Here is a 115,343-nt window from a genome sequence, read left to right on the forward strand (position 1 = left end):
TATGCTGCTGTATGAATTTCATCATTCATAACAACAAGTACCCCTTTTTCTTCAGACTCAATTGCACTTGCAACGCGTACTGCACTAATTAAATTATACAACCCATCTGAACCCACCTCATTACTTGAGCGCATTGCACCAGTTACAACAACTGGTTTCTTTGTTTGTAAATAGAGATCGAGGAAATAAGCTGTCTCCTCTAATGTATCCGTACCATGCGTAATAACAATACCATCATATCTATTTGTTTTTAGACGTTTTTCAATATGCTGACCTAGTTGTAACATAAGGATTGGTGTAATATGTGGAGATGGTAGATCAAATAAATAGTCGTCATCTATTTTTGCGAATTGACTTATTATTGCATCTTCACTGGCTAAGGGATGCTTTTTAGTTGTGGAGACTGAACCAGTATCTATGTTCTCAGTCATCGCAATGGTTCCACCAGTATGAATAAGTAAGATATTTTTCATTATTTGCACCAACTTTAATATTTGTATTTTCAAGTCTTCTACTTTCATGATACGATGAAAGTAATTTTTATGGAAGAGGGTGCCGAATTATGGTAGCACTTTTATCTGCCGGTATTGCACCAGCACTAGCTCTAATGTCCTTTTTTTATTTAAAAGATCGATTTAATACAGAGCCACTTTTACCAATAATTCGAAGTTTCTTATATGGGGCACTGCTTGTTTTCCCGATAATGTTTATTCAATATGCATTTTCAGTTGAAGATATTGGTCAGTCACCATTCGTGTCTTCATTTATTTTAACCGGAATGTTAGAGGAATTCTTTAAATGGTTTATTTTTATATACACGATTTATAAGTTTACTGATTTCGATTCCGTTTATGACGGGATAATATATGGCGTTGCAATCAGTTTAGGTTTTGCTACACTTGAAAATATATTATATTTATTTGCTCATGGGATTGAATATGCTTTAAGTAGAGCTATATTTCCAGTTTCTTCGCATGCTTTATTCGGGGTAATTATGGGATATTATTTAGGTAAAGCAAAGTTTAATGCAATACATTCTCGGTCGATCATGATTAGTGCTTTATTTATTCCAGTAATATTACATGGTTTATATGATTATATTTTGCAAATTGTACCAGGCGGAAGATGGTTTTATATATTAATACCATTTATGGTTATATTATGGTTAAATGGTATGAAAAAAGTTAAAATGGCAAACCAACAGCATATACCGATCTATAATCAGGTTAAAAGTGAGAAAACACCTGATTTATAGCAAGTATTCCTTACGATTTTGTAACTAGGATACTTGCTTTTTTTATGTAATTAACATCATAGATGACTAAATTCAATGTATAAAATAACAGTTTCGCACGAAAATACATAACAAGATAGAAACCATTACTTCTAAGAATCTAGGAGGAGCGCAGGATGAGTATAGTTAAAAAAAGCATCTTCTTATTCAGTTTCGTAGGTATATTATTTAGTTTTACAAACGTTGTACCTATAAACACGACCCACGCGTTTAGTGACCAAGTAATTCAACAAGGTGCGACTGGTGAGGATGTTATAGAGTTGCAAGCAAGATTGCAGTATCTCGGATTTTATAACGGAAAAATTGATGGTGTATTTGGGTGGAGTACGTATTGGGCCTTACGCAATTTTCAATACGAATTTGGTATGGAAATCGATGGTTTAGCAGGTACAGCTGCAAAGCAAAAGTTAGAGAAAGCATCGGAATATGATAGAGCATATGTAAAGCAACAAATTGAAGCTGGAAATAATTTTACGCACTATGGTGGTGTGCCCAATGAAGATCAAATAAAAAAGAAAAAAAATACCCCTAAACAAGAAGCACAGCCAGCACCAAAACAAGAGCCACAAGAACCAAAGAATGAACAAGCACCACAAGAAGAGGTAGAAGAAAGCCCTGAAACATCGCTCGAACCAACAGCAGTTAATGTTCCGAATGGATTTTCGCAAAATGATATTCAATTAATGGCAAATGCTGTTTATGGTGAAGCAAGAGGAGAATCCTATGAAGGACAAGTAGCTGTTGCTGCAGTCATATTAAATAGGGTGAATAGCGCTACTTTTCCGAATACTGTTTCTGGCGTTATTTTTGAACCAAGAGCATTCACTGCCGTAGCAGATGGGCAGATTTGGTTAACACCAAATGATAGAGCTAAGGATGCTGTTGTAGATGCGATTAACGGATGGGATCCAACTGGTGAAGCAATATACTACTTTAATCCAGATACTGCTACATCGAGTTGGATTTGGTCAAGACCACAAATCAAAAAAATTGGCAAACATGTTTTTTGTATGTAAGAAAGGAGAATGACTATCATGTTTAGATGGATTGCAATTGGTCTACTAGCGATCGTTGTATTTGCAACCGGTGCATGGGGATACCAAGAACATCAAGAAAAAAATGAAATTTTAGTACAAGCAGAGAATAATTATCAGCGTGCATTTCATGATTTAAGTTATGAAATGGATTTGTTACATGACAAGATAGGTACAACATTAGCGATGAATACGAAAGAAAGAATATCGCCACAATTAATTGAAATTTGGCGATTAACATCAGAAGCACAAAGTGACGTGGGTCAACTCCCCCTAGTATTAATGCCATTTAACAAAACGGAAGAATTTTTATCTGACATTGGTGATTTTAGTTATCGTGCGTCTGTCCGTAATCTTGAACAAGAACCTTTAACTGACGATGAAATAAATACTTTAAACGAATTGTATCAAACAGCTGGGGATATAAAAAATGAATTAAGAAAGGTACAACACGCGGTCTTAGAAGAGAATTTACGTTGGATGGATGTACAGTTAGCTTTAGCTTCTGAGGATGAACCAATGGATAATACGATTATTGATGGTTTTGAAACTGTAGAGGAGACGCTAGGTGGCTATTCAGAAAGTAATCTATCAGCAAGTTTAACAGGTATATCTAATGAAACGCATGAATTTAAATTTATTAATGGTAAAAAAATATCTGAATCAAAAGTTGAAGAACGAATTCGTGAATTATTTGATTTAGATCAGGACATTGATTTAACGGTTGCTAAAAGTGGAGATGGCGCAACGATTCCAATGTATAGTGCTTCCTTTGAAAAAGGCAATGAGCATGGGTATGTTGATATTTCAATCAAAGGCGGTCATCCGCTATCATTTATGTTAAATCGAGAAATTAAAGATAAAAAGTTAAGTTTAAATGATGCACAGCTAGAGGCGGAAAAGTTTTTAGAGAAAAACGGATTTGAGAATATGGAAATGTTCCAAAGTAGTCAATACGATCACGTCGGTGTTTTTCAATTCTTATATCAACAAGATGACGTTCGTATTTACCCGGATAAACTGCAAATGAAAGTAGCATTAGATAATGGAGAGATATTAGGTTTTATTGGAACAGACTTTTACCGCAACCACATAGAGAGAAAAATCGAAGAGCCTACACTATCAATTGATGAAGCAAAAGAGAAGGTAAATACATCTGTAGTTATTCAAGATCAGCATTTAGCTATTGTTGATGATAGTGGTATGGAGGAAGTTTTGGCATATGCATTTCTAGGAACAAAAGATAATGAAACATTCCGTATATTTATTAATGCGATGTCTGGTGAGGAAATTCATGTAGAGAAATTAAAAACAGCTGAAGCAAAATGGAATGTTGATTAAGAAAGGGGAAAAAAACCCTTTCTTTTTTTCTTTAATCTCTATTATTATCTTGCGTAATCTGTATGTTATTTGCGATAATACATATAGACATGTGTAGAATTACCTAGAGAGAAGGAAACATTTTGATGAAAATTGGAACAACCCTTACATTAGAAGCTGAAAATGAGGATGGAGAAATGCATCGGTATAGGTGCAAGGTTGTAGAGATGAAAGGAACTACAATGTATATAGATTATCCAATTAATGAACAAAGTGGTAGGACAAGCATTTTTCCAAAAGGAACTATTTTTCTAGCAAATTTCATTGGTAATGATCAATCTATTTATCAATTTGATACAGAAATAAAAGGAAAAAAAACAGCTAATGTACCGATGTTACTGTTACATTTTCCAAAAGATGATCTAAAAAGAATTCAAAGAAGAGAGTATGTTCGGATAATGACTACGCTTGATATATCTATTCATGATACGAATCAAATCGAGCAACCATTTACAACAATTACCTATGATATAAGTGGTGGAGGTTTAGCTATTGCTTTACCTTCCAATCAAACAATCGAACCTGGTAAGACAGTTGAAATGTGGCTTGTTTTACCGATGGAATCAGGTGAAACGATTTATGTAACTGCTCAAGCTGAAGCAATACGCACGTATCAAAAAAAGGAATCGGATAGACGGCTATTATCAATGAAATTTACTACTATAAATGAAAAAGAGAGGCAACAAATTATTCGTTATTGCTTTGAAACACAATTAAAAGAAAGACGGAAAGATCTTTAATTTAACATGTCTATTTTTTAGAGGGTATATATTTTGTGAATAATATTTCCATAGAAGAATAACGTCAATTTCATAAATGTGGTATTCTTTTAGAAGTACTATTTTAATAGATGTTTTTGTTTAGAAAGGAAGAATAAAAATGGTTGAAAAAAAAATAGCTATTGCTATTGATGGCCCAGCTGCAGCTGGAAAAAGTACAGTTGCTAAGATTGTAGCATCTGATTTAGACTATATATACATAGATACGGGTGCGATGTACCGGGCGATAACTTATAAAGCAATACAAGAGAATGTTAATCTAGAGGATAGCGATGCATTACACGATTTAATTGTAGCAACTACACTGGAATTAGATCAAGGTCAAAATGGTCAAAAGGTTTATCTTGACCAAACAGACGTAACAGAATTAATAAGAACGCAAGAAGTGACAAACCTTGTTTCGATTGTTGCTAAACATGCTAGTGTTCGTAATGAAATGGTTAAGCGACAACAGCAGATGGCTGCTAAGCGTGGTGTTGTCATGGATGGACGGGACATTGGTACACATGTGATTCCCGATGCAGAGGTGAAAGTTTTTCTGATTGCCTCTGTAGAAGAAAGAGCTGAACGAAGACAAAAGGAAAATGATAAAAAAGGAATTGCTTCAGAACTAGAACAATTAAAGTATGAGATTGGAAGAAGAGATAAGTTAGATACAGAGCGAGAAGTTTCTCCTCTTCTAAAAGCTGAAGATGCGATAGAGATTGATACAACAGCTTTATCAATTAAAGGAGTTAGTAGTAAGATATTAGACATTGTGCATTGTGTAAAGGAGCAAAGTAGATGAGTTTCTATAATTTTGCTAAAGGACTTGTAGGATTATATGTTAAACCTGCCTATCGCATGAACGTTATTGGGAAAGAAAATGTTCCAAAACAAGGTCCTGTTATTATTTGTTCGAACCATATATCAAATTGGGATCCATTAGTTGTAGGCATAACTTGTCCACGTAATATATACTTTATGGCCAAAGAGGAATTATTCACCAATAAAATCATTGGTGTATTATTAAGAAAAGTACATGCTTTCCCAATTAAGCGAGGTATGAAAGATCGTAATGCCCTACGGACTGCACTAGAAATCCTTAAGGGAGGAAATACATTAGGATTATTTCCAGAAGGCACGAGAAGTAAAAATGGAGAAGTTGGAGAAGGATTGTCAGGCGTTGGTTTTTTTGCTTTACGATCGGATGCCAAAGTAACTCCTTGTGCTATTATTGGGCCGTATCAAAAGGGAAAAAGACTTAAAGTGGTATATGGTAAACCAATTAATATGGAAGAATTGCGTGAGAGAAAAGCATCGGCACGAGAGGTAACGGATATAATTATGGAAGAAATAAGACAATTAAGACAGGCTAATTTGTAAGTTTCACTGGCTAACACTTGACAAACAGCTTGAAATGTTAGAAGTTAGAAAAAAGGACATTGCAGTTTTGAGTTTTGTCGTAAATTGAAGGAGGCCTCTTGTATGGATGAAATGAATAATGAAGTATCAAATTTCAAAGAATTAACAGAAGGCGAAACAATTACAGGTAAAGTTGTAAAAGTAGAAGAAAAACAAGTATTAGTTGACATTGGTTATAAGGTAGAAGGGATTGTTCCGATTAGCGAACTATCTAGTCTTCACGTAGAAAACGCAAGCGATGTTGTTAGTGAAGGTGACGAATTAACGTTGAAAATAAAAAAAGTAGATGATGATGAAATTGTCCTATCTAAACGTGCTATTGATGCTGATCTAGCGTGGGATGATCTAGAAGAAAAATTTAAAAATGGTGAAATTTTTGAAGCGACTGTTAAAGATGTTGTAAAAGGCGGACTAGTTGTTGATCTAGGTGTACGAGGATTTATTCCTGCTTCTTTAGTAGAGAATCATTACGTAGAGGATTTCTCTGACTATCAAGATAAAGAACTAGCTTTGAAAGTTGTAGAATTCGATCGTGAACAAAATCGCCTAATTCTATCTCATCGTGCTGTTGTAGAATCTGATCAAAGTGAAAAGAAACAAGAAGTGCTGGCTTCCATTAGCGAAGGTCAGATACTAGAAGGTAAAGTAGCGAGAATTACCAACTTTGGTGTATTTGTTGATTTAGGTGGAATTGATGGACTTGTGCACATTTCTCAATTATCCCATGAACATGTTGAAAAAGCATCGGATGTTGTTTCAGAAGGCGAATCTATTAAAGTAAAAGTATTAGCAATTAATATAGAAAATGAAAGAATATCGCTTTCTGTAAAAGAAACAACACCTGGACCATGGGAAAATATTGAAGAAAAATTACAATCTGGTAGCATAGTTGAAGGGACGGTAAAACGTTTAGTTAACTTTGGTGCTTTTGTTGAAGTGTTACCTGGAGTTGAGGGTCTTGTACACATTTCACAAATATCTACTGAACATATTGGTACGCCTCAAGAAGTATTATCTGTGGGACAGTCAATTAAAGTGAAAGTTCTAGATGTAAATGAAAAGGATAAACGTGTATCATTAAGTATTAAAGAAATAGAAGCTGATCAGAATCAACAAGATCTAAAAGCTTATGTAAAAGAAAGTGATCATGCAGGTTTTCAACTTGGAGATATGATTGGTAACAAATTAGATAAATATAAATAATTCAACTTTCTCAGAATGAAACAGGTATTTACGTATTGGTATAACTAGAGAGTCTCGCACTTCAAAGTTGAAGTTGACTTCGTACACCTTTCATAATCATCATATAATAATTTTGAGAAGTCCGCACTTTTAATGTGCGGGCTTTTTTGTGTCCAACTTTTATTATAAGTGTTTAAAAGTATGGAGCAATAGCTATAATGACTACTGGTGGTGATCACATTGGATGGCATTTTATTTTATTGGCTAGGTTGGATATTTTGGGTTATAACAACTTTTTTTATGCAAAAAGGAAAGAATCGAACAACTTTAACCTTTTTTATCCTACTTATTATTGCTTTATCTTTGATGAAATTCACTATTTTGGGTTATGAAATAGGTCTTTCCTTTTTCGTACTTATTTGTGGATCATTTTTCCTTTTAGTAAAGCAAAACCGTAAATTATATACACTTTTTGTCATTACCTTCATTGGTTTTAGTTATACTGGTTTACGCTTATGGGAAGTTGTTAGTCCAGTATGGGTGATTATACCCCGTGTTTATTTATATGCCGCTATTATAATTTTACTGACGCTATTTTTTAGCAGAAATTATGTCCAATGCTTTTTGATAGGTTGCTTGTCTATCAGTCTTGGTGAAGTTGTTTATGTCTTGTTAGTTGATCGAATTGGTTGGGATCTACCAATTGGAGATAGCGGTATTATGGACTTACTATTCTTACATGTTTCCTCAGTATTAATTTTATATATTTGGAAAGAAATAAAATTAAAATTCGAGGATATACTACAACAAGTAGAACTGCAAAAAAAGGGGTGGACAAATGAATGAATACACATTACCAATTATTTACGGTGTAGTATTTGGGACGATTTCTCGCGCTATCATGCTTCGAACAGACTATCGACAGTACCCTACATACTTGCATGGAAAAGTAATTCATCTTGCTTTAGGTTTCATTGCGGCTGCATTAGGTGCTGTAGCGATACCGGCCATAATGGAAAAAGAATTTACCGCAGTTACCTTTCTGACAATTGCTGCATCGCAATTTAGAGAAGTTCGAAATATGGAACGTAATACGCTGGCAGAATTAGATAGTTATGAATTAGTACCCAGAGGAAATACATACATTGAAGGGATTGCTGTAGCGTTTGAAAGCAGAAATTACCTAGTTATTTTCGTATCTTTTTTAACTACATTAATTTACATCGTCATTAATTGGTGGTCGGCAATTTTATTTGGTATTTTAAGTTTTATAGTCGTTCGAAAGTTAATGAGTGGTTCGACTATGAAAGAAATTGTGGAGATTGAAAAGAAAGAAGTTCATTTCAATGGTGCTGGTTTATATGTTGATAATATTTACATCATGAATATTGGACTTCCAGCTAGACAAAAAGAAATCCTACAGTATGGAATGGGATTTGTGCTTACACCTAAAAATTTTAATGTCCGCTCGACAATTGCAAATTTAGGACAGAGACAAGCAATTTTACACGATGTGTCTATTTCTTTAGGCGTGTTCCGTGATTCTGGAACCCCAGCCCTAGCTCCGTTAATTAAACGAGATTTAGATGACGGTAGAATTGGCGTTTTTATTTTGCCTCAAAATCAAGATGTTGAAAAGGCCAAAAATGTTATAGGAGCTGTTCCAGTATTAGAAAATGCAATTCGTATGCCTTCTGAATCTAAAGCTAGTAAAAAGAATCGAGGTAAGTAAGATGGATATAGAGAAAGCAATTTTAGCTATCATTACAATAAACAAAGAAAAAGTGTCAGGGGGCGCACCCATCTTTTTTTGTGAAAATAAAAATGAAATGGACAAGGTTGGAGCAAATCTTGAAGCGATTATTGATGGAATCTGTCATGCACTGAGCGATGAATTATATATTATCGTGAAACATTAAAATGATAACTTTTTTTAAAACAGTCTTTGTTAAAATCAATTGTTGTTTAAAGTTACCGCTTTTGTTAAAATGTATAAGTTAAGGTTATAGATATAGATTTCTATCTACTATAATGTAAAACATATCATATGAACGTATAAGAAAGGATGTACCTTTCATGAGAAAATCAGTAGTAGCAATTGTAGGAAGACCAAACGTAGGTAAATCAACGATATTTAATCGACTTGTGGGGGAAAGAATCTCCATTGTAGAAGATACTCCAGGTGTGACGAGAGATCGTATTTATGCACCAGCTGAATGGTTGACAACTACATTTAATCTTATTGATACAGGTGGTATTGAATTAGGCGACGAACCATTACTTGTTCAAATGCGAGAACAAGCTGATGTAGCCATTCGAGAAGCCGATGTTATTATTTTCATGGTAAACGGAAGAGAAGGAATTACAGCTGCTGATGAAGAAGTAGCTAAAATCTTATTTAAATCAAACAAACCAGTTGTCTTAGCTGTGAATAAAGTAGATAATCCAGAGATGCGCGAACAAATTTATGAATTTTATTCATTAGGATTTGGTGAGCCATACTCTATTTCTGGTACGCACGGTCTAGGACTCGGAGATCTTTTAGATAAGGTAGTATCCTATTTCCCAACATTAGAGCAAGAGGATGTTGATGAAGAGACTATTTACTTCAGTTTAATCGGTAGACCAAATGTAGGGAAATCATCATTAGTTAACTCCTTGTTACAACAGGAACGTGTAATTGTTAGTAGTATTCCAGGAACAACTCGCGACGCAGTTGACTCACCTTTTACAAAAGATGATCAGGATTTTATCATAATTGATACTGCCGGTATGCGTAAACGTGGTAAAATTTATGAGTCTACAGAAAGATACAGTATTTTACGTGCATTAAAAGCAATTGAGCGTTCAGATGTTGTTTTAACATTAATTGATGCTGAATCTGGTATTATTGAACAAGATAAAAAAATTGCGGGTTATGCACATCAGGCAGGCAAAGCTGTTGTTATTGTTGTGAATAAATGGGATACAGTTATTTCTGATGATAAGGCAATGAAGGAATTTGAACAGAAAATTCGTGTACAATTTCCATTTTTGGATTATGCACCAATTGTGTACTTGTCAGCCAAGACGAAAAAACGTACTCAAACTTTAATTCCACAAGTTTTAATTGCTAGTGAGAATCATTCAAAACGTGTAGAAACTAACGTTTTAAACGATGTTATTATGGATGCTATCGCAACAAATCCAACCAGTACGTTTAAAGGTAAGAAACTTAAGATATTATATGCAACACAAGTAGCGGTTAAACCTCCTAGTTTTGCTGTGTTTGTTAATGATCCAGAACTTCTTCACTTTTCGTATGAACGATTCTTAGAAAATCGTATACGTGCGGCTTTTGGTTTTGAAGGCACACCAATAAAAATATTTGCAAGACAAAGAAGTTAATTAGGAGGTAGAAATAGATGGATAGAATTGCAGTTTTGGGTGCTGGGAGTTGGGGAACAGCTTTAGCTTTGGTATTACAAGAGAATGGTCATGACGTTCGTCTATGGACACACAAACAAGATCATGCGGACGATATAAACAAGACACATAGGAATGTAGCCTATTTGCCGGAAATAGAAATACCAGATGATTTATTTGTAACGAGTCATTTAGACAAGGCACTAAAAGATGTTACCACTATTGTATTTGTTCTACCTACTAAGGCTATACGTGATGTTTGTAGACAGGTCGACAAAATAATTGATCATAAAGTGACGATTATTCATGGAACTAAAGGAATTGAATCTAAAACATTTAAACGTGTTTCAGAAATGATGGAAGAGGAACTTTCAGAAAATCTATTTGAAGAAATAGTTGTTTTGTCTGGACCAAGTCATGCAGAAGAAGTAGCTATCAAGCATCCTACTACGGTAACAGCTTCTTCAAAAAGTATTGCTGAAGCACAAAAAGCACAGGATCTGTTTATAAATAAAGATTTTCGTGTGTATACTAGTCCAGATATGATTGGCGTAGAATTGGGAGGCTCTTTAAAGAATATTATTGCTTTAGGAGCTGGTATTTCCGATGGATTAGGTTATGGTGATAATGCAAAAGCAGCCTTAATGACGAGAGGTTTGGCAGAAATAGCACGATTAGGTACAGCAATGGGGGCGGATCCATTAACATTTACTGGCCTTAGTGGTGTTGGTGACTTAATTGTTACCTGCACTAGTATCCATAGTCGAAATTGGAAAGCAGGTAACCTTTTAGCTAAAGGTAACCCGCTTGACGATGTGTTAAATGAAATGGGAATGGTTGTGGAAGGTGTTTATACTACTGAAGCAGCTTACCATCTTGCCGTAGACCGAAAGATTGATATGCCAATTACAACGGGTTTGTATCACATTTTATTTAAAGGTGCAGATCCTAAAGATGTTGTTGATCAATTAATGACACGGATGCGACGTCATGAAATGGAAGATTTATAAGTATTTTAAGTAATCCTTATATGGGTTAACATCATTATTCCTCCTTGCATATAGTATGTTGAAGATATTTAGTCAAGGAGGAGAAGTACGTGAGCGATTTCAAAAACAATATGTTTGATCAGATTCAAAAAAAATCTAACATTAATTCAGATGAGATTATAAAAGTAGCTAATTCTGTTCAAAATGCTGATTTCTCAAATGAAACGACGGTAAGAAACTTGGTTAGACAGTTAGCTAAGATGGCCAATAAGCCAATTTCCAAAGAAAAAGAAGACAAATTAGTCGAATCCATTACAAAGAATAATGTGCCAACTGATATAAACGCCTTAAGTCAACTTTTTAAAAAGTAGATGGAACTGGGCATATGAGGATGCAAAATAGATTCATCAGCATAATATAAAACGCACAAGCATTCATTTTAGAGTTGCTTTGGGTATTATTTAGTCATACCGAGATGGAAATTGCCCCTTCTGTCTCGGTCTTTTTTTATATTTTTTTAAAAAAATATCTTTTTTAAGCATAATAAGTGATTCTCTGTAGTAATAATCTTAGGAGTGGACAATTAGTTCAACTGAGCTTCATCTACATAAGATTTGACATTCTCGAATTTTTATTTCGTAATCGAGTCATATTACAGTAGGACAATGTCATAGACTGTAAATGTCAAAGATTCGTAATCGTTTATGGTGAAGTAGATCGGGAGGGGATCACTTGGAAAGAGTTGATATTTTTAAAGATATCTCGAAACGAACGAATGGAGATATTTATTTAGGTGTAGTAGGAGCAGTACGTACTGGTAAATCAACATTTATTAAAAAATTCATGGAACTGGTTGTCTTACCTAATATTGCCGATGAGGGCGATCGAGCGCGTGCACAAGATGAATTACCACAAAGTGCGGCGGGTAAAACAATTATGACAACCGAACCGAAATTCGTTCCAAATCAAGCGGTTGCTATTCATGTTGATGATGGCTTAGACGTCAATGTAAGGCTAGTAGATTGCGTTGGTTATACGGTAAAAGGTGCACAAGGTTTCGAAGATGAAAATGGACCGAGAATGATTCATACGCCTTGGTATGAGGAACCAATTCCATTTCATGAAGCAGCTGAGATTGGAACACGAAAAGTTATACAAGAGCATTCTACAATGGGTGTTGTGGTAACAACTGATGGATCAATAGGTGATATACCTCGCATTGACTATGTTGAAGCAGAACAACGTGTAGTTGATGAACTAAAAGAAGTTGGTAAACCGTTTATCATGGTTGTAAACTCTGTTCAGCCTTACCATCAAGATACAGAGTTACTTAGACAACAGCTCGCGGATGAATATGATATTCCTGTATTAGCTATGAGTGTGGAGAGTATGAAAGAACATGATGTGTATAACGTGCTGAGAGAAGCATTGTATGAGTTCCCTGTTTTAGAAGTGAATGTAAACTTACCTAGTTGGGTAATGGTTTTAGATGATGATCATTGGTTACGAGAGAGCTATCAATTGGCAATTCAAGAAACTGTAAGAGATATCAAACGTTTACGAGATGTAGATCGGGTTGTGGGTCAGTTTGATGATTATGATTATATTGACCGAGCGCAGATTGCTGGTATCCAAATGGGTGAAGGTATTGCTGAAATTGATTTACAGGCACCAGATCACTTGTATGATCAAGTTTTAAAAGAAATAGTAGGGGAAGAAATTAGAGGGAAAGATCATTTACTTGAATTAATGCAGGACTTTGCGAAAGCAAAACGAGAATATGATCAAATCGCTGATGCCCTACAAATGGTAAAACAAACAGGTTATGGTGTGGCTGCACCATCAATAGCTGATATGGTGTTAGACGAGCCAGAGATTATCCGCCAAGGTGCGAGGTTTGGCGTTAGATTAAAAGCAGTAGCGCCATCCATTCATATGATTAAAGTAGAAGTAGAGTCAGAATTCGCACCAATTATTGGAACAGAAAAACAAAGTGAAGAGTTAGTGCGATACTTAATGCAAGACTTCGAGGACGATCCATTATCAATTTGGCAATCTGATATATTTGGTCGATCATTAAGTTCTATTGTACGAGAAGGAATTCAAGCGAAATTATCACTTATGCCTGAAAACGCTAGATATAAACTAAAAGACACATTAGAACGTATTATTAACGAAGGTTCTGGTGGTTTAATAGCAATTATCCTCTAACGGCTTGAATTCCAAGTCGTTTTTTGGTTTATAAATAGGTGTCCACACCTAATATGTAAGCTTTAAGCACGGTTTTTAAAATATCTTTATTTAAGATCACATTTATGTAATAAGTACGGTAATTACTAGGTATAAAGAACAAAAAAATATAAATCTTGCTGTTTTTTGTTGAATTTAAGCAGAAAGTCGTTTATTATAAGCTTTGTCATCATTTAATTGATGATTGGAAGTATAAGTTGGATGATATTAGTGAACAAATGGAATATTGCCATTTTAGTTCGATGCTTCAACGTAAATGATTTTGGAAGGAGGTGAATATCATGAACAAAACAGATCTTATCAATTCAGTCGCTGAAAAAAGCGAACTATCCAAGAAAGATGCAACGAAAGCTGTAGATGCAGTTTTTGAATCTATCATGGATTCACTTAAAGATGGTGAGAAAGTACAATTGATCGGTTTCGGTAACTTTGAAGTGCGCGAACGTGCTGCTCGTAAAGGACGTAACCCTCAAACAGGTGCTGAGATTGAAATTGCTGCAAGTAAAGTTCCAGCTTTTAAAGCAGGTAAAGCCCTTAAAGATATTGTAAAATAATTTTTTACATATGGGCAGAAGTGAAGGGTGCATATTGCACCCTTTTTCTTTTACAATTTTCTACTTACATCTAATTGACTGTTTTAGGAGGTACCTTCATGCAAGATTTAAATAAAGGGGAATATTTTATTGTTAAGGCACTTGAAAATGGCGTTCAAGTAATTGGATTGACTAGAGGTACCGATACACGATTTCATCATGCTGAAAAATTAGATAAAGATGAAATTTTAGTTGTTCAATTTACCGAGCACACTTCAGCAATAAAAATAAAAGGTAAAGCAATTATTCAATCGAATGTTGGGGAAGTTAGAAATGATAAATAATTACTTCTACATACATAAAAAAAGCGGAATTATATATCTTATGTTATAATTATGTTTAGAATTTAAGGGTTTTTTTAAAGAAGGGTTTGGGTGAAAAGTATGTCGGGTTTGTCCATCAAACATATACAAGAGGAACTTGAGGATATCTTACAAGATTCATATTTGCAAAAGTATCTACAAAAACCCGAGATAGATACTGATAAACTCATGATATTGTATACGTTAATACAAAATACAAATTACACTGATATAAAGAAAAAAAATTATGTTATCACAACTATGTTAGTACAAATCGCACTAGATACACATGATTTGGTAACCGAAAATAGCATGGAAGAATCCGATACATATAAGAGAAACAGGCAACTAACGGTATTAGCTGGGGATTATTATAGCGGATTATATTATTATATGCTCTCAAAACTAGATGACATACCGATGATTCATACATTAGCTTCAGCAATTAAAGAGATTAATGAGTTAAAGATGATTATCTATTATGAAGTACATCAATCAATCTCAGATCTCATGGAGAATATAAAAAGTCTAGAATCAATTTTAATTATTCGTGTAGCAGAACATTTTAACAAGTCAGCAATAAATGATTTTGTTAAAAGTTGGTTATTCACAAGAAAGTTAATGCGAGAGAAGAATCTTTTTTTAACTGACCAAAGAACACCATTAGGTGATTTGTTAATACAGGGTCAAGATTTTGAACTCCCATATAATCAGGTGGGCCAAACAATTGAAGCACTTATCCATAAACATTTACTCGTCTCAAAAGAATTGGTACATTTTCTGCCAACACATTTTCAAATACTGAAAAATGATATTCATAATTTATATGCAGAGAATTACACGCCAAACAAAATAGCGATGGAAGAAGGGTAATACGTGGCAGAGCAATCAAAAGAAGAACGTGTACATCACGTTTTTGAAAAAATATATAAACGATACGATTTTATGAATTCTGTTATATCTTTTAACAGACATAAGTCATGGCGAAAAAATGTTATGAAGACCATGCAAGTAGAAACAGGAAACCAAGCATTAGATGTGTGCTGTGGTACTGGTGACTGGTCATTTGCTTTAGCTGACGCAACAGGGAAAAGCGGGAAAGTTATTGGATTAGATTTTAGTAAGAATATGTTATCTGTTGCAGAAGATAAATCTAATGAAAAAACGTATCCACAACTACAGTTTGTTGAGGGTAATGCAATGGCGCTTCCATTTGAATCAAACACTTTTGATTACGTGACAATTGGTTTTGGATTGCGGAATGTACCAGATTACAAAAAAACACTAGAGGAAATGACTCGAGTGGTAAAACCTGGTGGAAAGGTTGTTTGCCTAGAAACTTCACAACCGACAGCTCCAGTATTTCGGCAGTTTTACTACTTTTACTTTCGATTCATTATGCCATTAGTAGGTAAACTTCTAGCTAAAAGTCAAGATGAATATGCATGGTTGCACGAATCTGCTAAAGCATTTCCAGGTAAAAAAGAATTAAAAGCGTTATTTGAAGAAGTTGGACTAAAGTCTGTGAAAGTTAAAGGATATACTGGTGGTGTTGCAGCTATGCATCTAGGTGAAAAACCACCTGTAAATTAAATCATAAAGGTGAACAGAATGAAATTAGCAATGACCTATTCGTACTTAAAACCAGATCTTCAATTAATTGAAAAGGCATTGGAAGAAACGGTTAAAGCGGATCATCCCGTTTTAGGAGAAGCTTCTACGCAACTATTACATGCTGGTGGAAAACGGCTTAGACCAGTATTTGTTTTATTAGCCGGTCAGTTCGGAGTATATGATTTAGAAAAAATAAAAGCAGTTGCGGTATCAGTTGAAATGATTCATATGGCTTCTTTGGTCCATGACGATGTGATTGATGAGTCTGAACTTAGAAGAGGAAAACCAACTGTTAAGGCAAAATGGGACAACCGTATTGCAATGTACACGGGCGATTATATCTTTGCTCGTTCTTTAGAATACCTAACTATAATAAATAATGCTAAAGCACATCAAATATTATCTAAAACTATGGTGGAATTAACCCTTGGTGAAATGGAACAAATAAAAGGTAAATATAATTTGAATCAGAATGTACGCCAATATTTGAGAAGAGTGAAGCGAAAAACGGCATCATTAATTGCTGCAAGTTGTCAATTAGGTGCAATTGCTGGTGGGGTCCCAAAAGAGCATGAAGTTCTATTATATCGATATGGCTATTATATTGGCATGTCTTATCAAATTATAGATGATATTTTAGATTTTACAGCTTCGGCACAACAGTTAGGTAAACCTGCAGGTAGTGATCTCATGCAGGGTAATATAACGTTACCGGTTCTATATGCGATGAGAGATGAAGCATTTCATCAACAATTAAACGACGTATTTTCTGATCCGGTTACTATAAATGCGAAAATGCCAGCGCTTATCCAACAAATTAAAGATTCAAATGCCATTGAATCTTCATTTAGATTAAGTAACCTTTATTTAGAAAAAGCTTATCATGCATTAGATGCCTTACCCAATATAAAAGCAAAAGAAACGTTAAAAGATATTGCTACGTACATAGGAAATCGAAAAGCATAATTACCTATGAAAAGAGGCGACTTATGGCTAATACGTTTATTATGATAAAACCTGATGGTGTAAAAAGAGCTATAATTGGTGAGCTTATTTCTAGATTTGAGGAAAAAGGCTACCGTTTGATTGCTGCTAAAATGGTGACAATTACGAATGAACTTGCAGACCAACATTATCAAGAACACCGTAATAAAGAATATTATCCTGGTCTCAAAGAATACATAACTTCTGGTCCCGTATTTGCAATGGTTTGGGCTGGGGAAGATATTGTCGAACAATCTAGAATCTTAATAGGTGCAACTGATCCAGCACAAGCAAAAGTAGGAACGATTAGAGCTGATTTCGGCACAGATAAAAGAAGAAACGTGATTCACAGTTCAGATTCTTTGGAAAATGCAAGACGTGAAATCAATTTATTCTTTTCAGCTTTATAAAAGGATTCAAAGTAATTTCTTTACCCTCGTCTGGAACGAGTTTTTGTTATTTTAATTTATTATTATCTATCTAAGGGGATATATTAGATGACTGACTATCAAACGTTTATTGAGTCAATAAAGAAAAAAACGGGGATTGATTTAGCGTTGTATAAAGAGGTTCAAATGAAGAGAAGATTGACTTCATTGCGTGATAAAAAAGGATTTAGTGATTTTAGTTTATATTTTAAAGCTTTAATTTCAGATAAAGAACTAATGGAAGAATTCCTAGATAAAATGACAATTAATGTTTCAGAGTTCTATCGTAATTCAACAAGGTGGAATGTATTAGAAAACAAAATACTACCTGATTTGCTTAAAAAAAATAAGAAGTTAAAAATTTGGAGTGCAGCTTGTTCGACTGGTGATGAACCATATACACTTGCTATGATGTTAAGTCAACACGTTGACTTGGCAAATGTAAGTATTTTAGCAACTGATATTGATGATAAAATTTTAGAACGTGCTAAAAAGGGTATCTATACTGAACGCGCATTAAACGAAGTACCGCCTAAATTGAAGAGTCAATTTTTTAAAGAAGAGGGACCGCTTTATGTGATTGATGATAAAATCAAGAAATCTATTACATTTAAAAAGCATAATCTTTTATCAGATCCGTTTCCATCTAATTTTGATTTAATTGTTTGTCGCAATGTACTTATCTATTTTACAGAAGAGGCAAAAACGGCTATTTATAATAAATTCAATAATTCTTTAGTTGATAAAGGTGTATTCTTTGTTGGAAGCACGGAACAAATTTTTACACCTGAAAAATATGGATTCCAAGTTTTGGATACATTTTTCTATCAAAAGAACTAGTAGTTTATACAAGCTTAAATAATCTTATATCTGTCGTCCAATAAATCACATTCAGGCTAAAATATAATTGATTTGTATTGGACGATTCTAAACTTTTCGAAAAAAATGAATAATCTATTAATTACAACCACACATATAGCGCAAGATATGGTATAGTAATACAAAATTGTAATCACACGGGGGGATTTTGATGCGTTACTTAACAGCAGGCGAGTCACACGGAAAACAACTAACAACGATAGTAGAAGGCATACCAGCATTAATGCCATTGACATCAGAAAATATTAATGATTCTTTACTACGTCGTCAAAAAGGGCATGGACGAGGTAAACGGATGCAAATTGAAAAGGATTTAGTCGACATTGCAGGTGGCGTTCGACATGGCTATACGTTGGGTTCGCCAATCGCAATGGTTATTCGCAATGATGATTTTGCACATTGGGAAGATATCATGGGAGAAGACCCGATTGAAAATAATCAGGACATTAGAAGAAAAGTTACACGCCCACGTCCTGGACATGCTGATTTAAATGGTGCATTAAAATACGGTCATCGTGATATGCGTAATATATTAGAACGTTCTTCTGCTAGGGAAACTGCTGCAAGAGTTGCTGCAGGTGCTGTAGCTAAAACAATGCTCTCTCATTTAGGTATTGAAATAGTTGGATATGTAAAAGAGATTGCTGGAATTAAGGCTAAAGAAATAGAAACATTGTCAATCAAAGAGAAAATGGAAATTTCAGAAGCATCACCCGTTCGTTGTCTTGATGAAAATGCAGGACAAGAAATGATGGATGCTATTGATATAGCTAAAAAAGATGGCGATTCAATTGGTGGAGTTTGTGAAGTATATATTGAAGGTATGCCAGCTGGTATAGGTTCATACGTACATTATGATCGGAAATTAGACGGTAGAATTGCGGGAGCAGTTCAAAGTATTAACGCGTTTAAGGGTGTCGAATTTGGAATTGGATTTGAAGCTGCGAGAAAGAATGGTAGCGAAGTTCATGATGAAATCGCTTGGGATAAAGAACATGGATATTACAGAAAAACCAATCGTTTAGGCGGATTCGAAGGTGGAATGTCAACAGGCATGCCAATCGTAGTAAAAGGTGTTATGAAACCTATTCCAACTTTATACAAACCATTACAAAGTGTGGATATTGAAACGAAAGAAGTCTTTAATGCAAGTATAGAAAGATCAGACTCTTGTGCAGTACCAGCTGCTGCAGTTGTTATGGAACATGTTGTAGCTTTTGAAGTTGCAAAAGGTATACTTGAACAATTTCCACATGATCAGTTTCCTAAGTTACAAGATGCAATGAAAGCATATCGTGAAGAATTAAGGTGCTTTTAATGGAAACTATTACAGTAAAGACGAGTACCAATAAGTATGATGTTACTATAGGCGCCAAACTACGTTTTGAGACAAGTAAATTTATAACGAAGCCGTATAGCAGTATTTTTATTATTACGGATAGTAATGTGGAATCTTTATACTTACAAGACGTTTTAACGTCTTTACAAAAAGATCATGAAGTTAATTATACAATTGTTCCTGCAGGTGAGAGTTCCAAAAGTGTTCGTGTGTATTTTGATGTTATTACACAAGGACTCCAATATGGATTAGACCGACATGGATTAATAATCGCATTAGGAGGGGGCATGGTAGGTGATTTAGCCGGCTTTGTTTCTTCTACATTTATGCGAGGAATAGATTACATCCAAATGCCAACGACTATTTTAGCACATGATAGCAGTGTAGGTGGTAAGGTTGCAATTAACCACCCAGAAGGAAAGAACTTAATCGGTAATTTTCACCCACCACAAGCTGTTATTTACGATGTAGAGACATTACACACCCTTACACAAACTGAAATACGTTCAGGCTATGCAGAAATTGCTAAACATAGTTTGATTAATCCTGAACCTTTTTGGGATAATATCAGTTCTGTTAACTTAAAGGATGCATTGTCTGAGGAAGTGTTAATGGAGCATTTATTAAAAGGGATCGCTGTAAAAGCAGCAATTGTGGAACAAGATGAACGAGAGAGTAATATCCGACAATATTTAAATTTTGGACATACTCTAGGTCACGCTTTAGAGGCTGAATTAGGTTATGGTAAAATAACGCATGGTGAAGCAGTAGGAATTGGTATGTTATTTGCTATGCGAGTTAGTGCATATTATTATGATAATCATAATAAATTACCCTATCAAGAGTTATTGACTTGGCTTAGAGCAAATCATTATCCATTCGATTTACCGCGTTTACAAATAACTAAGTTAGTAGATCGCATGAAAAAGGATAAAAAGGCTAGAAATCATAATGTTCAAATGGTTCTACTTAAAGATTTAGGCAAACCAGCAATTGAACTCATTGATGACCATAATTTAGCGATATTACTAGAGAAATTTTTACGAGAGTTGGTGGGCTATTGATACGTGGTGTTCGAGGTGCGACAACTGTTGTACATAATGAAGCGGAAGAAATCTTAACGCATACAAAGCAATTAGTTAACGAAATGATTGATGCAAATCACATTAAGCCAGATACAGTTTCAAATGTTTTAGTATCTGTAACGTCAGACATTAATGCGACATTCCCAGCCAAGCCTATTAGAGAACTTAAAGGATGGATGTATGTACCGGTTATGTGTATGCAGGAAATAGATGTGCCAGGAAGTCTGGAAAAATGTATTCGAATTATGATGACAGTTAACACGGAACAATCACAAGAAGAAATACAACATATCTATCATCATGACGCGAAAAAACTTAGACCAGATCTATTGAATTAATGTTAGGAGCGAACTAGAATGAATGGAAAAAAAGTATTTGAAGAAATGACACCTTATAAGCCAGGCAAGCAAACAGCAGAAGTAATGAAAGAGTATGGTCTAACGAAAATTGTTAAACTTGCATCAAATGAAAACCCGTTCGGTTATTCTGAAAAGGTCAAAGAAGCAATTCCATCTTTAGCTACTGATTTTGAAATATATCCTGATGGTTATACAACAGAACTAAGAAAAGTGTTAGCGACAAATTTACAAGTGGATAAAGACCAACTTGTATTTGGCTGTGGGTCTGATGAAGTTGTTGATATCATTTGTCGAACTTACCTTGAAGAGGGTTCCAATACAATCATTGCTAATCCTACATTTCCGCAGTATAAACATAACGCATTAATTCAAGGTGCTACCGTCAAAGAAATACCATTGCTTAATGGATATCATGATCTACAAGGTATGTTAGATGCAATTGATAATCAAACAAAAATAGTTTGGTTATGTACACCAAATAACCCGACAGGTTGTTTAATTAACGAGGAATCTTTAACGCTATTTATGGATGAATGTCCCAGTGATGTCCTTGTCGTTGTTGATGAAGCTTATTACGAGTATGTTACTACTGAAAATGCCCCTGATTCTATCAAGGCATTAGATAAATATTCGAATTTAATTGTTTTACGTACCTTCTCTAAGGCATACGGACTTGCGGGTCTTCGTATCGGGTACGGTGTAGCCAATGAAAAAATTACAACACTATTAAATATAACAAGAGGTCCTTTTAATACAACAAGTGTCGCACAAGGAGCTGCAATTGTTGCATTAGAAGATACTGATTTTCTATCCTATTCATTAAAAGAAACAGCGAAGAACAAACAAACATTCATGAATTTCTTAGATGAACTGGAATTAGAATATTATGATTCAGAAACTAATTTTGTTTTTGTTAAATTACCAATTAGTGGTGATGCACTATTTGAACACTTATTGAGTAAAGGGTATATCATTCGTTCGGGAGAAGCATTAGGACATCCTAACGGTGTACGAATAACGATTGGAAAGAAAGAAGACATGGAACAACTACAAGAACTTATTCAAGCATTTTTAATATCAGTGTTAGAAGGTAAGCAATCGTGAAGAAAACCGTTTTAATTGCAGGCTTGGGTCTAATTGGTGGTTCCCTTGCTGTTAATATTAAAGATAATACGGACCATGATGTTATCGGTTATGACATTAATTCAAACACATTAGACTATTCTGTAATGAACGGGATAATTGATAAAGCTTATACTAATTTTTCTGAAGCATTAAAAATAGCTGACTATTGTATTTTAGCAGCGCCAGTTTCTAAGACGGTCGATTTAATTGAACAAATAAATGAAATACAAATTGAAAAACCTTTGCTTATTTCAGATGTTTCTTCTGTCAAATCACCAGTGGTTGCTGCAGCTAAGGGAATCCAATCAAAATATATTACCTTTATTGGTGGTCACCCAATGGCTGGATCACATAAAAAGGGGATTCAAGCTGCAAAGGGACATTTATTTGAAAACGCAATATATATTTTAACACCAGAGCAATCATGTCCAGCAGATCAAGTAAGTGCTTTGAAAACACTACTACAAGGGACAAGAAGTAGCTTTTTAATTTTGGAACCAAACGAACATGATGAAATGACAAGCGTGATCTCTCATTTTCCACATTTAATCGCTTCTTCGCTTGTACATCAAGCAAAAAAATGGCAAAAAAAGCATGTTAATATTCCTACATTAGCAGCTGGGGGCTTTCGTGATATTACACGTATTGCTTCTAGTAATCCTGCAATGTGGCAAGATATTTTTTTTCAAAACAAAAAAGTGATAGCGCATCTTTTAGAAGACTGGATCAAAGAAATGGATCAACTGAAAAACTTATTAGAGACAGATGATAAAGATACGATGTATCAATATTTAGAACAAGCAAGAGAATATCGAGATGGCTTAGAAGCAAAGAAAAAGGGAGCTATTCCTTCTTTTTATGATCTTTATATTGATATTTTTGATCAAACTGGTGCATTATTAAAAGTTGTATCTTTATTAGCAGAAAATAAAATAAGTATTAAAAACATAGAAATTTTAGAAATTAGAGAAGGTATTACTGGTGTACTTCGTTTGAGTTTTATTACACAAGGAGACCAAATTGAAAGTCATCGATTATTAGTGAAAAAAGGCTATGAAACGATGCTTCAAGAATAAGGAGGTCGGAAACAATATGCACAGTAAAAAATTATCTCCAATAACATCCAGATTACATGGTGATATTTATGTACCAGGTGATAAGTCGATTTCACATCGTGCAATTATATTTGGAGCACTTAGTTATGGTACAACGTCTATTACAAATTTTCTAGATGGCGAAGATTGCATGCGTTCCATTCATGCTTTTCAAGCTATGGGAGTAGCGATCAAGAAAGAAGGACAGGAAGTTACAATAGAAGGTGCAGGTGTAGAAGGGTTACATGAGCCACTTACACCAATAAATTTAGGTAATTCAGGTACAACAGCGCGTTTACTTATAGGGGTTCTAGCGGGATTACCTTTTCACGTCACATTATTTGGTGACGACTCTTTGTCGATACGGCCAATGGATCGTGTGACAGTACCGTTAAGAGAGATGGGTGCTCGTATTGATGGAAGAGAAAACGGTAAGTACTTACCATTAGCAATGCGTGGTGGAAATCTACATGCAATTAATTTTGAATCCCCAGTTAAAAGTGCGCAAGTTAAATCAGCTATATTGTTAGCGGGTTTATTAGCAAAAGGCTCTACAAAAGTTATTGAGAAAACAATAACACGAAACCATACGGAGAACATGTTACAGGCGTTTGGTGGGGAAATTACAGTGGAAAAAGAGAAAATGATGGTAACAGGTGAACAGAAATTAACGGGTACGACTATTCAAGTTCCAGGAGATATCTCTTCAGCTGCATTCTTTCTTGTTGCCGCAGTTATTGTTCCAAATAGTGAATTGACGATTCGAGACGTTGGTTTAAATCATACTCGAACTGGTATTATAAATGTACTGCAGCAAATGGGTGTTGCTATTGATGTAGTAGAAGAGCGTCATATTGGTGGGGAGACGATTGGTTCGATAACTGTTCGTTCTTCAGATGTAAATGGAACTGAAATTGGTGGAGATCTTATTCCTAGAATGATTGACGAAATTCCAATTGTAGCACTACTCGCGACACAAGCAAAAGGGACTACGATTATTCGTGACGCAGAAGAATTACGATATAAAGAAACAGATCGAATTGCCTCAGTTGTAGATACATTACAAGCATTAGGAGCTTCAGTTACAGCAACAGATGATGGAATGATAATAGAAGGACCAACGAAATTAACTGGTGGTTCAGTAGATTCATTTGGAGATCACAGAATTGGAATGATGATTGCAATCGCATCATTAATTACTACTGATCAAGTAACGCTAAATAATCCAGACTGTATAAACATATCTTATCCAACATTTTTTGAGCACTTGGATAAAAGCATAAAAAAATAATTAATATTTAACTAATCAGACACCCTCTGCGTATGCAACTATAAATTTTAAAAATGGGGGTGTTTTTTTGTTGGGCTGTGTTAAAGAAATCCATTGTTATTTGATAAAAGTAAATAGAATGCTCTTTATTAAATGACTCAACACTATCACTTAAAAAATAAGTGCTTATCTTTGGCTGTTTTGCGTGTGGATTATATTTGTTCTCTTACTTAACATTCTTTAAAAAGCTCTGCTTTCTAAACGATTGTTGTCAATGACAGAATAAACCTAGACTCTGTCTTAACGTGCTGTTACATCTCGCTCTGAAAACCCACTACGCTTTCCGCGGGCACGTCTTCAGCTAACTTCATAAAGCAAATGTTTTCGGTGGGCCGAGTAATCGCAGGCCAAAAAAACGCTTTACGAAGTGGATCTTCAGACCGTGCTGTTCCCGCTGGAGTCGTAGTGTATTTTAATCGCTAGTTAGAAATATGCATCAAGGGGATTAAACCAACAATAAAAATACAAATTTTGATCCAGCAGATTATTTATTAGAAACAGTCATAAACCGCTTATCAAGTAACTATGTACTTATCTTTTATCAGTCAGACGTTGCATTAACGTCTGATCTGAACAGAAAGCTACACTAAGCTGCAGGAAAACGCGAGACTCCTTGTGGGAAAGGAACAGTCTGAAGACCCCGCAGAGAGCGATTTTTGCTCACGAGGAGGCTGAAGCGTTCCCCACGGAAAGCGAGTGTTTTTCTGCAGCGTAAGACCATCTCTTTTCTTGGGAAGGCAGAAAGGGACCAATCTAAAGTTACGACGGAGTTTCTCTCAAGTGCGTCAGATGATTTCGAAAGAAGTTTGAAGTCAACTTCTAATTTGGTTTGCGAAAGTTGAGTTAACTACTATTACATAAATAACTGTGACTATTATTAATTAATTGCTGTTAAGGCATTATTTAGTTATTATGGAGCTATCCATATATATTTTATGACAGAGAGGATGGATATGAAAATGGAAGAGATACATCGTGCCATTACGTTAATGGAACAATATAAAACAGATGAGGCAATTAAGGTTTTAGAAGAATTCTTACCACAAGCAAATGAAGATGAAAAATATACAATTGCAGAGTTATATAAACAATGGGGCATGCTAGAAGAAGCAAAGATGATTTTGCTAGGTATTGTACAACAATACCCAGACGAAACAGATTTGAAGTTAATGTTAGCTGATATACATATTGACTTACAAGAAGATCAAGAAGCAATTGAATTGCTAACCAAATTTAATCCAAACGACGAAGAGTACTTAGCGGTTTTATTGCAATTAGCTGATCTTTACCAAACCCAAGGTCTATTTGAAGTTGCAGAGCAAAAGTTATTAGAGGCAAAGCAACTTGATCCCGCTGAAAGGTTAATTGATTTTGCTTTAGGGGAGCTTTCCTTTTCAAATGGAGAATACCTAAAAGCGATTCCTTATTATGAAAAAGTCTATGCGATGCAACAAGTAATGGCTGAAGTAGAAATTCCAGTAAGGCTTGCTGAATGTTATGCAGCAACTGGGGAATTTGAGAAAGCATTAGAATATTTCCAACTAGTAGAAACAGACGATGTTGATGTGTTATTCCGTTATGGTTTCATTGGGTATCGTGCAGATCGTTACGATATTGCAAAACAGGCGTGGGAACAAGTAATAGAATTAGATCCTGAGTATCAATCTGTCTATCAATATTTAGCAGAAGTATACGAAGCAGAAGGACTGTTACAAGAGGCTTATGAAACAGCTAAAAAAGGGCTTGATATGGATGAATTAAACAAGGATTTATATCTTATTGCAGGCTCTTTAGCACGTAAAGTGGGAGATCATGCTGCAGGTTATCAGTTAGCAAGAGAAGCAGTTAGTATTGATCCGGGCTTTAAAGAGGCTGTCCTGTTTCTGATTGAAAGTTATAAGCACGATCAAGACAATGAGGCAATAATTGATCTGTTAACGCATATTATGGAACAAGGGGAAGAAGAAGGGTATTATAAATGGGAACTTGCGAAAGCATATAAAGAAGAAGAATCCTTCTCTGAAGCACTAAAATTATATCAAGATGCATATAATATTTTTAAGGATGATGAGGATTTCCTTAAAGAATATGGTTACTTTTTAGTAGAAGAGGGGAGGAGAAACGAAGCCATCACAATATTAGAACGTTACTTAGATATGGAACCAAGTGATACAGAGTTAGAAGAATATATTACAAGGTTAAAAGACCAGGCTGAAGATTATTAATATAGCTGCTTTGCTTTGTGGTAAAAATACATTGACGATTATAATATTTCTTCATACATCTCGTGTTTTACTTTCCTATAGTCGGTTTAGGAGGGATTGGATTTGAATACATCTGTTTCAGTGCAAGATAAAAAAATATTTATTCGTTGGTTTTTGCAAAATTACCAATTAAAAAGAAGAGAAAGCGTCTGGATATTGAATTATTTAACAAACCATGATGCTTTATTAGCTCATGTACATTTTATTAGGGAAGCGCGCTATTGCCCTAGAGGAATTGTTATATCTACGCATTGCTCTAATGATGTGCCTTTTCGTTTCTACAAAAATCATATTGTTACAACCGATGCCGAAAAATCTTTTCATGATATAAGGCTGAATCGAAGTGATCCGATTTATGTGCAATTAAGTTTTGAAAATGCCCATCAAAATGCTAATTACGTAGCAGTCTTAGAGGATAACCCTTATTTATCAGAAGACTTTTTTATTACGAAAAGAGAAAAGGAAATTGCCAAAGAGGTACTAGAACATACCATTTATCAATCACAAAAAAAACAGTTGCAAGATAAAATTGATGAAGCATTGGATAGTCGGGATCAAATTGCTTTTACGATGTATATTGACCAATTAAATGGATTAATAAACCCTAGTAAGTAAGAGGTTTTCCGCTTGATAAGTCGCCATTTACGTGCTATGTTTAATTTTAATCAATAAATGTGTAAATTCAGGGAACTCCTTCCTTATTGGTTGGGGTTTCTTATTTGAGTGGAGAGGAATATATGATGGAATATCTAAGGTTTATACTAAAAGATAGAACGTTCCTGATCCTTTTATGGATGATTAACTTTTTTGGAACGATTTATGGTTATATGTGGTATGAGGGTCAATTATCGAACACGCCTGCTAAATTTTTGATTTTTGTTCCAGACAGTCCTACTGCTAGTTTATTTTTCACTATATTTTTAACGTTTTTTATTTTCGGTAGAAATATACCTTATATTGAAGCATTAGCTATCGTCACTTTATTTAAATATGGTATCTGGGCAGTTGTGATGAACCTTCTTATGTTACTAGTAAATGGTTCGCTCTCTTGGCAAGGGTATATGTTAATGGCTTCCCATGGTGCAATGGCTGTACAAGGACTTTTATATGCTCCACATTATAAAATAAAGATTCGTCACCTAATTGTGGCTGGACTTTGGACAATACATAATGATTTTATTGATTACGTTTATAATATGATGCCTCGATATAGCAGCTTAGATATGTATATGAATGAGATTGGTTATTTCACATTCTGGTTAAGTGTGTGCTCGATAGCACTTGCATATTATCTGACGGTTCGAAATAAAAATCAATTCTATCAATCTTAATCAACTGGTCTAAGCTCGTCCTTCTTCTCATACATTAAGTATTAAGTAAGGAAAGAATGAATGAGAGAAGGGGATCTCGAGTGAAGTACTGGAAATTTCGTAAACATGCTATTATCACCTGCTTGACAGTCCTTTTATGTATTGTTTTATATCAGTTATTCTCCGTAATAGACGCAGATGAAATAGAGGCTTCTTCTATTGCATATCAATATGAACGGTATATAACGGAAGAAAGATATCAAATGGCAAACAATTGGTTAAAAGAACATCAAGAAGTAATTCACCTTGCTGCTAATACCGATCGTGAAAAATCACAAGCCGTTATCGGTGAGTTAATTCATCAAAATCTTGAAATAGTAAATGATACATCAATAGGTCGTGTGGAAAAACTACACACTGCTATGTCACTTGTTATTGCATTAGATGCTCTAGAGAATAACCAACAACCAATTTGGAAAAAAACGAAGGATTCTTTACACTATAAAGTGGAATCGGTTCTTACAGAAGGAATCGTAACTGATAGTAAAAGAGAAGAAATTATAGCACAATGGGAAATAATTCAGCCAACCTTGTCTATCATGCTAGAAGAAGAAGACTATTATGAACTTGTTTCGTCTTATAATCAACTATATGATGTGCGTAACGAAACGAATATGGAACCCTTTCAAGTTGTATTTAGACAAGCTGAATTAATGGACATTGCGATTCCTGCTGAACAAGGCGCATATCTTTCCTTTTATTGGATTATTTTAATTGTGGGTGGCGTAATTATTTTAACATTGACATATGTTGCGTGGAGAAAATATAAAGGTCAGAAAAAGAAGAATCAAAGACAACGTAACAGTTGACTATTTGACCATTATTGACTAAAATTAATTTTAAGTCATTTAAGAAAATTTATGGAGGAATGGAAATGGGCTTGGGTTCTTACCTAATCTATATTGCGTTATTAATGATTATTCCTATATGGGCGCAATCGAAGGTGAAAAGTACGTACAAAAAATACACAAAAATTGCAACGTCATCTTATATGACAGGTGCACAAGTTGCTAGAAAAATATTAGATGATAATGGTTTGTATAATGTAACGATAGAAGAAACAAGAGGAACTTTATCGGATCATTATGATCCACGTAAAAAAGTTGTCCGCTTATCAAGCGATAATTTTCATGGCCATTCTATGGCAGCAGCCGCAATTGCAGCACACGAGGTTGGACATGCTATTCAAGATGCAGAAGCATACGCGTTCTTGCGATTTAGACACACTTTATTTCCAATCGCAAGTTTTGGGGATAAGACGTCGTTTATTCTAATCATCGCTGGCGCAATCTTAGGCTTAAGTAATTTAATCCTAATTGGTGTTATTTTTATGGCTTTCGCTGTACTGTTCCAATTAGTGACGTTACCGGTAGAGTTTAATGCATCTAGCAGAGCGATGACGCAACTTGTTTCAACTGGCGTCATTCGAAATAACGAAGAAAGACAAACGAAAAAAGTATTAAATGCAGCTGCATTAACTTATGTAGCAGCAGCAATGGTTGCTGTAGCTGAATTAATTCGCTTTATTTTAATGTTTGCTCTAGGTGACGATTAATTAATATAAACAAGCTGTCGTCTTAATTTAAGACGACAGCTTGTTTTTTAATCTGGATAGGGTTTTTTATTTTCATCTAGTGTGAAACCTTCTCCTGATACATCGTGTACCGCAGAGATAGCTACAAAAGCATGTGGATCAATCTGATGTATGATTGATTTTAATCGAACAATTTCATTCCTACCAACAACACAGTATAATATTTCTTTGTTCTCACCTGAGAAACGGCCTTTACCTTGCAGGACAGTTACGCCACGATCCATTTCCACTAATATTTTCTCTGATATTTGATGACTATAATTGGAGATAATCGTTGTACCTCTTGCCGAATAGGCACCTTCTTGCATAAAATCAATTACACGTGAAGCAAGATAAACGGCTACTAACGTGTACATTCCTTCAACCAGTTCCAAATAGAGAACAAGAGATGTTGCAATAACAACTGCATCAAAGATAAACATTGTCTTCCCCATACTCCAGCCTACATATTTATGAACAATACGAGCGATAATATCAACGCCGCCCGTAGTACCACCATAACGAAAAATAATACCAAGACCAACACCAATAAATACGCCAGCAAACAAAGCAACTAACGTCATGTCAGATTCTAAGTGTAGTTGATAAGGACTAATCTGAAAGATATATAAGAAAACAGATACTGCTAAAGTACCAATGATGGAATATAGAAACGTATTTCTGCCTAGAAACCGCCAACCTATAATAAATGCGGGTATGTTAAGGATAATATTTAAAATAGCTGGATCCCAATCCCATAAAAAATAAAAAAGTAATGTAATTCCTGTAAATCCACCTTCACCAAGGTTGTTTTGCATATTAAAGTGAACAATACCAAAGGAAAAAATAGCTGAACCAATTAATATAAAGAAAATATTTTTGAATTTTAAACCAAATAACGACAAAGTATTCAACCTCCTGTTAAAATCACCTTATTATTATAGTCAAATAGAAGTATATTCACAACTAATGTAGCAATTTAAAAATATTTTAGCATGTATAGAATAAAAAATTTGTCAAATGGACTTGTTTTCGCTAACATTAGAAGAGAAATTAAATAGGAAATGTTATACTTATTAGAAAAGAAGGAGTTTCCTAGATGTCAATTGAAGATAAACATAGCACATTGGAAATGCAAAAACGTGTTGATACATATATATCACAATTTAAAGAAGGTTATTTTAGTCCGTTAAGTATGTTAGCTCGTTTTACAGAAGAAATTGGTGAGTTAGCAAGAGAAGTGAATCATGTCTATGGGGAAAAAACGAAGAAAGATTCCGAAGATGCGAATACAATTGAAGACGAATTAGGTGATTTGTTGTTTGTTGCACTTTCTTTTGCAAATTCGTTAGATATTGATATGAGTCAAGCTTTTGATAAAGCAATGACAAAAATTGAGACAAGAGATAAAAATAGATGGACAAAAAAAGATGTGGAGAGTGGTCTAAATGAGTAAAGTTAAAATAGTAGTTGCAGGACCTCGTGGGCGAATGGGTAGTGAAGCCCTTCGCATGATTGAAAAACATGATGATTTGGAATTGGTAGCATGTTTGGATATGGAAAATGACGGGAAAAAAGTGAAAGACATTGCTGGGTTACCAAATTTGGATGCGAGAATGTATACGAATATTGATCAATGTTTTAGTGAGGCGCAGGCAGATGTTTTGATTGATCTTACCACACCAGAAGTTGGTTTTTTACATACGAAAACTGCTATTTCATACGGTGTACGTCCTGTTGTTGGAACGACAGGTTTTACAAGTGACCAATTAGAAGAATTGACTGATTTAGCTGAAGAAAAGGGGATTGGCGTAATTATTGCACCAAACTTTGCAATTGGCGCAGTATTAATGATGGAATTCTCAAAATGGGCGGCTAAATATTTTCCAGACGTTGAAATCATTGAAAAACACCATGATCAAAAACTTGATGCGCCTTCAGGAACTGCAGTGAAGACGGCTGAATTAATTAAGCAAGAACGTGAATCAAAACAACAAGGACATCCAAATGAAAAAGAAACAATACCTGGTGCTAGAGGTGCTAACATTGATGGTATGCATATTCATAGTGTACGATTACCTGGACTAGTAGCGCACCAAGAAGTTATTTTTGGTGGACCAGGTGAGAATTTAACGATAAAACACGATTCATTTCACCGGGAATCATTTATGTCTGGTATTAAATTATCGATTGATCATGTAATGAAGCTAGATGTGCTTGTTTATGGTTTAGAAAATTTATTAGAATAACATTCATAAATGAAATGGGAGTGTTTTAAAAATGAAAATTGCATTAGTAGCACATGATAAAAAGAAAGAATCAATAATCCAATTCTCAATGTCTTATCAGCACATATTGGCTAAACACGAACTATATGCGACAGGTACAACAGGTTTGAAAATAAGTGAGGCAACAGGTCTTTCAATCACACGTTTTCTGTCTGGACCTCTCGGTGGGGATCAGCAAATCGGTGCGAAGATAGCAACAGATGAAATGGATTTGATTATTTTTTTCAGAGATCCATTAACTGCACAACCACATGAACCTGATATTAGTGCGCTAATGCGTTTGTGTGATGTACATCAAATTCCTTTGGTTACTAATTTAGCTGGAGCAGAGATTGTTATACGTTCATTAGAAGCTGGTTTTTTTGAATGGAGAAATCTTAATAAAGAGGATAATTAGAGATGAATTTTAAAAAAATTGGAATAACATGTTACCCATCTGTAGGTGGGTCTGGCATTGTAGCAACCGAATTAGGTAAATTTTTAGCAAAAAAGGGACATGAAGTCCATTTCATAACATCTAGCATGCCATTTCGTTTAAACAGCGTTCATAAGAATATTTACTTTCATGAGGTAGAAGTGAATCATTATCCTGTTTTTCAATATCCACCGTATGATCTTGCTCTAGCCAATAAAATGGCAGAAGTAATTGATACAGAAGGATTAGACATATTACATGTTCATTATGCAATGCCCCACGCTATTTGTGCCCTATTGGCTAAGCAAATGGCGACACGTGACGTAAAGATTGTTACGACATTGCATGGCACAGATATTACTGTATTGGGTGTTGATAGAAGCCTAAAACGAATGATTACACACGGTATAGAGAATTCAGATGCTGTTACGGCTGTATCACATAGTCTAGTTAAACAAACACACGATATGTTAGAGGTAGATAAAAAAATTGAGGTTGTCTATAATTTTATCGATGAAAGTGACTATTATTATCAAGATCCGAGTGAGCTTCGTAAACATTATGGTATCAGGCCTGATGAGAAAGTAATACTACATATATCTAATTTTCGTAAAGTGAAAAGAATACAAGATGTTATCTATGCTTTTCGTGATATAAACGAGAAAATTCCATCTAAATTATTACTGATTGGTGATGGTCCAGAGTACGCTGAAATGTTTCATTTAGTAGAATCATTGCAATTACAAGAATACGTTATATTTCTAGGTAAGCAAAATAATATTGCTTCGATATTATCACTAGCAGACCTGAAATTGTTATTATCTGAAAAAGAGAGTTTTGGATTGGTTCTAATAGAAGCGATGGCATGTGGTGTACCTTGTATTGGCACGAATATTGGTGGTATTCCTGAGGTAATTGAAGATGGAAAGAATGGCTATATTGTGGAGTTAGGAGATAAAGAAGCGATCGTTTCTAAAGCACTTCATTTATTAACGAATAAAGATGTATGGAACGCTTTCTCTCAAGCAGCAACTGCACACGTAAAACAAGAATTCTCAGCTGACAAAATAGTCAATGAATATGAACAAATTTATGACCGGCTTTTAGCAGGTGATTATAATGCTTGATCCACTATTTTCACAAGCTGTAATTGTATTAGAAAAATTAGAATCAAAAGGACATCAGGCTTTTTTTGTTGGTGGAGCAGTACGCGATTACTTATTAAAGAAACCAATTAAGGATATTGACATTGCAACATCTGCAACGCCAACAGAGGTGCAAGCTATTTTTCCAAAGGTTATTCCCGTTGGAATTGAACATGGCACTGTCATTGTGCGTCTCAAGAAACAATCATTTGAAGTAACTACATTTCGAACAGAAGGAAATTATTCTGATTTTAGACATCCAGATCAAGTCCAATTTGTAAATCGAATTGGTGAAGATCTTAGTCGTAGAGATTTTACTATTAATGCGATAGCGATGGATAAAAGTGGGGACTTATATGATCCGTTTCACGGTCAATTAGATATAAAGAAACAACTTATTTCAACTGTTGGCAATGCACATGATCGGTTTCATGAAGATCCACTTCGGATGATGCGTGCATTGCGATTTGTCAGTCAATTAAGTTTTAAACTAGAATCAGACACGCTAGATGCGATTAAAGAAAAAATTAGATGGATAGAAGAAGTTGCGATAGAACGTTTAGCAATTGAATTTGAAAAAACGCTTGCAGGTCAAGGGATTTCAGATGCAATAGCACTTTGGTCAACTGTACAAATTTGGGATAAATTGCCTGTTTTTAACCGTGATTCTATGTTGATACGAAGCATGGAAACATTACAAACACCACTCCCAGAGTTATATGAGGTATTTGCATTTTTAAAGATGCAACAGACACATGTATCTGTTAAAGATTTGGTGCGAGGGTGGAAACAATCGAATCAAACTTTTTTGATGGCTGATAAATTGGTGAGCGTATTACAGCTATATAAACAAGAAGGTTTACATAACTGGCTTTTATATCAATTACCTGAAACCTTATATGAGGCGTTTATACGATTAACACGAATACTTTATCAAGTGGAATTTAAAATGACTGATTTGATAGTAGCTGTGAATCGTTTACCTATTAAGTCACGTAAAGACGTTCAAGTATCTGGTAATGCGTTAATTGCATTATACCCGAATCGTGAAAAAGGCGATTGGATTGCGAGATATCTTAATGAAATTGAAAAAGCAATCGTAGTCGGAGATCTGATAAATAAAGAGATAGAAATTAAGGAGTGGGTTATTACATGCCATCCACCCAAGAAAAATTAATTGAGTTATTAGCTTTAAATGGTACAGTCTTTATTTCGGGGCAAGATATTTCCGAAACGCTTAACATATCGCGTACTGCTGTATGGAAACAGATGAAACGTCTAGAAAAAGAAGGGTATCAAATAGAAGCTGTTCCTAATAAAGGTTATCGGATTGTAGCGTTACCTTCAATAATGAGTAAGAATACACTCCAATGGGGATTGAAAACTAAGTGGTTAGGGAAAAATATGGTGCATCAAATAAAAATGCCATCGACTCAAACGAAGGCAAATCAGTTAGCTCAAGAAGGATGCGCTCACGGGACGGTCGTCATAGCAGATCGACAAGAAACTGGTCGGGGAAGAATGAATCGGTCTTGGTTCTCTAATAATGATTTAGGCGTGTGGCTGAGTATCGTCTTACGTCCTAATGTGCCGCCATTGCAGGGGCCGCAATTGACTTTAGTTGTAGCGACCGTATTAGCTGAACTAATTGAACTGGATGTTGGCATTACGCCAGCAATCAAATGGCCAAACGATATTTTAATTAACGGTAAAAAAATAGCGGGGATTTTAACCGAAATGCAAGCAGAACAAGATAAAATCCATCATATCGTAATAGGAATTGGTTTAAATGTAAACCAATTAGCGGATAGCTTTGAAAATGAGATAAGTAAGCGGGCAACTTCTTTGAAAATAGAAACAGGAGAAACATTCGAAAAACAAAAACTGATTCAATCTTTATTAAAGCGTTTTGAAGAAGCCTTTGATCGTTATCAATTAACAGGATTTTCAGAAGTGAAAGATAAATGGGAATCTTTTGGATATAAAATAAATGAAGAAGTATCATATAAAGCAGGAAATGTAGAAAAACAAGGCGTTATTAGAGGCATCAGTACTGATGGAGCATTGATAATGGAAAATAAACAAAATCAAATCGAAACCTTGTACTCTGCAGAAATAAATTGGTAAAGGAGTGTCTTCGTTGAAAAGTAGTAAAACATTTCAAACAATGAAACAAAATAATGAGAAGATAGCTATGGTAACGGCATATGATTATCCCGCAGGAAAACTAGCACAACAGGCAAATGTTGACATGATTTTAGTCGGTGATTCCTTAGGTATGGTTGTACTAGGTTATAATTCAACCATCCAAGTAACAGTTGATGACATGATTCACCATGCAAAAGCGGTAACAAGAGCTGCAAATGATACATATGTTGTAGTCGACATGCCTTTTATGTCGTATCATATTTCATTAGAAGATGGATTAAAAAATGCAAAACGTATTTTTCAAGAAACAAATGCACAAAGTTTAAAAATTGAGGGTGCATCACCTGAGATTCTAACTTTAGTCACACATTTAACAAATGCTGGGATTCCAGTCGTTGCTCATATAGGCTTAACTCCACAGGCAGTCAATGTCCTTGGCGGTTATCGGGTTCAGGGGAAAGACCAGGCTAGTGCTGAAAAAATCATTGCAGATGCCAAGGCATTACAAGCTAGCGGTGCAATTGCTTTAGTATTAGAATGTGTACCAAAAGAAGTCACTAAAATAATAACGAATCAACTAGAAATTCCGACAATTGGTATTGGAGCAGGTAGTTCATGTGATGGTCAAGTGCTTGTCTATCATGATTTGATCCAATATGGTGACAATCATCTTCCGAAATTCGTAAAAACATATGAAAATGTTACGGAACCTATTTTTAAAGCATTATCAACATATGTCGAAGAAGTTAAAACTGCGAGCTTTCCGGAAGAAAAACATAGCTACACGATTAATGCAGATACAATACTACCGGAGGAATAAGCATGCAGATTATAAAAACAGTCAGTTCGATGCAGGATTATACATTAAAAATGAAAAGCAGTGGGAACGACATCGGTTTTGTTCCCACGATGGGTTATTTGCACGAAGGACATGAGTCTTTACTTCAGAAGGCGCGCGAGGAAAATGATATATTAATTGCAAGTATTTTTGTGAATCCGTTACAGTTCGGTCCTAATGAAGATTTCGAAAAGTATCCACGAAATGAACAACACGATATAGAAATTGCTGAGAAGAACGGTATTGATGTATTATTTATGCCTCCAGTAGAAGAGATGTACCCAAGAGAATTAGGTATAACGATTCAAGCGGTTGATCGTATTGACGTCTTATGTGGAAAATCACGTCCGGGTCACTTTGATGGTGTTGTCACCGTATTAACAAAATTATTTCATTTGACTTTGCCAGATAATGTGTATTTTGGAATTAAGGACGCACAACAAGTTGCCGTTGTAGATCGACTTATTAAAGATCACAATTTTCCGATTCAATTACATATGCTTGAGACAATAAGAGAAGAAGATGGTTTGGCTAAAAGTAGTCGTAATGTCTACTTAACAGAACAAGAACGAAATGAAGCACCATCTCTATCTAAAAGTTTGCAATTAGCGCAAGAAAAAATATTTGACGGTGAAAAAAATCCTGCTATTATAGTGAATGAAGTAAAAAATTATATTAATACGCACACAACTGGTAAGATAGATTATATTGAAATATTACGATTCCCATCGTTAAAGCCTATAACTGAAGTCGATCAGCAAGTAATCATTGCAGTTGCTGTACAATTTAGTCAAGCTAGGCTTATTGATAATATAATTTTAATGCCTGATGGCACAAGTTCACCCGTATTAGGCTAGGAGGAAATGTGATGTATCGCACCATGATGAAGGGCAAAATCCATCGCGCTCGTGTTACTGAAGCAAATTTAGATTATGTTGGTAGTATCACGATTGATCAGGACATACTAGAGAAAGTAGATATATTACCGCACGAAAAGGTGCAGATCGTTAATAATAATAATGGAGCAAGATTGGAAACATATGTAATACCAGGTGAAAGAGGAAGTAAAGTTATTTGTCTAAATGGTGCTGCGGCAAGACTTGTTCAAAAAAACGATATTGTAATAATCGTTTCGTATGCACTTGTATCTGATGAAGAGTTTTCAACTTATAAACCTAAAGTTGCCATTATGAACGAAAAGAATGAAGTAGTAGAGATGCTGGATCAAGAGACACCACTCACGTTACTTCAGTCTTAAACTCTTATCAACAGTATGTTTGGTAGGAGTTTTCTTTTTACATCCTACATACTGAAAGAAATATAAATAACTTCTTATAAGTTATCATGTGGGGATGAGGTAATGAATAAATATGTAATTATTGATTTGGAAACTACTGGACATACACCGACTAAAGGTGATCGTATTATTGAAGTGGGAATAATTGTTTGGTCAAATGGCGAAATAATTAAAGAATATTCTACTTTAGTAAATCCAGAAATTAAAATATCAACATTTATTACAAATTTGACAGGTATTACAAATGAAGATGTGTTAGGCCAACCTGTATTTGAGGATATAGCGGAACAGATTAGAATTCTTTTTGATGATGCATATTTCGTAGCGCATAACGTACCGTTTGATTTGGGTTTTTTAAATGATGAGTTTAGACGTATAGGGCTTGATCCGTTAATTCAACCAGTGATCGATACGGTGGAGCTGTCACGCATCTTATTACCACAAGCGCCAGGTTTTAAATTAGGCCAGTTGGCTACATTTTTAGAATTAAGCCATCTAGACCCACATCGGGCATTATCTGATGCACATGTGACATCCTATTTACTTGCACATTTATTAGATAAAATTAAAGCACTACCATATGAAACAATTGTTCAATTGCGGCAAATGGAACATAGAATAAAAAGTGACTTATTTGAACTCTTAAAAGAACGAGAAGATCAATTAGCTTTTCAAACAGATGAACCTGAAGGTATTGAAATCTTTCGTGGATTAGCATTAAAGAAACAAATAACAAAGACAAAGTCCATTACTAAATCAAGCCTTTCTTTTGGTGATATAATGGACCGTTTTTATCAAAAAGATGGTGACTTAGCGCAGGCGATGAGTCAATTTGAAATGAGAAACGGGCAGCGAGAAATGACCGAACTTATTTATGATGCATTTCAGTCAAAGCAACATGCTATTATTGAGGCTGAAACAGGTACGGGTAAATCATTAGCTTACTTAATCGTAGCTTTATTTCAGGCAGTACATGGAAATGAGCGAGTGGTCGTTAGTACGCATCTAACACAATTACAGACACAGCTGATTGAAAAAGAAATACCTTTACTTGAAAAAGTGCTATCTTTTCCATTTCAAACAACCATTTTAAAAGGAAAACAACATTATCTAAGTTTGGCTAAATTTGAACAGACACTTCGTTCAGTTGAGTTTGATAACTATGACATAACGTTAACAAAAGCAATTATTTTAATTTGGCTAACAGAAACAACTACCGGAGATATAGATGAAATTCAATTACCATCAAGCGGTCAACGTTTCTTTCGTAAAGTCTCCACAGAAGCGGAAGGTGGTTTGGATGTTAGCTCACCATGGTTCACGCGATCTTTTTATTATAGAGCTAAAACAAATGCCCAAAAATCAGACGTGATCATAACAAATCACGCATTACTATGTGCTAATATGACAAGCGAAATTCCTTTATTACCATCTTTCCAAAAGATAATTATAGATGAAGCGCATCATTTAGAAGCAACTGCCTCTAAACACTTTGGGTTGAGTTTAGACTACGTTTCTGTGCAACGAACATTACAAGCTATTGGAAGTATAGAGGATGGCGCATGGATTCAAAAATTGATCGAGTATGACAGTGACATTGCTCTTATTTGTGCAGAATATGAATGGAATAAATGGTGGCTAGAGGCGAAAGAAGAAACAGATACCTTATTCCGTTATTTATTTCAATATGTTAAAGAAAAGCAAGCAAATGACATAGCGATTAATGATATAGGACGCTATCAATATCGAATACCAGAAGGTACAGATCAAGGTTGGGATACAATAAATGAAATGGTAAACCGACTGTCATTCCAATTACGTGATTTAATTCATATTTTATCTCGGATATTACATTTAATGCGGGAAAATGACTTGGCTGTCGATTTAATGGAAGAAGTAAAGTGGCATATGGAACGCATCCAATCAATTATAGATGGATTAGAAAATTACTTTATCCAGCGTTTAAAAGAGGAAGAAGTAAAATGGATTGAGATAGATGCATTTGGTGCTCAAAATGCAGTATATTTATATCAAGAACCAATTGATATTGCCGACCTGTTACAAGAGAAACTCTTTCACGAAAAACAAAGTGTTATTATGACAAGTGCAACGCTAACAATGAAAAACTCATTTTCCGTTTTCAAGGAAAGAGTTGGTCTTTTAAAAGAAGATGTTTTAGAAAAGAAAATAGTGTCACCTTATGCTTACGAAGATCAAGTACAGCTATTAATACCAACGGATTTCCCATACGCAAAATACGGGAAAATGGATGATTTTATTGAAGCAACGTGTGAAGCGATTCTATCACTAGCTCATATTACTAAGGGTAGGATGCTCGTTTTGTTTACATCTTATGATATGTTGAAAAAGGCGTATATTTTATTACGTGAGATTCTTGATGAGGAAGAATATATGTTAATTGCTCAAGGTATTTCAAGTGGGAGTAGGTCTAGATTAAAAAAGAATTTTCAAACATTTGATCAAGCAATTTTGTTAGGTACGAACTCGTTTTGGGAGGGGATTGATATACCAGGAAGTGACTTGTCTTGTGTTGTGATCGTGCGATTACCATTTCAACCACCTAATCATCCGGTGTATCAAGCAAAAGCAAATTACTTGAAAAAATCAGGTAAAAATCCATTTGCTACACTAGCCTTACCTAATGCAATTATTCGTTTTAAACAAGGATTCGGCAGATTAATTCGTTCTAGTACTGATCGTGGTATTGTATTTGTTTGTGATGATCGATTGATGACAGCAACTTACGGTCATTATTTCATCAATTCGATACCTGAAATCCCCATTCATCATAAAACAACGAAAGAATTAATGGAAATTGCTCAAGATTGGTTATGATCTGTTAACATCTACGCATATTAAGCCTACAATATTGTAAAGTAGGTGATAAAATGCATCGATCTATCCGTGCTTTAACGCTTTTATTAGCGTTATTGTTGTTTCTATTAATGACTACAATTACTACCAATGCATCGACTTTATCGATTGGGGAAAATGAGTTATATGTTTCGTTTCTGAATATACCAGATGGTGAAGCAACTTTAATTCAAACATCAGAAGGTAAGAACTTTCTGATCAATACTGGTTCAAAAGATAGTAGAATAGAGCTTTGGGAACAATTAAAGGAACTACATGTAAATCAATTAGAGGGCTTAATCTTAACGAACCAAACGGATGAATACTGTGGTAATATGAAACAGATTCTCGAGAATTTTGACGTGAAACAGGTTTATTATGCAAATTCAGAAAAACAGTTATTTACTGCTAACTCCAATAAAACAATGTGGAACAAAGATGATGAAATTAAACTAGGAAATGCTTTTAATATCCATGTATTACAGACGAATACTTTTGGAGAAATGACTTTTACGATTGAGTATGGTGAGAATAGTATTTTGTATATGAGTGTAAATGATACAAATAGCGATGAAGGATTAGAATCTTACGATTTAAAGTCAGAAATAATTAAAATTGTTGATTATGGCCAAAGTAATTCGCCAAGTTCGAAATTGTTACATGAAATGGATCCACATATTAGTATTGTTTTTAATCAAAAGTCTGGTACACCTAACAGAGATCTAATGGAGAGATTGAATGAATCTTGGATCGATGTATACCAACTAAAACAAGTCGGAACAACAATTATCCGATTAAACCTAAGTGATTATGAAATAATTTCATAAAAAAAAACCTGTGTACAGTAAACGCTGTACACAGTAAATATGGTGGGTTGGGATAAATTTAGTTGAAAAATTATAATTGTCTATCAATTTTTGTCATAAAACCTGTTATAATATAAGACATATTACATATTTCTTTTCAACTATCATTAGTATGCAATTGAATTGGCTATCTATGTGTAGCAATTTTTTGTAAATAACACACTTTAATTAGTAGTTCATTTAAAATTCAAACATTTAGGAGATATTTATGAAGGATAAAATAGAAACACTATCAACAGTTAAATTAAAGCATTCAACAGACATATACAAAATAGTGGACAGTTTAAATCGTACACTGAAAGAAGATGATTTAATGTTTGGATTAGCTTTGGATGAGGATGATCATGAAACAGCAATCTTTACTATCTACCGTACCTAATTGGCTAAGTTGGATTCTAGTTGGGATTATACTGCTTATTATTGGAAGCATTGTTTTTAGTGTGATTTTGTATCAAAATGTTGAAGAGAATAAAGTGTCAGATTTTTTGACTTCTGAAGAGCGAGTGCTTGAAGAAACTGAAATAACTGAAATAGTTGCTACTTCTCGCTATCACGGTGAGATATATTATAACGTGATTGAAGGACAGACAGAAACAGATGTAAGCTTGCTTGCCTTTGTTGAAGTTTCAAATGAAGAAGCGGAAATAAAGACTTTTGAGTTGACTAATTTTATTGATGAAAATACGTTAGTATCACAATGGCGAAATTCCTGTAGTGGCTCATGTGAGCTATTACAATCACACTATGGAATTAGAGGTAACACACCATTGTTGGAATTAAGTTATTTTGATGCAGAAGACCGATTAAGTTATGCATACTACCGCTTAGAAGATGGTTCTTATGATAGTGGTGTATCGTTTTCAAATGATTATTAAAAAAGAAGGGTGATCAAATGGAATTAGCACATCGAGTAAAAGCATTGACGCCATCCTCAACATTAGCGATTACTGTTAAAGCAAAAGAGTTAAAAGATGCAGGACATGATGTTATAGGATTAGGTGCAGGTGAACCAGATTTTAATACACCATCATACATTTTAGATGCAGCTACAAACGCAATGAAAAGTGGATTTACGAAATACACACCTGCGGGTGGAATTGTAGAATTAAAAGATGCCATTATTGAGAAAATGAAGAGGGATCAACAGTTACACTATGATCGAGATCAAATAATAGTTACTACTGGTGCTAAACACGCGCTATACACTTTATTTCAGGTATTGTTAAATCCAGAAGATGAAGTGATTGTACCTTCACCGTATTGGGTAAGCTATCCGGAACAAATTAAATTAGCGCAAGGTAAGCCTATTTTTGTTGAAGCGGATGAGAATAGTCAATTTAAATTAACGCCTGAACAATTAAAGAATGTTATAACGGCAAAAACGAAAGCAGTAATTATCAATTCACCTAGTAATCCGACAGGTTCTATGTATACCAAAGCGGAGTTAACAGCGCTTGGAGAAATTTGCTTAGAAAATAATATTTTAATTGTATCAGATGAAATTTATGAAAAGCTAATTTATACGGATGAAGCACATGTATCAATAGCTGAGATTTCAGACGCATTAAAAGAACAAACGGTCATTATTAATGGTGTATCAAAATCCCACTCTATGACTGGTTGGCGAATTGGTTACGCAATTGGTAGCAAACAAATTATTAACGCAATGACTGGATTAGTATCACATTCTACATCAAATCCAACATCAATTGCACAATATGCCGCTCTTGCTGCATATTCTAAGGGTGATGAAGAAATAGAACAAATGCGTGTGGCATTCCAAGATAGATTAGAGAAAACCTATCAATGGCTTACTGCAATTCCTGGTATTACATGTGTTAAACCAAAGGGAGCATTTTATTTATTTCCAAATGTGAAAGAGGCAGTTAAAATGACTGGTTTTAAAACAGTTGACGAGTGGGTAGAAGCAATATTAGTAGAAGAAAAAGTGGCACTGGTTCCTGGAACTGGTTTTGGTGCACCTGATAACGTTAGACTTTCCTATGTGATTCCGTTAGAACAACTAGAAGAAGCAACGAAAAGAATAAAACGATTTATACTAAATCATCAAATGTAAGTATTGGGATTTTTGGAGGAATTAAGAATGAAAACAACAATAGATCAAGTAGCGAAACATGTAGGCGAAGAAGTGAAGATTGGCACTTGGTTAGCAAATAAACGATCAAGTGGTAAAATTGCATTTCTTCAACTTAGAGATGGAACAGGCTTTATGCAAGGTGTAGTAGTAAAAGCAGAGGTAGCTGAAGAAACATTTCAATTAGCAAAAAATATGACGCAAGAAACATCCATGTATGTTACTGGAATAATTGTGGAAGATACGCGTTCTGCGTTTGGTTATGAGCTACAAGTCAAAGAAATTGAGGTTATTCATGCTGCTGTTGATTTTCCAATAACACCAAAGGAACACGGTACTGAATTTCTAATGGATCATCGTCATTTATGGTTACGTTCTAAAAAGCAACATGCGATTATGAAAATTCGTAACGAGATTATTCGTTCAACATATCAATTTTTCAATGAAAATGGTTATATAAAAATTGATCCACCAATCTTAACTGGATCTGCTGCAGAAGGCACAACTGAATTATTTCATACACAATATTTTGATGAAGAGGCATATCTTTCACAAAGTGGACAATTGTATATGGAAGCTGCGGCAATGGCATTTGGTAAAGTATTTTCATTTGGACCAACATTCCGAGCGGAGAAATCTAAAACTAGAAGACATTTAATTGAGTTCTGGATGATTGAACCAGAAATGGCATTTATGAATCATAAAGAAAGTTTAGAAGTGCAAGAAAATTACGTTAGCTACTTGGCACAAGCAGTCTTGAATAACTGTCAGTTAGAATTAACTACATTAGAACGTGATGTATCTAAATTAGAAAAAATTAAAGCACCTTTTCCACGGATTACATATGATAAAGCAGTGGAGTTACTAAAAGAAAAAGGTTTTACGGATATAGAGTGGGGAGAAGATTTTGGTTCCCCGCATGAAACTGCAATTGCAGAAAGCTTTGATTTACCTGTGTTTATAACAGACTATCCAGCTGGTATTAAAGCCTTCTATATGAAGCCAGATCCAGATCGCCCTGAAGTTGTCCTCTGTGCTGATTTAATTGCGCCAGAAGGCTATGGTGAGATTATAGGTGGATCACAAAGAATTGACGACTTGGAATTAATGAAACAGCGCTATGATGAACATAACTTATCAGGTGATGCTTACAAATGGTATTTAGAATTACGTCAATATGGAAGTGTGCCACATGCTGGATTCGGTTTAGGTTTAGAAAGAACTGTAGCATGGTTCTCAGGCGTTGAACACGTAAGAGAGACAATACCTTTTCCACGTTTATTAAATCGATTATATCCATAATGCGTTATTTTAATATAGAACCCTTGACATATTTGATGTTGTCAGGGGTTTTATTATCAATTAACAAAAATGTTTAAACTATTTTGAGGTGACCTACATGAAAAATAAACATTCTTATCAAAATTTTTTAATGGATCAATTAACAATTCCAACTAAACTATTAGGCGAGTACCATACACTTGGATTAACGGAAAAAGATGTGATTGTTCTATTACAAATTCATCGTTTTAGTTTATCAGGTGTTTATTTTCCTACACCGGATGAAATAGCAGACTGTGTTACATTTGATCAACAAGAGTGTTCGATGATATTACGGAAATTACTACAAAAAAACATGGTAGCTATTGAACAAAATGAGGCGGACAAAGTTTTGATGGGTGAACAATATTCGCTTGAACCATTATGGGAGAAGTTATATCAAGAAGCCCCACCAAAAAAAGATGATATGGATAATGAGCTCGCAATGAATATCTTTCTTTTATTTGAACAAGAATTTGGACGAGCATTATCTCCGTTTGAAATCGAAACGATTAATATTTGGATTGATGAAGATGAACAAAAACCCGCACTTATTAAAGCCGCATTACGTGAAGCTGTATTAATGAGTAAACTTAATTTTAAATATATAGATCGCATCTTACGAGAATGGAAGAAGAAAGGTATTAGATCTGTCGAACAAGCAAGAGAACAAAGTAAATCCTTTCATAGTAATCAATCAAATCCAAATGTAGAAAGAGAAGAGCCAAAGCGAGATGTCTCCTTGTATTACAATTGGTTAGAAGATGAATAAGGAGAATGTATGATGCTTAATAAAAAGGATATTGCATACGTATTAGATTGCTTAAAGGATATGTATCCAAATGCAGAATGTGAACTTGTACATAAAAATCCATTTGAATTAGTAATAGCTGTTCTTTTATCAGCACAGTGTACGGATAACTTGGTGAATAAGGTAACAAAAAACTTGTTCCAAAAGTACCAAACTCCTGAAGATTTCTTAGCTGTAACCGTTGAAGAATTACAACACGATATTCGATCGATCGGTTTATATCGTAATAAAGCAAAAAACATTCAAAAACTTTGCCAATCTTTATTGGATAATTTTAATGGTGAAGTTCCAGAGAGTAAGGTAGATTTAGAAACGCTAGCTGGTGTTGGTCGTAAAACAGCAAATGTTGTCGCTTCGGTAGCATTTCATGAGCCTGCGATTGCCGTTGATACACATGTTGAACGCGTATCTAAACGCCTAGCATTATGTCGTTGGAAGGACTCTGTCTTGGAAGTAGAGAAAGCATTAATGCGAAAAGTACCAAAAGAGGAATGGAGTGATACACATCACCGAATGATCTTTTTTGGTCGTTACCATTGTAAAGCAAGAAACCCTAATTGTCCTGAATGTCCATTGTTGTCTATCTGTCGAGAAGGTAAGAAAAGAATGAAACAAAAGGAACGTGAGGAATATGCAAAATGAAGGAATAGCACTGATTGAAGAATGGAAAAATCAGTCGAACTATATTTCTAAGCTCTTTCATGAAAGAAAATATCAAGAAGCATCATTACCGATGCAACTGTTCACAAAAAACTTTATTCAATTGTTATTTATATTGAATAAAGAGGAGTGGGCTGTCGAAACAGAGGGCGTTTATAAACTAAAAGGTTTCACGTATAAACCTTTAAATATAGAAGAACGAATACAGTTTGTACAAACCCATTCACATCAATATCACAGTTATATTCATTTAAATGAATTGTATAAAGAAGCAGAGAAACTTTACGCTAAGGCGGAAATATTAGAGAAGTAAAAAAAACAGCATTTTATTTGCTGTTTTTTTTATTTTGTTATTCTTCAGTTTCATCTTCTTCTGGCGGAGTAGGTACAGGGTTATCTGGGTCTTTTGGTGTTTCTGGTGTTTCTTCTTCGTCTTTCGGCTTATCACTATCTGGATTTTCTTGATCATCATCATTTTCTTTAGGTTTTTCTGGTTCTGCGGGTTCCTCGGATTCTTCCGTTTCTTCAGGATCGGGTTCCACAGGCTCTTCTTCAACTTCTTCTTCAGGTTCTTCTTCTTCAATTTCTTCCGCAGGAACAGCAACTTCAACTGTTCTAGCTTCACTAACGTTACTTTCATCATCTTTACTGATTGCAATTACTTCAATGGTATAAGAAGTACCTCTTTCTATGTTACTTATTTCAAGTTCATTATTATCAGTAGTTGTACTGTTTGAACCAGTACTTACTTGGAATGTAACATCTTCATCCCCATTATAATCCCAGGATACGTCAATAAGATTCGCATCTTCATCATAACTTGCACTCAAACTTGAAACGGGATCAAGTTGTTCGAACTTTTCAGATGTAGCTTCTGGTTCATGTCCCTTTTTAAAAAGTTCAGTTACTATTTGTGATGAAGGGGTGTATGCACTTGCTAATTTTGCAGGGTTCGACCCTTTCTCAACCTTCACTTCAACAACAGAACTAGGTTTTTCAAAGTCTGGTGTTGAAACACCTGCTGATATCGTTGACATGACATGATTAAATAATTTCTGTGAAATTTTTGTATCCTGTACTGGTCTTGTATTACCTTCTGGATAACCAGACCATACAGATACAGTATAATTTGTGCTATAACCTGCAAACCAAATATCTGCATCGTTATCAGTTGTTCCTGTTTTACCAGCCATTGGAATGCTAGATACATTTGCAACTGTACCTGTACCACTTTGAACTACTGATTTCAACATATCTGTTATCATATAAGCAGTAGAGTCAGACATAGCAGCCACTGGTTCTGATTTTAGATCTTCTGAACTTCCATCATCATAAACAACTTTAGTAACAGCGTACGGTTCATTGTAAATACCTTCATTACCAAATGCGCTATAAGCTCCAGCCATTACTAGCGGAGTGACATCTGATTCAGCTCCTCCAATCGCTTCTGTAATACCTAAATTAGTTTCATCATAATTAAAACCTAAACCATTTGCGAAATCTGCTGCTTGTGATGTACCAACTTCATCTAACGTTTTAACAGCAGGAATATTTAATGACCATTGTAATGCGTAGCGAATGCTCATCCATCCTTGAAATTTGTTATTCCAGTTATTAATTGTGTCTCCAGCTTCATTTCCAATTTCATAAGGAGCATCATCATTTATTTGTTGATAAGTGGACCAATTTAAATTTTCAATTGCTGGGCCATAATCAAGTATAGGTTTAATTGCCGAACCAGCTTGTCTACCATCACCTTGATAAGCGTAATTCCAACCGTTGTTATTCTCTCGATTTCTTCCACCACCAATGGCTCGAATAGCACCAGTATTGGTAGCTGTTACTACGATACCAGATTGCAACTCTTCTTCAATAAAATCAATTGGATTCTCATCTGAATTAGATAAGACCAACTCAACTTCTTCTTGTGCAACAGGATCAAGTGTAGTGTAAACTTCTAAACCGTCTGTATAAATATCTGAACCTGTTTTTTCTTCTACCTCATCAGCCACTTTTTGTATGAAAGCTTGATACGGTGTTTCTTGTTCTACAGAAACATTTAAGACATCTTCCACATTAACAGCTTTTGCTTCTTCCGCTTCTTCTTCCGTAATCTTCCCATGTCTTACCATTAAATTTAATACCGTTTCCATCCGTTCTTGCGTTAAATCAGGATTAACTGTCGGATCATATGCAGAAGGGCGCTGTGGTAAACCAGCTAGTATAGCAGATTCTGCTAGTGTTAATTCAGATAAGTCCGTTTTGCTGAAATAGGTTTTTGCCGCCGTTGCAACACCATATGCGCCGGAACCATAATAAATTTTATTTAGATACATTTCTAGTATTTCTTCTTTAGAATATTCACGATCTAGTTGAATTGCTATCCATTGCTCTTGTACTTTTCTTTTTATCGTTTTATCAGTAGAAAGGAACGAATCCTTTACGACTTGTTGTGTAATTGTACTAGCGCCTTCTGAACCAAAACCATCTGTTACATTGGCTAAAACTGCCGCACCGATACGTCTTAAATCAATACCGGAATGCTCGAAGAAACGAACATCCTCTGTCGCTAATACCGCGTCAATTAATGTTTCAGGTAAATCTGTATAACTCGTTTTTGTTCGTTTCTCTGTACCTAGATCTGCATATAATTCTTCATCCATATCATAAATTTTTGAAGAGGCTGGGTCTGAAAGTAAGGCACCATCTAAGTCAGGTGCAGTAGCAATATAGAAAGTAAATAATCCACCAATTCCTATAACAGATGCTAAAAATACGATACCTATGATTAATATTACTTTTTTAAAGACTGATTTATTTTTCTTTTTTGATTTACTTTGTTGTTTTCTTCTTGCTGCTCGAGATTGGCTATCATTTGCCATAACTCATCTTCCTCCGTTCTAAAAGTAAAGCTGGTCAATAATTTTTAAATAATCTATTCTTGCTGGGAAACCAATCGGGATCTCAGTGCCAGCTTCTTTAATTTCTTGATAGGGAATAGACTTTTTTCCTCCATTAAATTGACGATTCCAATAATTAAAAAGTTTCACTGCTGGTAGAAAAAAAGTTTGATCATATACAGCGAATCTAATTAATAGAAAACAGATACCACCATGTTCAACAATTGTTTTCATATGATCGATTTGATGATCATGAATATTGCTAAGAGGAAACGATGTTTTACTTTTTGTTTCTTTTGCCTCAAAGTCAATGTAGTGTGATCGATAAATGCCATTATAATCTGTGGTGGAAGCCTGTTTAAAATAGCCTTCCTTGATTACTGCTGCACTTCTTTTTGGGTAATCCACTTTCACAATCTGAACAGGTGTCGGTTTCTTATGGATAACCGCTTGATTCGTGATACGATAGTAGTCATTCGTATCATTAATGTCATCTTCTAACGTCATTCCACGATTACTAAAGCTTGTCTTTTTTTTATTACTAGTGAGTTTAGACTGGGAGGAAGATTTCTTCCCATTCGGGTAATTCATGCTATTTATTCCTCCTGCTAAAAGTATCATACCAAATTAAATGTTCAAATACCCATTTTAAATAGTATAGATTATAAGCTTCTCCCTATTATAATTGTTTTTCTCCATTTTTACAAAAACAAGCTTAGCTTTTCATCCAATACGCTAAATGAAAAAATAAGCTGTTTTACACTAAAAATGTATGTTTTCTTCTAGTTTTGTCAGGTGTGCAGGACTATTGGAATTTATAGAGAATCTGTCAAACACCAATAACGATAGAGGAGTGGACGATTTGGAACAAGAAAAAGTGAATCAAATAAACGGTGTATCTAAACAAGTATATAATCAATCCTATACAAAACTAATGGAAACTATTCGCTTAATGGATCAACGTATTAGTTCAAAGGCAGATGATGTTGTGTTAACGATAACGTCAGCTCATCGGAAAGAAATTGAGAGTTTGCAGCAAGAAGTGACGCAGATCAATAAGATACTAGAAGATTTGCAAGAAACTAACGTACAAAGAGTTCATACTATACCCTTTAAGAGACAAAAAAGAAATAAAAATTGGTTTAAACTACTCCCATTTGTGCAAAAATCATGATAAAGTAAAGAGGATAGGTGATTGGAGCGATACAGATGAACTTAAAAGAAACAACAATTCAATTAAAAAGAGAGTTGGAATTGTTGAAGTCAAATTATCTAGAACAAGAGAAACCAGCACATAAACGTGATAAAGACTTTTTCCATTATGTAAAAGAAAAGACAAACCCTGTATTCCAACTGAATGAATCCTGGGAAACACTTGCAGCAGAACATGTAAAGGATAGAGACGTTCGTGTTCATCCACAGCAAGTTGCATCGACTAGAGAGAACATGGATCTTTTATTAATGCATAGTTATTATATTGACGTAAAAAGAAAAAGATATATGGAATTATATCAATCCGTACAATATGTATGTGATTTAATATTAGAGGATTTTTGATAAGTAATATTCTGTTCAATTTTCATAATAATCAGTGAGAGTAGGATTCGTATATGGACAAACTAGAATTAATTGAGCATGCAAAGGAAGCAAGGAAAAAAGCATATATCCCATATTCTAAATTTGCAGTTGGTGCAGCATTAGAAACAAAGTCAGGGAAAGTGTACTTAGGTTGTAATATTGAAAATGCTGCTTACCCTGTAAGTTTATGTGCAGAAAGAGTAGCGATATTTAAAGCCATATCAGAGGGTGAAACAGAATTTAAACAATTAGCAGTTGTTGCAGATACGGATCGACCAGTATCACCATGTGGCTCATGCCGACAAGTGATGAGTGAATTCTTTAACGAAGATGTGTCTGTACATATTACGAATTTGAAAAATGATGTAAAATCGGTAACAATTGATCAATTATTGCCTTACTCGTTTCAAGCAACTGACATGAAATAGGGAAATTTTCAAAAACTAGGACATTGACTCAGACGAATATCACAATCTTCACATAGGTTAATAGGGAATCAATCATTACTTTTTATTTTGAGAATGATTGTTAACTGTTAAACGATTGGAGAGGAGATAATTTTATGAGACATCACACACCTTATAATGGGAACCAAGCTTGTGGGCCAACTCAAACAATTGTTTGCCCTACTAAGTGCAATGAGGTAAATACTGCTAGTCAGAGCAATGTACAGTATATTCATCCATCACATACTGTAGTAAAGAATCATCACTTAGTGAAAAATACGCATGTTTATCCACATTCAACATCATGGCAGAATACTGTTAACAGTGTTAATGTGTATGGTGGTTCACCGCAAGTGCCTGCTCCACCTGTTCCGTCAGCACCAGTGAATCAACCGCCTAGACCAGGTTTTTGGAGATAATAGTAATAACTATGTACCATAAAAAAAGCTGGAGCTTCCAGCTTTTTTTATGAAAAAGGAAAGATGATGTATGATAAAAAGACTAACAATTACAGGTTATAAATCATTTGAAATAAATATATTTAAAATTGACGATCAAAAAGTCGTATTTATAAAAAAGGCTATCGAAAAACGGCTTATTTCTCTTATTGAGGAAGGATTAGAATGGGTGATTGTTTCTGGACAAATGGGTGTAGAACTATGGGCAGCTGAAGTTGTTATGGATTTACAGGATACATATGATGTAAAATTAGCTATTATCCCACCGTTTGATAACCAAGAATCACGTTGGCCAGAGCCATATAAAGAGGCTTATCAGCAAGCTATTATGCAAGCTGACTTTTTTGAGTTGCTTTACCAAAGTGATTATAAAGGACCACATCAGTTTAAAGCAAAAAACAAATGGCTTCTAGAAAAAAGTCAAGCAAGTCTTATATTAGTTGATGAAGAAAATCCAGGCAGTGTAAAATTCTTTTTAGAAGAAGCGAAAAAGAGAAATAACCAGACAGACTATGCAATATACTACATTACACCGTTTGATTTAGATGATATCGTGCAAGAATGGCTTGAAAATAATCCTGACTTACCAAACAGTGATTGACATTTGACGAAAAATTTGAAAAAATAAGAATAGAGCTTTGGAAAATACGAGGTGAATATAATGACAGAAGAAGTGAATCAATTGAAAACAAAAGACATTTTAGATAAAGATTTTAAAACGTCAATGCGTGGATATAATCAAGAAGAAGTTGATGAGTTTTTGGATGTGATCATTCAAGACTATGAGCGTTTTGCAAATGAGATCACTAAACTAAGACAAGAAAATGATCGTATTAAAAAACAAGCACCTGACCAAACTAGAACAAGACCATCAACTTCCAACCATCAAGTCAATTATGATATTTTAAAACGATTATCTAATTTAGAGAAATCTGTATTTGGTAAGAAATACGCTGATTCGTAATAATTGTGTAATTACCACTAATTACTACAACATTGGATCAAAAGATATGTTATACTTATTTAGTTGTCGTAATGAAACAGTGTGCGTACAATATTAAATTTTTAAATTTAGAATAACCATAAAAATGAATGTTTTGGTAATCGCTGCACATATTATATGTGTAGAGGAAAGTCCATGCTCACACAGACTGAGATGTTTGTAGTGTTCGTGCTTGATGAAGACATAAATCAAGGTAACCTATATGGTTAACGGCAGGATAAGCACCTACGTCTATTAATAGATATGGTGTGATGTCCTTTAAAGTGCCACAGTGACGTAATCAGTCTGGAAACAGTCTGGGTGGAACGGGTAAACCCCATGAGTGAGCAACCCAAATTTTGGTAGGGGCATCTTGGATTAGGGAATTCAACCGAAACAAGGACAAGCTTGATTAGCTTGTAGATAGATGATTACTACTTGTGTACGAGGCTGACCACCGTTTGTAGTGCAAATAGTACAGAACATGGCTTATAAAACATTCATTGGTCTATCAAATAAGATGTATTGCCCTTCCTAACCTAATTGTTAATTGGTGTTTGGAAGGGTTTTTATTTTGTATAGGAAGGGATTAAAGATAATGACAGAAACAGTTAAATTAATAGCAACAGCTGCAATGGGACTTGAGTCAGTCGTAGCAAATGAAGTAAAAGCATTAGGATATACAGAGGTTCAAGTTGAAAATGGTAAAGTGATATTTGAAGCAGATATAAATGCGATCCCACGTTGTAACTTATGGTTACGTACAGCAGATCGATTAAAGGTTGTTATCGGACAGTTCTATGCTACAACATTCGATGATCTCTTTGAAGCAACAAAAGCATTAGATTGGGATCATTACATACCCGAAAACGGTAAATTTCCTGTAATCGGAAAGTCGCATAAGTCAACGTTGTTTAGTGTTTCTGATTGCCAAGCAATTGTAAAAAAAGCAATCGTTGAAAAGTTGAAGAAGAAATATGGCATAGCTGACCGTATTCCAGAAACAGATGCATTATACCGTGTTGAAGTTGCGATTTTAAAAGACCTCGTTACCTTAACAATTGATGCTACTGGTGTTGGTTTACACAAACGTGGTTACCGTACAGGCCAAGGCGAAGCACCTTTAAAAGAAACGTTAGCAGCGGCACTTGTACAATTAACAAATTGGAAACCAGATTATCCATTAGTTGATTTATTTTGTGGTTCCGGTACGATCCTAATTGAAGCCGCTCTAATAGGACAAAATATTGCACCTGGTTTTAATCGTTCATTTGCCTCAGAAGAATGGCCACTTATTCAACGAAAACTATGGGATAAAGCTTTTGAAGAAGCAGAAGATTTAGCTAATTATGACCAAGTGTTAGATATTACGGGAACTGATATTGACCACAAAATGATCCAAATTGCACAAGATAATGCAACTGAAGCAGGACTAGCAGATTTAATTGATTGGAAACAGATGCAAGCAAAAGATTTTAATCCTAAACGACCGAATGGCTACTTGATATCAAATCCACCATACGGTGAGCGTATTGGTGATCAAGAAGAGGTTAGAGAGTCCTATCAACAAGTTGGAGAAGTGATGCGCTCAAATCCTTCTTGGAGTTCCTATGTTTTAACGTCTGATGAAAAGTTTGAAGCTATGTATGGTAAAAAGGCAACAAAAAAACGCAAATTATTTAATGGCTTTATTAAAGTGGATTACTATCAATACTTTGGTAAAAGAATCTAATAAGGAGTGGTCAGATGCAAACAGTAGATACTTTAGAAAAGGAATTTAAAGAACTGTTAAAAGATCAAGATGCGTACCGAGAGGCACTAGCCTTAGTGCAGTGGGATTTGAGGACTAAGATTCCTGAAAAGGGAGCAGAACAACGATCAGAAGTGATTGGTTTCTTGTCACAGAAAATGCATCAACTAGCAACATCTGATAAAATGAAGCATTTAATCGATCAATTAAAGGATAAAACAACCAATAACGTGTTACAAAAGTCATTAGAAGAATGTGAACTCGAATATAAACGTAGTATAAAAATCCCTGATGCTGAATATAAAGCATTTGTCACACTTCGTTCTAAATCAGAATCTGTTTGGCAAAAGGCGAGAGAAGATAATAACTTCAGTTTACTTCAACCATATTTAGAGGAACTTGTATCTTACAATAAAAGGTTTGCCACGTATTGGGGCTACCAAGATAACAAATATGATGGCTTATTACATTTATACGAACCAGGAATGACAACAGAGATTCTTGATACCGTATTTGAGCAGGTTAGAACTGGTTTAACTAAGCTTGTTAAGCAAATTAGTGAGACAAAAATACAACCAGATGAGAATTTGTTAACACACCACTTTCCAAAAAAAGATCAAGAAAATTTCAGCTTAGATATATTAAAAAAAATGGGATATGACTTTGACGCTGGAAGATTAGATGAAACAATTCATCCATTTGCAATTGGCATAAACCCAAATGATGTCCGTGTAACAACACGTTATGATGAAAACGACTTTCGGATGGCTGTTTTTGGAACCATACACGAGGGTGGTCACGCCTTATATGAACAGAACATCTCTAAGGGCCTTGCGCAAACACCGATGGCAAGTGGTACTTCTATGGGCATACATGAGTCACAGTCGCTATTTTGGGAAAACTTCATTGGAAGAAGTGAGGCGTTTTGGAAAGAACATTTTGACTTATTTCATAGTTATGCACCAGCAGCATTTCATACACTTGATTTTTCTGATTTTTATACAGCAATTAACGCGGTAAAACCTTCTTATATCCGAATCGAGGCAGATGAATTAACATACTGTTTACATATTATGATTCGCTATGAATTAGAGAAATCCCTAATTAATGGTGATTTGGCTGTAAAAGACTTACCTGAAGCTTGGAATCAGAAAATGGAAGATTATTTAGGGATTAGACCCACATCTGACAGAGAAGGTGTTTTACAAGATATCCATTGGGCTGCTGGTGATTTTGGCTATTTCCCATCTTACGCATTAGGTTATATGTACGCGGCACAATTTAACAATCAATTATCGAAGGAAATGAATATAGAACAAATAATAAGTTCAGGAGACTTCTCTCCGATAAAAAATTGGCTTACGCGTCATATACATCAACATGGTAAAATGAAAAAACCTCTAGAAATTATCAAAGAAGTCACCAACGAACCGTTAAACGCTACCTATTTATTAGACTATTTAACGGAGAAATATACAAAAATATATGATTTATAAAGAAAACCATCACTATTTAGCCATAGTGATGGTCTTCTTTTGGATTAAAATGTTTAATTAGCATTAGATATTATGAAAATTAGCTTAATGCTGAAGCCATATCAGGAGCAATTAAATCATTTGCTTCATAAAGAGATGTGATTTTTACTTGAAATTCATCCCAAGCAGCTTGTGCAGTTGTTAAATCTACTTCATCAGCATCTAAACTAGTTTGAGCTTCTTGGTAATACGTTTGTAAAGTTGAAATCGCTTCTTCATATTCTGCTTTTTGTTCTTCTGGTAATTCTGTGTCCAACGTATAACCTTCAAGTGTGCTAGCAGCCTCTTCTGCAGCAGTTTTAGCTTCATCTAATGCAGCTTGAACTGTTGCTTCATCTGCTTCCTCATCAACGATAGCTGCTTGGTAAGCGTTAATCTTTTGTTGATAGGGTGCTACATCACTTGTTAATTCTGATTGAGCATCTAATAACCCAATCTGGACAGATTGATCATCTGTTGTTTGTTCTTCTGGTGTTTCTGTTTCAGCTGTTGCATCTTCGTTTTCATCTGCTGAACAACCAGTAACGACTAATACGGTTACTAAACTAAATACGAATAAAAGTTTCTTCACGAATTACCCTCCTAATATATGTATGTAATTAAAGCTAAGTAATCATTTTAGTACGAGTGTTATTAAATGTAAATAGATATTAGATAAGTCTTACTATTAAGAAAATTCTGGCAAATAATTGATTGTATGATTTTTGCGTTAAACTATAAAAGAAATTAATCTAGTATTCAACAAAAATCTATATTATAATTGCTATAGTTATAGTAACTATTTAGCAGTAAGATTATGATTCCATTTAAATGTTATAGGTAGTTTTTTGAAAGAGGGGATCGAATGAGGAATAACGTAACGTTAGGAGATTATATTGAAATACTATGGGAAAAAGGTTTTAAATTAACAGATGAAGAAGTCCAATTTATATACTTTGGCAAACAGTATACAAATGCAAATGATTGGTTAATCATTATGGCAATAAAAACGACACTTCAAATTCAGCGTCAATTTGACGGAAGTTTCTATATTAGTTTGTTGGAGTTGTTGCAAGAGAAAAAGGTGACTACCGAAAAACAGGCGAAAAAGGAATTTCAGAAGAAAGGGATTATGTAGTTGAGTTTTTCCACTGTAGAATCGCTTCTCGTGCGAGACGATCTGCATTTTTATTTTGTATGCTTGGTATCCATTTAATAAAACAGTGGGGAAATGTCTTGATCTGGGATAGTATTTCCTGTAATAGGGGTTGATAGTTTTTGTTTTTAGTATGTTCTCTTTCAATCATATCCACTACTAATTTTGAGTCAGACCGTATAGACAAAATTTGATCAGGGAAATTTTCTTTGCATAGCTGTAGTGCTTTGATCACAGCATGTATTTCGGCTTCGTGATTGGATAGTATCCCTACATAAAAATGATGGGATAGATATTGCTGTTTATTTTTAATTACTATTCCAACACCACTTGGTCCTGGATTCCCACTAGAAGCTCCGTCTACATATACTTCTAACATACTACACACCCCCTATCTAAAAATACGATGGCCTCCAGAACACCGCCAAATAGTTACAATTATTTTTTGAAAAACAGCTACCGCTTGTATGCCTCGTTTTCACTTGTTGTCTTATAAATTTGCAACATACCCCAACGAATGTTTAAAAGTCCTAATTATAAGTAATAGAAAAAGAGCTCTTAGAAAGTCGAATCCTTTTTATATTCACTTTTAAAGAAGCTACCTTACATAGATGAATCTAACGCTCTTCTATTCGTGATTTCAATATAGCGTATTCGATTTAAGCAGTCAAGGAATTGGAAGCGAAATAGGATGATAAGTGGTAAAATAAATACAGTTCGTTTCACTATAAAATGGAGGAGTGTCTATTGACATTACTAATTGGTCTAACAGGCTGGGGAGATCATGATACCTTGTATACGGATCCAGACAAAAAGAAGAATAAATTAGCTACGTATAGTTCACATTTTCCTGTTGTGGAGATTGATAGTTCTTTTTATGCTATTCAGTCACAAGAAAATTATTATAAATGGATTTCTGAGACACCAGATAATTTTCATTTTGTTATCAAGGCACATCAATCAATGACTGGGCATGATCGAATAAAGCGCAGTATTCAGGAAGCAAAGCAATTATTTCAGTCATTTCTAGAGTCGATTCAACCAGTTATTGAGGCAAATAAACTACATACTATTTTGTTTCAATTTCCACCTTGGTTTGATGTACGTGCAACCAATATTCAAAAGTTGCGAAAAATAAAACAACTACTTCCAAGTATGCCAATAGCAATAGAATTCCGGAATCAAACATGGTTTGAATCTGAGCACCGACAGGCTACTCTGAATTTGATTAAAAAGAATGGATGGACACATACAATCTGTGATGAACCACAAGCGGGTGAAGGATCTGTTCCGACCGTATTAGAAATAACAAATCCCTCTACTGTACTTGTTCGCATGCATGGTAGAAACATACATGGTTGGAATCGTAATGGTCGTGACGGAGAAGATTGGCGAAACGTACGTTACTTATATCAATATAATAAAAAAGAATTAACAGAATGGGCGGAATATGTAAGACAACTAGAGGAAAAAGCAGAAACCGTCACAATATTATTTAATAATAATTCAGGTGGAGATGCTAGTGATAACGCAAAAGAGTTCATACAATTATTAGATATTTCATATAAAAATTTAAATCCGAGGCAATTAGATTTATTTGAAGATGACTAAGGGGAGATAATGATGGATAAGAATGTTGTTTTAGCGGAAATAGAGACTTATATATATAATCTGTTTCATTTGGATGCCACCGGACATGATTATTATCATATGAAACGTGTGGCCAAGATGGCGAAGTATTTAGCTGAACAAGAAAATGGAGATCCATTTCTTTGCGAAGTGTCTGGCTGGGTTCACGATGTTGGAGATGATAAACTAACGGATGATCCTGAACAAGCAATAGTAGAATTGAAACATTTTTTGACGTCTATTTCTCTATCAGATATCCTGGTTGATTCGATTATGGAAACAATAACTACCGTGTCATTTCGAAAAGGACAGGACCCAAAAACGTTAGCAGGAAAAATTGTCCAAGATGCAGATCGGTTAGATGCAATTGGAGCAATCGGGATTGCACGAACATTTGCCTATGGCGGGAATAAAAATCGTTCCATACATTCGGAAGAAGCCCACCAAAAACAGCATGCAACCATACAACATTTTGACGATAAACTTTTATTAATAAAGGATAAAATAAAAACGGATGCAGCAAAAGAAATAGCAGTGAAACGACATGCTTATATGGAACAATTTCTTTCTACCTTTTATAACGAGTGGAACAGCAATTTATGATAATAATAAAGAGGCAAGCGGGGATCAATTAGCTTTCCGCTTGCTTCACCATTATTACTGATTAGTTTTCGACTACCATTCGTTTTGTTCCGATATACCTTTCTTGCCAGTAACTTATTCCTAAATCGCTAACTTCGACACCATTTGATTCACCAGCATGTATAAATTGATTATTGCCAACGTATATTCCCATGTGTGAAGGACCTGATTTATAGGTTTCAAAAAAGACAAAATCACCAATTGAACGTTTGTCTACTTGCACTGACATATTCCATATTTCAGATACAGTTCGTGGAATAGAAATACCTAATTGTTGAAAAACATATTGGATATAGCCACTACAATCAAATCCGCTTGGTGAGGTGCCACCCCATAAATAAGTTGTTCCTGTGTACTGTTTCGCAGTTGTGATTAACTGGTTGGTATCAAGTGACTGGTTTGTTTTAGGAACGACCACACTTTCGTTTGGGGTAGAATCTGCTTCTTTTACGTTGTTGTCATGTTCAGCAGGGTTAACTTCAACTGTAAGTTCAATTTCAGCTGCTTTTGCTACTGTTTCTTCTTGTTGTAGCGTCTTTATTGTTTCTTGATTTATCTCTTGTCTTACTTCTAATCCATTGTCTTGTTGGAAATACCTAAGTGCTTGATTCGTCTTTGGTCCGAATATGCCATCTAAGGAATCTTTATAATAGCCAAAATAGTATAATGCCTGTTGCATGCTCTTTATTGCTTCACCTGTTTCACCTAAATAATATGTTTGATCAATATCTTTTAAAGGTGCTAAGTATTTTTCGCGTTCCCTACTCAAAATTATATTAATTGTTTGTTGATCGGCTTTACCTGTTATACTTAGGTCATGTTCAATCTGCATTTTTTTAAGTGCATATTCGGTAAATATACCAAATTCACCATCAATTTCCTTGTTATAATACGATAAGTAATTTAACTTTTTTTGCAGAACACGAACCGCTTGATTGTGTTCACCATAAGCAACTTCTTCGTCATCATTTTGAAAGATTTCATTTTGAATCATTGGGTATGCGTCTACGTAAAAGGCGAAAGGTTGACTTATCATATAGCCATAAGCCATGGAGTGTTTTGCGACTTGTTGGATGTTACTAGTCGAAAGCATGTAAAACGCCTCCTTTCAAATTATCTGTACGTAGTAAATTATGATGCAATAGCCCAATACATGTACTATAGTTCAAAACGAAATGTTTTTGTAATATGTTACAATAAGATTTTAATGACCATGTAAAATAAAGGAGTGTATATAATGGCAACAGGAGAGCAAGCTTATCTCGATTTATGTCATATGATTTTAGAAAATGGAACCAAAAAAAATGATCGAACACAAACAGGAACCTTATCCGTATTTGGACATCAGATGCGTTTCCCATTACAAGAGGGTTTTCCTTTATTAACAACGAAGCGCGTCCCGTTTCGTTTAATAGCTAGTGAATTAATTTGGTTTATAAAAGGAGACACGAACATCCAATATTTATTAAAACAAAACAATAATATCTGGAATGAGTGGGCATTTAAAAAGTGGATAGAAAGTGATGCATACCAAGGACCTGATATGACTGATTTTGGAAATAGGAGTCAACGCGATCCTGAATTCGCCCAATTATATAATGAAGAAATGGATAAGTTTAAAGACAAGATCGTACATGATGATACATTTGCTGAACAATATGGCGACTTAGGTTCCGTTTATGGTAGTCAATGGCGTGCATGGAAAACGTCACAAGGAGAAACGATTGATCAATTACGTCAAGTAGTTAAGGCAATTAAAGAAAATCCTGATTCGCGAAGACATATTGTTACGGCGTGGAATCCAGAAGATGTACCAAGTAATATGGCACTCCCACCTTGTCATATCATGTTTCAATTTTATGTAGCTGACGGTAAGCTTTCTTGTCAATTATACCAGAGAAGTGGCGATGTCTTTCTAGGTGTCCCGTTTAATATAGCAAGTTATGCCTTGCTTACACACTTAATTGCACATGAGTGTAATTTAGAAGTTGGTGAATTTATTCATACATTAGGGGATACGCATCTTTATAGCAATCATCTTGAACAAGTTAAAACACAACTTGATCGCACAGCTTATCCCTTGCCTAAACTAAAGATTAATCCAGCGTTATCCTCAATTTTTGATATCGAAATGGATGATCTAGAAATTGTCGATTATAAATCACATCCAGCAATTAAAGCACCAGTAGCTGTATAAGGAAAGGAGTGCGTACCAATGATTTCATTCGTTTTTGCAATGGATAAAAATCAAGTGATTGGACACGAGCAATGGATGCCATGGGATTTACCTCGGGATTTACAATTTTTTAAAGAAGTAACACTAAATCATACGATTATAATGGGAAGAAAGACATTTGAATCATTTAAGAAACCTTTACCAAAAAGAAGGAACGTTATTATAACAAGTGACCAATCCTATCAACAAGACGGGTGCGAAGTAATCCATTCGATTGATACGATTCTTGAATGGAATAAAGCCAACCCTGAAACGGAATATTTCGTCATTGGTGGCGGAACTATTTTCGAACAAGTCTTGCCTTATGCTGACAGAATGTATATGACCTATATTGACAACACGTTTGCAGGAGATACCTATTTCCCTTCGTACAAGGAAGAAGATTGGAGCATCACTAGTAAAACCAAAGGAATAAAAGATGAAAAGAATCAACACGATTATTATTTTATACAATATGACCGAAAAAAATAAGTAAGTCACGTAAGGAGAGTAAAAATGCGCTCATTTTATCAATATATGATGCGGTATCGAGGAGCGAAAAAAGTAACAAACGAAAGCCGATTAGCAGAATGGATGTTTCGTGATCACGATTTCCCAAAACATAGTGAATCATATGACGAGGTTAGTCGCTATTTAGAGTGGAACATCCCATTTAAAGAAGCAGTTCAAGTATTTGACCATTTATGGGATGACTATCAAGAAGTGAAGTAGGCTCTAGTGTATACTAGGGCCTCTCCATTTTATTTTTTTTAGTAAGGGGGAGTTACATACAATGAAAATTTTACATACTGCAGATTGGCATCTTGGAAAAATCGTTAACAGTGTTCATATGACAGAAGATCAAGCACATGTCCTAGCGCAATTTATAGATATTGTTAGAGAAGAAAAACCAGATTTGATTATTATTGCTGGAGATATTTATGATCGTTCGATCCCTCCAAAGGAAGCGGTTGAACTATTAGATAGTGTCTTGACGCAATTAATTACTGACTTTGATAGTCCTGTCTTAATTATATCTGGAAACCACGATAGTCCAGATCGTTTGCAATTTGGTAGTCGTCTATTTAGAGAAAATGATCTATTTATCGAAACGAAATTAACAACTGAATTGAGATCGCTCACTTTTGATGACGCGTTTGGACCTGTACATTTTCATCTTATTCCATACATCGAACCTGCTGATGCTCGGTCTGTATTTGAGGACGAGACGATTCAATCCCATCAACAAGCAATGGAAGCGATTGTTTCTCGTATAAAAGAGCGTGAAAATATGGAAGAAAGACATGTTTTAATTGGACATGCCTTCCTCGCCGGTGGTATGGAAACAGATTCAGAAGAACGTTTATCAATGATTGGTGGTAGTCCATATGTTGATAGCTATTTATTTAAAGATTTTAGTTATGTAGCTTTAGGTCATTTACATCAACCACAAAAAGTGACATATGACTGGATCCAATATAGTGGTTCCATTTTAAAATATTCTTTTTCAGAAGCCAGTAATACCAAATCAGTTACGATGATTAACTTAGCGGCAGACAAAACAATTGACTTGTCACGTATTCCACTTAAACCCAAACGTGATTTGCGTATTATTGAAGGTTACTTTGATGACTTTATTAACGGGAATAAAGCGGAACCAACTGACGATTATTTACACATTCGTTTATTGGATGATGGTCAAATATTAGATCCAATAGGTAAGTTACGTCAAAAATATCCAAATATTTTGCGTCTAGAGCGGAAAGTATTGCAATCAAATCGCCAACTAAACGAGTTAAATCAAATAAAAGAAAAACAGAAAATGACACATGCGCAACTATTTCATACCTTTTATGAAGAGATGAAGGGCGAACCTATTACAAAAGAGCGTGAAGAACATATCGATCAAGTCATTCAAACTTTAATTGAACAAGAGAGGGGGAAATAAGATGCGGGCTGTATCTATTATGCTATCTGCTTTTGGTCCATATAAAGCGGAACAAGAGATAGATTTCAGAGAGTTAGGCAATGAATCTATTTTTTTGATAACAGGTCCAACTGGTGCTGGTAAAACGACGATATTTGATGCGATTTGTTTTGCATTGTATGGAAAAGCAAGTGGTAGTGAACGCGATCATGATACATTTCGTAGTCATTTTGCTACGCCTGATGACAAAACCGCAGTTTCTTTTACCTTTCAATTGAAAGAGAGAACCTATTTTGTATATCGCCAACCTAAACAGCAAAAGCCAAAAGAAAGAGGCGAAGGATTTCGAGAGGAGCCCGCACTTGCTGAACTTTATCAGATTGAAGACGGTGAAAAACAGTTACTTCATTCAAAAATTAAAGACGTTAATGAAACAATTGAAGAGATGCTAGGTCTTGATTATGATCAATTTCGTAAAATGATTATGATTCCTCAAGGAGAGTTTCGTAAGTTAATAGCTGAAAACAGTAACGAGCGGGAAGAAATTTTACAGAAAATATTTAGGACGTATTTCTATCAAGATGTAACAGAAGCTTTAAAAGCACAAGCGAAAGATGTAAAAGAAAAATTAGAACAAACCGAGTGGAAAGTAACACAGGAAATGAACAAAATAGAATGGGATGATCCTGCTCTAGTAGATCTATCAACAATTAATAACGCGATAGAAGCACTACATGGCAAAATAAAAGTAGATAAAGAGAAATCTATAGAATTAAAAAAAATGATTACAGAAGAAAAGAAAGAACGTGAACGGAGTCAAGAAGCTTTCTTCAACGGGAAACAGATCGCAGATAAATTTTTAGAGAAAGCACAATTGAGTGAAGAAAAGAAAAATGTAGTGCAGCAAAAGCCAGATATAGAAGAGAAAAAGCAAGCTCTATCGTTAGGAGAACGAGCGAATACAGTACTCCCATATGAGAAACAAGCAGCTGATCGACGACAAGAATGGAAAGAGCAACAGGATAAAGTTGTTACCCAAAATAAGCAGTTGGTAAATCTCGAAAAAGCTTTTGAAGAAATGACAGAGAAATATAATGTACAGAAGCAACAGGAAAAAGAAAAACAAGAAGAGTTTGTCCAACTAGGTGAAAAGAAAAAGCAAGTTGAAAAGTTACGCCAGTACACACAACGGAAAATCGCATTAGAAGCGGCTCATAAAAAATATACGCAAATAAATGATAAAGTGCAATCCACAACAAAAGTAATAGAAGATAAGCAAAAAGCTCTTCTTCAACTAGAAGAATTCTTACGTACGCAATCCCAACAAACAAAAGTTTATTATCAAGTAGAGAAAGAATTAGCTCAAGCACAAGAGTCAGATAAAAAAAGTCAAACGTTGTTAGAATCTTTCCTTGCTTTAGAGGAATTGCGTATGGACTATAAACAAGTAAAAAACAGCTATATGACTATAAATCAACAAATAAAAGACCAACGGAAACGGCTGCAAGAAATGGAAGTAAAACAGCAAACAAATCATGCGTATGTTTTAGCAAGTCATTTACACGATGGAGAAGCGTGCCAAGTTTGTGGCTCAACAGACCACCCAGCTAAAGCAAATATAGAAGCGGCTGTAATTTCAGAAGAAGCTTTTAAAAAGGAACAAAATGTTTTGATTCAATTAGAGGAAGAATTACCAAAATGGCAAGATGCTTATGTTCACGCAAAGTCGAAAGGTGAAACGAAACGAGATATGGTTGAGAATCTAGCTTCTGAATTTAATCTTGTATTGGATAAGCTAAATAAAGAAACATTAAAAGAATTAACTGAGCAAACAATTGATAAAGTAGAAAAGAAAAAACAAGCATTAAAAGAAGAAGAAATAAAAGTCACCCGTTTAGAAAAAGCGGAATTAGAGAAACAAGATATTACAAAGGAAATAGAAAAGTTAAATAATGCGCTGGATACGGAAAAGAAACAATTAGAAGAAGCGAAGAATGAGCAAGTAATAATTGAAACGCAAGTAACGCAATTAAAAGCGGATATTCCAGATCAATCAATGACGATAGATGAATGGCAAGAACATATTCAAAAGACAGAACAAGCATTGGATAGATGGTTTAAACAATGGGAACAACAACAAAAGGCATGGGAAGATAGTAAACAACAACGTGAGGAAGCGCGGTTAAACCTTATCTCTATTGAAAAATTTACTGCAGAGTTAGCACAAAGAAAAGATGCACAGCAAGCGATTTTCACCCAAAAAGTTGAAGAAGCTGGTTTCACGAGTACGCTTCGTTATCAGGAAGCAAAAAAATCAACCGAACAGTTGAACAAGTTAAAAGATGAAATCGAACACTATACGCAATTGAAACAAAAGATCACAGAACGGTTAGATGTATTAACGGAACAATTAAACAATCAAACAGAACCAGATCTTGAGAAGCTAAAAGAAACAGTTGATCAACATACAAAGAAACTAGAAGAGACAAACCAATCTTTTCATGCAATTGAATTAAAGATACAACAACATGAAAAGCTCCATACTACAGTTCAAAAATTAGTGAAAGAGCAACAAATATATGAAAAGAAATATTTTGACATTGCTGAATTAGCCGACCTTGCCCGTGGTACCAATCATTTAAAATTATCATTTGAACGGTATGTGTTATCTTCCTTCTTAGATGAAATACTATTACAGGCTAATATCCGGATGGACCAGTTAACGGAAAATCGTTATCAACTGATTCGAAGTAATGAAGTCGCCAAACGTGGTGCTAAGAGTGGATTAGACTTAGAGGTAATGGATCAACATACGGGGCAACAGCGTTCTGTTAAAACACTCTCAGGTGGCGAAGGATTTAAAGCAGCACTTAGCTTAGCTTTAGGAATGGCGGATGTTGTACAGGCACATTCTGGTGGCGTACAGTTAGAAACACTATTCATTGATGAAGGATTTGGTACGTTGGATGAACTCTCTTTAGAGCAAGCAATAGAGTGTCTAAAAGGGCTGCAACAATCTAATCGTGTGTTAGGAATCATTTCACATGTACCGCAATTAAAAGAGGAAATATACGCAAAATTACAAATCACCCCTTCTGCACAAGGATCACATGCAGTTTTTACTTTTTAAAAGATACCATTTTACTGTATAATGAAAGAAAATAGAACGGAGGGATTTATATGACGATGCCGCTTACAATAGAAACTAAACTGGTAACAGATGCAAAAGAAAGACGCGTGGAAGGTCTTGAGAATCACTTTTCTATTACACTAGCAGGTTATTGGTTATTTCCCATGCAAGAACGGATGGAAATTAGACGCCATCAGGAATCAGATCAAATAGGTTTTGGTAAAGTTATCGAATTAACTTGGAAAGACGGACAAACAATTTGCACCTATCAACTTCTTTCTCTTTATAGCGTCAATTAATGACATGTTGCTTTTACTTTTATGTAAGATAAGCAGGCATTTTGCGCTTACCCAGGAAATAATTCAGCTAATATTCAAAAAGGATGGATTCCTTCCAATGCCAATGGATTCCGGTGGTTATCACAAACAGAGAAATTGTAAGTTATAGCACCTATCAAATTGAAGTTTAATTTGATAGGTGCTTTTTTGTTGGTATAAAACAATTAGTACATTATTCATCATAGAAATTACACACCATAATGTTTGTTGAATTGTAATGGTACTCGGGAAAGCAAAAATCACCAATTTCATTTATTAAAGTATTGATTGGATTTTTAATTGAACTAGGATATTTATGTTAAAATATATTGTTAAAATTGTTAAAATTGTTAAAATAACTTTAATGCTTCGCTTCCGTATGAAAAAAAGTTAGAATGGATAATCATTACAAAAAAGAGGTGGGAACATGGTAATAAATTCTGCTATATCTTTTAATGCAGCATTAATTCATGATTTAATGATTAAGGCATTTATGGAATATAAAAATGAAACCCCGCCATCGAGTGCTTTAGAAGAAACTGTACAGTCGGTTTCAACCGCTTTAGGAAAAGGGGAAAAGGCATTGATAGCTTTTGAAGAAAATAATCCAGTTGGTATGGTGCGATTTCAATTTAAAGACGAGGGTTTATATTTTTATCGTTTGTCAGTTATTCCTGAAAAACAAGGAAAAGGTATTGCAAAAAAGATATTAACGTCTTTAGAGGACTATGCAAAGAAAGTCGATGTAACTACTATATTATGTAAAGTCCGTATGACAGTTTCTAAGAATATACAGCTATATAATTCCATAGGTTATGATGTTTATAGTGAAGAAGTTGTACATAAACCAAACGCTATAAATATTAAAGTAGTCTCAATGAAGAAAGAATTTTAGTTCTGTACTTAAAGTGTGTGTTTGTTCAGGAAGTGGAAGAAAAGACACAACAAGAACAGTTTAGGTAAGAATTTGTATCACCAAATGAATCTAACATTATCATCTTTGATAAACAGTCTGGTAATTATTGGATAAAAATAATCGAAACAAATGAAGACCTAAGTAATTGGGAGAAACAAGATACACCTGTTCCTTATATCTCAGAATAGTGGAACTTATATTAAAGCTAACGGGTGCAGTAGTTAAGCAAGGCGTAGTCGATTCTATTATTTGTGCTGGAATAATTAATATACATTATATGAATAATGAAGAAAAATAATTATAATTTGGAATTTTATGAGGTTTTTTACTGGGATTCTCATAATATTAATATTATTGGCTGGATGTTCGAGCAATCTATCTTTAGAAATCGTTGGCTCGACAGCTGACATTATGGCTGACAGGTTCGGAGAAATAGGTATCACTTCGGGAGAGAAGCAAAGTGAATTTATAAAACCTATCTCACTAAGTTATGACTTTATTTTAGAGAATACTGGTAAGATTAGTTATTGAACCAAATAACTAATCAACATCTTTCTCTGTATAGCGTGCATGAACTAGTATAAAACAAACGAGGTGATGGCTTTTGATAACTATTAGAAGTTTTGAACAAAGTGAAAACGATTTAGAGTTTTTAATGGATATGATGTATGAATCTATTCATATTCCCCAAAATAAGCCTTCTAAAAAAGAACTGTTATACTCCTTGAATATGAAAAAATATAGCGAGAGTTGGATAAGACAAGGTGATAGAGCATTAATTGCTTATAACGAGAATAATATTCCTGTTGGTGCAGCATGGTATCGCCTTTTCACAGAAAATCAAAAAGGTTATGGTTATATTGATGATGAAACTCCTGAACTAGGTATTGCAGTAACTAATGAAGTAAGAGGTAAAGGAATTGGTCTTTTACTTATGAAAAGGTTAATTGAGACAGCTTCTAGGGATGGTTATACATCACTTTCTTTAAGTGTTGACCCTAATAATACTCAAGCAGTGCAACTTTATAAGAAACTTGGATTTGGGAAATGTGGTACATCAGGAACATCTTCGACAATGAAATATAACATTTTTTCAAACTAGATGATCTACAACTAACGGGTAACCCAATTCATATTGAACTGGATTATTTTTGCGATATATAACGGAATCAATCCGTTAATCTAATCAACGACTTTTTCATGTACATCTGACCTACACAGATTTTATTCCAGAGCGTACAATATCATAGCAAAATCAGTAGAAAAGAGGGATTGTTATGGTTTCAGGGTTCCAAGGTAGACCTCCAACACAACAATTAATGCCACCAACTAGCAGACAACCATTTGATTATTGGGGGGCTCCATTTCAACAAGGAGGTATACCTACCCAAGTTGCTCCAGTAGAGAAATCGGGTCTAATGGGTATGCTACAAAAATATTTACCTACTAACCTATTGCAAAATACAGGTGGTGGATCCGGTGTAACAGGAACATTAAACAATATTCAACAAGTCCTAAAGATGACGCAATCTGTTACACCATTGATTCAACAGTACGGGCCAATGGTTAAAAACATACCATCGATGTTAGCCTTATTAAAAGCATTTCAAGAGTCGGATGATGAGGGTGACGAAGCGGATACAAATCTTGATATGGATGAAGTTGACAATGAGACAGTGATAAATACAAGTGAAGAAGTTGAATCGATTGAAAAAAGAGCAAAAGTTGCAATTAATGAATCATCGGATGACCTTTATCATATTGAAACAGAAATGAACGCCAAATCAAAACAGCAAACAAAGGCACAAAGTTCAAAGCCCAAACTATATATTTGAAAACAACAGTAAAAAGAATTAAACTATACCTGTGTACAAACACTATTAATTATTGGAGGAATGATCTGTGGATCAATTAAATAAAGCAGTAGCAACATTTGCGGGTGGGTGCTTTTGGTGCATGGTCGAACCTTTTGACGAACAACCAGGTATAGAAAAGGTTGTGTCAGGCTATACAGGTGGACATACAGAAAATCCCACATACGAAGAAGTGTGTTCTGATACAACAGGTCACGTCGAAGCGGTTCAAATTACTTATGATCCGAGTCTTTTTTCCTATCAGCGGTTACTTGAACTGTTCTGGCGTCAAATAGACCCTACCGATCCAGGTGGACAGTTTAATGACAGAGGCGATTCATATAAGACAGCTATCTTTTACCATACGGATGAACAAAAAGAACTTGCAGAAGAGTCAAAGCAGGAACTTGAAGCATCAGGTAAATTTAAAAAGCCAATTGCAACGAAAATATTGGAAGCTTCTACTTTTTATCGGGCGGAAGAGCACCATCAGGATTATTATAAAAAACAGGGCTTTCATTATCGATTATATAAAAAAGGTTCTGGTAGAGCAGATTTCATTAAGAACAATTGGAAGCCTAAATACGATAAGAAAGATTTAAAAAAGAAATTAACAGCGGTTCAATATCAGGTAACACAAGAAAAGGGAACCGAAGCACCGTATCAAAATGAATATTATGATTTAGAACAAGATGGCATTTATGTAGATATCGTAAGCGGAGAACCTTTGTTCTCTTCTAAAGATAAGTACGATGCGGGCTGTGGTTGGCCAAGCTTCACCAAACCAATAGATCGTAACCAATTACAAGAAAATCTTGATACGGCACATGGCATGAGAAGAATTGAAATTCGTAGTGCAGATGCAGATTCTCATCTAGGTCATGTCTTTGATGATGGACCAGTAGAAGCGGGTGGGATGCGTTATTGTATGAATTCCGCAGCGATGCGTTTTGTACCGAAAGAAAAATTAGCAGAAGAAGGGTATGAATATTTAATACCGCTTTTCAAATAAGATAAATGACCTCGTACTACTTTGTGGTAGGAGGTCATTTTATATTATAATGAAACAATGCTGAATTGATTGAGAGAAGGATTTTTATGATATTACCTTACATAAAACGTTTAGGAACAGGTTACCTAGTGGGTTTCGTTATTGGCTTATTATTTATGTGGATACAGGTTCCGTTGCCTTGGATATTAGGACCATTAGTAGGTATTTTTATCGTTCAATTATTTACACAAGTAGAGATGCAAGCTTCTTTACCATTACGTAAAGTAAGTTTCACGATTATGGGTATACAGATTGGAACGACATTCACTGCTACGACCTTTACTGATATATTGCCTTATATTATCCCTTATGAATTTTTTACTCTTTTGTTGATTGCTATTAGTTTAGTAGCTTCCTATTTATTAGCCAAGTGGTTACCTATTGATCCTATTACAAGTATGCTCGGTAGTATTCCTGGCGGTTTATCGGCAATTATTGCATTAAGTGACGCAGTAAAGGGTAATACTGGATTAGTAACTATTTTTCATACCATTCGTTTATTATCTGTACTACTGATCGTTCCCTTTGCAGCAACACATTATTTTGTACCAGTTAATTCAACTGTATTACAGTCAAATGTTGTTGAGAACCAAGGTTCAATTTGGACAGCAATCTTGTATGTGGTGATTTATTTTATTGCTTTAGCATTTGAGAAAAGACTACCTGCAGGATTGGTTATTATTCCAATGTTACTAGTTGGTGCTTTACAAATACTGCCGATTCAATTATTTATCTTGCCAAATGGATTCTATATTTTTGCACAACTTACTTTAGGAATTTACTTGGGTTGCTCTATCTCTTTGAAAGATATACAAAAGGCAGGGAAATTCGCTTTGTTTTATTTCTTACTATCTGTTTTGCTAATCGTTGTGGCAGGTAGTTTTGGCTATTTATTCAGCATGTATACAGAGGTGGATCTAGCTACTGCAATGCTAAGTTTTGCTCCCGGAGGTTTAGTTGAAATGGCTTTAACTGCTCAGTCAGTTGGCAGTGATTCCTCTATTGTTAGTTCATTACAAACGATTAGATTACTAACAATTGTGCTACTCGTGCCAGTTATCATTCAACTTATTTTACCAAAGTTTGTGCAATCTAGAAATCAATAGCTTATTTTTTAATAGAAAACGTGATAAACTAAGAGAGTATCGTACTGTTCTTAGAGATAGAAGAAGGGAGTGCAAACATGATCCACTTAAATTGGGAAAATAATGTTACAGTAAAACAAATCAAATGTGTACATGCAGATGCAAAAAAGTTTGTTGTAAATCATGTCTTAACACCTGAGAAAATTTATGACGTTAAAAATGAAACAGATGAATTTTATTTTATAGTAGATAATACAAATCGCGTTGGTGGCTTTAGGAAAGAGTATTTCACTGAAAAAATAATTTAATCATAAATAAAACAAAATAGACCTACTGATCAGACTTGTGTTCCCATTACTTACGTATGAAAATATACTGAACCCTTTTTAGGAGATGATGTAGTGAAACAACTTATAATAATTCGTCATTGTCAGGCAGAAGGGCAACATAAAGATTCACCATTAACGCAAAGTGGCGTTAATCAAGCACATCGTTTAGCGGCATTTTTAAATAAACAACCAATTAAATTGGACAGGATTATATCCAGTCCATTTATGCGGACAATTGAAACAATTAAACCTTATGCAGATGAGCACAATATTTCAATTGAACAGGATCGTCGCTTACAAGAAAGAATACTGAGCGATGAACCAATAGATGACTGGATTGATGTGTTGGAGACATCATTCTCTGACCTTGATTTTCGATTGCCTGGTGGTGAGTCGTCCAATGATGCACTAAAAAGAGGTTTAGAAGTCTTACAACAAGCTCTAGAAGATGAGGAACATGAGCAAATTGCTATTGTGACACATGGCAATTTATTAACGTTATTACTTTCACAATTCGAAAAAGAATTTGGTTTTGTTAATTGGAAGACGTTAACAACTCCTGATGTTTTTGTTATTCAAAAAGAAGCAGACGTTTATGCAGTTGAGCATATATGGTAAAATATATTGGGTCAAATTTATATTTGTGATATGATAACAGAGTAGTTATGTTTTAAAGGAGGAGTATTTTTTGGCTTTTGTAATAACGTCACCATGCATAGAAGAGAAAGCAGGCGAATGTGAAGAAGTTTGCCCTGTTGATTGTATAGAAGAAGGGAAAGATATGTTTTATATCGATCCAGATATTTGTATTGATTGTGGAGCGTGTGAAGCGGTTTGTCCGGTAGAAGCAATCTTTATGGAAGATGAAGTTCCAGATAAGGAACATGAATATATCGCTTTAAACCGTAAATTTTTTGAAGAAAAATAAATAGTATAGATAAAAAGCCACGTATTTCATAATTTGAAAATACGCGGCTTTTTATCTATACAACTTTAAAATTCTGATAGCCTTTTAAATCTTGATATGTCGTTAGTTCTACATGATCTACTGTAATAAACTTTCTTGGACCTTTTTTAATTAAATCAATAAATTTATATAAGGTTTCGACTTCAGCTTCAGCTTCGATTTCTACTCTTCCATCAGCTAGGTTCTTCACCCATCCGTACACATCCATTTCGGTTGCCTTCATTTGAGTTGTAACACGAAAACCGACACCTTGTACTACGCCACTAACAAGCATGTGTGCACCTAATTTATTCATATTCTCACCCCATATCAGTTGTTATTTAACTATTTACTTTATATCATCAATTTAAACTAATTTTTATAAAATATCGAGGAGGAACTTTTGATGCATAATGAAATTACTATAAACGAAATAGAATCATTTAAAATTGGTCATGCCCAAAACGAGCAAGCAGCTACTGGTTGTACGGTGATTATTTCTGAGAATGGAGCAATTGCAGGTGTTGATGTTCGCGGTGGTTCACCTGGTACAAGAGAAACTGATTTATTAAAATCAGAAAACATAGTTGATCAAGTCCATGCTGTTTTTTTGAGTGGCGGGAGTGCCTATGGTCTAGATGTTGGAACTGGTGTAATGCGCTATTTAGAAGAAAGAGAGATAGGTTTTGATGTCCAAGTTGCAAAGGTACCGATTGTACCAGGTGCAATTCTATTTGATCTAGCAATTGGTGAAGCGAATATTCGTCCTGATGCGGCAATGGGTTACCAAGCGTGCTTAAATAGCGAAAATACGCAAGACCTGTTGCAAGGGAATAGTGGCGCTGGCATGGGAGCAACTGTTGGGAAATGCCTTGGACCTTCTTACAGTATGAAGGGTGGAATTGGGACCTATGCTGTGCAAATAGGAGACTTAAAAATTGGTGCTATTATTGCAGTCAATAGCTTTGGTGACATAATTGATCCAAGAACAAACGAAATACTAGCCGGTGTATTTGACCGAGAAAAAGGTATCTATTTAAATACCGAGAAACAGTTATTAAATCAATTAGAGAAGGCAACGAATCGTTTCTCAAGTAATACGACAATAGGTACCATACTAACAAATGCTAAAGCAACGAAAGCAGAGATGAACAAAATAGCATCTATCGCTCATGATGGTATGGCAAGGACGATGCGACCTTCTCATACTTTAGTCGATGGAGACACGTTATTCGCGATGACTTCAAACCAAGTTAAGGTGGATTTAAATATTGTTGGTATGCTTGCAGTAGAAGTAGTAGAACAAGCGATTATACGTGCTGTTAAGCAGGCAACTTCTTTATTTGGTCAACCCAGCTATCAGGAAACAAACCAAAAGTAAATAAAAAGTATGTTTAATTGTGACAAATATCACTGATGGAATTTTAAACAGTATTCATAATGTAATGTAGACTGTATTTTTGAGGTGAAAACATGGATAAATTGTATCAACCAGAGCTACTTGTAACAGCAAGAGATATAACAGAAGTCAAAGCTTTAGCTAACGCAGGAGCCGACGCAATCATTATTGGACATCAACACTACGGGTTACGTGTAGCAGGCGATTTTTCAATAGCTGATATTGCGGAAGCGACTAGCTACCTGCATCAAGCGAATAAAAAAGTGTACATTTTAGTAAATGCTATTTTTCATAATGCAATTTTAAAAACCTTACCGCTTTATATAAATCAGTTAGCCGAGCTGCAGGTCGATGGAATTATTTGTGGTGATCCTTCGATTTTTACTGTTATGGAGGAATTAGAGCATAAAATTCCGATTACATGGAATCCAGAAACACTCTCAACTAATTATCAAACATTAATGTATTGGCATCAGAAAGGTATAAAACGTGCGATTTTATCTAATGAGTTAGCATTAGATGCAATCAAAGAGATAAAGAAAGAACTTTCCTTTCCTATTGAGGTGCAAGTACACGGCATGACATGTATTTTTCAATCTAAACGAAAACTTGTTCGCAATTATTATTCACATATAGATCTTCCATATGATCCTGATCTGTCCTTTCACTTAAAAGAAACAAAAGAAGAAGATACACATTATCCTGTCTACGAGGATGAGAATGGCACGCACATTATGAGTAATGAGGATTTATGCATGATCGATCAGTTAGAACACGTGTTGGATACCAAGATGGATGGCTTACGTATTAATGGCTTGCTACATAGTAGGTCTTACAATATAGAGGTAGTTGCAATGTATCGAGATGCAGTTGATACGTATCTTGAAGATCCGGTAACGTACCATTTGAAAAAAGTTGGTTGGAAGCAAAAATTATATAAAATTCAACCAGAAGCGCGAAAGTTAAATACAGGTTTTTATTTCAAAGAACAGATATATTAATAAGAGGTGTCTATCATGGATAATCATACAAAACATAAAAAACCGGAATTGCTAGCACCCGCAGGTAATTTAGAAAAATTAAAATTCGCGATTCACTATGGTGCAGATGCTGTTTATATTGGTGGAAAACAATTTGGCTTACGTTCGAAAGCGGGAAACTTTTCATTTGAAGATATGAAAGAAGGCGTTGCTTTTGCCAAACAATATGGAGCGAATGTTTACGTTGCAGCTAACATTATTGCACACAACGAAAATTTAGAGGGTGCACAGGCGTATTTCAAGAAGTTATATGAAGTTGGTATTGCTGCGGTTATTGTTGCTGATCCTGCTTTAATTCAAGCATGTAAAGAAGGAGCACCTGAATTAGAAATTCATATTAGCACGCAAGCTTCAATTGTCAACTGGCGCACTGTAGAATTTTGGAAAAAGGAAGGTATCCCACGCGTTGTATTAGCACGTGAAGTTACACTTGAAGAAATAAAAGAAATGAAAGAAAAAGTTGATATAGAAATTGAAACATTTATTCATGGTGCGATGTGCATTTCTTATTCTGGACGATGCGTATTATCCAATCATATGACTGCAAGAGACGCAAACAGAGGTGGTTGTGCGCAATCTTGTCGCTGGAAATATGATTTGTTTGAAGATGGTGTCGATGGTGCTGTTAGTATTACAGATAAAACAGAAGAAGCTTATACAATGAGCTCGCAAGATCTAAGCATGGTAGAACATTTACCAGATTTATTAGCTGCCGGTGTCGATAGTTTGAAAATTGAAGGTCGGATGAAAAGTATTCACTATGTAGCAACTGTTGTGAATGTCTACCGTAAGATTATTGACACGTATTATGAAGATCCAGAGAACTATCAGTTAGATCCAGAGTGGGTAGACGAGATATGGAAAGCGGCACAGCGTTCTTTAACGACTGCCTTTTATTACAATGAACCGACTGAAAAAGATCAATTATTTGGAAAACCAGATCGGATTCAAAAATATGATTTCTCTGGACTTGTCTTAGATTATGACGAACAGACACAGATTGCAACGATCCAACAACGAAATAGTTTTGCTGTTGGTGATGAAATTGAATTTTTTGGTCCGAACTTCTATCATTTCAAACAAAAAATAACTGAAATATGGGATGAAGATGGACAATCCATTGATCGTGCCAAACATGCGATGATGCTGACAAAAATTAAAGTCGATCAGCCATTACGCTATTACGATATGATGCGAAAAAGCAAATAAACTTAGATAAGCGCCTATAACTCTTTAAAAAGAGATATAGGTGCTTTTTTCTGATGTGAGTAAATTCAAGTCTTTTTTTTACATGAATCTAACCTTACTAGTGAATAATAAACGAAATGAAGTATAGGAGGTTTGGAAAATGAATGAAAAATCATATCAGGTGCCCACTGAAACAGCATCATATTGGAGAAATACTGCTGCTTTTCCTGGATTTACACAATTAACAAAAGACATAGAGGTGGATGTTGCTATTGTAGGTGCTGGAATTACTGGTATTACAACTGCATATCTTTTACGCAATGAAGGTTATAAAATAGCACTACTAGAAGCTGATACGATTTTAAGTGGTACAACGGGGTATACAACCGCAAAAGTAACTGCACAACATGGGTTGATTTATCATGAATTAATCCAACACTTTGGCGAGGAGAAAGCAAAATTATATTATCAAGCCGCAATAGACGCAAAACAGCAGATAAAAGACACGATAGTAAAGCATAATATTTCTTGTGAATACGCAGAAGAAGATGCGTACATTTACACAAACTCACAAAACGAGATGAAGGCTATAGAAGATGAAAATAATGCCTATCAGAAATTAGGTATTGAAGGTGAGATCGTCACTGAAATGCCGTTAGATATACCGATGAAGTCCGCATTAGTAATGAAAAACCAAGCACAATTTCATCCCTTGCAATATTTAAATCATTTAGTTAAAGCGTCAACAGATAATGGTGTAGCTATTTATGAACATACAACTGCAACAGATATAGATTTTGGAGAGAATCCAACAATTCATACAAAAGATAAGAAAAAAATAACGTGCAAACACGTTGTAATGGCATCGCATTATCCTTTCTATGATAAAAAAGGGTTATATTTTTCTAGGATTCATCCTGAACGTTCTTATTTAATTGCTATTACAGCTAATAAGAAATTCCCTGGTGGTATGTACATTAATGCAGAGCAACCAACAAGATCGATTCGAACAACGATGGATGAAGGGGAGGAAGTATGGTTAATTGGTGGTGAAAGGCATAAAACAGGACAGGAAAAAGAAACTAATGATCATCATGTAGAATTGGAAACATTCGCGAATCAGAATTTTGGAATAAAGGACTACAAATATCGTTGGTCTGCCCAGGATTTGACTACAATAGATAAAGTCCCATATATTGGAGCGGTAACAGCAAATGAACCGAATGTACTTATTGCTACAGGTTATCGTAAATGGGGAATGACTAACGGAACTGTAGCTGCGATGATACTGTCAGATACTATTCGAAATAAAGAAAATCCGTATACATCGTTATTTAAGCCGTCACGATTTGACTTCGATCCTGATGTAAAGAATTTTATTAAAGAGAATTTCGATGTAGCTAAACATATGATTAAAGGTAAGTTAGAAATTCCTGAAGACAAATTAGATGAAATTGAACAGAATAAAGCGGCCGTTATTCGTGAGAAAGGAAAAAGAATTGGCGTTTACCGTGATGCTACAGGAAAGATACAACATATAGATACAACCTGTCCACATATGAAATGTGAGGTTAATTGGAATAAAGCAGAACATACATGGGATTGTCCTTGTCATGGATCACGTTTTACAATAGATGGAGAAGTAATTGAAGGTCCAGCACACAAACCATTGCAAAAACTACCAACTAATGAAGAGGGGGAATGAAATGGAATCTGTAACATACGATGATACTATCGTTTACTACGATAGCATTGGGAAAGGATTGCCGATTCTATTTATTCACCCACCAGGTTTAGGTAGACGTGTATTTGATTATCAGAAAAAACTCGCCGATGAATTCCATTTGCTACTACCAGACTTTAGTGGACATGGCAGTTCTATTTCAACATTAAGTGCAGATATTGTTAACCAATATGTTATTGAAATTAACCAGATCTTATTAAAAGAAAATATAGAGGAAGTGATTATATGTGCGTATTCAGCAGGTGGCACGATAGCACAGGCTTTTGTTCATTTGTTTCCTAAAAAAGTAAAAGGGCTCCTTATTTCTGGAGCTTATCCGAAAATAGGTTCTTTAGGTTTAGATTTTATGTATAAGTTTGGGTTATATATGGTTAAAAAGAATCCTGAAAAATTAGCGAAAATTTTGGCGTTTAGCAATGCGAGAAATAAGGTATATAAAGGTGTACTATTTGACCATACAATGAAAACCAATATTGATCATTGGTATGCATATTATAAGGATACGTATCACTATGATGTGAGAAATTGGATTGATGGTATTAACTGTCCGAGCCTTTTCACATATGGGCAGCGCGCTTATTGGATCAACATGCATAAGAAGTATTATCAAAACAATCCGAATATAAAATTCACTTTTGTTTCAAATGCGTTTCATCAATTACCAACAAAGAATTGGCTATCATTTAACCAGCTTATCAGGCATTTTATGCAAATCCATTTTAAATAAAACAATACGCATAAAGTTCTGACAATAAGAATATTCAGGCTTTTCATTTTTAATTTTATTTTTTTTATCTTATACTAAGAGAGATCTATAAAAGATGTAGGAGGGAAACTATGAGAATAGTAGTAGCAGGGGGAGACGGATTTTGTGGTTGGCCAACAGCATTATACTTATCAAAACAAGGCCACGAAGTTTCTATTTTAGACAATTTAGTTCGAAGGAAAATTGATGAAGAATTACATTCGAATTCAGTAACACCTATTGCCACTTTAGAAGAACGTGTAACAAAGTGGCAAGAGCTAACAGGAAATGAGATAAAGATATTTGTTGGCGACTTGAATCATTATGATTTCCTAACGCAAGTATTTAAACAAACAAATCCAGACGCATTTGTTCACTTTGGTGAACAGCGGTCAGCACCATACTCCATGATTGATCGTGAACATGCTATCTATACACAAACAAACAATGTAATGGGGAACTTGAATGTTTTATATGCAATTAAAGAATTAGCACCTGATTGTCACCTCATCAAATTGGGAACGATGGGCGAATATGGTACACCTAATATTGATATAGAAGAAGGTTACTTAGAAGTTGAGCATAATGGTCGTAAAGATACCGTACCATTTCCAAAACAACCAGGGTCCTTTTATCACTTGTCTAAAGTGCATGATAGCCATAATATCATGTTTGCTTGTAAAGCATGGGGCATACGAGCTACAGATTTAAATCAAGGTGTTGTTTATGGATTACATACAGATGAAACAGGATTAGATCCTATCTTAAATAATCGTTTAGATTATGACGGTGTATACGGGACAGCATTGAACCGTTTTCTAATACAAGCTGTAACCGGTCATGATTTAACTGTTTATGGAACAGGAGCACAAACACGTGCTTTTCTAAATATTAAAGATACAATTCGTTGCGTTGAAATAGCAGTAAATAATCCAGCCGACAATGGTGAGTTTCGTGTATTTAACCAGTTCACAGAATACTTTACTGTTCAAGAATTAGCTGAAAAAGTAAAACGAGTTGCGAATCAATTAAATCTTAAAACACATATCGCACACATAGAAAATCCAAGGGTAGAAACGGAAGAACATTATTACCATGCAGTAAATACAAAATTAAAGTCATTAGGACTAGAACCAAATTTGCTAACAGATCACGTATTAACAGAAATATTGGAGAAAGTAGTAGAACATAAAGATCGAGTAATTAAAGAAAATGTATTACCTACTATTTATTGGAAGTAACAAAGGAGCATGTTGTTTTGAAAATAGTTATCGTCACAGAAACCTTTTTGCCTTCAATAGACGGAGTAGTAACCAGGCTAACAGCAGCAATTAAATATTTGCGTCAACAAAATCACGAAGTAGTCGTAATTGCGCCAGACTTAGGCGTTTATGAATATGAAGGTGCGATAATTGAAGGTGTAAAAGCAACAACAATGCCTTTTTATCGCTATCGTCCGTTTGCACTACCACAAAGAAAAGTTAAAAAATTATTACAAAAGCATGATCCAGATCTTGTTCATGTCGTTAATCCAGCATTAGTTGGTGCAACAGGCGTGTATTATGCTAAAAAGTTAGGCTATCCGTTAATTGCATCTTATCATACACATGTTCCGAAATATTTAGACTATTATAAACTATATAAACCAATGAAACCTATCTTTTGGAGCTATGCACGTAAATTACACAACATGGCGGAGATAAACTTATGTACATCTAAAGCAATTCAAGAGGAACTGATCGAAAAAGGTTTTCATAACGTTCAATTATGGAAACGTGGTGTTGATATTGAAAAATTTCATCCGAGTTTTAAGGATGAATCGATGCATCGTCGTTTGTCTAATGGCCAAGTAGACAAGAAATTATTAGTTTTCGTAGGAAGATTGGCTGCAGAGAAGGAAATTCATAAATTAAAACCGTTATTAGATACACGTGATGATGTTTGCTTAGCAATTATTGGCGATGGTCCAGCTAGAGAGATGTTAGAGCGCACATTTGAAGGAACAAATACAGTATTTACGGGATTTATGCAGGGAAAAGAACTTTCAGCAGCATTTGCATCAGCTGATGCATTGATTTTTCCATCCGTAACAGAAACCTTAGGATTAGTAATATTAGAAGCAATGGCTACAGGTTTACCCATAATAGCAGCAAAAAGTGGCCCAACAATGGAACAAATTAAAGATGGCCAAACAGGTTTTTTATTTGAAAATGAAAATATACCAAGCCTAATTGCTGCTATTGAAAAATTAGATAATGAAGAAACGTATGACCTATTAAGTATAAACGCACGAAAAGAAGCCGAAAAATTCAGTTGGACTGAACCATCGCAGCAATTAGTAGATTTTTACGATGCATTATTAGTTATGAGTGAATCCCATAAACTAGCAAAATAAATTATATTCTGTCTCACTATCTGAAGAATACTTAGTTATGAGACGGAATATTTAATTTTACTAATGACTTCCGATAATATATATTATGTAAACTAGAATCAAATTTTACTTAATTTGATTGTGTCCTCTGATATTTCTATAATATCGTTACTTTGGGATATCCTCTTCACACTCTTATAATATTGTTTATTTCTATTGATGTTTTTTGCCCTGCTTGTCTATTACTATTTATCTTTAATTTTTCGACAATGCAACATTTGTATAAACTCGAAAAACCTTAGAGAACTAAAACACTAACTGTATATTTAATCTGTTAAATCTTAAATATAGTAAGATTTTACTTGTGAAGAATATAGAGATAAGCAATAGAAACAAAACCTTTTTCAATATACCCACCCTTTCGTACATATACTTCTTTTTTAAAACTTTAGAATTTTATGTATCTATTATATGTAGTTTAAACTTTCATGTCCATATTTTTCTTGATAGCGTAGAAAATAAATAAGAAATTGTTAATAAATTCATTATTGCAGGTACCTGCAATCGTTATTATTACAACAAATCCTATAATATAATGACAGTTGACTAACCCTCTCCCGTTTATTTTGTTGTATTGTTACTTACTATGATAATATTAATATCTGTCATGATCTGCACACATAAACTGCAAATTTAAAGGGTATATTAATAATTAAACGAAATTGGAGGACTAAAAATGAATCGAATCAAAATTATATTAGCAATTGTTTCATTGTTTGCTGTATTTATAGTATCAGCTTGCACTAACGAACCTAATGACACGGATTCTGAAGAGAGTATGGAACAGGCCACAGAAGATAATACAGAAGGTTCCCATTCCAGTATGAATCATTCTGGTTCTGGTGAAATTCCAGATGGCTTAGAGGAATCTGAAAATCCAACATATGAAGTTGGAAGTAAAGCAATCATTGAAGCTGATCATATGGAGGGCATGAAGGGGTCGGAAGCTACAATTGCTAGTGCTTTTGATACAACGGTCTACACAGTGTCTTACACTCCAACAACAGGTGGAGAACCAGTGGAGAATCATAAGTGGGTCATTCATGAAGAATTAGAAGCTCCCGGTGATGCACCATTGGAAACAGGTACTGATGTAATCTTAAATGCAGATCATATGGATGGAATGATGAACGCAAAAGCTACAATTGATTCAGCAGAAGAAACAACTGTTTATATGGTTAATTATGTTCCAATAACTGGTGGAGAAAAAGTAACAAATCATAAATGGATTACAGAAAGTGAATTAGTATCCATTGAATAAATTGTTAAAGAGCGTATTCAGAATTGAATACGCTCTTTAACTTTAGGATTCATTAATAAATCGCTTAATAGAAAAGCGAGAAATATCTATTTCATTCTTACCTGAGATAATTAAATCACTTAGGACTTGTCCCACCGCACTACTAAATTTAAAACCATGACCAGAAAAACCTGCTGCCATTCCCATTGAACCTGCCCCAATTATGATCACATCATAGTCCATACCATTTAACCTCCATAAATAATGCTAGTATTCTTCACTAATTTTACCTGCCATTATATTGACCAGTTAAAAATCCCAATCTTAGATAAGATTCATAAGTAAAGTATTAAAAATAGCCTCTAATACTATCAAAAAACAGATCATATTTTGTCACTTTTGTTAAAATACTAAATCAATATTTGATATTGTTAGTAGTATCATGGAACGTTCACATAATATCTATTGTGTCATGAACAAATTATTGTTACTATTATTTATTGTCGATAAAAGAATTTGAAATTTACAACTAGAAGGAGTCATATAATGCAACAGAGAATACCCTTTTCAACCTATGCAGTCATTGGTACCATGTTGTTCGGAATTTTCTTCGGTGCAGGAAATTTAATTTTCCCTATCCAATTAGGACAACTTGCTGGTACTAACTTTTGGTCAGCGTTAATTGGTTTTTTAGTAACAACAATTGGTTTACCCTTTATGGGAATCTTGGCAATTGGCTTGTCTGGAAGTACTGGACTGCGTGATTTAGCTAGTCGTGTACATCCAATTTTCGGTATTACCTTTAGCCTAGCTCTTTACTTAACTATTGGTCCATTCTTTGCCATCCCACGTACGGCTAGCGTTCCTTTTGTTGTAGGCTTGCAACCATTCGTTAATCCAGCACAAGCCGGATTATGGTTAGCGATTTTCAGTTTTTTGTTTTTTGCTATTGTCTATTATTTTTCTTTGAATCCTGCAAAAATCGTTGATTATATTGGTAAATATTTAACACCTGCTTTTCTTATCTTCCTATTTTCTTTACTTATAGTTGTGCTACTCAAGCCGATGGGTACTTTTGGTAATCCGATTGGAGATTATAAGGATTTTGCATTTATGACTGGATTTAAAGAAGGTTATAACACGATGGATGCACTTGGCTCACTGGCGTTCGGTATTATCGTAATAAATGCAATTAAACGAAAAGGAATTACAGATACAAAAGCGATTGCAAATGCAACATGGAAGTCTGGAGTTTTTGCAATGGGGCTTATGACAGTGATTTATGGGCTGATTGCGTATACTGGAGCATCAAGTGTATCCGTCATTGGAACACCTGAAAATGGTGGTCTTATCTTTGCTGCAGTAGCGCAACACTATTTCGGACCGTATGGTGCGATTTTATTCGCGATTATTATTGTCCTTGCGTGCTTAAAAACAAGCATTGGACTTATTACCGCTTGTGGTGAATTCTTTCACGAAACTTTCTCTAAAATTAGCTATAAGACATTTGTGCTAATATTATGCCTTGTTTCATTTATAGTTGCTAATTTTGGCTTAAATAATATTATTCAATTTTCTATACCAGTATTAATGTTTTTATATCCTTTAGCGATTGTTCTTATTTTGTTAGGTCTTTCCTCCTCTTTATTTGCAAACAAGAAAGAGGTATATAAAGTATCGATGTTTCTAACTTTTTTCGTTAGTATCATTGATGGATATCATGCTTTAGCAAATAGCATACCTGGAGTAAGTCTTTCGTTCTTTGAATCGATAAGGGAATTCTATCTTCTGTATTTGCCATTTTATGAAATAGGGCTTGGTTGGATTTTACCAGCATTAATTGGAGCAATCATAGGATTACTTTGGCCAACAAGACAACGTTGAGATGAGATTGTTTACTATTTATAAAATAATTGACTAGAAACGTTCAACTTATTTATATAACTATCATTTAGAGGACCTGCATTCTATCAAAGATAGCATGCAGGTCCTCTTTTAGCTCTTTTATTATGTAATATTTGATTTCAAAATACTAATAATTCCTTGTGCATACTCACCAACAGTGACTTTAGAATGAGCTGCCTTTGCCTCTTTGGTTGCATTTTCAACCAAATAACCATGTTTGACAGCTTTTAACATCCTTAAATCGTTTCCACTATCTCCAAATGCAAAAGTATTTTCGTGCTGTACATTGTATTTATCTAACATAAATTGAACAACCTTCTCTTTCCCTGTACCTAGTGGAATAAAATCTACATCATAACTATCTTCTGGATCACCTGCAAGTGGATTGCAACGGTTAATATTTACCGCTATACCATACTTTTTGCATACCGTTTCAATAGTTAATAAATTTTTCTTGTCAGACAACTCATTTTGCTGTTGATAATAAAAATTACGTTTATAACGGGAACTGCCAAGCTGTGTTTGAGGAGACAAGTAAATTTTGTCTAACTCTTGTAAATGGTTTAAGATATACTCTATTGTTTTTTCTGTGAATACACTATTATTCAAACGGGAATTCCAGTCTGAATCCTGTTCCCCAAAATGCTCTTCTGTATAATAAGTGATTTCTGTCCCTAAATTACTGGCTATAAAATGAGGCAAATATCTAAATTTACCTCTATTTAGTTTCTCTAAAATGGACGCACTATCACTCCCTGTAACCCAGCCTACGATAAGTTCACCGATTTTACTTTTCTCCGCTAAATAATCTTCAAGTTCATATATGTATTGCTCTCTAACCTTGTTAAGTTTATGTGGATAATACGTTTCATCAAAATCGCAAAATACAATCTGTTTTGGATTCTCTACATTTGAAAATAAATTGAATTTGGCTATTTCACTTGATAACATTGATTAACTTCTCCTTTATTCAATCTGTTCTTCTATTGTGGAGTCTGAATATGGTGACTAGTTCAAATTTGAGTTTTATAGAGGTAATTCACTAGACTAGATAGACTCATTGGTTCTCTACTTTAAGTGTACATCCTCACAGTTTGTGTTGCCTTGTACTTTTATTCAAAAGAGATTTGATAATTAAGAATTAACTTGTCATCAAGGCTTAACAGCATCTATTATAAGTGAAACAAAACCCAGCGTACCATTTTTATTTCGATGGTCAAAACGCTTTGAACGGTATATGTATCCGTTCTTTTCTTCCCAATTGATAAAGTGAAAATCACCGTTCTCATCACAATACTCCAAAAGCGTAACTTTAAAACCAGCCTCTTCAAACATAGAACTTAGTGTCTTATAATTATATAAACTCTTATGGCTTGATGCTGGATGGTTTTTAGGTCCAGGTCCTCCTACCTTTACTATATCCTGATAATCCTTATCAAGGAAAAAACCATCAGGAACAGCACAACGTATGTAACCGCCAGGCTTTAAATATGCATAACAAATCATTGCAGCTTCTATTCCTTCTTGATAAGTTAAGTGTTCCCAAACATGCTCGGCTAAAATTGCTTCAAGCGAACGAGGAGAAAACGTATTCTGCCAGTCTTCACTTCTTAATAAATTCAGTTCATTTTCTTGAGTTTGAATCCATCCAGGATTGTTATCGTGTTCCCCTGCACCAATAACAACCTTAAGATTTTCATTAAATACCATGTGACACCAGCCTATTCTCAAAATGGTAGTCTTGCTTTTTGATTTTACAACTTATTAAAAAGGATTCTTTCACAAATTCATATTAAGAATTTGATTTTAATTTTATCGATAGGAATTATGTGTCGGAGTGAACAAGTCTTCTTCTGTATTTCTTACAATTGAAAAATTCTCAACATTGTAGTGTCCATGAAGTGTTTCGTTATGATGTTTGATGATTTGTTCAGCACTTAAAACAGCACTGTCTGTTGTTGTATGTCCATCCCCGACTAACGTGACATCCAATCGATTAATAGTGGCTGTTCTGACTGCACTATCAATACAATGTTCGGTTGCACAACCCATTACAACAACATGTTCAATTGCTTGAGCATTCAAGTGGTTTAGAAGTCCTGTACCATGAAACGCATTCGTTGCAAGTTTATCGAAGAACTTTGCATCCTTAGGCTTATTAATTGCTTCATGAACTTGAAAACCTTTGCCTTTACCACCTGCGACCTCTAAGTCTCTTACAAAAACAATCGGAACTTTTAAGTTACTAGCTTTTTCGATCACTAAATTGATATTTGTAATAAGTTGTTCTTTTTGGAAAACAGCACTTTCTTCTTGATTCCCTTCAATTAATTCTTGTTGCGCATCAATGATTAATAAAATTTGATTCACATGATTTCCCACTTTCATATTTTAAGAAACGTTTAATTTAAATAGACTTGTACCTCTTGAATTTTTTTTACGAAATTAAACAATGAAAAATAGTTAATCCCATCCATCTTTAAATCTCGCCATCAAGATGGTGTTGTAATAGATCCCGTCAGAAAGTAGTTTATCTCTTTTTAAGATACCTTCAATCTCAAAGCCGAATTTTTGATAAAGTTTAATTGCTCGACTGTTTCCTTCCATCACACGTAGATTGATTTTTTTGATATTATTGTTGTCTGCCCATGTTATTGATTGCTTTAATAGATTTTTCCCAATTTGATACGCCCAAAATTCTTTTAGTACACAGAGCCCAAATGTGACATTATGATTAAATCTATGTAATGGATTCCCTTGACATCTTGAATATCCGATAATTCGATTATTAACTGTGGCAACTAAAAATAGATTTCTAGCATTTTCATTATCTATTTTAATAATCTTTTCAAAACTAGTAATATCTAAGTATCCTTCTCCTCTTATTCTGTCAAGATTTTCTGTTTCTCCATCAATTTGCAGCCGTAAATCTGATAAAGCTTTGGCATCTTTAGTTGTTGGAGATTTAATCGTGTATGTTAGTTCATTTACAGCGAAATTTTCTTCAGTGATTTTCATAATTTAACCTGAACTCGCTTTCTAAATTTGATATTGCTACCCGATCGCGCTCTTTTAATACTTTATAACTACGAAATGGATCTGCTGACGTGTAAAGTTTATTGGTATGACTCTTACAAAAGACAAAGTCGCCTTATTTCTCACGTTTAAAGTAAAAATGAGAAGCACTTAAGAATCCAATTATAGAAAGAAATGTGATTATTAAGATTGGAATGAAAAGAAAACTACCTTTTATAACATACTTATCTCGTTCAACTTCATCCTTTGCATTTATAGTGAAATTTCCACCCGAGATAAATATTTTCTGTTTAAGATATACTTTATTCATAGAATCCTCCTATTCATACTTGTTTATAAACATTTCCAAAAGTAATACTCAAGTTACTGGTCTGATATGCCATTAAATTAGTCACCGCATCAGCACCTGAAAAATAAGTAAAAGGATTAAGGATTAAGATGGATGATGGAGTGTAACGTTTCTAATGATTTAAATGCCATTGACGACCCTATAAGGTCTCTTAGCTAGCGCAGGATCTACCTAAGCAGTATTACGCTTAGCAAAAAAAATCAATAGAAAAAGTACCTTTACTTTTTTGGTGTGTTATTTTTATTGTTCTTTTTGGATTGGAGTGCTTTATCATATTCTTCGTATTTATAGTAAAAATGAGAAGCGCTTAAGTAGCCGATTATTAAAAGAATTGTGACTGTTAAGATTATAAACCAATTAATAATTCCACCACCTTTAAAATAATTATTGGCAATTCATTTTCTAATTTTAGTAATTACCTAATATACCTTCTAGTTTTTTCTTAACTAATTCCCAATCATTCTCAATAACACTGTAAAACACAGAATTCCGGTAGGTTTTATCCTCGCGTATCATATGATTTCTTAATATGCCTTCCTTTACTCCACCGATTTTTTCTATCGCTTTTTGTGATCTAATATTTCTTTCATCGGTTTTAAATTGAACTCGTATTAGTTTCAAGGTTTCAAAGCAAAATTTTAATAACAAGTATTTACATTCTATATTCACATGTGTTCCCCATACAGTTGGAGAGTACCAAGTCCAACCGATTTCCAAACTTTTATTAGGATGCGAGATGTTCAAAAATCGTGTAGAACCTACAATTTTATTCGAATTACAAAGTATAACAACAAAGGGGAACTCTCTTCCGCTATTTTTATTTTCTAATGCATCTTCAACAAAGAACTTCATATCATTTTCGGTTTGTATTGTTATGGGTAAATGACCCCATATCATTGGATCGTTCCCAATGCCATATAACCCCTGTATATGATGCTTTTCCATTGGTACAATTCGTACTTTCTCGCCAACTAATTCATCAAACACAATTTTTAATCCTCCCTGAATCAAAGCTTATACTTACATTCCCAGTATAGGAACTGTTCAGATCAGAAACTTGAATAATTAAGTTAGAAAAACCATTCCAATAATTCTGTTTTAACTCTTAAATTCATCTATTCTCGTTTGTCTTAAGAACTATCGATCATAATAATCATTTTAACATAAATATCCAATAAATCGTTTTTTTATTTCGTTTCTTATACAACAAAAAGCACTTTTCTGTAATAAGAAAAGTGCTTTGAAATCTATTATGTTTCGACGTTGTTATGTTTTCTTATTTCCCATCATTCAGTTTTCTGCCTTCTTCAGGACTAGACATTTTTGTTGCTCCCGCTTTACCTAGATCTTGATCTCGATCGGATTCAACACGGCCACTTTCTCTTAATTTCTTTTCTTGACGGTCTTTTCCCACTTTAAACACCTCCTTACGATAAGATGAGTTGTTTAAAGGGAATTTATTCAAAGTTTATCTATACAGCGGATTCAAATGGTTTTATCATAAAAGTGGGATTATCTATTAAATCTATCACTTTTTCGTTTGAAAGCATCTTTATCATCGGTCGATGGAAATGTTTATTTATTTCAGTAACAATTGCCGGTTGATTATGATTAATTAGTACTTTCGTTCCTGGTGGATAAGTCGCGACTGATTGACTAAAAGCAGTTACAATTTTGTACGAATAGATATGATCTGACGTAGCCATGATTGCCTCCATAGCATCATGAGGTGGAACTTTTTCTTTTACTATCAAATTATCGTATCGGTTCGCTACGGCACAAATTTGAGCGATTTCTAAAAAGTCATTATCCTTTATTTGTCGTGGAAAACCTTTTCCGTCTAATGTTTCGTGATGTTGATAAGCAATATGTGCTGATACAATACTAAACTGACTAATATTTCGCAAAAATTGGAACCCCAAATCAGGATGTTTCTTCTCATCTGCATCTATTGCTTTACCGATATCGTGTAGCAATGAGCCAATTGCTAAATCCCTAAGTTTTAGATCGTTATAGCCCATTTCTTTAGCTGTTAATAAAGCAAGGATTGTTACGTTAACCGCATGTGCATAAGGCTGCAATTCCTTTGTCATTGTTCCCGATGGAATAAGTATAAGTGTTGGTCTATGTTTTACTTCTTTAAGCAATATACCTGCAACTTGCTGAATGGGTTTTAATTCAGGTGTCTTTTTATTCATCGCATATTCATAAAAAGTTTTAACTGCTTGAATTGCATCCGTCCATGTAGGCATATCAAGCATATCTTCAATTGTAATCCCTTTGGATACTTCATCCTCTATAAAAAGAAAGTTAATGCCCATATTCTCTAGTCTAGATTGTATTTTAGGATCGATTGTTCGACCAGTTGCGAGTAATATACGTTTGTTCGAATCATAAATTGGTTTAGCAAGTATCATACTTTTGTTGTCATACTCTGAGATATTAATTAGTCTCATGTTTACACCTCATTTTTATAATCTATAAATACTAATTAATATAGACCTATTCCCATAACTATTAGCTATTCGATAAAAGCGTATAAAAAAAAGCTATCACAAATAAATGCATAGCCAAAATAAAGGTTCATGTAATTTGGTGGTCTGGCAATCAATAGTTCGGCTATTAAGCCGTACCTTAGACCCATGACTTTGCGTCCTATTTTTTCAAATAGTTTGCCTTTTTCGTGATATTCTATTTAATTACTGTCTTTTATTGATACTTTAGTACTATTTTAAGAATAGCGTATTTATGATTATATTTCAACATATTTCGACATTTATTTAAATAGTAACAGGTGCATGTTGCTTACAATAACATTCAAATCTTTTTTGAACTAAATTTAATTTCAACTAGATATAAAAGAAAAAATAATGTGAAGGCAACAACTTCAAACGATAAAATATACCATGGATACGGTCCTAAAAAGTCAATTATACTTACATTGCTAGGCTTTCTTGATAAGAACATATAGTTTGAGCCTATGATTTGATTGATGATAAATACAAATCCAGCTATTATATTAAGCGTGACAAATGCTTTCATAACGGATTTAATAGTAGGTTTAAATCCTTCAATCCATATCATATAAAAACAGGATAGTATGATGGCTATGTGGACGAAGAAAAATTGAAAGAATCGCAAATGTGGGATACCGAAAAAAAGTTCTGGAGTGATTACGGCAATAAATGCCCCGATCATACTCACAAAAAAAGCTACTTCGAATACCTTATAACTCCTTGTCAGTAACATAACAGCACATAAATATAAGGAGATTGAACACAATTGCAACGGTAAATTGATGATCAGATCCCACTTATCATGAAGTAGATACCATAATTGAAAGAAAATTTCTCCAACTATTAAAACACCAAGTAAAGTATACTTGACATGTTTCTTATACTTTTCTTTTATGTTATCTCTGTAAAAATACATCCATCCTATCAAAACAAATGTTAACAGCATCATACTAATATGGGAAAGAGAAAACAATTGAAATGGATAATCTATCTGATTAAAACGAAATAACTCACCCATTTTATAATCTCCTCCCTCTAAAAAATGCATTATCCGAATCTATTTGAAATAATATTTAAAAATTTTAAAATCCTCTTTTTCTTAGCCACATTTCACAGGCGGAGGTCCACCATTTAACATCTTCCAATTCATCCGCAAGTCCAAGTCCGTGTCTTCCACTCTCAAAAACATGTAATGCATGAGGAACTTTATTCTTACTTAACGCACTAGATAGCTGGAGACTGTTCTCTACTGGAACGGCATCATCATCTGCCGTATGCCATATAAAAGCAGGTGGTGTATCAGCTTTTACATGATTTTCAATAGACATCAAATCTACTAAAGAATCAGCAGGATCTTCACCTAGTAAAGCCTTTTTACTTCCTTCATGGGTGAATTCACCCATTGAAATAACTGGATAACAAAGTACCATTAGGCTAGGGCGACTACTGTGACGCTCAATTGCATCATCGGCATTAGGATTACCCGTATCATAATGCATCCCTGCTGTCGCTGCCAAATGCCCACCTGCAGAAAAACCTAATATACCAATTCGCTCAGGGTCTATATTCCACTCTGTTGCATAATGACTTACAGTGCGAATAGCACGTTTAGCGTCTTTTAAAGGTGTCGGATGTTGATGAGGAGCTACACGGTAATGTAATACAATTGCTGCTATGCCAATTTCATTGAGCCATTCTGCAATTGGTGATCCTTCGTGTTCTGCACGATGTGTATACCCACCACCTGGACATACGATAATAAGGGGTGTTGGTCTATCTTGGTTCAACAAATAAGGTGTAAAACTAGGAACATCTTCATCTATTGCATTTAACTTTCGTTCTACATCGTATAGTGATAATAGCATTTCTCCTGCCTCCGTTATAATCTAATTACCCGCACTTGCTGCTGCGGAATTTTCTTCTTGTTTGACAAAATCAATCGCGATAACTAATGAGATAATAATATGTTCTAGTGACTCGTCTTTAACGCCCACCTCATAGCTATCGCCCCAAGTAAACCATTTTTCGTTTACTTGACCTACTACTTCACCATGGCTGACTACTTCAAATTTTTTGTCCCACCAGTCACCATGCACTTCAATACCTCGACCTTCTATCTGATAGCGTGATTTAAAAAAAGAAAACTCCTTTTTGATGGTAACTACCTCTTCGCCATTAACCTCAACGAAAAATGTAGGTAAAAAACTAAATACCTTTTTTGTTATCGTACCAATTTCATTATCAGATGTGTCTTTGATTGTAAAAGTCTTTGGAATGGAAAGAAAACTACCTTTTATCAGATACTTATCTTGTTCAAATTCGTTCTTTACAGTGAAATTTCCGCCCAAACTAAATACTTTCTGCTTGATATACAGCTTGCTCATATAATCCTCCTCCCATAATAGTTATGAAGCATCCTATTATATAGTCTTTATACGATATGTTTCATTTCATAGTTCATTGCTAATTTTCTGCTGCAATGTTAATGAATTTTTCACCTAGAAAACCATTATTACTTCTTTCGACAAGAAAGGTTAAATTCCTTCTAAACTAGTAAGAAACTTTTGTTATTCTCAAAACATCAAAGGAATCTCCTATTTTTAATCTACTAATTTAACACAAAAAAGTAGGAAGACAACAATCATCTCCCTACTTTCATTCTAACAGTGCGATACCAAGATTATTATAATCCCTTTTTAAAACTCTGGTAATTCTTATTTCCACCAGAAAGGTTAAATACGTCTTTAAAGCCACTATTTCGTAATACGTTTTGCGCTGCATTACCTGTGACACCCTTATTACAATATGTTACTGTTGGCAAGTTTGGGTCTAGGTCTTTAGCTTCTGAGCGTAATTTTGCTAAAGGAATATTGATTGCTCCATCTACGTGACCTGTTTCGTATTGCTTTGGTGATCGTGTGTCAATAATTTGAAGTGATTCCCCGTCATCTGTTCTAGCAATTATTTCTTGTGGCGTGATCAATTTATTTTTCTTATCGATAGCATTTTGTAGTGCCATTCCTGTGTACATAACAGGGTCTTTCGTTGTACTAAATGGTGGTGCATATGCTAAATCTAAGTGGAATAGATCACCCGCTGTTGCTTTAAAAGAAATTGCTGTTACAAATACGTCGAGTCGCTTATCGACACCATCTTGTCCAACGATTTGCACACCTAAAATGCGGCTTGTCTCTCTATCGGCAATTGCCTTAATGACTAATTCTTTTCCCTCAAGATAATCTGCTCGTGATGGTTTAATATTATGAAGCACTTCTGGATCATAACCTGCAGCTAACGCTTCTTTTTCACTTAATCCAGTATAACCAACAGCCAGATCAAACACCCGTAAAATTCCTGTACCTAAAATACCACGATGTTCTAAATCTCCACCCGTGATCACATCACCAGCAATACGACCCATCTTGTTTGCAGTGGACCCTAGTGGACGATAAATCGACTTTCCAGTAACAATAGAAAAGCTTTCTGCCACGTCACCAACTGCATAAACACCTGGAATATTGGTTTGCATTTTATTATTCACCTTAATTGCACCACTACTGCCTAGTTCAATGCCTATTTCTGCAGCAAGACTAGCGTTTGGTTTCACACCGGTTGCCAAAAATACAATATCTGTATCAATCACTTTACCATTTTTGGTTTCGACTGTTTTTTCTGAGATTGCAGCAGCTTCTTCATTTAACACTACTGTTACGTTGTGCTTTCGTAAGTGCTCTTCTACTCTGTACGCCATATCTTTATCCAAGTGCGGCATAATTTGATTACCACGTTGAATAATTGTTACTTCTAATCCTTTATGCTTTAACTGTTCTGCCATCTCGAGTCCAATAAAGCCAGCACCGATAATGGTAGCTTTTTTCGGTTTGTTAGCCTTCATATAGGCATCAATTGCAACTGCATGTTGAATCGTGCGTACATGAAAGACATGATCGTGATCGACACCTTTAATGGAAGGTGTTGCAGGTGTCGCACCTGTTGCAAAAACTAACGTGTCATAGTTATCTTCCTTTATTTCATTGGTATCTAAATTTTTCACGGTTACTGTTTTCTTTTCTGGATCAATTGTTGTAACCTCATGTCGGATATGAATGTCAACATTGTAGCGTACTTTAAACCAAGGGGCGCTTCTTGGTGTTAACGTATCTACCTCATCTACTTCGCCACCTAAAAAGTAAGGAATGCCACAAATAGAATAAGAGATATCATAGTCTGCGTTGTATAATGTGATTTCAGCATTTTCATCATTTCTACGTGCCTTTGCAGCAACAGAAGTACCAGCTGCAACAGAGCCAATAATAATTATTTTCATAATGTTACCTCCAAAAATTCATTTGCATGTCGATGCTTGCGTTAGCAACATTGGTCCATGCCTAATAATACAAATTGTGTTCCATCTGACGTTTCTTCATCGTCTAAGGTTAAACCTTCTACTGCATCTTTTATATCCGGATCAATAGCCACTTTGATACCATTAATTTCTTTAATCGTGTCTGTTGCCTCTGGTGCATCTATCGAAATTCCTATCTGTGGTCCACAGCATCCAGATTCCATTGCATAAAAACGCATACTATCGACATTTTTTTCAGTGAATATGCCCTCTAATTTTATCTTTGCCTTTTCAGTTATATTCATTTTACATCCTCCTGAACGCTTTTAGTTTGTCATATTAATATTTACGTCTTTCATCCATGGAATAAGCGCACAGCTTTCTGCTAATTCTGTTTGCACTTTGCTTATCCACTGTTTTTCAGTTGCTGCACGTGCTTGCAAAATGGTATCGGTTGTACCAGTTGCATAAAAACTTCGATTAATAACCCACCACTTCGGAACGATTTTCGCTCGCTTTAAATCTTCTTGTAAGCGTGTCGCTTCAAATACTGGTGTTGCTTCTGGCAACGTGACAATTACTACGCTTGTTTCATCAGGATTCCGCAAACGTGGTAACAATTTTTTAACACTTGCTGGTACATCTCCTGTCGAACGTGTCATTTCTTTATGATAGGCTTCTGATGAATCTAGTAAAAGTAACGTATGTCCTGTTGGCGCAGTATCAATCACAATAATTTCCTGTTCGGCCCCATCAACCACTTCAGCAAAGGCACGGAAAACTGCAATTTCTTCGGTACAGGGTGATGCCAGGTCTTCTTGTAGATAAGCGAGCTCTTCTTCGTTCAAATCACCCGCAGCAGTAATAACTTGCTTCTTATACTTTTCCACTTCCGCTTCTGGATTAATACTACTCACAGTCAAATCTCTACTAATTTCTCTATTTTGAAATGTATAATCTAGGTGTGCTGCTGGATCAGTCGTTGTTACGTGTACTTTATGTCCTTTCTCAATGAGTCCAACTGCAATTGCTGCAGCCACCGACGTTTTTCCAACGCCACCTTTTCCCATTGTAAAAATAACACGCGTATTATTTATTGAAAATTCCTTGATCAGATCTTTTAATTCAGCTAACGGCTGGAGCTTTATATCTGGTATTTCTGTTTCTATTTTAGCGGATAAATTATCACCAACAAGTTGGCGTAAGCTGTCAATTCCAGTTAACGAATAAGATACATATGGAACTGTTACTATTTCGATCTGTGTTAATTCTTCTGGCATTTGCTTTAATGCTTCTTGTTGTCCTTGATAAAAGTGGTTTGCGATAGTATCTGTTGTGTCGTGTGTTTGTAGTAGCCCATTAATCAGCAAAAGTTGCTTTTTAATTCCGATCGCGCGAAGCTCTAGAGATGCACGATTTGCTTCAACTAATGTAGCTAATTCTGGCCTTGCTACTAACAGTAAGGTCGTTTTTTTAGGATTAGAAAGTGATTGAACTGCTTTTTCATACATCGCTTTTTTATCTCCAAGTCCTGATAACGGCCCTAAACAGGATGCACCATGCGTACTTTCATTTAAATATCCAGTCCAGGCAGTTGGTAAAGCTAATAAACGAAGGGTATGACCCGTCGGCGCTGTATCAAACAATACATGATCAAATTGATCGAATAAATTATCATCTGCAAGTAAATGCGAAAACGCATCGAATGCTGCAATCTCTACTGTACATGCACCGGATAGCTGTTCCTCCATTTGATTGATCACAGATGCTGGCAGTTTGTCGCGATATGGACCAACTGTTTTCTCACGGTACGCACTAGCCGCTTCTTCTGGATCAATGTTACTAGCAAATAAATTTTTTACAGTTGGAATTGCAATCGGCTCACGTGTTAGTTCGATACCAAATACGTCCTGTAAATTAGAAGCGGGATCCGTACTAACAAGTAATACTTTCTCCCCCTGATCAGCAAGTGCTACCGCTGTTGCACAAGCTATTGATGTTTTCCCTACCCCACCTTTTCCAGTAAAAAAGATGAAAGGTGTTGCGACATGATTTGTTGGCTTGTATTGTGTGTACATTTAGCAGTCATCCTCTATATTAGATTTAATCGAATCCGTGGTTTCTCTGTTAACTCGTCTGGATTAACATCAAGCCACGCTGCGAATTCCTCATTTGTTGGATAGTCACTCGCTTTTACAACACGACCATCTAACAATGTAATTGGAAGTGCGTCGACGCCTTTTTCTTGGAGGACTTGATTGACAATATCATTCTCTGCAAAAGCTGCTGGATCATTGGCTAAGTTATAGCGTTTGATGTTATTGCCCTTTTTTTCAAGCGAATAAACTGCAGAAGCAACGCGTGTTAAATTAGAATCTGCACTTGGCCCACAAACACCTGTTGAACAACACATCGCTGGATCAAAAATTTCTATCTTATGCATATCAAAAACTCCTTTTTTATGAATTAAGTTTTTCCTTACTTGGAAACCAATGTTTCGTATTATTCGCAATCTTCACTAACACCAACATCACAGGTACTTCAACGAGGACACCAACAATTACTGCTAATGCAACTGGTGAAGTAACGCCGAATAATGCAATTGCTACAGCGAGGGACAGTTCAAAGAAGTTAGATGCGCCAATCATACCGGCAGGAGCAGCAATTGTATGATCGATCTTCAATTTCTTCGCTGCTAAATAGGCAATAAAGAAGATAAAAAATGTTTGAATCGTTAAGGGAATCGCAATTAATACAATGTGTAACGTATTATCTAAGATAATATCGCCCTGGAAAGAAAAGATAATAATTAATGTAAGTAATAACCCACCAATCGTAGTGTTATTGAATTTCGGTAAAAATTGATTTTCAAAATGGTCGAGCCCTTTACGCTTAATCATTGTAATTCTCGTAATAACGCCAGCTGCTAACGGTACAACAACAAACAGTACAATTGATAAGAATAATGTATTCCATGGCACCGTAACACCACTTACGCCAAGCAAAAAGGCAACAATCGGTGTATAAGCGAGCAAAATAATTAAATCATTAGTAGCTACTTGAACGACAGTATAAGCAGGATCACCTTTTGTTAAATGACTCCAAACAAATACCATTGCCGTACATGGTGCCGCACCCAAAATAATTGCTCCAGCCAAGTATTCTTTCGCTAAATCAGTAGGGATAATATTTCCGAATACAACATAAAAGAAAAATGCAGCAATGCCGTACATCGTAAATGGTTTGATTAACCAATTTACAACCCAGGTAATATATAGTCCTTTTCGATCTTTACTGACATTTTTAACACTCTGGAAGTTCACCTTCATCATCATCGGATAAATCATTACCCAAATTAGAATTGCAATTGGAATAGAAATTTCCGCATATTCAAATTGCCCTAAAAATTCAGGAATTGCTGGTATGAAATTCCCTATCATAACGCCTACAACCATGCAAAGTAATACCCAAACCGTTAAATATCGTTCAAAAAAGCTCATATATTTACACTCCTTGTTAATGAATCATTTAATAAATAATAATTTCTACTAACAACATGTAATACGTGTACCTTTTTCCTCTAATTCTTTTAATTTATAATCTTGATCAGGTAGTTGCTTGATGATTTGTTCGATAAAACAATAATACGGATTCTCTTTATTAATCGAGTAAAAGATCCACTGCCCACTTCGCTGCTCTTTTACTAAACCGACATCTCTTAATTTACGAAGATGTTGGCTAACCGATGGTTGGCTCATGACAAAGATTTCAACAAACTCACAGACACAACAATCATTACGATCAAGAAGCTTTACCATCGTAAGACGTGTCTTATCTCCTAACAATTTTAAAACCGCTGCTGCTTTTTCCATTTCAATCACAGTTTGTAACATAATAAAACATCTCCTTTCATCTGTATATTAGTGTATAACTATTTACTTATATAAACAACGATATCAGCCAAAATTTACAATTACTTAATAAAGTTGTCACAATTAAAACTCCAAAACTAGAAAAGTAGTTGTATATTATAAATTAAGGAGTGTGGTCGTATCAAATCTACCGTAAAATCAACAGATGAGGCAAAAAACATTGTAATTTAATCAGAACTACTCGTACCTATACTACTTGATGATGCGCAAATAAAAGAAAAAGCGGATTTTTTTAAAGCATTAGGAGATGAAACAAGAATACGGATTATCGGGATGTTATTGATTGATAATCTTTGTATGTGTGAAATTGTTGCTGGCTTAGATGTACCGACATCCACCATCTCGCACCACTTAAAAATATTAGAAAGAGGCAATGTGATTGAGTCGCAAAAAGAAGGAAGATACACCGTTTACTATTTAAATAAAGATAGCGTTCTACTATTTATCCAATAAACGTTTCATTCATTTAAAGAAAGAAGGAAATACAATGGGAAATTTTTCGTGGTTAAATGACCAAGTCCTTAGAATGGAGTGGCTCTCAACTAGTGTTCGTTTATTAGTTGAGACTGTTTTTCATTTTTCTTTGATGAAAAACTAGGTGGGAGTTTGCATTTCTTTATTTATGACACAATCAAAATTTTTATCTTAATGTCGGTTTTGATATTTGGTATTTCATATCTACAATATGTTAAGTAAAGTCGTTAAACCAAAATTATTAGCTGTATTTATCGCGATCATAACAATTGGTATTATAATTATTGGCTACACATTCAACGCTTTAGATTTCCTGTTTTAATAGGTTATTATATAATTTTGAGGAGATGTTTCATATGATTATTAAAGTATTAGGTCATGGGTGTGCAATTGCAAAAAATTAGAGAAGAACGTTCAAGTTGCTGTGAAAGAACTTGGATTAGATGCTTCGATTAAAAAAGTAACCGATTTTAAAGAAATCTCAAAATACGGTGTAATGAGCACTCCTGCATTAGTTGTTGATGAAGAAGTAAAAGTATATGGTAAAGTAGTAAAAGCGCAAGAGATCAAAACCTATCTTAGGTAATGTAAAGATTACGTGCGCGTTCAGTTAATTACCGCACTTAAACCAGATTGATAGCTGCTTGATAGAAAGTGAATTTTTAATTAGTGGGGGTTTTAATCTCAGCTCTGAAATCACTATTATTACTAATAATTCGTTTTCATAAAAAGGTATGTATAAGCTCTAAACAATTATTTACAGTTTCATCTGGAGCCTTTCCCTTAATATCGATTTTTCTCGCTTTCCAGTCTAAACTCTTAACTTGATCTGTTAGTACCACCCCATCGATAGCCAGACCATCAGGTAAGGCTACCTCAAAGGGATACCCCTTGACTTTGCGTGTGGTGGGACAAACCACAGCAAAACCTGTGTGCTGATTAAACAAGGCAGGGGATAAAACAATCGCTGTTCGCCTTCCTTGTTGTTCATGCCCACTCTGCGGATTAAAATCTAAATAAACTAAATCTCCTCGATTTGGTATTTGCATTTATAATAATTCCTTTCCTACACTACCACTATCCACTTCTCTATGCTGATTTTCAGGAGTGATTTGATTAACTAAATCTTTTAAAGTTGGCTTCTGGTTCTTAGACTTCAACGTTGCTGTTATACCTTCTACTGTAATCTCTATTTCCGAACCCTGCTTTACATGAATTCTTTTTGCTACATCACTAGGGATACGAATGGCTAGGCTATTCCCCCACTTTTGAACTTTTGTATTCATACGGATCACACCCTTATTTGGATTGTTTTCGTTTGATTCCATTTTACCACCTCCAAGTTGGAATGTATACACTTAGTATATACATTGACCTATAAGATGATGCGTACTTTACCAATAAATTCACTTTTTTTCTAAGAAAATTAAATAGAAGAACCGTCCCCTGCTTCCGTCATTTAATACCCATAAATAATGTGTGTGAGACATAATGTACGATAAAAACGAATGAGGCTGAGAAAAAATTAAATAAAAAATAAAAAGTTGCACCTTTTCAACGCTTGGTTGTAGGGTGAAACTTTTTGATAATTATTGTAATTTTAACCTTAATATCATCGATCCTAATCAAGAAGAAACAAACCTTAGGCGGTGATATGGATACCGGAAACGTTAGCTTGTTTTGGGTATTCACTATATTTTAATTCAAAGAATGCCTTGACTGAATAATCCAATGCCAGGGAAAGGGCTATGCCAATAAAAATTAAGTAGATAAAATATTCACAATATATAGCCAGAACGCCAAATAGCATAATAATGATTGCAGTGCTATATCTGCTCCATTTGCCAACCTTACGATGTAAATCATTTAGATATCAAATCTTTATTTCGTTCAATTATCCTTTTATTTAAGTATATCTTTTCACATACTTACCCTTACAAACTTTTTTACTCCTTTTAGAGGAATAAGAATCTACTTTGTTTTGGAAAATTTCTCATCTATGCACAAATATAATCCCAATATCCACCTTTAACTCACAATCATGCCACTAAGCACCATCAACGCATTGAAAAACACATGTCATATCATTGCCGGAATGATACTTTTGGGTTCGACTGTAATAGCTCCGAAAAAAAAACGCCTATACTAAATGCTAGGCAGCTAATCCAAAAAAAGCCAAGGTAGTAATGTTGCAGCCCAAATCCAATGCTCGTTAGCACGATGGCCCATCGATTACCGAAATTTTCAGAAAAATTGCTCAACAAAAAGCCTCTCCATATCATTTCTTCAAGCGTTCCATTCAGAATGGAAAAAATGATCATGACCCCCCATATTTCCTGGAAGAAACTAAAGCTATGATTCAGTATAAATGGCAGAAAAGCCATAAAATTTAACATCATCGCCATACAGAGAAAGACACTTACCTTCGTTTTAAGAAAGCCGGCCCAAATGGACGGATTACGAACCAGCTCATCCCAGTGCGGTTTCTGCCAGTAGTACATAAAACGAAGTAAGTATGAGGAAAAAAATCGATGGGGCCAAGACAACGATCAGTGACAACCTATTGAGTATAATCCGGGATTCATCCTGATTGATGTCTGCAAGCCAATTCGAAGTTATATAACCATAAACAAAGAACCCCATTCCGAAAGCCAGTATAGTCAAATCAAAATATCTCATTGTTTTTTCGAAGAAGCTAAGTCCTGCAGCTATTACCCAGGCAATCAACAACAGATAGTTCTCTAATTCTAAAATAATTAAAAGTGCAACAAATAAGCTTAATGCTGCCAAATTTCGTAAAACAGTGGCTGGAAAGTAATGTATCTACTTCATCAATCGTCAAGCTCCTTCATTTATTTCGATATTAGGATTATTAGCATGTGTTCAAAAGTCGGTAAATTAGGAGAAAGCAGGTCGAGACGCCAAAGCTTTTGATGACCAGTGTGAAGGTTTTCCCTAAATGAGGACCGGAAAAATGAGCCTACGAAGAGATGCGCCGTTTATCATTGGTGACTTTTTAAAAGCCATTATTTGCGCTTTCTTCTATATAATTTCTTTTTACTCATGCTTCTATTATTGCTATTTTGTTTATTCATTGGTTCCTTATCTACCCTCACATCTTTTCTCTCTTCTGTTTCTTCTTCTGTTTTCACTTTCATTTCTTCTGTTTTCACTTTCATTTCTTCTCTCATTTCTTCTGTTTTCACTTTCAATTCTTCTCTTATTTCTTCTTTCATTTCTTCTGTCTTCACTTTTATTTCTTCTCTCATTTCTTCTTTCATTTCTTCTGTTTTCACTTTCATTTCTTCTCTCATTTCTTCTTTCATTTCCTCTTCAGTTTTCTCTTCTGTCTTTTCATCTCCACCCTTTTCTACTCTCTTCTTAATTATATTCACTGTGGTCTTAACCAAATCTTCTACTGGTATCTTCTCGATTAAGGTTTCAAGCGAAAACCCTCCCTCAATTGACAACTCTTTATTTTCATTATTCTCCATTTTATCTAATTCCTCTTTAATAAATTGCTTCCACTCTTCATCCTCTGTATTATTTGTATTAGTCGTAAATTTTTCTTCTTCTTTGCCCTCTTCAGAGTTTACTTCGCTGTGTAATTCATCCATTTTTTGAAAACCTCCTTCTGTATGTTTGATGCGCATTTTTTCATTTCAAATCTCTACCTATTGTATGTGAATTATCGCTATTCGTTTGGACTGAAGTGGATTTTATCAAATATAGTCTACTACCTACAGAATCTGGGATATATAATCATATACTGAACTAGAATGAAAAGGCAGAGGTGATATAAAATGAATAGAAAAAATTGGGCTATCGGTGATAAGCTCTTATTCGGCCTAGGTTTGAGTTTATTCGGCTTACTTCTTTTTGTACTTGTGGTGGGAGTTATCATTGCGTTAGTAGCAGGTTGGGGAGAAGAAAAACAAACACGAATTAGCAATAGCATTCCGATGCAGGATAAAGAGAATACACTAAGGGAGTGAACATGAATGGGGGTGAAGCAGTTTGGATGAAAAAAAAAGTAAAACGTTTGAGAAAATGTTTAAAACGTTCCAGCTTGGAGCTAGTTACTTTTCCGTGAATTATATGAGAGCGGTGAAAAAAGGAGCAAATGTCGCCGAGAAAGAAATCCTGAAAGCAGCAGAAGATCATGATCAACCTGTTGAAGTCATGGCAAGAAAATTGTTTAAAGCCATAAAGCTTGGTGTTCTGCGTGCAGCTGAAGAAATGCTCCTTTTCGGAATCAATTTGATTGAACAAATGAAAGGCAAATCGAACAAAAAATAAAAATATCTATTGCTAATCATTCTTGGCCGAAATCATTATATGGATAAACAATGACTGGCTCTAAGGAAGATCTCTCTATCCTATAGAATCAGTCATTGCTCAGTTACTTGATTTATCTTTGCTGATCTCTTGCAGTAAACGTTGTTCGATAATGTTCGGATGGTAATATTCGAGCATCTCAATTCCTGGTTTACTACCGAAATACAAGTCGTATCGTTTGTAAGGAACCTTTTCATGCAGATCAGGAAAATGAAGACTGATTGGCTGTTGGAAAAGATCAACCGATTCCTCTTCGTTGACGAATCCCGAGTCTGTCACCTTGCGGAATGAGCGTATACCAAGTGAGTTGATCGCTTTGCCAATTCCTTTCTGACGATGTGCAATGCTTTCAAACAAAGCAGAAGGTACATGCTTGGCATATACTAGAGCAATGTTATGGGATACGACAAATCCACTTTTTTCACCGATTAGTACCGATTCTCGGATATAATTCGGAGTGCCGGAAGATTCACCGATTAGCTTTAAATCCTCTTCATTGATTTGTTTTTGTCTGATCACTTGCACCTTTACTTGCTCGTTCAACAGTATTTCCAAAAAATCCGTTGTCCGTCCATCCGTCACTAATAGTAAGTCTAGCAACAATGCTTGTAAAATCTTCGATGCTTTGTGCTCAAATTGGGAATCTTTCATACTCTCACCTCCATTAAACCTATTTGTCAGGCTTATTGTAGCGGCTTAACGGTACAAACCAGAATCGGTTATGCCGTCCCAAAATATTTGAAACTCCTCCATGTTGAGTTGCTGTTTCCCATCGGAAAGAGCGTTTGCAGGATCTGGGTGTATTTCTACCATAATCCCATCTGCCCCTGCAGCAAGTGCCGCCTTTGCACATGGTAAGAGAATATCTTTTCGGCCGGTGGAATGACTGACATCCACGAGCACTGGAAGATGGGTTTCTTGCTTTAAAATAGGAACAGCAGAAATATCAAGGGTATTTCGGGTTGCTGTCTCAAAAGTACGGATGCCGCGTTCCATTAACATCACCTGATCATTCCCATAATGCAAAATATATTCTGCTGCTAGCATAAATTCCTCTAAGGTGGCAGAAAGCCCACGTTTTAGTATTACAGGCTTTTTCGCTTGCCCGACTGCTTTCAGTAAATCGAAGTTCTGCATGTTACGTGCGCCGACTTGAAAGATATCGATGTAAGGTGCCGCTATATCGATTTGATTGGTACTCATAATTTCGCAGATTGATACCAATCCGCTTTCATCCGCCACATCCTTCATCATTTTTAAACCTTCTTCCCCAAGTCCTTGAAAGCTGTAAGGGGAGGTTCTTGGCTTGAATGCTCCACCTCGCATGACCGTTAAACCCGATTTCTTTAGCGCAAAAGCAACTCTTTCAAGTTGCTCTCTCGATTCTATTGAGCAAGGGCCAGCAATCAGCGCATGGGCCCCACCGCCAATTACCGTTTGCCTCACTGTGATAATAGTATCCTCGCTTTTATGGTCACGGCTTACGAGAAGTGAGTTCTTTTGTTGTGATTTATCACTCAAGGTTAACATCCTTTCTTTTTTTAATTAGACTTATCAAATCTTCCTGACCACAACTCTGTATCTATTAAGCATCAGTACTTCGTTTTCTGATATAAAGAGGCTTTGTTGATGGCTTGTTATCCATGAGACTAACACGATCTAGCATTGACGTTATTTCCAATGTGATCGGAACTTGGAGTTGAGAGGATAAGAGAGATTGGACTTCTTCCTCCGACCATTTATCGACTTCATGCGAATCTAGTAATACGTGCAATCCTCTTTCTTGTTCTATTACTTGCCACGCAACCGGAATAGGAGACAACGAATATATCGCTTCCTGAATATCATTCGCATCCAGAATGATATCTTCAAAACAGATGCGTTCCCACCTTCTTCCATAATGAGTCAGCTTCGCTCCAGTCCGACCGCATGGACATATACTTGAATCTACAGAGATGATATCCTCGTTATAATAACGCAGTAGAGGCGAACCTTGATGGGACAGGGTCGTTATCACCGCAAATCCTTTTTCTCCATAAGGAACAGCGTTTGTACCTTCCTCATTCAACACTTCCACAACAAAATCTTCATCTACAATATGCATGTTGCCATGCTCACACATTGTCGCAATATTAGCTGTTTCTGTTGAACCGTACATATTAAATACTGGTACACCCCACAGCTTTTCTATATGCTGTTTACGCTTATCGCTCATTAATTCACCAGCAACGCATATGGCACGCAGAGTAGGAAAATCCTTACTTAGATCAGCACCACTTAGTCGAGCCACTTCAGCCAGCAACTCCATCTCTCGCGGCAGTCCTGCCAAAACCGTGACAGCAAGTCGTTTGATCATGCTTATTACCTTGGGGTAAGGAGTCACTACCGTACGTCCACTAGCTGGAACAACTCCTGCTCCGGTCTGCAAGGCTGCCTGTTGCATTAAAAAGGCAGGTAATGCCAGGGCATAAGGGAATCGGACCAGCACAAGATCTTCAGATATTAAACGGACACCACATTGTTTTATCTGTCTTCCACCAGTTACCAAATCCTCTTGCGTAAACCAGGAGGCCGAGGGCTCCCCAGTTGTTCCAGTTGATTCGTGATATTGAGCTATCTCCTTCCTATCAACAGCAAGGTGACCGAAAATTCCAGCTTCTCGCAAATCCTGTTTTGTTGTTATCGGAAGTGTCTGGATGTACTGAAGCCCCATGTCTTGTTTGGGCGAGTGTAATAATTTCCGCTTGTATAGAGGAGAATTTTGAATGCGAGCATATAGCTCCTGGAATTTTTTCGCCCTCTCTATATCGATGTCACTCATAAAGGCACTCCTTTCTCTCATTTTTTTCTACGTGAACACTCTTTGTGCTTTGCCGAACGTTCGAGGAATATCATCCCTGATAACTACTTCACAATCGATACCAATTCGATCAGCCATATGTTGCTTAACCTTTTCTGCCAATTGATCGTCACTCATTTCTGTCTTGAACTTCTCGGCTTCAATAGTTAACTCTCCTTGATTCATCTTAAAGTGATACCATAAGCCTACTTCTGGAAGCTCCATGAGAAAATGCTCGAGCATGAAAGGAGAATAATCCGTTTCGCCGATGCGTAGCATGTGTTCCATTCTACCCCTTAGTTGGAGAACGTCCATTGTGAGACCGCAATCACATTTTGATTTTTGTAAGACACCGAGATCTCCTGTCCGATAGCGTAACATTGGCATTCCTTCACGCAGTAGCGTTGTGACAACGAGTTCTCCTGTTTTCCTATAAGGAAGCACTTCGCCTGATTCAGGATCAATGATTTCAACCTTTACATGTCCTTCCATGATGTGATACCCATTATGCTTACTGCATTCTACACCGATTACTCCACACTCAGTGGAACCGTAGAAAAAAGAGACCTCACACCCCCACCATTTTTCCAGCCGATCACGGAAAGTGGACGAACATCCTTCGCCTGTTAGCCAAATTTTCTTCATGCGAATATCTTCACCGATTTTGATACCGCATTTCTCACTTTCTTCTATCAAAAGTGCTGCATAAGAAGGAGTTGTCGCAAGGACCGTTGCTTGATATTCCTTCATTAATTCCAGCGACTTATCGATAGGGGCCATATAACCGCCCTTGCCAAGGGATAAAACTGCTGTACCAAACGCAAATTGGTATAAACGCTGAAAGCCAAGGCCTGGCAGTGCAAATTCATATGGCAATGCAATGGCAGCGACATCATCGGCAGATTCTTTAAATAATTCCAAATATTTAGGTAATAAATCGTACACATACTGATCAGCCAAAGTATAAGCGGTATATGTTGGTTTACCCGACGTACCACTCGTAAGGTGAACTTGGCCTATTTCTTTCGGATCCACACACAATATCTTCTCTTTATCACCTCTAATCACATCTTTATTTAGTATTGGTACGGACGCTAATTGGGCCAGGTTATTAATTTTAGGTTCCGTGAACCCCTTCTCTTCCAATCTCGAACGGTAGTATTCATTATTGTCCCACAGATGAGCAAGTGTGGCGTTTATAGCTTTTAACTGATAGTCTTCTATTGTTTCACGAGGAAGCTTTTCAATCGTTTTCCCTTGGTCATCTAATTGCTTGAAAAATAATTTAAATTGTTCGAGATGGGATGAATGTTCATCAATGGAGACAGTCATCTTGTGAGTTTGAACCTTTTTCATTTTCATCCTCCATTCCATAAGTTTTTTATGACTATAGGAGCATCAATACTTGTGCCAACCTTGTAAGATGCTTTGTTCCACTTTGGTAACATTAACTACCGAGTTAAATATGCAGTTACATTCCTTTTATTTCACCTATCAAACCATTCAATCTACTAGTTTTTTGACACAATTTGAATGCTGGTTTAGCTCCTTTACTCATTATAAGATGCAAGAAAAGTAGATTTTGATTGAGGCAAACATATATTTTTAAAAAATAAGGCGTTTCATAAAGACCGTTCATTCATTTCAATCATCTATATCGTAGCTAGTGTATAAAGCTATTATTCTAAGAATATCTCACATCAGTTGTCCATCCTTGATTTTAGATCAGAGTGACCTATGTTTGATTTGGAAGGTAGTAATGAAATTTAATAAAGGAAGAATACTATGTTATGTATAGACGTAGATAATAAGGCGGATACACATTCATTTTTATAAATTATACATATTATAGCTAGCATATCTTGTTTTTAAAGAAAGGATGGATTTATGTTGTTATTCAGATTGGTGAAGATTGATTCCGACAGCTGTTCGGGAATGACATTATTTAAGGATCGAATCGGGTTTTTCGTTAGGAGGATGAAATTAATATGATAATAAGTGACACGCACATGAAGCAATTTGAGGAAGGGAAAATGCTTATTAAGAAAGGCGGAGATGGAGATGAAAACGCGGTGAATAAAGCAAATGAGATTTTTTCAAAGCTTCACAAAGCCTCTCCAGATAATGCTCTTATTGAAGCCTATTACGGCACGACCATGTTGCTAATCGCTCGAAATAAGATATCACCGTTAAGTAGATTAAAGGAAACGACAGCAGGAATGAAGATTCTTGATGAAGCAGTAAGTGCCGACCCTGAAAATAGCAGGATCCGACTGTTACGAGGCAGGGCCGCATATAGGTTGCCTGAAAAGTATTTCCAACGGACCCAAACCGCGATTGAAGATTACACATTTCTCATCGACCGGGAAATGCAGAAAGAAGATTTCCTTAATACCGAAAAATATTTGCAGGTTAACTATGAGCTTGGAGAGGCTTATAGCCGAATAGGTCGTAATCAGGATGCAACTATGTGCTGGAATAATCTAATTAACGAGACTCAGGACACTGATTTTCTGCTCCTCCTCAAGCTAAAGCTTAGGTCTGTGGAAGGGAAACTAGTTGTTGAGCATAACCCTAACTCCGAGAGCCCCATATCAACTTTAATAAGAAGGACCATTCACGCCACTGGAAGCGAGATCATACACTTGATGGATGGCAAACATTTTCAATAGGAGGTGATAGAATTGGCAGGTCAGAGGGTTGACATGAATAAATTCGAGGAAGCCAAAACACAACATAATCAAGGGGTTGACGGGGACAAAAAAGCGGTGATAAAAGCAAACGAAATGTTCTTAAAGCTTCGTGATACTGATCCTGATAATGCACTAATTGAGGCCTATTACGGCAGTACTCTAGTTCTATTAGGTCGGGATGCAGTTAAAATTCTGGAAAGAGTGGATAAGGTGGAAGAGGGATTAGACGTATTGAATCGGGCCGTTTCTTTAGACTCAAACCATAAAGAAATTCGGCTGTTGCGCGGGAACATTTGTGTGAGGCTACCTGAATCCTTTTTCCAATGCTCGGAAACGGCGATCGAGGATTTCACTTTTCTGCTTAACCACTATAAAAATAATTCCAACTACCTAACAATAAAGCAAATACAACTAGTACTGCGAAACCTAAGTACAGCTTACCAAAATGCAGGTAAACCAGATAAAGCAAAATCAACATTGCAGCGTCTAAACAATTGGAACTGAAGCAAAAAAATTCATAAGAAAGAGAGCTAGAGCAGGAATCATCCCCCTTATCCGAGCAAATCGCAGGATCTGTAAGGAGATTAGGCATATGGCAGTCTTAAAGGGGATCTATAACGGAGTAAAGAATGAGATCGATAATTATTCCCATGTCACTATAAGAACCGGGACTACTGACGCCTGCAAACAGCTTGCAAGTATGACAAGCGATGAAGAGAAATTGAGCAGTTTTCAATTAAACAACAATGTTACCGACGCCTTGAAAACTGGCTAAGAAGGACAGAAGCGCCTAAAAACAGGCTTGCCACAGCAACAGAATTCGCATATGCGCGATACGAAAAATCTACTAAAAAAATAACATAGGACTTCTATGAGGAAAGGCTCAAGCCTTTATTAGGCTGTAGATCTTTCCTTTTCATCATAAATATATTTTTTTAACAGAATCTATTAATCTTGGATATTGTTCACATTAGTGACAAGAGATTACGAAACTGGAGAGTGAGTAATTTTGGAAAAAATATTTGTCAACGGTATAAACATTTGTTATCAATCGATCGGGGAAGGTTTTCCTTTGATCGGACTTACAGGAAAAGGCAGTAACATGGACTGGTGGAATCCGGCAAACAAGGCCGCGTTAAGTGAAAGGAACAGGTTCATCATGCTCGATCATCGCGGTACAGGCCGGAGTGACGCTCCGACAGAGTCGTATGACATTTCAGATATGGCTAACGATGTCATTGGGCTAATGAACGCGCTTGATATCGAAAAGGCACATATTTTAGGCCAGTCCATGGGGGGAATGATTGCACAGGAGCTTGCAATCGAAAATCCCACCCGCGTGTCGAAATTAATCTTATGTTCCACGACCTGCGGGGTCAAACGTATTCGGCCTTCTTTTCGGATGATCAAGTTGCTGATGCGAAAGAATGCTCACAATACCTCACAAGACATGCTAGATATGCTTTACTCCAAAGCCTATATCCAGGAGAATCCGAGCTTGATTGCTTCGTTCGTGAAACAGATGCAAATCGCTCCTACGAACCCTAGAAGCATGGAGATTCATCATAATGCGAGTAAGAACTTCGATTCGTACCATCGGCTTGGGCAAATATCGGTACCAACGCTTATTATACACGGCGAGGAAGATTGGGTCTTCCGTCCGGAGCATGCCAAGACTCTGAACCGTCGTATTCCAAACTCCAAGCTGATTTTATGTCCATATGCGGGACACGGTGTCTTTTCACAGGAACGTCACAAGGTGTTAGAGGAAATCCAACGTTTCATAGATTGATTTACAAAAAGCCGACTCTTATTGATTTTGAATAAGAGCCGGCTTTTCATTCAGTCCAACATTGTGCCATGTCGTTTGAACTGTTTCTCCAAAACGATACCTGCCAACCTTCTATGAGAATCTGCTGAACTTCTCTATTAATATTGATGTATTCCTAGAAACAAAAATGGATGACGTAGTCTTTACTTTACAACTTTTAAAGCGATATCCAACACTTCCTTAATAGAGTGGGCGGATCGGTTCCGTTTAATTAGCGCCACACCAATTTCCAACGCGGTTCGCTGTGCTCGTTCTCGGGCAGCCGCATCTTTGATGTCGTCGATGTCCGCGACATGGATATAACCATAGACGCGGCACAGCATTAACACCCCGGCAAATCCGATTGTATCCTGAAGCAATTTTGTCACATAAAAATCCTGATATCCAGGTGTATTTACCAACCGGTCGGCGGCATACCCGTTCCACAGATCGCGGAACTGAGATTCGAATTGTGTCCATAAATCGTTCACGGTATCCAGAAGGTAGCGGCGATAATTGGTTCGCTCCCTCGCATCCGTGCTCCAGCCCTCTTGGCCTGAATAGTTCAGCAGCACATTGCCGATAAGCGTTCCGATATCAAAGCCTATCGGACCGTAAAAAGCAAATTCGCGATCTATGACTTTTGTAGAATCCGACTTGATGAATATATTATCTGTATGCAAATCTCCATGCAGCAAAGCTTCTGCTTTCGTGAGAAATATCTCCCTCAGAAGCGTGACCTCAAGATGCAGCTCCTTATCCTCCCAAATACGCACAACGCTATCACGGATATGAGGTTCGACGCTATTCAACCGGGACTTTGTAAAAGGAGCGTATAAGATGAGGTCCTCGGTGATATTGCAAAGCTCAGGATTGATGAACGATTTCACCCGCAATTTCTTCTCCTGTTGATCCATGGCCAGGTCCGAGGTGAAGAACATCGTCTGCGCTAAAAATGATCCGACATGCTCGGCGAACAACGGAGCACGGACCTTCTCCATCAGTCCGCGGCGCATAACAGTGTGATCGCTCAAATCCTCCATGGCGATTAACGCCAAATCCGAATCGTACGTGTAAACCTTTGGCGTCTGATCAGGACAGATCTCCCCATTAATGCGCAATGCTTCGTATTCAATGCGTACTCTGTCCAACGTCAAAGGTACTGATTCACCGACCATCTTGAAATAAGGAAGTGCCTGCTTTAGAATTAAGGATCTCCCTGATGCTTGGTCCCATATATGAAACACATTGTTAAGATTACCATCACCGATATCCCGCAACTTGAGCTGTGCACCATCCGGGAATATCTCCTCGATGCCTTGTGCATACGCAACCGCTTCCGCTTGCGTTAAGGTGTGATAATTTGTCATTTCTGGATCCCTCCGAATACCGATTATTATTTAGCATAAAAAATGGAGCACGGACTGGAGCTGTTCCCTGATGGCAAGGTCATATTGACGCACCTGTAATGCCGGCGGATTGGCGACAGCCCGTTAAAATATAACGTAAACTTGTTCTCGATATGTATTTATATGCTGAAAATATATGTATTGTGATTGGTCCCAATCCTAAGATACACATACATTTATAACTTAAATCTTTATTTGGTTTCCTTGATTTCTAAATTAAAGTGGAGGCAATCTTCTGATAGAGTATTTGTTTTGTATCTCTGGAATCTTAAAAAAGGCTATCGGCACACTGAACAATTAACAGAGTCCATTTATACAGAAACAATGGACTTATCGAAGGTGAAATTCTTGTTGCATGGCTAGCGCTTAAGTAAACTAGGTTATTTTTTAGTGAATATCGGTGTCACCAAAGCGTTAATTGAATAAGAAAAACGTCCCTATTTTTGTGATAACGTACAATTAGAACCGTTCCCTGCTTCCGTAAAAATTTTGAGGAGATGTTTCGTATGATTATCAAAATATTAGGTCCAGGGTGTTCAAATTGCAGTTAAGGAACTTAGATTAGATGCTTCGATTGAAAAAGTAACCGATTTTAAAGAAATTGCAAATTATGGTGTCATGACTACTCCTGCACTAGTTGTTGATGGAGAAGTAAAAGTATATGGTAAAGTAGCTAAAGCGGAAGAGATCAAAACATATCTTCAATAAATGGAACATAACAAAAAAACAGTCGTGCGCTTATTAACTTGAGCACGACTATTTTTTAATAAGCTAATATCCAAAAGTATCCCCATTATCTAAATTCAACATTTTATCATTAATCAACACGATGTTATTACTATCCCAATTAATAGAAACTTCTTTGATTCCCTTTTGGTTAAAAATTCTTTTTTTAAACCAAAGTGGGCCATTTAATTCGCCTCTTACTCCGAATGATCCAGTTGCTCCTGCATCATAATAATAGAAATCAATTGTATAATTTTGATCAGGAGACCTAATTGTTTTAATATGTTCATTAACTCCCAATGAAGAAAAAAATGATGTTAATAATATTACTAGAAAAAGAGCTATAGACAATAACAAGGATAAAATGATGGTCACCCAACTTCTTGTTTTACTCTGCCAGTTCTTGCTATCTTTAAACCCCATAACTCCAAAAATAAATGTAAGGATACTAACCAAAAGAAGAATATAAATTGGTGGTGCAATTAGCCAGCTACTAGTACTATCAATAGTAGAATACAATGAATAAAAAGAAATCCCAATACATAAAAATATTAAATAAAATGACCATATATTATACTTTTTCTCCATCATACCACCCCTAACTCAGAAATCACCTTGATAGTTATTTTCCTTTTTATCATTACTTTATATTAAGTTTAACATATAATTACAATCTACTATTACTTTTATATATTCTATTTGATCTCTTTGCTCTCAAGCATTTCTGTGATAAATTAAAAATATAGAAATTTAGCAAACATTACTTATAATTTGGATATGTATATAAGTGTTGCAGATCAACTGGGGGATAAACAATGAAAAAAGAATATTTAAATAAATTTTATCAAAAAACACATGCTGAACGAATCGAAGCATTGGTATCAGCTGAGATCATCTCTCAAGAAGATGCAGTAGATTTTAAGCGTAAATTGGCATTACCAGATGAAATTGCCAACCATATGATTGAAAACCAAATTACTACATACGAATTACCGCTTGGACTTGCACTTAACTTTTTAATTGATCAAAAGGAATTTATTGTTCCTATGGCAACTGAGGAACCATCTGTTATTGCCGCCGCTAGTTCTGCAGCAAAAATTATCAACCAATCAGGTGGTTTTGAGACAACTATACAAGAACGAACGATGATAGGTCAGATTGCTTTAACGAACATTTCTAATATGAATCAAGCGGAACAAAATATTTTACAGCATGTAGATCAGATCATTGAAAAAGCAAATCAAGCCCATCCTTCTATTGTGAAGCGAGGCGGTGGTGCGCGTTCTGTTATAACCAGACAGATTGAAGCAGATGAGCAGTATGATTCGCCTTCCTTTTTTGTAATTCACATCCACATTCAAACATTGGAAGCAATGGGAGCGAATATTATCAATACAATGGTTGAAGCTATTAAGCCTTATCTAGAAAGCTTAACAGGCGGAACTGCCATAATGGGTATACTCTCGAATTATGCAACAGAATGTCTTGCTACTGTAACCTGTCGTATTCCAGTTTCACTATTGCAAAAAGGCAATTTTTCAGGT

Annotated in this window: 129 protein-coding genes, 1 other RNA gene, 1 pseudogene and 1 riboswitch (2 of these 132 running past the window's edge); of the genes and pseudogenes, 95 read left to right on the forward strand and 36 right to left on the reverse strand. The window is 35.3% G+C overall.

The window, feature by feature from the left end; genetic code table 11:
- A protein-coding gene (locus D2K60_RS07175; RefSeq protein ID WP_117169338.1) for an asparaginase crosses the window boundary here: on the reverse strand, positions 1 to 473 show its beginning. 499 nt of this gene lie to the left of the window's left edge; 473 of the gene's 972 nt are visible here — the first part of the coding sequence; it begins with the start codon at positions 471 to 473; the stop codon falls past the left edge of the window.
- Positions 474 to 562: 89 nt separating this feature from the next.
- On the opposite strand from D2K60_RS07175, the gene prsW reads away from it, so the two are divergent.
- The 32 genes from prsW to D2K60_RS07335 all read left to right on the forward strand — a co-directional run bounded on the left by prsW (position 563) and on the right by D2K60_RS07335 (position 30,038).
- On the forward strand, positions 563 to 1,255 hold the full coding sequence (gene prsW, locus D2K60_RS07180; protein WP_117169339.1) for a glutamic-type intramembrane protease PrsW: 693 nt from the start codon (positions 563 to 565) through the stop codon (positions 1,253 to 1,255).
- Between the two features lie 155 nt (positions 1,256 to 1,410).
- The gene (gene sleB / locus D2K60_RS07185) at positions 1,411 to 2,310 is read left to right on the forward strand and encodes a spore cortex-lytic enzyme (protein ID WP_117169340.1); all 900 of its coding nucleotides are present in this window, start codon (positions 1,411 to 1,413) and stop codon (positions 2,308 to 2,310) included.
- A gap of 18 nt (positions 2,311 to 2,328) precedes the next feature.
- Complete coding sequence (ypeB, locus tag D2K60_RS07190; protein WP_117169341.1) at positions 2,329 to 3,669, forward strand: germination protein YpeB; 1,341 nt, start codon at positions 2,329 to 2,331, stop codon at positions 3,667 to 3,669.
- A gap of 125 nt (positions 3,670 to 3,794) precedes the next feature.
- Entirely contained in the window at positions 3,795 to 4,448 is a 654-nt protein-coding gene (locus D2K60_RS07195; RefSeq protein WP_240335273.1) for a flagellar brake protein, read from the forward strand.
- A gap of 139 nt (positions 4,449 to 4,587) precedes the next feature.
- Complete coding sequence (gene cmk / locus D2K60_RS07200) at positions 4,588 to 5,274, forward strand: (d)CMP kinase (RefSeq protein WP_117169343.1); 687 nt, start codon at positions 4,588 to 4,590, stop codon at positions 5,272 to 5,274.
- Complete coding sequence (locus D2K60_RS07205) at positions 5,271 to 5,852, forward strand: lysophospholipid acyltransferase family protein (protein WP_117169344.1); 582 nt, start codon at positions 5,271 to 5,273, stop codon at positions 5,850 to 5,852. The genes cmk and D2K60_RS07205 overlap by 4 nt, the downstream gene beginning before the upstream one ends.
- 102 nt (positions 5,853 to 5,954) lie before the next feature.
- The gene (gene rpsA / locus D2K60_RS07210) at positions 5,955 to 7,094 is read left to right on the forward strand and encodes a 30S ribosomal protein S1 (RefSeq protein ID WP_117169345.1); all 1,140 of its coding nucleotides are present in this window, start codon (positions 5,955 to 5,957) and stop codon (positions 7,092 to 7,094) included.
- 219 nt (positions 7,095 to 7,313) lie between these two features.
- On the forward strand, positions 7,314 to 7,919 hold the full coding sequence (locus tag D2K60_RS07215; RefSeq protein WP_117169346.1) for a YphA family membrane protein: 606 nt from the start codon (positions 7,314 to 7,316) through the stop codon (positions 7,917 to 7,919).
- Complete coding sequence (locus D2K60_RS07220) at positions 7,912 to 8,805, forward strand: YIEGIA family protein (protein WP_117169347.1); 894 nt, start codon at positions 7,912 to 7,914, stop codon at positions 8,803 to 8,805. The genes D2K60_RS07215 and D2K60_RS07220 overlap by 8 nt, the downstream gene beginning before the upstream one ends.
- A gap of 1 nt (position 8,806) precedes the next feature.
- Positions 8,807 to 8,992 carry a capping complex subunit for YIEGIA gene (locus D2K60_RS07225; RefSeq protein WP_117169348.1) on the forward strand — a complete coding sequence of 62 codons (186 nt, stop codon included), beginning with the start codon at positions 8,807 to 8,809 and terminating at the stop codon, positions 8,990 to 8,992.
- A 157-nt stretch (positions 8,993 to 9,149) separates the two neighbouring features.
- Positions 9,150 to 10,460: a ribosome biogenesis GTPase Der gene (gene der, locus D2K60_RS07230; protein ID WP_117169349.1), complete on the forward strand. Its 1,311-nt coding sequence runs from the start codon at positions 9,150 to 9,152 to the stop codon at positions 10,458 to 10,460.
- A 17-nt stretch (positions 10,461 to 10,477) separates the two neighbouring features.
- Complete coding sequence (locus D2K60_RS07235; RefSeq protein WP_117169350.1) at positions 10,478 to 11,488, forward strand: NAD(P)H-dependent glycerol-3-phosphate dehydrogenase; 1,011 nt, start codon at positions 10,478 to 10,480, stop codon at positions 11,486 to 11,488.
- Between the two features lie 89 nt (positions 11,489 to 11,577).
- Positions 11,578 to 11,838, forward strand: a complete 261-nt coding sequence (locus D2K60_RS07240) for a stage VI sporulation protein F (RefSeq protein WP_117169351.1) — start codon at positions 11,578 to 11,580, stop codon at positions 11,836 to 11,838.
- A gap of 361 nt (positions 11,839 to 12,199) precedes the next feature.
- The gene (gene spoIVA, locus D2K60_RS07245) at positions 12,200 to 13,678 is read left to right on the forward strand and encodes a stage IV sporulation protein A (protein ID WP_117169352.1); all 1,479 of its coding nucleotides are present in this window, start codon (positions 12,200 to 12,202) and stop codon (positions 13,676 to 13,678) included.
- A 320-nt stretch (positions 13,679 to 13,998) separates the two neighbouring features.
- Positions 13,999 to 14,271 carry an HU family DNA-binding protein gene (locus D2K60_RS07250; RefSeq protein ID WP_112181185.1) on the forward strand — a complete coding sequence of 91 codons (273 nt, stop codon included), beginning with the start codon at positions 13,999 to 14,001 and terminating at the stop codon, positions 14,269 to 14,271.
- A gap of 98 nt (positions 14,272 to 14,369) precedes the next feature.
- Complete coding sequence (mtrB, locus tag D2K60_RS07255) at positions 14,370 to 14,594, forward strand: trp RNA-binding attenuation protein MtrB (protein WP_117169353.1); 225 nt, start codon at positions 14,370 to 14,372, stop codon at positions 14,592 to 14,594.
- A gap of 99 nt (positions 14,595 to 14,693) precedes the next feature.
- The gene (locus tag D2K60_RS07260; RefSeq protein WP_240335324.1) at positions 14,694 to 15,485 is read left to right on the forward strand and encodes a heptaprenyl diphosphate synthase component 1; all 792 of its coding nucleotides are present in this window, start codon (positions 14,694 to 14,696) and stop codon (positions 15,483 to 15,485) included.
- Positions 15,486 to 15,488: 3 nt separating this feature from the next.
- Positions 15,489 to 16,205 carry a demethylmenaquinone methyltransferase gene (locus D2K60_RS07265; RefSeq protein WP_117169355.1) on the forward strand — a complete coding sequence of 239 codons (717 nt, stop codon included), beginning with the start codon at positions 15,489 to 15,491 and terminating at the stop codon, positions 16,203 to 16,205.
- Positions 16,206 to 16,223: 18 nt separating this feature from the next.
- Positions 16,224 to 17,192: a heptaprenyl diphosphate synthase component II gene (hepT, locus tag D2K60_RS07270; RefSeq protein ID WP_117169356.1), complete on the forward strand. Its 969-nt coding sequence runs from the start codon at positions 16,224 to 16,226 to the stop codon at positions 17,190 to 17,192.
- 23 nt (positions 17,193 to 17,215) lie between these two features.
- Positions 17,216 to 17,620: a nucleoside-diphosphate kinase gene (gene ndk / locus D2K60_RS07275; protein ID WP_117169357.1), complete on the forward strand. Its 405-nt coding sequence runs from the start codon at positions 17,216 to 17,218 to the stop codon at positions 17,618 to 17,620.
- 87 nt (positions 17,621 to 17,707) lie between these two features.
- A complete protein-coding gene (locus D2K60_RS07280) occupies positions 17,708 to 18,478 on the forward strand; it encodes a CheR family methyltransferase (protein ID WP_117169358.1) in 771 nt (256 codons plus the stop codon).
- Positions 18,479 to 18,668: 190 nt separating this feature from the next.
- A complete protein-coding gene (gene aroC, locus D2K60_RS07285; RefSeq protein ID WP_117169359.1) occupies positions 18,669 to 19,835 on the forward strand; it encodes a chorismate synthase in 1,167 nt (388 codons plus the stop codon).
- Positions 19,835 to 20,920 carry a 3-dehydroquinate synthase gene (aroB, locus tag D2K60_RS07290; RefSeq protein ID WP_117169360.1) on the forward strand — a complete coding sequence of 362 codons (1,086 nt, stop codon included), beginning with the start codon at positions 19,835 to 19,837 and terminating at the stop codon, positions 20,918 to 20,920. The genes aroC and aroB overlap by 1 nt, the downstream gene beginning before the upstream one ends.
- Positions 20,917 to 21,279: a chorismate mutase gene (aroH, locus tag D2K60_RS07295; protein WP_117169361.1), complete on the forward strand. Its 363-nt coding sequence runs from the start codon at positions 20,917 to 20,919 to the stop codon at positions 21,277 to 21,279. Before aroB ends, aroH begins: the two co-directional genes overlap by 4 nt.
- A gap of 18 nt (positions 21,280 to 21,297) precedes the next feature.
- Positions 21,298 to 22,404, forward strand: coding sequence for a histidinol-phosphate transaminase (gene hisC, locus D2K60_RS07300; RefSeq protein WP_117169362.1), 1,107 nt, complete (start codon positions 21,298 to 21,300; stop codon positions 22,402 to 22,404).
- A complete protein-coding gene (locus D2K60_RS07305; RefSeq protein WP_205418588.1) occupies positions 22,401 to 23,501 on the forward strand; it encodes a prephenate dehydrogenase in 1,101 nt (366 codons plus the stop codon). Before hisC ends, D2K60_RS07305 begins: the two co-directional genes overlap by 4 nt.
- A gap of 16 nt (positions 23,502 to 23,517) precedes the next feature.
- Positions 23,518 to 24,810, forward strand: a complete 1,293-nt coding sequence (gene aroA, locus D2K60_RS07310; RefSeq protein WP_117169364.1) for a 3-phosphoshikimate 1-carboxyvinyltransferase — start codon at positions 23,518 to 23,520, stop codon at positions 24,808 to 24,810.
- Positions 24,811 to 25,808: 998 nt separating this feature from the next.
- Positions 25,809 to 27,074, forward strand: a complete 1,266-nt coding sequence (locus tag D2K60_RS07315) for a tetratricopeptide repeat protein (RefSeq protein WP_117169365.1) — start codon at positions 25,809 to 25,811, stop codon at positions 27,072 to 27,074.
- Between the two features lie 102 nt (positions 27,075 to 27,176).
- Positions 27,177 to 27,728, forward strand: coding sequence for a ReoY family proteolytic degradation factor (locus D2K60_RS07320; protein WP_117169366.1), 552 nt, complete (start codon positions 27,177 to 27,179; stop codon positions 27,726 to 27,728).
- A 125-nt stretch (positions 27,729 to 27,853) separates the two neighbouring features.
- Entirely contained in the window at positions 27,854 to 28,444 is a 591-nt protein-coding gene (gene lhaT, locus D2K60_RS07325; protein ID WP_117170354.1) for a lipoprotein heptaprenylglyceryl N-acetyltransferase LhaT, read from the forward strand.
- Between the two features lie 80 nt (positions 28,445 to 28,524).
- Complete coding sequence (locus D2K60_RS07330; protein WP_162880731.1) at positions 28,525 to 29,292, forward strand: sporulation protein YpjB; 768 nt, start codon at positions 28,525 to 28,527, stop codon at positions 29,290 to 29,292.
- Between the two features lie 65 nt (positions 29,293 to 29,357).
- The gene (locus tag D2K60_RS07335) at positions 29,358 to 30,038 is read left to right on the forward strand and encodes a zinc metallopeptidase (RefSeq protein ID WP_117169368.1); all 681 of its coding nucleotides are present in this window, start codon (positions 29,358 to 29,360) and stop codon (positions 30,036 to 30,038) included.
- Between the two features lie 47 nt (positions 30,039 to 30,085).
- Here D2K60_RS07335 and D2K60_RS07340 read toward each other — a convergent pair whose 3' ends face one another.
- On the reverse strand, positions 30,086 to 30,961 hold the full coding sequence (locus tag D2K60_RS07340) for a YitT family protein (protein ID WP_117169369.1): 876 nt from the start codon (positions 30,959 to 30,961) through the stop codon (positions 30,086 to 30,088).
- A gap of 194 nt (positions 30,962 to 31,155) precedes the next feature.
- Here D2K60_RS07340 and D2K60_RS07345 point away from each other — a divergent pair, with 194 nt between their 5' ends.
- The 18 genes from D2K60_RS07345 (at position 31,156) to D2K60_RS07430 (ending at position 47,126) form a co-directional block, all read left to right on the forward strand.
- Positions 31,156 to 31,512, forward strand: a complete 357-nt coding sequence (locus D2K60_RS07345) for a nucleotide pyrophosphohydrolase (RefSeq protein ID WP_117169370.1) — start codon at positions 31,156 to 31,158, stop codon at positions 31,510 to 31,512.
- Complete coding sequence (gene dapB / locus D2K60_RS07350) at positions 31,505 to 32,305, forward strand: 4-hydroxy-tetrahydrodipicolinate reductase (RefSeq protein WP_117169371.1); 801 nt, start codon at positions 31,505 to 31,507, stop codon at positions 32,303 to 32,305. Before D2K60_RS07345 ends, dapB begins: the two co-directional genes overlap by 8 nt.
- 31 nt (positions 32,306 to 32,336) lie before the next feature.
- Positions 32,337 to 32,741, forward strand: coding sequence for a methylglyoxal synthase (gene mgsA / locus D2K60_RS07355; protein WP_117169372.1), 405 nt, complete (start codon positions 32,337 to 32,339; stop codon positions 32,739 to 32,741).
- Between the two features lie 2 nt (positions 32,742 to 32,743).
- A complete protein-coding gene (gene bshA / locus D2K60_RS07360) occupies positions 32,744 to 33,886 on the forward strand; it encodes an N-acetyl-alpha-D-glucosaminyl L-malate synthase BshA (RefSeq protein ID WP_117169373.1) in 1,143 nt (380 codons plus the stop codon).
- On the forward strand, positions 33,879 to 35,081 hold the full coding sequence (locus tag D2K60_RS07365; RefSeq protein ID WP_117169374.1) for a CCA tRNA nucleotidyltransferase: 1,203 nt from the start codon (positions 33,879 to 33,881) through the stop codon (positions 35,079 to 35,081). The genes bshA and D2K60_RS07365 overlap by 8 nt, the downstream gene beginning before the upstream one ends.
- Positions 35,057 to 36,031: a biotin--[acetyl-CoA-carboxylase] ligase gene (locus tag D2K60_RS07370; RefSeq protein WP_117169375.1), complete on the forward strand. Its 975-nt coding sequence runs from the start codon at positions 35,057 to 35,059 to the stop codon at positions 36,029 to 36,031. Before D2K60_RS07365 ends, D2K60_RS07370 begins: the two co-directional genes overlap by 25 nt.
- A 13-nt stretch (positions 36,032 to 36,044) precedes the next feature.
- On the forward strand, positions 36,045 to 36,872 hold the full coding sequence (gene panB, locus D2K60_RS07375) for a 3-methyl-2-oxobutanoate hydroxymethyltransferase (protein WP_117169376.1): 828 nt from the start codon (positions 36,045 to 36,047) through the stop codon (positions 36,870 to 36,872).
- Between the two features lie 2 nt (positions 36,873 to 36,874).
- Positions 36,875 to 37,747, forward strand: coding sequence for a pantoate--beta-alanine ligase (gene panC / locus D2K60_RS07380; RefSeq protein WP_117169377.1), 873 nt, complete (start codon positions 36,875 to 36,877; stop codon positions 37,745 to 37,747).
- Positions 37,748 to 37,758: 11 nt separating this feature from the next.
- Positions 37,759 to 38,148 carry an aspartate 1-decarboxylase gene (gene panD / locus D2K60_RS07385; RefSeq protein ID WP_117169378.1) on the forward strand — a complete coding sequence of 130 codons (390 nt, stop codon included), beginning with the start codon at positions 37,759 to 37,761 and terminating at the stop codon, positions 38,146 to 38,148.
- Positions 38,149 to 38,250: 102 nt separating this feature from the next.
- Positions 38,251 to 41,043: an ATP-dependent DNA helicase DinG gene (gene dinG, locus D2K60_RS07390; RefSeq protein WP_117169379.1), complete on the forward strand. Its 2,793-nt coding sequence runs from the start codon at positions 38,251 to 38,253 to the stop codon at positions 41,041 to 41,043.
- A 53-nt stretch (positions 41,044 to 41,096) separates the two neighbouring features.
- Positions 41,097 to 41,888: a ComEC/Rec2 family competence protein gene (locus D2K60_RS07395; protein WP_117169380.1), complete on the forward strand. Its 792-nt coding sequence runs from the start codon at positions 41,097 to 41,099 to the stop codon at positions 41,886 to 41,888.
- Positions 41,889 to 42,135: 247 nt separating this feature from the next.
- On the forward strand, positions 42,136 to 42,306 hold the full coding sequence (locus D2K60_RS07400) for a YpmA family protein (protein WP_117169381.1): 171 nt from the start codon (positions 42,136 to 42,138) through the stop codon (positions 42,304 to 42,306).
- Positions 42,272 to 42,802, forward strand: a complete 531-nt coding sequence (locus D2K60_RS07405; protein ID WP_117169382.1) for a hypothetical protein — start codon at positions 42,272 to 42,274, stop codon at positions 42,800 to 42,802. The genes D2K60_RS07400 and D2K60_RS07405 overlap by 35 nt, the downstream gene beginning before the upstream one ends.
- 17 nt (positions 42,803 to 42,819) lie before the next feature.
- A complete protein-coding gene (locus D2K60_RS07410) occupies positions 42,820 to 44,004 on the forward strand; it encodes a pyridoxal phosphate-dependent aminotransferase (RefSeq protein WP_117169383.1) in 1,185 nt (394 codons plus the stop codon).
- A 27-nt stretch (positions 44,005 to 44,031) separates the two neighbouring features.
- Positions 44,032 to 45,324, forward strand: coding sequence for an asparagine--tRNA ligase (gene asnS, locus D2K60_RS07415; RefSeq protein ID WP_117169384.1), 1,293 nt, complete (start codon positions 44,032 to 44,034; stop codon positions 45,322 to 45,324).
- Between the two features lie 97 nt (positions 45,325 to 45,421).
- Positions 45,422 to 46,114: a DnaD domain-containing protein gene (locus tag D2K60_RS07420; protein WP_117169385.1), complete on the forward strand. Its 693-nt coding sequence runs from the start codon at positions 45,422 to 45,424 to the stop codon at positions 46,112 to 46,114.
- 12 nt (positions 46,115 to 46,126) lie between these two features.
- The gene (gene nth, locus D2K60_RS07425) at positions 46,127 to 46,795 is read left to right on the forward strand and encodes an endonuclease III (protein ID WP_117169386.1); all 669 of its coding nucleotides are present in this window, start codon (positions 46,127 to 46,129) and stop codon (positions 46,793 to 46,795) included.
- Positions 46,785 to 47,126, forward strand: coding sequence for a YpoC family protein (locus tag D2K60_RS07430; protein WP_117169387.1), 342 nt, complete (start codon positions 46,785 to 46,787; stop codon positions 47,124 to 47,126). The genes nth and D2K60_RS07430 overlap by 11 nt, the downstream gene beginning before the upstream one ends.
- Positions 47,127 to 47,163: 37 nt before the next feature.
- Here the strand turns inward: D2K60_RS07430 and D2K60_RS07435 are convergent, their stop codons facing one another.
- Positions 47,164 to 49,695 carry a transglycosylase domain-containing protein gene (locus tag D2K60_RS07435; protein WP_117169388.1) on the reverse strand — a complete coding sequence of 844 codons (2,532 nt, stop codon included), beginning with the start codon at positions 49,693 to 49,695 and terminating at the stop codon, positions 47,164 to 47,166.
- An 18-nt stretch (positions 49,696 to 49,713) separates the two neighbouring features.
- Positions 49,714 to 50,304, reverse strand: a complete 591-nt coding sequence (gene recU / locus D2K60_RS07440) for a Holliday junction resolvase RecU (RefSeq protein WP_117169389.1) — start codon at positions 50,302 to 50,304, stop codon at positions 49,714 to 49,716.
- Positions 50,305 to 50,575: 271 nt separating this feature from the next.
- On the opposite strand from recU, the gene D2K60_RS07445 reads away from it, so the two are divergent.
- The 9 genes from D2K60_RS07445 (at position 50,576) to D2K60_RS07485 (ending at position 56,423) form a co-directional block, all read left to right on the forward strand.
- Positions 50,576 to 50,887: a hypothetical protein gene (locus D2K60_RS07445; RefSeq protein ID WP_117169390.1), complete on the forward strand. Its 312-nt coding sequence runs from the start codon at positions 50,576 to 50,578 to the stop codon at positions 50,885 to 50,887.
- Positions 50,888 to 50,922: 35 nt separating this feature from the next.
- A complete protein-coding gene (locus D2K60_RS07450; protein ID WP_117170355.1) occupies positions 50,923 to 51,270 on the forward strand; it encodes a DUF1798 family protein in 348 nt (115 codons plus the stop codon).
- 53 nt (positions 51,271 to 51,323) lie between these two features.
- Positions 51,324 to 51,719 carry a cytidine deaminase gene (locus D2K60_RS07455; protein ID WP_117169391.1) on the forward strand — a complete coding sequence of 132 codons (396 nt, stop codon included), beginning with the start codon at positions 51,324 to 51,326 and terminating at the stop codon, positions 51,717 to 51,719.
- A gap of 134 nt (positions 51,720 to 51,853) precedes the next feature.
- Positions 51,854 to 52,156: a CotD family spore coat protein gene (locus tag D2K60_RS07460; protein WP_117169392.1), complete on the forward strand. Its 303-nt coding sequence runs from the start codon at positions 51,854 to 51,856 to the stop codon at positions 52,154 to 52,156.
- 70 nt (positions 52,157 to 52,226) lie between these two features.
- A complete protein-coding gene (locus D2K60_RS07465; RefSeq protein WP_338048359.1) occupies positions 52,227 to 52,796 on the forward strand; it encodes an SLOG family protein in 570 nt (189 codons plus the stop codon).
- Positions 52,797 to 52,856: 60 nt separating this feature from the next.
- The gene (gpsB, locus tag D2K60_RS07470; RefSeq protein ID WP_117169393.1) at positions 52,857 to 53,159 is read left to right on the forward strand and encodes a cell division regulator GpsB; all 303 of its coding nucleotides are present in this window, start codon (positions 52,857 to 52,859) and stop codon (positions 53,157 to 53,159) included.
- Positions 53,160 to 53,287: 128 nt separating this feature from the next.
- Positions 53,288 to 53,674, forward strand: an RNA gene (gene rnpB / locus D2K60_RS07475) — RNase P RNA component class B.
- Positions 53,675 to 53,775: 101 nt separating this feature from the next.
- Complete coding sequence (locus D2K60_RS07480; protein ID WP_117169394.1) at positions 53,776 to 54,909, forward strand: THUMP domain-containing class I SAM-dependent RNA methyltransferase; 1,134 nt, start codon at positions 53,776 to 53,778, stop codon at positions 54,907 to 54,909.
- Positions 54,910 to 54,923: 14 nt separating this feature from the next.
- Positions 54,924 to 56,423: a carboxypeptidase M32 gene (locus D2K60_RS07485; RefSeq protein WP_117169395.1), complete on the forward strand. Its 1,500-nt coding sequence runs from the start codon at positions 54,924 to 54,926 to the stop codon at positions 56,421 to 56,423.
- A gap of 79 nt (positions 56,424 to 56,502) precedes the next feature.
- Here D2K60_RS07485 and D2K60_RS07490 read toward each other — a convergent pair whose 3' ends face one another.
- Positions 56,503 to 57,033 (reverse strand): hypothetical protein, encoded by a 531-nt coding sequence (locus D2K60_RS07490; RefSeq protein ID WP_117169396.1) that lies wholly within the window; start codon positions 57,031 to 57,033, stop codon positions 56,503 to 56,505.
- Between the two features lie 273 nt (positions 57,034 to 57,306).
- On the opposite strand from D2K60_RS07490, the gene D2K60_RS07495 reads away from it, so the two are divergent.
- Positions 57,307 to 57,579, forward strand: a complete 273-nt coding sequence (locus D2K60_RS07495; protein WP_117169397.1) for a DUF6123 family protein — start codon at positions 57,307 to 57,309, stop codon at positions 57,577 to 57,579.
- Here the strand turns inward: D2K60_RS07495 and D2K60_RS07500 are convergent.
- Positions 57,572 to 57,976: an RNase H family protein gene (locus tag D2K60_RS07500; protein WP_117169398.1), complete on the reverse strand. Its 405-nt coding sequence runs from the start codon at positions 57,974 to 57,976 to the stop codon at positions 57,572 to 57,574. The two genes, D2K60_RS07495 and D2K60_RS07500, sit on opposite strands and share 8 nt — an antisense overlap.
- A gap of 368 nt (positions 57,977 to 58,344) precedes the next feature.
- On the opposite strand from D2K60_RS07500, the gene D2K60_RS07505 reads away from it, so the two are divergent.
- Positions 58,345 to 59,208, forward strand: a complete 864-nt coding sequence (locus tag D2K60_RS07505; protein WP_240335274.1) for a DUF72 domain-containing protein — start codon at positions 58,345 to 58,347, stop codon at positions 59,206 to 59,208.
- Between the two features lie 12 nt (positions 59,209 to 59,220).
- The gene (locus D2K60_RS07510) at positions 59,221 to 59,829 is read left to right on the forward strand and encodes an HD domain-containing protein (RefSeq protein WP_117169400.1); all 609 of its coding nucleotides are present in this window, start codon (positions 59,221 to 59,223) and stop codon (positions 59,827 to 59,829) included.
- Positions 59,830 to 59,890: 61 nt separating this feature from the next.
- On the opposite strand, the gene D2K60_RS07515 is transcribed toward D2K60_RS07510, so the two are convergent.
- The gene (locus D2K60_RS07515; protein WP_117169401.1) at positions 59,891 to 60,961 is read right to left on the reverse strand and encodes a C40 family peptidase; all 1,071 of its coding nucleotides are present in this window, start codon (positions 60,959 to 60,961) and stop codon (positions 59,891 to 59,893) included.
- A 144-nt stretch (positions 60,962 to 61,105) separates the two neighbouring features.
- Here D2K60_RS07515 and D2K60_RS07520 point away from each other — a divergent pair, with 144 nt between their 5' ends.
- The 14 genes from D2K60_RS07520 (at position 61,106) to D2K60_RS07585 (ending at position 73,619) form a co-directional block, all read left to right on the forward strand.
- Positions 61,106 to 62,065 (forward strand): thymidylate synthase, encoded by a 960-nt coding sequence (locus D2K60_RS07520; protein WP_117169402.1) that lies wholly within the window; start codon positions 61,106 to 61,108, stop codon positions 62,063 to 62,065.
- An 18-nt stretch (positions 62,066 to 62,083) separates the two neighbouring features.
- On the forward strand, positions 62,084 to 62,575 hold the full coding sequence (locus D2K60_RS07525) for a dihydrofolate reductase (protein WP_117169403.1): 492 nt from the start codon (positions 62,084 to 62,086) through the stop codon (positions 62,573 to 62,575).
- Between the two features lie 24 nt (positions 62,576 to 62,599).
- Positions 62,600 to 62,815: a YozE family protein gene (locus D2K60_RS07530; protein WP_117169404.1), complete on the forward strand. Its 216-nt coding sequence runs from the start codon at positions 62,600 to 62,602 to the stop codon at positions 62,813 to 62,815.
- 61 nt (positions 62,816 to 62,876) lie between these two features.
- A complete protein-coding gene (locus D2K60_RS07535; protein ID WP_117169405.1) occupies positions 62,877 to 64,031 on the forward strand; it encodes an exonuclease SbcCD subunit D in 1,155 nt (384 codons plus the stop codon).
- A 1-nt stretch (position 64,032) separates the two neighbouring features.
- On the forward strand, positions 64,033 to 67,140 hold the full coding sequence (locus D2K60_RS07540) for an AAA family ATPase (protein WP_117169406.1): 3,108 nt from the start codon (positions 64,033 to 64,035) through the stop codon (positions 67,138 to 67,140).
- A 50-nt stretch (positions 67,141 to 67,190) separates the two neighbouring features.
- Positions 67,191 to 67,439, forward strand: a complete 249-nt coding sequence (locus D2K60_RS07545; RefSeq protein WP_117169407.1) for a DUF2584 family protein — start codon at positions 67,191 to 67,193, stop codon at positions 67,437 to 67,439.
- A 445-nt stretch (positions 67,440 to 67,884) separates the two neighbouring features.
- A complete protein-coding gene (locus D2K60_RS07550) occupies positions 67,885 to 68,352 on the forward strand; it encodes a GNAT family N-acetyltransferase (RefSeq protein WP_117169408.1) in 468 nt (155 codons plus the stop codon).
- 625 nt (positions 68,353 to 68,977) lie between these two features.
- The gene (locus tag D2K60_RS07555; RefSeq protein ID WP_117169409.1) at positions 68,978 to 69,475 is read left to right on the forward strand and encodes a GNAT family N-acetyltransferase; all 498 of its coding nucleotides are present in this window, start codon (positions 68,978 to 68,980) and stop codon (positions 69,473 to 69,475) included.
- A gap of 175 nt (positions 69,476 to 69,650) precedes the next feature.
- Positions 69,651 to 70,208, forward strand: coding sequence for a VrrA/YqfQ family protein (gene vrrA / locus D2K60_RS07560; protein ID WP_117169410.1), 558 nt, complete (start codon positions 69,651 to 69,653; stop codon positions 70,206 to 70,208).
- A 67-nt stretch (positions 70,209 to 70,275) separates the two neighbouring features.
- Positions 70,276 to 71,238, forward strand: coding sequence for a peptide-methionine (S)-S-oxide reductase MsrA (gene msrA / locus D2K60_RS07565; RefSeq protein ID WP_117169411.1), 963 nt, complete (start codon positions 70,276 to 70,278; stop codon positions 71,236 to 71,238).
- Positions 71,239 to 71,324: 86 nt separating this feature from the next.
- Complete coding sequence (locus D2K60_RS07570; RefSeq protein ID WP_117169412.1) at positions 71,325 to 72,383, forward strand: AbrB family transcriptional regulator; 1,059 nt, start codon at positions 71,325 to 71,327, stop codon at positions 72,381 to 72,383.
- 77 nt (positions 72,384 to 72,460) lie between these two features.
- Positions 72,461 to 72,670 carry a DUF6501 family protein gene (locus D2K60_RS07575; RefSeq protein WP_117169413.1) on the forward strand — a complete coding sequence of 70 codons (210 nt, stop codon included), beginning with the start codon at positions 72,461 to 72,463 and terminating at the stop codon, positions 72,668 to 72,670.
- 93 nt (positions 72,671 to 72,763) lie between these two features.
- Positions 72,764 to 73,309 (forward strand): histidine phosphatase family protein, encoded by a 546-nt coding sequence (locus D2K60_RS07580; RefSeq protein WP_117169414.1) that lies wholly within the window; start codon positions 72,764 to 72,766, stop codon positions 73,307 to 73,309.
- Positions 73,310 to 73,379: 70 nt separating this feature from the next.
- A complete protein-coding gene (locus D2K60_RS07585) occupies positions 73,380 to 73,619 on the forward strand; it encodes an indolepyruvate ferredoxin oxidoreductase subunit alpha (RefSeq protein WP_117169415.1) in 240 nt (79 codons plus the stop codon).
- 55 nt (positions 73,620 to 73,674) lie between these two features.
- Here the strand turns inward: D2K60_RS07585 and D2K60_RS07590 are convergent, their stop codons facing one another.
- Positions 73,675 to 73,953, reverse strand: a complete 279-nt coding sequence (locus tag D2K60_RS07590) for an acylphosphatase (RefSeq protein ID WP_117169416.1) — start codon at positions 73,951 to 73,953, stop codon at positions 73,675 to 73,677.
- Positions 73,954 to 74,043: 90 nt separating this feature from the next.
- Between D2K60_RS07590 and D2K60_RS07595 the strand changes: the two genes are divergently transcribed.
- The 8 genes from D2K60_RS07595 to D2K60_RS07630 all read left to right on the forward strand — a co-directional run bounded on the left by D2K60_RS07595 (position 74,044) and on the right by D2K60_RS07630 (position 83,448).
- Positions 74,044 to 75,018, forward strand: coding sequence for a P1 family peptidase (locus tag D2K60_RS07595; RefSeq protein WP_117169417.1), 975 nt, complete (start codon positions 74,044 to 74,046; stop codon positions 75,016 to 75,018).
- Positions 75,019 to 75,110: 92 nt separating this feature from the next.
- Positions 75,111 to 76,037 (forward strand): peptidase U32 family protein, encoded by a 927-nt coding sequence (locus D2K60_RS07600; protein ID WP_117169418.1) that lies wholly within the window; start codon positions 75,111 to 75,113, stop codon positions 76,035 to 76,037.
- A gap of 15 nt (positions 76,038 to 76,052) precedes the next feature.
- Positions 76,053 to 77,285, forward strand: a complete 1,233-nt coding sequence (locus D2K60_RS07605; RefSeq protein WP_117169419.1) for a peptidase U32 family protein — start codon at positions 76,053 to 76,055, stop codon at positions 77,283 to 77,285.
- Positions 77,286 to 77,424: 139 nt separating this feature from the next.
- The gene (locus D2K60_RS07610) at positions 77,425 to 78,969 is read left to right on the forward strand and encodes an FAD-dependent oxidoreductase (RefSeq protein ID WP_117169420.1); all 1,545 of its coding nucleotides are present in this window, start codon (positions 77,425 to 77,427) and stop codon (positions 78,967 to 78,969) included.
- A 1-nt stretch (position 78,970) separates the two neighbouring features.
- The gene (locus tag D2K60_RS07615) at positions 78,971 to 79,735 is read left to right on the forward strand and encodes an alpha/beta fold hydrolase (protein ID WP_162880732.1); all 765 of its coding nucleotides are present in this window, start codon (positions 78,971 to 78,973) and stop codon (positions 79,733 to 79,735) included.
- A 110-nt stretch (positions 79,736 to 79,845) separates the two neighbouring features.
- Complete coding sequence (locus D2K60_RS07620) at positions 79,846 to 80,994, forward strand: NAD-dependent epimerase/dehydratase family protein (protein ID WP_117169422.1); 1,149 nt, start codon at positions 79,846 to 79,848, stop codon at positions 80,992 to 80,994.
- A gap of 17 nt (positions 80,995 to 81,011) precedes the next feature.
- Positions 81,012 to 82,148 carry a glycosyltransferase family 4 protein gene (locus D2K60_RS07625; RefSeq protein ID WP_117169423.1) on the forward strand — a complete coding sequence of 379 codons (1,137 nt, stop codon included), beginning with the start codon at positions 81,012 to 81,014 and terminating at the stop codon, positions 82,146 to 82,148.
- Positions 82,149 to 82,863: 715 nt separating this feature from the next.
- Entirely contained in the window at positions 82,864 to 83,448 is a 585-nt protein-coding gene (locus tag D2K60_RS07630; protein WP_117169424.1) for a YdhK family protein, read from the forward strand.
- A 42-nt stretch (positions 83,449 to 83,490) separates the two neighbouring features.
- On the opposite strand, the gene D2K60_RS07635 is transcribed toward D2K60_RS07630, so the two are convergent.
- Positions 83,491 to 83,670, reverse strand: a complete 180-nt coding sequence (locus D2K60_RS07635; RefSeq protein ID WP_205418589.1) for a hypothetical protein — start codon at positions 83,668 to 83,670, stop codon at positions 83,491 to 83,493.
- Between the two features lie 303 nt (positions 83,671 to 83,973).
- Between D2K60_RS07635 and brnQ the strand changes: the two genes are divergently transcribed.
- Entirely contained in the window at positions 83,974 to 85,311 is a 1,338-nt protein-coding gene (gene brnQ / locus D2K60_RS07640; protein ID WP_117169425.1) for a branched-chain amino acid transport system II carrier protein, read from the forward strand.
- 123 nt (positions 85,312 to 85,434) lie between these two features.
- On the opposite strand, the gene D2K60_RS07645 is transcribed toward brnQ, so the two are convergent.
- From D2K60_RS07645 to D2K60_RS07725, 17 genes are all read right to left on the reverse strand, one after another.
- On the reverse strand, positions 85,435 to 86,283 hold the full coding sequence (locus tag D2K60_RS07645) for an HAD-IIB family hydrolase (protein ID WP_117169426.1): 849 nt from the start codon (positions 86,281 to 86,283) through the stop codon (positions 85,435 to 85,437).
- A 201-nt stretch (positions 86,284 to 86,484) separates the two neighbouring features.
- Positions 86,485 to 87,042 (reverse strand): class I SAM-dependent methyltransferase, encoded by a 558-nt coding sequence (locus D2K60_RS07650; protein ID WP_117169427.1) that lies wholly within the window; start codon positions 87,040 to 87,042, stop codon positions 86,485 to 86,487.
- Positions 87,043 to 87,144: 102 nt separating this feature from the next.
- Positions 87,145 to 87,702 (reverse strand): isochorismatase family protein, encoded by a 558-nt coding sequence (locus D2K60_RS07655; RefSeq protein ID WP_117170357.1) that lies wholly within the window; start codon positions 87,700 to 87,702, stop codon positions 87,145 to 87,147.
- Positions 87,703 to 87,795: 93 nt separating this feature from the next.
- Complete coding sequence (locus tag D2K60_RS07660; protein ID WP_117169428.1) at positions 87,796 to 88,350, reverse strand: GNAT family N-acetyltransferase; 555 nt, start codon at positions 88,348 to 88,350, stop codon at positions 87,796 to 87,798.
- A gap of 133 nt (positions 88,351 to 88,483) precedes the next feature.
- Entirely contained in the window at positions 88,484 to 88,678 is a 195-nt protein-coding gene (locus D2K60_RS07665; RefSeq protein WP_117169429.1) for an LURP-one-related/scramblase family protein, read from the reverse strand.
- 447 nt (positions 88,679 to 89,125) lie between these two features.
- The gene (locus tag D2K60_RS07670; protein WP_420818821.1) at positions 89,126 to 89,707 is read right to left on the reverse strand and encodes a GNAT family N-acetyltransferase; all 582 of its coding nucleotides are present in this window, start codon (positions 89,705 to 89,707) and stop codon (positions 89,126 to 89,128) included.
- 286 nt (positions 89,708 to 89,993) lie between these two features.
- Positions 89,994 to 90,131, reverse strand: a complete 138-nt coding sequence (locus D2K60_RS07675; RefSeq protein WP_117169430.1) for a YpzI family protein — start codon at positions 90,129 to 90,131, stop codon at positions 89,994 to 89,996.
- A gap of 58 nt (positions 90,132 to 90,189) precedes the next feature.
- Entirely contained in the window at positions 90,190 to 91,173 is a 984-nt protein-coding gene (locus D2K60_RS07680; RefSeq protein ID WP_117169431.1) for an HD-GYP domain-containing protein, read from the reverse strand.
- Positions 91,174 to 91,308: 135 nt separating this feature from the next.
- Positions 91,309 to 91,404: riboswitch (cyclic di-GMP riboswitch) on the reverse strand.
- Between the two features lie 130 nt (positions 91,405 to 91,534).
- Entirely contained in the window at positions 91,535 to 92,251 is a 717-nt protein-coding gene (locus D2K60_RS07685) for a YwaF family protein (protein ID WP_117169432.1), read from the reverse strand.
- A 64-nt stretch (positions 92,252 to 92,315) separates the two neighbouring features.
- The gene (locus tag D2K60_RS07690) at positions 92,316 to 93,098 is read right to left on the reverse strand and encodes an alpha/beta hydrolase (RefSeq protein ID WP_117169433.1); all 783 of its coding nucleotides are present in this window, start codon (positions 93,096 to 93,098) and stop codon (positions 92,316 to 92,318) included.
- Positions 93,099 to 93,119: 21 nt separating this feature from the next.
- On the reverse strand, positions 93,120 to 93,617 hold the full coding sequence (locus D2K60_RS07695; RefSeq protein WP_117169434.1) for an LURP-one-related/scramblase family protein: 498 nt from the start codon (positions 93,615 to 93,617) through the stop codon (positions 93,120 to 93,122).
- 299 nt (positions 93,618 to 93,916) lie between these two features.
- The gene (locus tag D2K60_RS07700) at positions 93,917 to 95,560 is read right to left on the reverse strand and encodes an FAD-dependent oxidoreductase (protein ID WP_117169435.1); all 1,644 of its coding nucleotides are present in this window, start codon (positions 95,558 to 95,560) and stop codon (positions 93,917 to 93,919) included.
- A gap of 41 nt (positions 95,561 to 95,601) precedes the next feature.
- Positions 95,602 to 95,883, reverse strand: coding sequence for an adhesin (locus D2K60_RS07705; protein ID WP_117169436.1), 282 nt, complete (start codon positions 95,881 to 95,883; stop codon positions 95,602 to 95,604).
- 21 nt (positions 95,884 to 95,904) lie between these two features.
- A complete protein-coding gene (arsA, locus tag D2K60_RS07710; protein ID WP_117169437.1) occupies positions 95,905 to 97,656 on the reverse strand; it encodes an arsenical pump-driving ATPase in 1,752 nt (583 codons plus the stop codon).
- 14 nt (positions 97,657 to 97,670) lie between these two features.
- Entirely contained in the window at positions 97,671 to 98,021 is a 351-nt protein-coding gene (gene arsD, locus D2K60_RS07715) for an arsenite efflux transporter metallochaperone ArsD (RefSeq protein ID WP_117169438.1), read from the reverse strand.
- A gap of 16 nt (positions 98,022 to 98,037) precedes the next feature.
- Positions 98,038 to 99,078: an ACR3 family arsenite efflux transporter gene (gene arsB, locus D2K60_RS07720; protein ID WP_205418590.1), complete on the reverse strand. Its 1,041-nt coding sequence runs from the start codon at positions 99,076 to 99,078 to the stop codon at positions 98,038 to 98,040.
- A 48-nt stretch (positions 99,079 to 99,126) separates the two neighbouring features.
- Positions 99,127 to 99,471: an ArsR/SmtB family transcription factor gene (locus D2K60_RS07725; protein WP_117169440.1), complete on the reverse strand. Its 345-nt coding sequence runs from the start codon at positions 99,469 to 99,471 to the stop codon at positions 99,127 to 99,129.
- A gap of 249 nt (positions 99,472 to 99,720) precedes the next feature.
- Here D2K60_RS07725 and D2K60_RS20875 point away from each other — a divergent pair, with 249 nt between their 5' ends.
- Together D2K60_RS20875 and D2K60_RS07745 are read left to right on the forward strand one after the other, a co-directional pair.
- A complete protein-coding gene (locus D2K60_RS20875; RefSeq protein WP_275896252.1) occupies positions 99,721 to 99,963 on the forward strand; it encodes an ArsR/SmtB family transcription factor in 243 nt (80 codons plus the stop codon).
- Positions 99,964 to 100,366: 403 nt separating this feature from the next.
- Positions 100,367 to 100,570 (forward strand): thioredoxin family protein, encoded by a 204-nt coding sequence (locus tag D2K60_RS07745; RefSeq protein WP_338048360.1) that lies wholly within the window; start codon positions 100,367 to 100,369, stop codon positions 100,568 to 100,570.
- Positions 100,571 to 100,706: 136 nt separating this feature from the next.
- On the opposite strand, the gene D2K60_RS07750 is transcribed toward D2K60_RS07745, so the two are convergent.
- From D2K60_RS07750 to D2K60_RS20620, 4 genes are all read right to left on the reverse strand, one after another.
- Positions 100,707 to 101,033 (reverse strand): type II toxin-antitoxin system PemK/MazF family toxin, encoded by a 327-nt coding sequence (locus tag D2K60_RS07750; RefSeq protein WP_117169441.1) that lies wholly within the window; start codon positions 101,031 to 101,033, stop codon positions 100,707 to 100,709.
- Positions 101,034 to 101,312, reverse strand: a complete 279-nt coding sequence (locus D2K60_RS07755) for an AbrB/MazE/SpoVT family DNA-binding domain-containing protein (RefSeq protein ID WP_117169442.1) — start codon at positions 101,310 to 101,312, stop codon at positions 101,034 to 101,036.
- A gap of 756 nt (positions 101,313 to 102,068) precedes the next feature.
- Entirely contained in the window at positions 102,069 to 102,485 is a 417-nt protein-coding gene (locus D2K60_RS21280; protein ID WP_420818822.1) for a CPBP family intramembrane glutamic endopeptidase, read from the reverse strand.
- Positions 102,486 to 103,010: 525 nt separating this feature from the next.
- Positions 103,011 to 103,601 (reverse strand): hypothetical protein, encoded by a 591-nt coding sequence (locus tag D2K60_RS20620; RefSeq protein ID WP_162880734.1) that lies wholly within the window; start codon positions 103,599 to 103,601, stop codon positions 103,011 to 103,013.
- 186 nt (positions 103,602 to 103,787) lie between these two features.
- On the opposite strand from D2K60_RS20620, the gene D2K60_RS07770 reads away from it, so the two are divergent.
- Both D2K60_RS07770 and D2K60_RS07775 read left to right on the forward strand, forming a co-directional pair.
- Entirely contained in the window at positions 103,788 to 103,979 is a 192-nt protein-coding gene (locus tag D2K60_RS07770; RefSeq protein ID WP_117169445.1) for a hypothetical protein, read from the forward strand.
- 22 nt (positions 103,980 to 104,001) lie between these two features.
- A complete protein-coding gene (locus tag D2K60_RS07775; RefSeq protein WP_117169446.1) occupies positions 104,002 to 104,283 on the forward strand; it encodes a hypothetical protein in 282 nt (93 codons plus the stop codon).
- Between the two features lie 99 nt (positions 104,284 to 104,382).
- Here D2K60_RS07775 and D2K60_RS07780 read toward each other — a convergent pair whose 3' ends face one another.
- The 4 genes and pseudogenes from D2K60_RS07780 to D2K60_RS07795 form a co-directional block, all read right to left on the reverse strand.
- The gene (locus D2K60_RS07780) at positions 104,383 to 104,973 is read right to left on the reverse strand and encodes a chorismate pyruvate-lyase family protein (protein WP_117169447.1); all 591 of its coding nucleotides are present in this window, start codon (positions 104,971 to 104,973) and stop codon (positions 104,383 to 104,385) included.
- A 45-nt stretch (positions 104,974 to 105,018) separates the two neighbouring features.
- Positions 105,019 to 105,834, reverse strand: a pseudogene (locus D2K60_RS07785) (bifunctional 3-deoxy-7-phosphoheptulonate synthase/chorismate mutase); the annotation flags it as partial.
- Positions 105,835 to 105,907: 73 nt separating this feature from the next.
- The gene (locus tag D2K60_RS07790) at positions 105,908 to 107,035 is read right to left on the reverse strand and encodes a phenylacetate--CoA ligase family protein (protein ID WP_240335276.1); all 1,128 of its coding nucleotides are present in this window, start codon (positions 107,033 to 107,035) and stop codon (positions 105,908 to 105,910) included.
- 135 nt (positions 107,036 to 107,170) lie between these two features.
- Positions 107,171 to 108,517, reverse strand: coding sequence for a phenylacetate--CoA ligase family protein (locus D2K60_RS07795; RefSeq protein ID WP_117169450.1), 1,347 nt, complete (start codon positions 108,515 to 108,517; stop codon positions 107,171 to 107,173).
- A 632-nt stretch (positions 108,518 to 109,149) separates the two neighbouring features.
- Between D2K60_RS07795 and D2K60_RS07800 the strand changes: the two genes are divergently transcribed.
- The 4 genes from D2K60_RS07800 to D2K60_RS07810 all read left to right on the forward strand — a co-directional run bounded on the left by D2K60_RS07800 (position 109,150) and on the right by D2K60_RS07810 (position 111,646).
- A complete protein-coding gene (locus D2K60_RS07800) occupies positions 109,150 to 109,833 on the forward strand; it encodes a tetratricopeptide repeat protein (protein WP_162880718.1) in 684 nt (227 codons plus the stop codon).
- A gap of 12 nt (positions 109,834 to 109,845) precedes the next feature.
- Positions 109,846 to 110,358 (forward strand): tetratricopeptide repeat protein, encoded by a 513-nt coding sequence (locus tag D2K60_RS20625; RefSeq protein ID WP_240335277.1) that lies wholly within the window; start codon positions 109,846 to 109,848, stop codon positions 110,356 to 110,358.
- An 88-nt stretch (positions 110,359 to 110,446) separates the two neighbouring features.
- Positions 110,447 to 110,629 carry a hypothetical protein gene (locus D2K60_RS07805; RefSeq protein WP_117169451.1) on the forward strand — a complete coding sequence of 61 codons (183 nt, stop codon included), beginning with the start codon at positions 110,447 to 110,449 and terminating at the stop codon, positions 110,627 to 110,629.
- A 234-nt stretch (positions 110,630 to 110,863) separates the two neighbouring features.
- On the forward strand, positions 110,864 to 111,646 hold the full coding sequence (locus tag D2K60_RS07810; protein WP_117169452.1) for an alpha/beta fold hydrolase: 783 nt from the start codon (positions 110,864 to 110,866) through the stop codon (positions 111,644 to 111,646).
- 182 nt (positions 111,647 to 111,828) lie between these two features.
- Here the strand turns inward: D2K60_RS07810 and mtnK are convergent, their stop codons facing one another.
- On the reverse strand, positions 111,829 to 113,034 hold the full coding sequence (mtnK, locus tag D2K60_RS07815) for an S-methyl-5-thioribose kinase (RefSeq protein WP_117169453.1): 1,206 nt from the start codon (positions 113,032 to 113,034) through the stop codon (positions 111,829 to 111,831).
- A 612-nt stretch (positions 113,035 to 113,646) separates the two neighbouring features.
- Here mtnK and D2K60_RS07820 point away from each other — a divergent pair.
- The gene (locus tag D2K60_RS07820; protein WP_240335326.1) at positions 113,647 to 113,781 is read left to right on the forward strand and encodes a thioredoxin family protein; all 135 of its coding nucleotides are present in this window, start codon (positions 113,647 to 113,649) and stop codon (positions 113,779 to 113,781) included.
- Positions 113,782 to 113,844: 63 nt separating this feature from the next.
- Here the strand turns inward: D2K60_RS07820 and D2K60_RS07825 are convergent, their stop codons facing one another.
- Positions 113,845 to 114,387 carry a DUF5412 family protein gene (locus tag D2K60_RS07825; RefSeq protein ID WP_117169454.1) on the reverse strand — a complete coding sequence of 181 codons (543 nt, stop codon included), beginning with the start codon at positions 114,385 to 114,387 and terminating at the stop codon, positions 113,845 to 113,847.
- Positions 114,388 to 114,614: 227 nt separating this feature from the next.
- Between D2K60_RS07825 and D2K60_RS07830 the strand changes: the two genes are divergently transcribed.
- Positions 114,615 to 115,343, forward strand: the 5' portion of a protein-coding gene (locus D2K60_RS07830) for a hydroxymethylglutaryl-CoA reductase, degradative (RefSeq protein ID WP_117169455.1). 564 nt of this gene lie beyond the right edge of the window; the window shows 729 of its 1,293 coding nt (coding positions 1–729); it begins with the start codon at positions 114,615 to 114,617; its stop codon lies beyond the right edge, outside the window.

This window comes from Paraliobacillus sediminis, assembly GCF_003426055.1.

What these genes read in the sequence shown, in the direction of transcription:
- D2K60_RS07645 (WP_117169426.1), bottom strand. Translation starts at nt 86,283, where the DNA reads ATGTTATCAAGTGAAATAGCCAAATTCAATTTATTTTCAAATGTAGAG.
- D2K60_RS07680 (WP_117169431.1), bottom strand. Translation starts at nt 91,173, where the DNA reads ATGAGACTAATTAATATCTCAGAGTATGACAACAAAAGTATGATACTT.
- D2K60_RS07515 (WP_117169401.1), bottom strand. Translation starts at nt 60,961, where the DNA reads ATGCTTTCGACTAGTAACATCCAACAAGTCGCAAAACACTCCATGGCT.
- D2K60_RS07400 (WP_117169381.1), top strand. Translation starts at nt 42,136, where the DNA reads ATGAAGGATAAAATAGAAACACTATCAACAGTTAAATTAAAGCATTCA.
- D2K60_RS07520 (WP_117169402.1), top strand. Translation starts at nt 61,106, where the DNA reads ATGGCAACAGGAGAGCAAGCTTATCTCGATTTATGTCATATGATTTTA.
- D2K60_RS07525 (WP_117169403.1), top strand. Translation starts at nt 62,084, where the DNA reads ATGATTTCATTCGTTTTTGCAATGGATAAAAATCAAGTGATTGGACAC.
- asnS (WP_117169384.1), top strand. Translation starts at nt 44,032, where the DNA reads ATGAAAACAACAATAGATCAAGTAGCGAAACATGTAGGCGAAGAAGTG.
- D2K60_RS07805 (WP_117169451.1), top strand. Translation starts at nt 110,447, where the DNA reads ATGGCAGTCTTAAAGGGGATCTATAACGGAGTAAAGAATGAGATCGAT.
- cmk (WP_117169343.1), top strand. Translation starts at nt 4,588, where the DNA reads ATGGTTGAAAAAAAAATAGCTATTGCTATTGATGGCCCAGCTGCAGCT.
- nth (WP_117169386.1), top strand. Translation starts at nt 46,127, where the DNA reads ATGCTTAATAAAAAGGATATTGCATACGTATTAGATTGCTTAAAGGAT.
- D2K60_RS07690 (WP_117169433.1), bottom strand. Translation starts at nt 93,098, where the DNA reads ATGCTATTATCACTATACGATGTAGAACGAAAGTTAAATGCAATAGAT.
- D2K60_RS07795 (WP_117169450.1), bottom strand. Translation starts at nt 108,517, where the DNA reads ATGAAAAAGGTTCAAACTCACAAGATGACTGTCTCCATTGATGAACAT.
- rpsA (WP_117169345.1), top strand. Translation starts at nt 5,955, where the DNA reads ATGGATGAAATGAATAATGAAGTATCAAATTTCAAAGAATTAACAGAA.
- D2K60_RS07370 (WP_117169375.1), top strand. Translation starts at nt 35,057, where the DNA reads ATGCCATCCACCCAAGAAAAATTAATTGAGTTATTAGCTTTAAATGGT.
- D2K60_RS07660 (WP_117169428.1), bottom strand. Translation starts at nt 88,350, where the DNA reads ATGAAAATCACTGAAGAAAATTTCGCTGTAAATGAACTAACATACACG.
- D2K60_RS07205 (WP_117169344.1), top strand. Translation starts at nt 5,271, where the DNA reads ATGAGTTTCTATAATTTTGCTAAAGGACTTGTAGGATTATATGTTAAA.
- D2K60_RS07650 (WP_117169427.1), bottom strand. Translation starts at nt 87,042, where the DNA reads ATGGTATTTAATGAAAATCTTAAGGTTGTTATTGGTGCAGGGGAACAC.
- D2K60_RS07450 (WP_117170355.1), top strand. Translation starts at nt 50,923, where the DNA reads ATGAACTTAAAAGAAACAACAATTCAATTAAAAAGAGAGTTGGAATTG.
- aroC (WP_117169359.1), top strand. Translation starts at nt 18,669, where the DNA reads ATGCGTTACTTAACAGCAGGCGAGTCACACGGAAAACAACTAACAACG.
- D2K60_RS07465 (WP_338048359.1), top strand. Translation starts at nt 52,227, where the DNA reads ATGATAAAAAGACTAACAATTACAGGTTATAAATCATTTGAAATAAAT.
- D2K60_RS07695 (WP_117169434.1), bottom strand. Translation starts at nt 93,617, where the DNA reads ATGAGCAAGCTGTATATCAAGCAGAAAGTATTTAGTTTGGGCGGAAAT.
- D2K60_RS07575 (WP_117169413.1), top strand. Translation starts at nt 72,461, where the DNA reads ATGATCCACTTAAATTGGGAAAATAATGTTACAGTAAAACAAATCAAA.
- D2K60_RS07705 (WP_117169436.1), bottom strand. Translation starts at nt 95,883, where the DNA reads ATGAATATAACTGAAAAGGCAAAGATAAAATTAGAGGGCATATTCACT.
- hisC (WP_117169362.1), top strand. Translation starts at nt 21,298, where the DNA reads ATGAATGGAAAAAAAGTATTTGAAGAAATGACACCTTATAAGCCAGGC.
- D2K60_RS07790 (WP_240335276.1), bottom strand. Translation starts at nt 107,035, where the DNA reads ATGGGGCTTCAGTACATCCAGACACTTCCGATAACAACAAAACAGGAT.
- D2K60_RS07590 (WP_117169416.1), bottom strand. Translation starts at nt 73,953, where the DNA reads ATGAATAAATTAGGTGCACACATGCTTGTTAGTGGCGTAGTACAAGGT.
- D2K60_RS07780 (WP_117169447.1), bottom strand. Translation starts at nt 104,973, where the DNA reads ATGAAAGATTCCCAATTTGAGCACAAAGCATCGAAGATTTTACAAGCA.
- D2K60_RS07435 (WP_117169388.1), bottom strand. Translation starts at nt 49,695, where the DNA reads ATGGCAAATGATAGCCAATCTCGAGCAGCAAGAAGAAAACAACAAAGT.
- D2K60_RS07545 (WP_117169407.1), top strand. Translation starts at nt 67,191, where the DNA reads ATGACGATGCCGCTTACAATAGAAACTAAACTGGTAACAGATGCAAAA.
- mtrB (WP_117169353.1), top strand. Translation starts at nt 14,370, where the DNA reads ATGCAAGATTTAAATAAAGGGGAATATTTTATTGTTAAGGCACTTGAA.
- D2K60_RS07345 (WP_117169370.1), top strand. Translation starts at nt 31,156, where the DNA reads ATGTCAATTGAAGATAAACATAGCACATTGGAAATGCAAAAACGTGTT.
- D2K60_RS07365 (WP_117169374.1), top strand. Translation starts at nt 33,879, where the DNA reads ATGCTTGATCCACTATTTTCACAAGCTGTAATTGTATTAGAAAAATTA.
- recU (WP_117169389.1), bottom strand. Translation starts at nt 50,304, where the DNA reads ATGAATTACCCGAATGGGAAGAAATCTTCCTCCCAGTCTAAACTCACT.
- D2K60_RS07570 (WP_117169412.1), top strand. Translation starts at nt 71,325, where the DNA reads ATGATATTACCTTACATAAAACGTTTAGGAACAGGTTACCTAGTGGGT.
- D2K60_RS07455 (WP_117169391.1), top strand. Translation starts at nt 51,324, where the DNA reads ATGGACAAACTAGAATTAATTGAGCATGCAAAGGAAGCAAGGAAAAAA.
- D2K60_RS21280 (WP_420818822.1), bottom strand. Translation starts at nt 102,485, where the DNA reads ATGTACTACTGGCAGAAACCGCACTGGGATGAGCTGGTTCGTAATCCG.
- prsW (WP_117169339.1), top strand. Translation starts at nt 563, where the DNA reads ATGGTAGCACTTTTATCTGCCGGTATTGCACCAGCACTAGCTCTAATG.
- D2K60_RS07540 (WP_117169406.1), top strand. Translation starts at nt 64,033, where the DNA reads ATGCGGGCTGTATCTATTATGCTATCTGCTTTTGGTCCATATAAAGCG.
- panC (WP_117169377.1), top strand. Translation starts at nt 36,875, where the DNA reads ATGCAGATTATAAAAACAGTCAGTTCGATGCAGGATTATACATTAAAA.
- D2K60_RS07220 (WP_117169347.1), top strand. Translation starts at nt 7,912, where the DNA reads ATGAATGAATACACATTACCAATTATTTACGGTGTAGTATTTGGGACG.
- ndk (WP_117169357.1), top strand. Translation starts at nt 17,216, where the DNA reads ATGGCTAATACGTTTATTATGATAAAACCTGATGGTGTAAAAAGAGCT.
- D2K60_RS07725 (WP_117169440.1), bottom strand. Translation starts at nt 99,471, where the DNA reads ATGTTACAAACTGTGATTGAAATGGAAAAAGCAGCAGCGGTTTTAAAA.
- D2K60_RS07335 (WP_117169368.1), top strand. Translation starts at nt 29,358, where the DNA reads ATGGGCTTGGGTTCTTACCTAATCTATATTGCGTTATTAATGATTATT.
- D2K60_RS07630 (WP_117169424.1), top strand. Translation starts at nt 82,864, where the DNA reads ATGAATCGAATCAAAATTATATTAGCAATTGTTTCATTGTTTGCTGTA.
- vrrA (WP_117169410.1), top strand. Translation starts at nt 69,651, where the DNA reads ATGGTTTCAGGGTTCCAAGGTAGACCTCCAACACAACAATTAATGCCA.
- arsA (WP_117169437.1), bottom strand. Translation starts at nt 97,656, where the DNA reads ATGTACACACAATACAAGCCAACAAATCATGTCGCAACACCTTTCATC.
- D2K60_RS07460 (WP_117169392.1), top strand. Translation starts at nt 51,854, where the DNA reads ATGAGACATCACACACCTTATAATGGGAACCAAGCTTGTGGGCCAACT.
- aroB (WP_117169360.1), top strand. Translation starts at nt 19,835, where the DNA reads ATGGAAACTATTACAGTAAAGACGAGTACCAATAAGTATGATGTTACT.
- D2K60_RS07605 (WP_117169419.1), top strand. Translation starts at nt 76,053, where the DNA reads ATGGATAATCATACAAAACATAAAAAACCGGAATTGCTAGCACCCGCA.
- sleB (WP_117169340.1), top strand. Translation starts at nt 1,411, where the DNA reads ATGAGTATAGTTAAAAAAAGCATCTTCTTATTCAGTTTCGTAGGTATA.
- D2K60_RS07530 (WP_117169404.1), top strand. Translation starts at nt 62,600, where the DNA reads ATGCGCTCATTTTATCAATATATGATGCGGTATCGAGGAGCGAAAAAA.
- D2K60_RS07280 (WP_117169358.1), top strand. Translation starts at nt 17,708, where the DNA reads ATGACTGACTATCAAACGTTTATTGAGTCAATAAAGAAAAAAACGGGG.
- dinG (WP_117169379.1), top strand. Translation starts at nt 38,251, where the DNA reads ATGAATAAATATGTAATTATTGATTTGGAAACTACTGGACATACACCG.
- D2K60_RS07615 (WP_162880732.1), top strand. Translation starts at nt 78,971, where the DNA reads ATGGAATCTGTAACATACGATGATACTATCGTTTACTACGATAGCATT.
- D2K60_RS07225 (WP_117169348.1), top strand. Translation starts at nt 8,807, where the DNA reads ATGGATATAGAGAAAGCAATTTTAGCTATCATTACAATAAACAAAGAA.
- bshA (WP_117169373.1), top strand. Translation starts at nt 32,744, where the DNA reads ATGAATTTTAAAAAAATTGGAATAACATGTTACCCATCTGTAGGTGGG.
- D2K60_RS07235 (WP_117169350.1), top strand. Translation starts at nt 10,478, where the DNA reads ATGGATAGAATTGCAGTTTTGGGTGCTGGGAGTTGGGGAACAGCTTTA.
- D2K60_RS07770 (WP_117169445.1), top strand. Translation starts at nt 103,788, where the DNA reads ATGAATAGAAAAAATTGGGCTATCGGTGATAAGCTCTTATTCGGCCTA.
- D2K60_RS07315 (WP_117169365.1), top strand. Translation starts at nt 25,809, where the DNA reads ATGGAAGAGATACATCGTGCCATTACGTTAATGGAACAATATAAAACA.
- D2K60_RS07395 (WP_117169380.1), top strand. Translation starts at nt 41,097, where the DNA reads ATGCATCGATCTATCCGTGCTTTAACGCTTTTATTAGCGTTATTGTTG.
- D2K60_RS07485 (WP_117169395.1), top strand. Translation starts at nt 54,924, where the DNA reads ATGCAAACAGTAGATACTTTAGAAAAGGAATTTAAAGAACTGTTAAAA.
- D2K60_RS07550 (WP_117169408.1), top strand. Translation starts at nt 67,885, where the DNA reads ATGGTAATAAATTCTGCTATATCTTTTAATGCAGCATTAATTCATGAT.
- D2K60_RS07750 (WP_117169441.1), bottom strand. Translation starts at nt 101,033, where the DNA reads ATGCAAATACCAAATCGAGGAGATTTAGTTTATTTAGATTTTAATCCG.
- der (WP_117169349.1), top strand. Translation starts at nt 9,150, where the DNA reads ATGAGAAAATCAGTAGTAGCAATTGTAGGAAGACCAAACGTAGGTAAA.
- D2K60_RS07495 (WP_117169397.1), top strand. Translation starts at nt 57,307, where the DNA reads ATGAGGAATAACGTAACGTTAGGAGATTATATTGAAATACTATGGGAA.
- mtnK (WP_117169453.1), bottom strand. Translation starts at nt 113,034, where the DNA reads ATGACAAATTATCACACCTTAACGCAAGCGGAAGCGGTTGCGTATGCA.
- lhaT (WP_117170354.1), top strand. Translation starts at nt 27,854, where the DNA reads ATGGAATATCTAAGGTTTATACTAAAAGATAGAACGTTCCTGATCCTT.
- D2K60_RS07610 (WP_117169420.1), top strand. Translation starts at nt 77,425, where the DNA reads ATGAATGAAAAATCATATCAGGTGCCCACTGAAACAGCATCATATTGG.
- D2K60_RS07620 (WP_117169422.1), top strand. Translation starts at nt 79,846, where the DNA reads ATGAGAATAGTAGTAGCAGGGGGAGACGGATTTTGTGGTTGGCCAACA.
- D2K60_RS07685 (WP_117169432.1), bottom strand. Translation starts at nt 92,251, where the DNA reads ATGGGTGAGTTATTTCGTTTTAATCAGATAGATTATCCATTTCAATTG.
- aroA (WP_117169364.1), top strand. Translation starts at nt 23,518, where the DNA reads ATGCACAGTAAAAAATTATCTCCAATAACATCCAGATTACATGGTGAT.
- D2K60_RS07755 (WP_117169442.1), bottom strand. Translation starts at nt 101,312, where the DNA reads ATGGAATCAAACGAAAACAATCCAAATAAGGGTGTGATCCGTATGAAT.
- D2K60_RS07600 (WP_117169418.1), top strand. Translation starts at nt 75,111, where the DNA reads ATGGATAAATTGTATCAACCAGAGCTACTTGTAACAGCAAGAGATATA.
- D2K60_RS07480 (WP_117169394.1), top strand. Translation starts at nt 53,776, where the DNA reads ATGACAGAAACAGTTAAATTAATAGCAACAGCTGCAATGGGACTTGAG.
- hepT (WP_117169356.1), top strand. Translation starts at nt 16,224, where the DNA reads ATGAAATTAGCAATGACCTATTCGTACTTAAAACCAGATCTTCAATTA.
- D2K60_RS07535 (WP_117169405.1), top strand. Translation starts at nt 62,877, where the DNA reads ATGAAAATTTTACATACTGCAGATTGGCATCTTGGAAAAATCGTTAAC.
- D2K60_RS07420 (WP_117169385.1), top strand. Translation starts at nt 45,422, where the DNA reads ATGAAAAATAAACATTCTTATCAAAATTTTTTAATGGATCAATTAACA.
- D2K60_RS07825 (WP_117169454.1), bottom strand. Translation starts at nt 114,387, where the DNA reads ATGGAGAAAAAGTATAATATATGGTCATTTTATTTAATATTTTTATGT.
- D2K60_RS07250 (WP_112181185.1), top strand. Translation starts at nt 13,999, where the DNA reads ATGAACAAAACAGATCTTATCAATTCAGTCGCTGAAAAAAGCGAACTA.
- D2K60_RS20620 (WP_162880734.1), bottom strand. Translation starts at nt 103,601, where the DNA reads ATGGATGAATTACACAGCGAAGTAAACTCTGAAGAGGGCAAAGAAGAA.
- D2K60_RS07595 (WP_117169417.1), top strand. Translation starts at nt 74,044, where the DNA reads ATGCATAATGAAATTACTATAAACGAAATAGAATCATTTAAAATTGGT.
- D2K60_RS07700 (WP_117169435.1), bottom strand. Translation starts at nt 95,560, where the DNA reads ATGAAAATAATTATTATTGGCTCTGTTGCAGCTGGTACTTCTGTTGCT.
- D2K60_RS07510 (WP_117169400.1), top strand. Translation starts at nt 59,221, where the DNA reads ATGGATAAGAATGTTGTTTTAGCGGAAATAGAGACTTATATATATAAT.
- arsB (WP_205418590.1), bottom strand. Translation starts at nt 99,078, where the DNA reads ATGAGCTTTTTTGAACGATATTTAACGGTTTGGGTATTACTTTGCATG.
- D2K60_RS07635 (WP_205418589.1), bottom strand. Translation starts at nt 83,670, where the DNA reads ATGGACTATGATGTGATCATAATTGGGGCAGGTTCAATGGGAATGGCA.
- D2K60_RS07260 (WP_240335324.1), top strand. Translation starts at nt 14,694, where the DNA reads ATGTCGGGTTTGTCCATCAAACATATACAAGAGGAACTTGAGGATATC.
- brnQ (WP_117169425.1), top strand. Translation starts at nt 83,974, where the DNA reads ATGCAACAGAGAATACCCTTTTCAACCTATGCAGTCATTGGTACCATG.
- D2K60_RS07405 (WP_117169382.1), top strand. Translation starts at nt 42,272, where the DNA reads ATGAAACAGCAATCTTTACTATCTACCGTACCTAATTGGCTAAGTTGG.
- D2K60_RS07500 (WP_117169398.1), bottom strand. Translation starts at nt 57,976, where the DNA reads ATGTTAGAAGTATATGTAGACGGAGCTTCTAGTGGGAATCCAGGACCA.
- D2K60_RS07195 (WP_240335273.1), top strand. Translation starts at nt 3,795, where the DNA reads ATGAAAATTGGAACAACCCTTACATTAGAAGCTGAAAATGAGGATGGA.
- D2K60_RS07800 (WP_162880718.1), top strand. Translation starts at nt 109,150, where the DNA reads ATGATAATAAGTGACACGCACATGAAGCAATTTGAGGAAGGGAAAATG.
- D2K60_RS07665 (WP_117169429.1), bottom strand. Translation starts at nt 88,678, where the DNA reads ATGAATAAAGTATATCTTAAACAGAAAATATTTATCTCGGGTGGAAAT.
- panD (WP_117169378.1), top strand. Translation starts at nt 37,759, where the DNA reads ATGTATCGCACCATGATGAAGGGCAAAATCCATCGCGCTCGTGTTACT.
- ypeB (WP_117169341.1), top strand. Translation starts at nt 2,329, where the DNA reads ATGTTTAGATGGATTGCAATTGGTCTACTAGCGATCGTTGTATTTGCA.
- D2K60_RS07430 (WP_117169387.1), top strand. Translation starts at nt 46,785, where the DNA reads ATGCAAAATGAAGGAATAGCACTGATTGAAGAATGGAAAAATCAGTCG.
- mgsA (WP_117169372.1), top strand. Translation starts at nt 32,337, where the DNA reads ATGAAAATTGCATTAGTAGCACATGATAAAAAGAAAGAATCAATAATC.
- D2K60_RS07410 (WP_117169383.1), top strand. Translation starts at nt 42,820, where the DNA reads ATGGAATTAGCACATCGAGTAAAAGCATTGACGCCATCCTCAACATTA.
- gpsB (WP_117169393.1), top strand. Translation starts at nt 52,857, where the DNA reads ATGACAGAAGAAGTGAATCAATTGAAAACAAAAGACATTTTAGATAAA.
- arsD (WP_117169438.1), bottom strand. Translation starts at nt 98,021, where the DNA reads ATGCATAAGATAGAAATTTTTGATCCAGCGATGTGTTGTTCAACAGGT.
- dapB (WP_117169371.1), top strand. Translation starts at nt 31,505, where the DNA reads ATGAGTAAAGTTAAAATAGTAGTTGCAGGACCTCGTGGGCGAATGGGT.